Source organism: Paenibacillus physcomitrellae, from assembly GCF_002240225.1.
GTDB classification, from domain to species: Bacteria; Bacillota; Bacilli; order Paenibacillales; family Paenibacillaceae; genus Fontibacillus; species Fontibacillus physcomitrellae.
Genome location: NZ_CP022584.1, coordinates 3,929,765 through 4,045,107, shown reverse-complemented (window position 1 = coordinate 4,045,107; position 115,343 = coordinate 3,929,765). Strand labels below are relative to the sequence as shown.

Sequence of the window (115,343 nt, the reverse complement as noted above, 5' to 3'; positions counted from 1 at the left end):
TGCGCTGTTCGTCATTCTGGGCGATGATGACGACGGATATCCGATTTTCCTTTGAACCAACAGTCTTAGGATGCATGGCGTGTTCCCCTCTCCTTTCTACATGTTCACTGATTTTTTGCGCAGTGTGGAATACATGGTCTTCCGCAGCCACTGAATGTCCCCGCGGGTCACCCAAAGCGGTGGAATTTTGATTTTGAGCGTATATTTGAAGTTAAACAAAATGAAGATAAAGCGGATCAGCACCGAAGCCAGCATCGCATAACCGGCGCCGACCAGACCGAAACGGGGAACCACAAGGAACAGCATAGGCACGACGAGCGCCAGTCCCAGCCCCTGAAGCAGGGTAACGACCTTTGGTCTGCCAAGGGCCATAAAGGCTTGAGCCAGCACCATGGTTCCTCCTCCAATCGCTGTCTGCAGCAGCAGCAGCCGGAAGACGGACAGTGCCTCCTTGAACTCGGCCCCGTACAGCAGGGTCAATACGTACGGCGCGATCAGCATCAGCGCAAGCGATGCAAGCAGTGTGACCGCCATGCTGATCCGGAAGGCACGGAAAGTAATGTCCACCGCCTCCTGCTTATCAAGACCGCTCGCTTTAGGGAACAGCACCACGATAATGGAGTTGGAGAACACGCTGACCATCTTCGCCAGACTGACCGCAACGGCATAAAGACCCAAATCCGATGGATTCAGCAGACCTGCAATCAGAATCTGGTCGATATACAAGGAGACCTGACCCATCAGGTCATTCCCGTAAGAGCCTAATCCATAGGTGAACAGCCGTTTGAAATTGTCCAGACTGACCTTGAGCTGTCTGCCATAAATGCGGAGCATCCGTACCGTCATTGCAATGTAGAACGGCACAGCCGGCAGCAGGTAAGCTATAGCCGACGTATGGGCATTCATCGTACCGGTGAGGATCAGAACCACCAGCATGAGCAGGGTGGTCAGCGGCACCAGATAACGAAGCCTGTTGTACTGCCTGTATTCGTCCCTGACCTGCAGAATCGCATTGTTGATCTGCGAGATGACGATCAGGGGACATAAAATCATAGACCATTGAGAGAACAGGACCACATCCCGATCAAAGGAATCTAGCCACATCGGCAGCACCAGAATGCCGACTGCCATCGCAACCCCGCCGAAACCTATGCCCATCAGTAGGGCTGTCGCGTATAATCCGCCGGTCTGCTCCGACCTCCTCTTGGCGTTGTAAATCAGCGCCGAAGGAATTCCGAAGGTCATGCAGAAGGCGAGGAACTGCGACCAGTTCACCATAGCCGTCTGCTCACCGCGTCCCGTAGGTCCAAGGAACCGGGCGGTGAGAACGCCGGTCAGCATATTGATCAGCAGAATGAAGATGCTGAAGAACATCGTCTTAAGCGCCGCTGAGCTGTGCGCTTTACTTCTGGCGAATCGGCCGAACGTGCTGAATACGTTCCTGCCGGGGAACGACTTCACGTTGGACTGCTCCATAGCTCTCCTCCTTTCGATCCGCTGCAGATGAACTGACTCCAAGTCCGATGCCGATCAGCATCCAGATCAGGTAGCCGCGCAGGCCGGGGAATCCGTTGTCCGAAAATAAACTTGCCACCGCCCCTGCCCATACGGCCAAAGCTAATCTGGCATACAGCTGCATCGCTCCCTTGCGCAGTACGGAGACAATCACCGAACGGGCGACAAGCCCCAGCGCTCCGAAGAAACAAAGTCCGCCTGCAATCCCGAAAGTGAGCAGCAGGGCGAGAAACCCATTATCCATAATGCCGTATTCCCCAAGCTCGCCATCATTCCCCAGCTTGGTTCCGGTCCCGACGCTGCCGATGCCCTGCCCGGCCGGGTTGTGAAGCACCGTCGGCAGCATCGTGTTCAGCAGGTCCAGCCGCTCGTTATAGGAGTGGTCTTCTTCAATGGAACCCAGCGTCTGCATCCTTGCCGTCAAGCCTTCTGCGCCAGGCAGCTTGGGCAGCGCCCAGGTCAGGACAAGCGCGATAACAGCAAGCTGGAGCAGCGTCCTCCATTTCCGCTTGGAGGGGGAGGTTGCAATGTAGACCAGCAGCATCACGATAATCATGAGCCAGGAAGACCGCACCAGCGTCGTCAGCAGGCAGAAGGCGACCAGCAGCACGCCAATCCAGCCGAGGCTGCCTCTCCACCTTTTCTCCAGCACCATCGGCACCAGAGCGCAGGCCAGAAACCCGGCGGCAGGACCCGGCGAATTAAGCGTCGAGAACACCCTGACTTCCAAAGGTTCCGGCAGGCCGATGGAGTTCATCTCCACATGGTTCATCCAGAACGCGTCCCACGGCGGGACAACCAGATACTGAATGATCCCGTACACGGACACCAGCACCGCGATGTTGGCATACCCGGAAAGGATGTTGTCCGCATCCGCCGAACCGAACCGTCTGATTGCAAAAAACGGCAGCAGCAGCATCGGTATCGCATAATTGGCCAAGTCGTACACAAAGCTTGTTCCGTTCCTCGCGAGCCCGATTACACTTCCATAGAGAAGGGCGGCTCCGAAATAGAGCAGCACCTTTCTGCCGGATTTCTCCATGCGGTGGATACCGCGGAGCACCGGAATCATCGTCATCGAGCTGGCCAGGAGCGGCGCCAGGCTAAGCACGGAGACAGAGGTGTATTCCCCGCCCAGCCAATCAGATACTCTTCGGATTTCCGGACCGATGGCCCAGACAAACAAGGTATAGGTCACTAAATATTTCGAGCCGTTTAAGGCGAGCAGAAAGGCCGGGAACAGCAGCAGAAGAAGCAGCAGCCCCTGCTGGCTCAAAGCCGGACTCAGCTTGGCGCTGACCGAACCGATGGCAAAAGGAAGCAGTGTGCAGGCAGCGCCGGTGGCTGCTGCCAGCCAGAAGGCCTGATCCCGGCTTCGCATATATCGCACATATCGAATCAAGGAATCCATCGAATTCATAACGTCCTCCTGTCTCCGCCAGATCCGCCTTTCAGCCGTCCGGCTTTCCGTTTCTTCCAGCCGATATAGCACAGCAGCCCGATCAAAGCGCCGGTCGTATCCAGCAGCACATCTTCCGGATGCGGCCCGCGGTCCTTAACGAAGATTTGATGGAATTCATCCAAAGCCGCATAACCTGCACTGGTGAAAATCGCGGCCGCCGCCGCCTTCGGCAGTCCCGGCTTAAGGAAAGCTTGGATCGCCCAAATCAGGCAGAATCCCAAAATGCTGTACTCCAGCAAATGAGCGCATTTGCGGAGCAGGAATTCGGCTACCGCCGCCGAACCTGCGGTTTTACCGTCGACCGTTTGAGACCCGTAATGGATGGTCAAGCCGGAGAGGTGACGGTTGATGCTGCCGCTACCCAGCCAGTCCGCAAGCGGCTTCTTAATGGTCTGCTGCTCATAGGACTGGGACGAGAACAGGAAGATCAGCAGCATGACCGCTGCAGGCAGCCACAGCATGCGGGCCGGCTTACTCATGATCATCTGCGGAATTCAGCATCTCCGCTCCCTCCCTTCTCCGTTTGCCCTGTTTGAAATACTCCTTCATCAGCAGCGCCACAAACTGGGAATCGTCAATCAGATATCTTTTCCACAGCCGCCGCGGCTCCTGGGCAAGCCGCCAGAACCATTCAAAGCCCGTCTTCTGCATGAAATCGGGAGCCCGTTTGACGGAGCCGGACAGAAAGTCGAAGGTGGCGCCCACGCCGATGGAGACCGGCGCCTGGTATTCCAGGTAGTTCCGGTAAATCCATTTCTCCTGCTTGGGCGCTCCTACGCCGACGAACACGATGTCCGGCCGGGTTTCGATCAGCATGCGGACGATATATTCGTTCTCCTCCGGATTCTTCTCAAAGCCATAGGACGGCGAATAACAGCCGACCACGTTAATGCCGGGGAACTGCCGTTTCAGATTGCGGCTCGCCATTTCCGGCACTCCGCTGGCAGAGCCCAGGAAGAACAAGCGGTACTTCCGTTTCTCAAAATCGCTCCCGAGCCGGTGAAACAGGTCCGAGCCCGATACTTTCTGTTTCAGCGGACTGCCCAGCAGACGCGAAGCCCATATAATCGGCATGCCGTCGGCCACGATGGCTCCTGCTTTCGAATAAACGTTTCTAAACTCCGAATCCTTGCGCAGCTTGATCAGGTGATCCACGTTGCAGGTCAGGATATAGGAATGTTTCCGGTTCTGGATCGAATCGTCGATGTAATCCAGCAGATCAGCGAAATCGTAGTTATTGAAATTGACATCAAACAGATTAACTTGGCTCATCGTATCACTTCTCTTTAAGAGGAATCGGTTGACCCGGGCCTGGAATAACGGTACAGACCGTTTAGGTACCAGCAGAACGGAATAATGAACTGCACGGTAGAAAGCGTGTTGTCAGAGAATGAATAAATCAGGAACGCCAGAATCAATCCGAGATAATACGGCTTGACGGCGGACGGAAGCACCTTGTAAATCTTCCAGAAGATGATGAAGAGGGACAGAAACAGCAGTACCGCCCCGACATACCCGGTATCTACATAGAACCGGATATACTCGTTGTGCGGGACAACAAACCCTTCGAATAAGGTGCCGTCATTAGCTACTGTTACGGAGCCCAGCCCCCTGCCCGCCAGCGTATGGCCGTCCACCTGTTTCAGGAAATAGACCCACGCTTCCGATCGCCCCGAGAGGTCTACGGCATCATCCGTCGATCTCTCGAAGGAGCGTTTCTTCATATTGTCCCACTGCAGCGCGGCAGCTGCGGTAATCACGGCTATGCCGCCGAGCAGGGGAATGATCAGCTGGGCTTTGCCTTTCAAATATTCCCGCGCCAAATCGTAGAAATAATAGAGCGCCAGGAAGACCAGCGCCAGAATCGGCCCCCGGGTGCCTGTCGCAATCAAAATCCCGAAATTAACCGCCATCACAGCGTATAGAAATTTCGGGTTCGCTCCGCCCCGCTTCAGCTCTACAAAAGGAACCGCAGTGCCGAGAAACGACAGCATGGCAAGATGCGGCGGAATGTTGGCGCCCTGCAGCCGAACCGCTCCCGTGAATTCGACGTCCAGCAGCTCGTGCAGATGAAGCAGCTGCAGCATGGCGCCGACGCCGACGCTTACGATGGGAAGCAGGCAAATGATCTTCATCTGCCGCTCGGCTACTTCTTTCCTCCATTTAATAAGCAGGAATACAAACGGCAGTGAAAGTCCGATAAACGACTTAATCGCAATCGATGCCGTTAGCTGCGGCAGCCAAGTGGAGAAAAAGAAGGTAATGACCAGCAGCGCAAACAGCGCCAGTACCGGGTATATGAATTTCAGCGAAATGCCATAAATCAAAATACAAGGCACCAGCAGCGCCAGAATCGCCAATTTGTACAGCGATAAAATTTCAATGCCAAACAGCGAGCCGCTGTAAAGGTAATCAACGGACAAAGCCGTTGAAAGCAGGACCAGATAGCTGATGCGATGAGGATGCCGGATTGTAAACGCCAGCAGGAGAACCAGAACGGCAAGCGCTGCACAGGCTCCGGGCTGATAAATGACACCGCCGCCGAGCAGCAGGGCTGACAGGAGGACAATGACTCCTGCGCCTACCGGATACATATTCCGTCTTCCTGCCCACCATTCGTTAATCATCGTCCAACTCCCCACCTTTACTCAGTCCCTGGTTCCCCTCCGCGGCCCAGCACGGTATGCAGGGTTCCGCGGATGCTCTCCATTCGGCATTGATTCAGCAGTCTTGCGGTTTCATTCCGGGCAAACCATCTGCTCACGGATACGTACAGCACTTTGGCCGCCGTTTTGCCAAGCAGATAGCAGGTGGAACCGAGTCCATCCCGCTTCATCCCGTTGGAAATGCCTTGAAAATAATAACGCCTCATAATCCATTCCTTGTTCAGCCGGCTGGAGGGAATAAAATGCTCCACCTCCATCTCCGGGTGGTAGATCGTTTTACCGCCCGAGCGGCGGATCTGCTCGAAGATCCAGGTCTCTTCCCCGGACAGCAGCAGATTGCCCTTGCGCCCCAGCTTCAGCGGGAACCCCCCTTCATCAAAGACCTTACGGCGCATCGCCATATTCGCTCCATAAGGATGCATGGAGGGCGGATACTCCCTTACTGCATTCCCCAAATCCACAATCGTATAAGGGAGCTCGAATGGTCCTGACAGCCAGCCGGGGCGTTCGCTTTCGAACAGCGGATGGATTTTCCCGCCCATGGCGTCTACCTCGGGTCTTTGCTCAAAAGTTGTCAAAATAGCCTCGAGCCAGCCTGCCGAAGGGATGGCGTCATCATCCAGAAAAGCAATCAGATCGGCTTGTGCCGCCATAATTCCGGCATTTCGCGCCGCCGACAGCCCTTGAACAGACTCAAACACGTAACGGCAGGGAGCCGGCAGGACGCCGCGCTTCACGAACCGGCCGGCCACCTCACAGGTATCGTCCGTGGAGCGGTTGTCCACCACGATAATTTCAGCCTGCTCCACGCCCCGGAGCTCCTTCAGGGATTCCAGGGTTTTGCGCAGCAGGGCAGCCCGGTTGTAGGTGCAGATGATAATCGAAAGCGCTGGTTGTTCATTCCTGTCAGGCATCCAAATCCCTCCCTGCTGTGCGCCCGTCATTTCTGTTAGGCTTATTAATAGGCATCTTTAGAGTTAATGATTTTAAGGCCGGTCTGCATGATGATTTTGAGATCCAGCCGGATGCAGCGGTCCTTGATATACTTCAGATCCATCTGCACCATTTCATCAAAACCGACGCTGTTTCGCGCTCCAACCTGCCAATAACCCGTGCAGCCAGGAATGACCTTCAGCCGCTGCTTATGATATTCCGTATATTGGGCTACCTCATCAGGCAGAGGAGGCCGCGGACCCACCAGGCTCATATTGCCGCGCAGCACGTTCCAGAGCTGGGGAAGCTCATCAATGCTCGTCTTGCGCAGGAAGCGGCCGGTGCGCGTAATGCGGGGGTCATTTTTCATCTTGAACATGGCTCCGCTGACCTCGTTGTATTTCATAAGCTCTTTCTTCATCTCTTCAGCGTTCGAGACCATGGATCTAAATTTATACATTTCGAAAGGGCGTTCATTCTTGCCGATCCGCGTCTGCTTGAAAAATACTTTGCCGCCCGGATCCTCTACTTTGATGCAGATCGCTGCGATCAGGAACACCGGCGCGGTCAGCACCAGACCGATACAGGAAAGCACAATGTCCAGAAACCTTTTCACAAAGTGATACATGGGTCCTGGATCTGCTTTGGACTCTGTTTTGGATTCCTCATATCGGGCATAAAATACATTTTGCGTGGGCATGGCATAGTCCATTTCTTCGGGAAGGTTAGGCTTAGGCATGCTCATTTATCGCAACTCCTCTCAACCGATCATGGTTGTTCTTTGTTCTATCCGCTCTAAATACTCCGCCATAGCATCCAATACCGGGTAACGCAAATCTTCGCTTTGCATCGCAAACTCCAACGTTGTCAGAATATAGCCGAGACGTTCTCCCACGTCGAAGCGGGTTCCCTCGAAGTCGTAAGCATAAACGCGTTCGCTTTGATTCAGCTTCTGAATCGCATCAGTCAGCTGAATTTCGCCGCCGACACCTTTTTCCTGCAGATCGAGATATTTAAAGATTTTTGGGGTAAATACATAACGTCCCATAATCGCCAGATTAGAAGGCGCTGTACCTGGAGAGGGCTTCTCAACGAAGTTATTTACACGATATAGGCGGTCCTGCTGAAAATCAGGCTCGATAATCCCATAGCGGTGGGTCAAATCATCGGGAACCTGCTGGACGCCAATGACCGAATTTTGCGTTTCTTCATATTGATCAATAAGCTGGCGCAGACAAGGCTTCTGGCCGGTCACAATGTCGTCCCCAAGCAGCACGCCAAACGGCTCATCGCCGATGAAGCGGCGGGCACACCAGACGGCATGGCCGAGGCCTTTCGGTTCTTTCTGTCGGATATAGTGGATATCCACTTTCGCCGAACGCTGGACCTCTTTCAGCAGCTCCAGCTTGCCGTCCTCAAGCAGCCGGGATTCCAGCTCAAACGCGTTGTCGAAGTGATCTTCGATCGCCCGTTTACCTTTGCCGGTAACGATGATGATATCTTCGATGCCGGATTCAATCGCCTCTTCGACGATATACTGAATCGTCGGTTTATTAATAATCGGGAGCATTTCCTTTGGCATCGCTTTGGTTGCCGGCAGGAAACGTGTGCCAAGACCTGCAGCGGGGATGATTGCCTTTTTTACCTTTTTCATCATGTACCCTCCCAAATGATTTGGTTATTTGACCTGATTCATGGCAATGCCGAGCAGTTGAACGCCGGCCTGGTCCATGTATTGCTTGGCTTTGCTGACAGCCGCACGTTTCGTGCGCCCATGCCGGACAACAAGGACTGTGCCGTCGGTCTGCGAGGCCAGCACGCGGGCATCAATGCAGCCGAGTACACCGGCGGAGTCCAGCAGCACGATTTCGTATTGCTGCTTCAGATGGGCAAGCAGCTGCTCCATTCGTTCGCCGGACAGCAGCTCGGCCGGGTTCCAAGGCGCAGCCCCTGCTGTGATTACGTCCAGATCCGGGTTTGAGCTGGGCCGGATGGCCGCTTCCGCTTCACAGGCGCCTCGCAAGTAGTCGGAAAGTCCGTTTCCGTCGTTGTTCAGACCAAACGCGAGATGCAGGGCAGGTTTCCTCAAATTGGCGTCAATGACGCAAACTCTTTTGCCCTCATAGGCAAAGGATACAGCCAGATTGGCGACCAGCAGCGTTTTCCCTTCGCCTTCATTGGCCGAAGTCAGCATCAGAACGGCGCTGTCCTGCCCGGCGCTCTGCAAATGCTGGCGGATGTATACCCGCAGCGCCCTGACCGATTCCGCTGCCGCCGAAGAAGGATTTCGTTCGGACACCAGGCTGTCATTTAAACGCAGCATAAGACGGTTCCTCCACTCTTCCGGTGATTTTCGGGGAAGGTTTGCCGGCCTGCTTTCTCGACATCATCGGAACGCTCGCGATGACCGGTACCCCATACCACTCTTCGGCTTCCTTTTCCGTCCGCACCGTGTCATTGATGCTTTCCAAGAAAAGAATGACGCCGATCGCAACCATCAAGGAGACGACAAAGCTGATCAGCAGATTCATTACCACGCTTCCGTTAACCGGAGCACCAGGCTGCTCGGCATCCGGCGACGTAAGCAGCTTCACGTTATTCAAATTCATCAGCGTTGGGATGGCGTCGATAAAAGTTGCGGACACCGCGTTGACAATCCCGGCCGCTCTGGAATAGCTTTCATCCGTCGCTTTCAGATTCATGACCTGGCTTTTCTCTGAAACCTTCACTTCCAGCTTCTTGGCCAGCTCATCTTCTGTTAATCCAAGCTCAGGATAATCGGTAACGACATCGCCCAGAATTTTGGGCGACTCCATAATTTCCTTGTAGCTCTGGACCAGATTCAAGCTTGTATTGAGATCGTTCAAATTGTTGCTTCCCTGGACAGGGTTGATAGAATTAACGATCAACTGGCCGGAAGCAGCGTAAACCGGAGTAACAAACGTCTTGCTCACATAATAGGTGGTTGCACAAGCGATCAATACGAAGACGAATATGATCCAGAGCTTTTTTTGGATGATATGGACATAATCCAAAATCGTTTTCTCCATCGGTATCCCCCTTTCCGTTATCAGCCGGCCCCTGGGCAAACGGCTTGCTTTCGGCATCCGCCAAAATCAGCACTTCCTCTTATTGCTGTTTTCATTCTAGCAATTACATGTGAAATTACATGACTCCTTGGATTACTTTAGGGTTAACTTTCGTGGAAAGGGGGGTGCTACTTGTGAACATCAAAAAAGTACACTTTTGTACCAGAGGAATCGGGCGGTCAAAGCCTGCCAAGGATGTAAACGTTTCCTTAGGGCGGCGCGGGTTTCCGGCTTTTCAATCCTTCCCGCGGCCGCTAAAGCTGCATCAAAAAAAGACACGGATGCATGCATCCGCGCCTTTCTTTTCCACCTCCGTCCAAGCGGAGCGGAAACCTTAATTTTTGTTTGATTATTTGTCTGATTAATCCGTCTAATTTATAGGCTTAATTGGTCGCCTCGTATTTGCACAAGCCGATCGAATTCGCATAAAGGGCCGCCTGTGTCCGGTCCGCGACCTGAAGTTTCGCCAAAATCTGACTGACATGTTTCTTGACCGTATATTCGCTGATGAACAGCTTCTGGGCAATTTCACGGTTGCTGCAGCCTTGACCGAGCGAGATCAGCACTTCCTTCTCTTTCGGTGTCAATTCATCCGCCGGACTCATTTCATTGTCTTGAAGCTGGCTGGTCACAAGGCCGGGGTCGTAATATTTCCGCCCCTTATGTACCAGATGGATGGCATACAGCAGTTCCTCGGGCAGCGCTTCTTTCATGACGTATCCATCTACCTGTATCTCTTCCGCCCGCTTGAAGTCCTCCCGGCTCGCCGATGAGGTAAGCAGCACAAACTTGCTGCGAATGCCCATCCCTCTCGCCGCAACAATAACATCAAGGCCGGATTCCTCGGCCAGCTTCAAGTCCAGCAGCACCAAATCAGGACTTGTAAGCTCAATAACGCTTAAAGCTTCACGCTTGTTTGTCGCTTCGCCTGCGAACTGGACATCGGGCTGCATGGAAATTACGGCAGCCAGTCCCTTCCTGACAAGCGGATGGTCATCTACAATGACGATTTTCATCGTTAAGCAGCCTCCTAAGCGTAACTTTATTTGTTTGCAAGAACGCCGACCGGAATCGACAACTCCACCTGAGTTCCAACGCCGATAGAGCTGGAAATGCTGATTTCACCGCCTAATGATTGCGTCAAATAATGCATGTTAGGCATGCCTAAACCGCCCTCGGTTTCTTTGGCTGCCGCGCTTTCCATATCAAAGCCGGTTCCGTTATCCGTAACCGACAGCTTGATCACTTCGGGGCGCAGAGCCATCTCCACCCGGACCAGCTTGGCTTTGCCGTGGCGGATCGCGTTGCCGGTCGTTTCCGAGATGATCCGGAACAACGCCTTCTGGTAATGATAAGGCAGTCCGTAATCGTCACCGCTGACTTTAAAATCGATCTCAACGCCGTTCAGCCTCGAAATCGTGCTGAGATGGGAACGGACGGTGCCCAGCCAATTCTGCCCGCCGCTCTTCTTGGAGCTTAAGCTGTGGATCGTCTTGCGCAGCTCCTTGGCTACCATCGTTGCGCTATCCTTGATCAGATCGATCTGCTCTTCCAGCTCTTCTTCGGGCAGCTCGCGCCAGGTCTGCTTCAGCGAATGGGCGGCATATACAATGCCGAACAGGCTTTGCGAAACACTGTCATGCATCTCGTCGGCAATCCGGTTCTGCTCGTTGATAATCGTCAGCCGATTCTCCGTCACGGCCAGCTCATGACGTTCCAGAATAATAGAGCTGAGCTCCTGAAGCAAAATCAGCTGCTGCGCCAGCCAGCGGTTCACCTCCATCTTTCCTTCCGCTTCAAGCCTGACGCCGATTACGCCAACAAAACGGGTATTCATCCGCACCGGCATGAACAGAAAGTCGCCAAAACCTTCAATCCCCCGGTAAAAGGGTTCGTCGTTTCTCCTCCACTCCTCCAAATGCTGCTCCATCCGCGCAAACAGCTGCGCTTCCTCAGCCTGATTCCAGCCGGTTTGACGGCTGGCCGGTGTAACCTCTCCAGGCCGCGGGGCAAACCAGAAGAAAGCCTTCGGAAGTTTGGTGAGCTTGACTACACAATCGGCAATAATTTGGCCGATATTCATCAATTCGTGATGGCTTGCGGTTTCGACAATATGATAGATCGATTTGATATGATCCAGCGTTTCATCCGTCCGTTCGTTGGCCCGGTCCAGCTCGCGGAGCAAGCCTCCGATCATCTGCATGGCCACAACCACGACGACGAGCGCAGCAATCAAACCGGAATTCTGAAAGGCGAACGCAGGGACATTTTTTAATTCCAAATTCAAAAAGATATAAAATACGGCGCCAAGAACGCCGATATAGCTAACAAGAAGGCTCCAAGCGAACCATGCGCTCAGCAGCTCGGACGCCACCATGAGCGGATTTAAGGCATACCACTTGAACGGACTGTCCATTCCCCCGGTTGGCAGCAGAAGCAGCACAATCACCGCCATCTCGCAGATCACGGCAATTTGCAGGGCAACCGGCTTGTCGGCATAATGCCGGTACAAGCTGACGGCGACAGGGACAGATGCCAGTAAAGCAATAATCATACCTAACCTGATCCATAAGGGAATGCTCGAAGGATTAAACAAATACACCAGCGATATCAGAAACAATGAACCATAGCGTGTAAATCTCCACGTGTTGCGTTCAAATGCTGACTTGGATTTCATCCCACCACCCTATTCTTTTGTTTCACAAACCGTTGTTCGGCTTTCTGAAGATACGGAATCAGGTTTACAGGTTTATTTGGATGATACATAAAAAGGAAATTGAAGACAAGCCTGATCGTTTTCAAAAAGCGCTTACATTCGATATTAGAATCGATATTCCTATAAATTCTGACCTTAAAATACTCCCTTCTAAACCGTTTGTCCTAGAGCCGTGCAACACTTGATGACATAATTTTGGCTAGTACTCTTTACCCAATTCTTTTAAGCTGCAACCATTTTCTGCAAAAAAAGAAAACCGTCCCTTTCCCCAGGGACGGTTTTTCACTTGGTTTCGGCCGATGCGTGTTAGCAGGGCATATTCAAATCCTCATCATGATTCGACATCTTTCTGTACGACCAACGATTTGATCATGAGATTCTGAAAGAAAGCCGCCTCACGACATGCTTGCTGCTCATGCTGCTCTTTCAAAGGACCGAATCCAGCGAAACCGGTTCACTTTGACCAAAGCCACAAAGCATTTCAGAATCTGATCGGATTTCAGACAGATAAACACGGCCAGCGGCGGCAAATTCCATACAAAAGCGGCCAAAGCCGAAGAGGGTAGAACAACCAGCCACATAAAAATTGTATCGTTATACAGCACAAATTTAGTATCCCCGCCGCTTCTTACGATGCCGGTTAATGCCGGCATTTGATAAGCCGTTCCGACGACCGTTACGGCCAGCACCGTCATGAACTGCAGCGCCAGATCTTTGGCTTCCCCGGAAATGCTGTAGAACTGCAGCACATACCCTTTGCTGACAAACAGCAGAATGGAGGTGACCAGCCCGATGGCGACATACAACAGCTGCAGCGTTTTGGCATAAGGCTTCACCATTTCCATCCGGCCCTGGCCGATCGTTTTGCCGATCACAACCGAAGTAGCGCTGGCAGAAGCATAAGTGATAACCGTCACAATTTGAAACACCGTTGTCGCAATGCTGTTCGCCGCGATGGCGGCAGCTCCCATATGGCCGAGAATAGCCGTTTGCGCGGCCATGGCCGCTCCCCAGATCGTGTTGGACATCAGAATCGGGGAGCCGATTTTCAGATACTGCCGGAGCAGGGACCTGTTAACCGTCAAAAGCTCTCTCAAGCGGAGCAGAATTTTATCGTCAAACCGTTTGATAAACAGCACCACAATGATCGTTTCGATGATGCGGGCGGTTAAGGTAGCAATGGCAGAGCCGCGTACGCCGAGCTCCGGGAACCCCCATTTTCCGTAGATCAGCACATAATTCAGACAGATATTGAGAATAAGCGTAGATAAAGAAACGATAAAGCCGACTTTGACCGTCTCGACGCTTCGCAGCATAGCCAGCAGCACGTTTGTAGCCGCAAAGAACAGATAAGAGAAACAAATGATCCGCAAATAACGGGCGCCTTCGGCGATTACGGCTTCATCTCCCGTAAACACAGATAACACGGCGTGCGGGGCAAAAAAGACGACCGCCCACATCAGGGCACTAAGCAGCATCGAAATCCACATACCGATTGCTGCGGCCTGTTTGACGGTTTGGATATTGCCCGCTCCCCAGGCCCGTGCGGATAAAATGACAACGCCTTCACAAGTACCCATGACAAGCATCTGCAGCAGGAACTGAATCTGGTTGGCTAAAGCAACGCCGGACAGCGCCGCTTCACTGTACCCGCCAATCATCAGATTATCGGACAAATTAACGCCGAAAGTGATCAGATTTTGCAGCCCGATGATCAGCGTCAATGAAATAAAAGCCCGGTAAAAAGGCTTCTCACGCACAAATAAACTCAAGGACGATTACCTTCTTTGTTATATATTTGTAAAGCTACTATATAACAACTCTCCGGATTTATCAGCTTAAAATTTTACAGGGGGCCGCGGCGTAACCGCAGGCCTCCTATAAAATAATTCTCAGCTGCCTCCGGCAGCCAAAACAAACAGGAAACCGCCCAAAAGTGTTCGGGACAGTTTCCTGTTTGGGTTAGTTCAAACAGAACTTATGAGACTAGTTAGACCCGGCCGGCAAGCCGGTTCGACGAGTTCGACGATCACAGCCTACTCCGCTTCAAGTCCGTCCGCTTGCCAGAGGGCCCCTCACCATTAATCTCATCATTCATGTTCATCGCCTGCCGGATATATTTCTCGTAATCCTCCGGGGTATCAATATCGTCCGGAGCCTTACAATCGGCATCGACATAACTAATCCGGGATTTGAAGGCTCGAAGCAGACTACGGGCCCCTTCGTCACCCGATAAGTTTTGCAGCTCCGGAAATAGAGCCGAGTCAAACAAAACGGGATGCGCAGGGCGGTCCGTATACTTGGCCTGGACAATCAGGTCTCCCGTTTCCAGGTAACGTTCGGCAACACGTCTGATGATCTGTGGGTCGATCAGCGGCTGATCACCGAGAAGCACCATGATGCTTCGAATTCCAAGCGAACGGTTTCCTGCCAAAGCGCCGATCCCGGCGGACAGGGAGGCTCCGAGGCCCTGCCGGGCACGGTCCGTCTCCAGCCATTCCACAGGCAGTCCGGCTATATGCTCCCGCCGGACGGGTCCCTGCTCAGCCGCTATTACGGCTGTATGAAGCGGCCCCGCTGACAACACTTGGCTGATCGTTTGCTTCAGCACATTCCCCTGCGGGGCAGGGAGCAGCATTTTCGGCCGGCCCATGCGGCTGGATGAGCCGGCCGCAAGAATCAGCACGCCGACTTGCTCAAGCATGGCTGGGCTCCTGAAGCCGGCTGGCTGAAGGCTTGAGGGATGCCTTTGGAGAATTTGGTGACGCATTTGGAGAATTTGGTGACGCATTTGGAGAATTTGGTGACGCATTTGGAGAATTTGGTGACGCATTTGGAGACTCCCGGGTCGCCTTTGGGGACTCTGAAGACACATTTCGAGACTCCTCAGCCGGCTTAGCGGCATCCTCATTCAGCCCGGCAACAGGATGCTCGGCCGCATGAAGCTCGACTTCATGCGCAGACACATGCTGCGCCAGGCCTCGCCGGCCAAAGCCCTTGCGGTCACGCAGGAAGCCGCCGGGCTTGCCGCTGCGGCACGCCACTGCTTCAGCCAAAATGCTGAGCGCAATCTCCTGCGGCGTCTCGGCACCAATGTCGAGTCCGGCAGGAGAATACAGCTTCTCCAGCAGGCGGTCCTCAAATTCCGGCTCCGCTTTGCGGATGTAGCTCAATATCTGCTCCAGCCTGTATTTGGAGCCTACGAGCCCCAAATAAGCGGGATCAGCCTTGAGCAGCTGCCGGACCGCTTCACGGTCCAGCTCCAGATTGTGGGTCATGACCACCACGAATTTACCAGCAGCATCCGCCTGCCCGTAAGCAAGACGGGGAACGATCACAACTTCATCCGCCGCCGGGAACAGCCGCCGATCCGCTTTGTCGGTTGTATGGTAAAGGATGCTGACTCTCCAGCCCAGCTGCTTGGCCATCACACTGAGCAACCGGGCATCTTCTCCGACGCCGACGATGACCAGCTCTGCGGCCGGACGGATGGACTCCACAAGGAGTTCAAGGGTTACTCCATCCTTTACGGATTTCACAAGTCCTGCCTTCTGCCCTTCTCGCAGTTCTCCGACCTCGGATGAAAATTCAGCAGAAGCCGTCCATCGTCCGCCGACGGGGTGAACAAGCGGATCCGAGGAAGACAGCACCGTTACCGCCGCATAAGGATGCCGGCTGGACAAACGGCGCTGGTAATCATCCGCTATCCGCTGTGCTTCTGCCGGAAAACGCACCGGGTCATACAGCTCCAGCCAAATCCCGACAGCACCGTTGCAGCCAATGCCGAGTCCCCACACCTCGTCTTCCCCGGCCCGGAAATCATAATATAGACGGCGGGGAAGTCCGGTGGCAAATACCTCAGCGGCATGCTCCTTCAAGTCCTCTTCAATACAGCCGCCGCTGAGTATCCCTACGACCTCGCCATGCTGCAAAATGATGCAGCGGGCCCCTTCCCTGCGATAAGCAGACCCATCCACATCCACTATTGCAGCAATCACGCAGGATCGCTTTTCTTCTTCACAAGCCCTCAAGATCCGGACGATTTCATCCATCGTATTTTCCCCTCCCGCCCGCAAAACGAATGAGTCAATCCGGCCGCAGCCGAAATCAGCTTATGCGTTCTGCAGCGATTTCCAAACCTTTTCCGCTGACAGCGGCAGGGCATAGCCCCGTTTACCAGTGGCGTGGGCAATCGCATTGGCGATCGCGCCAGGTACCGGGTCCAGTGCTACTTCGCCAATCGACTTGGCGCCTAGCGGACCATTGGGGTCCTCTCCCTCGATAAAAAAGACTTCCGCCTCCGGCATATCCTTCGCGCCCGGCATCCGGTAATCCATCATCGACGGATTCATCACTTTGCCTTCCTTGACGAGCAGATCCTCCATGGTCACCCAGCCAATACCTTGAGCGATGGCTCCCAGAACCTGGCCTTTGGCCATCGTCTCATGGATAATAGTCCCGGAATCATGCACAGCCCAATAGCCGATAACTTTCGTTCTGCCTGTATCCGGATCCACCTCAACTTCTGCGACATGGGCCGCAAACGGATAGTTAGGCGATGGATGGCCGAAATAAGTAGCATCCGGCAGATCGGTATCCGGCACATAAGTTTCTTTGATCTCGAGCTCTTCTCCCGCATGACGGGCGCGGTACCAGGATGCCATCTCGCTCAAGGAATAAGTTTGCCCCTCTAATACAGCTGCGCCTTCCCGGAAGTCCGCTGCTTCTCCCAACGTCTCTCTGGCGAGTTCCTTCAGTTTCACAGCCAATGATCGGGCCGCTTTCTGCACGGCGTTGCCGCCCATGACCGTGCTTCGTGAAGCCAAAGTGCCAATGCCAAACGGATAGCGTCCAGTGTCGCCTGACTTGACCAGAATCGCCGCTTCCGGGATACCCAGAATCATGCTGGCAATGCGGGCATAGGTCAGGGACATGCCTTGCCCCAGCTCCACTTCACCAGTTTCGACTTCGATCTCTCCGTCCTGCTTCAAGCGGATAACTGCCGTTGAGCCGTCAAAGCGGGGATCAATGGCCCGGAAGCCGGACACGTGGTTGGCAACGGCCAAACCAAGCCCGCGGTAAGGCGGCAGCGAAGACCGGCGGTGCCAGCCGGAAAGCTCCTTAACCTTCTCGATGCATTCATCCAGCTTGCACGTATCGAGGCGGTAGCCGTGCAGGGTCGTATCACCCTGATGCACGATATTTTTTAACCGGAGTTCGGCCGGGTCCATATTCAGATCCAGTGCGATTTCATCAATGACACTCTCCACGGCAAACAGCATCTCGGCATTGCCGAAGCCGCGCATACAGGTCGTCGGGCTGTTGTTGGTATAACAAAGATAACCCTCCGATTTGACGCTGCCGAAGTGATAGATATTGTCGGCGCGCGTGCACACCGTCGAAACGACGTTTGGACTCCAATAGACCCGCGCTCCCGCATCGGCATAAACGGTAAGCTCTTTATAAACAAAATGGCCCTCCTCGTCAGCGCCGATTTCGATGTCGAACGTCAGAGGAACACGCGGATGGGCTGTAATCATGTCTTCATAACGGTCCAGGATGATTTTGACATGCCGCCGGGTAGCCATAGCCAAGGCCGCTGCGATCACATGCACCTTAAGCACATATTTGGAGCCGAAGGAGCCTCCGATCGGCGGGACAATGATCCGGACTTTGTCTTCAGGCAGTCCAAACCCTGCTGCATAGGTCTCTCTGGCCCGGTAAGGGATATGCGAAGGAGCCCAGATGGTAATGCCCTCTTCGTCAGACCAGCTCGCAATGGCCCCGACCGGCTCCAGATGCCCCTGGTAGATCCGGTTGGAGTAATAACGTCCGCCTTTCACGATGGCCGCTTTCCGCTTGCCTTCCTCCAGATCACCGCGGCTTACACTCACCTGCATCGGTTTATTGGCTTCTACATCCTCATGCAGAAGCGGAGCACCCGGTTTCAGCGAATCCTCCGGATCAAACAGGCCGGGCAGCGGCTCGAATTCAACTTCCACCAACTCAAGCGCCCGCTGCGCTGCTTCCTTCGTCTCGGCCGCAATCGCTACGATCTCGTCACCGATGAACAGCACCCGGTCTTTAGCTAACAGGTTCCAATCCTTGAATTTGGTTGGACCATATTTATAACTCGGTAGATCATCGGCCGTCAGCACCGCCACCACGCCTTCCACCTGCTTCGCCTGTTCTACATTAATAGAAAGAATACGAGCGTGCGCGTAAGGGCTGCGGTAGATGGCGCCCACCAGCTGACCCGGAAAATTCATGTCATGCAAATAACGGGTTTCGCCGGCCAGCTTGGCGCTGAGGTCGGCGGGCGATTTGGTTCGGAGTTCGCTCATACGCCCGCACCTCTTCCCGCCAAAACCTGCTCCGCCGAACGGATAATGCCGAGGTAGCCCGTGCAGCGGCACAAGTTATTTTTTAAAGCAGAGCCCAGGTCTCCGTTAAACAAAGCCGGATTCTGCAGCCAGGCCCAGGTGGTCACCATGACCCCAGGCGTACAAAAGCCGCACTGCACCCCGCCGTTCTCCTGCATAGCTGTCATCAGCGATTGGAATTCTTCCTGACGTGCCAGTCCTTCGATCGTTTCAACCTGCTGTCCCTGAACGGAAGCCGCAGGAATCAGACAGGATACGACGGGACGGCCTTCCAGCAGCACCGTACACGCTCCGCATTCGCCGGTCCGGCAGCCGATCTTGGTTCCGGTCAGTCCCTGCTGGTCACGAATAACATCCGCCAGCGATGCGGCAGGTTCACCGCTCCACGCCACTTCTTGTCCGTTCAGGTTCAGCTTAAAATTGCCGTCTTGTTGTCCAGCGCTCACAAAACCGCCTCCCTAGTTTAATTTAAGTATCCAGTACGGAATCATGGAACAGCTCTTCCAGGGAAAGATTGCGATGGAGCAGGCCGTCCGCTTGCAGGTAAGTGATGAATTTCTCGATTTGCGCCCGGTTCTTCTTGATGCCGTAAGGCCAAAGATCCCCATCCATCAGCTTGGCCGAGCTCTCCACGGACTCCCAGATAAACGGCGCCGAGGTGTAGTTCTTGATCGTCTCCAGCATGCCGGCGATGCCTTCGTCTTTGATGCCGAGCATGGTTTGGTAAAGCTGCTTGGGCAGCTCCGGATAACGTTCAGCAGTCTGTGCATTAACCGAAACGAGATGCATAATTGGAAAAATACCCGTGCGGCCGTAATACTCCCGCTCCGCCTCCCAGACATTCGGAATCAAGCGGCGAAGCACACCGCCTTCACCGGAGGCCGGGAACAAATGAGCCGGCGGACGGCGGGCCGTCATGATCGCGTCGACCTTGCCTTCTGCCAAGGCTTCAAAGATGTCGCCTTCGGTCAGCGTAGCCGGAATTTCTACCGGAACCCGCTCCGGACGGAACGTAAACCACTGCATATCCTCATTGGTGATTCCCCATTCATCCCGGAACATGCCCCGCACCCAAACCGCAGCCGTCATTTGGTATTCGGGGAACCCGAACTTGCGGCCCTTCAACTCGGAAGGATGCTGCCACGGACTGTCGGAACGGACATAAATGGCATTATGACGGAATGAACGGGACAGAAAAACAGGGATCGCCGTAAGACGCGCATCTCCTCCGCCTCTGGCAATCAAATAGGAAGCCAGGGAAAGCTCGGACACATCATAAGTGGCCTGTGAAATCTGCTTCACAAAAATATCTTCAATAGATTCCTGCTGCACATCTATAGAGAAACCTGGGATGCTGCGCGCCCCGGTTAACAGCTTAAGCGTACGGTCGCTTTCCGACATCGCCAAAGTTAACTTGTGATCTGTCATACGACTTCCCCTTTCTCAGATCCCGAAATCTGATCCAGCAGCAGATTAGCTGCACGTTTGATGTAAGTGCCAACCAGCGACCGGCGGTATTCCTCGCCGGCTCTGACATCCGTAATCGGCGAGCTGGCACCGGCGTACAGATCGGCAAGCTTCTGCAGCCTGCCGGCATCCAGTTCGCCTGACCAGCCCTGTTCTACTTCTGATCCAAGGACAAAAGGTTTAGGCGCGGCGGCTCCGACAGCCGCGGTGCCCCATTCGATTTGGCCCGCTTTAGGGCTGAGCAGCAGCGCGACCGATATGATGGAAATATCCGTAGCGGACCGCTGATCATGACGCAGAAAGACCTGCGGAACATCCAGGCTTCGTGCCGGAATGAACAGCGAGACAATCATTTCGCCTTCGCGCAGTGCCGTGCGTTTCGGTCCGATGATAAATTCGGAAATCGGAACAGAGCGGCTGCCAGCTTGACTCGCAAGCCGAACCTCAGCCCGGTAAGCGACGAGCGGGACGACCATGTCGGCGGCAGGTGAAGCGTTCGCTACGTTACCGCCAAGTGAGGCACGGTTCTGAATCTGCCAGCCGCCGACCGTTTTGGCCGCCTGCTGCAGGGCAGGCACGCAGGCAAACCGGCTGCCCTGCCAAATTTCGGCTGCCGTTACCGCTGCGCCGATTTCCAGTCCCTCTTCGGTCCGGAGGATGCGTTTCAATTCCTCGATCCGGCCGATGTCCAGCCAGTCGGTGGACTGGGCTTCGATCCCGTTTCGCTGGGCGTTCACAAACAAATCCGTTCCCCCGCATACGATGCGGGGATTTCTGGAAAGCAGCTCAAGCGCTTCGCTTAAGCTGTGCGGCTGAAGCCAGGCCATAGGGTTTCCTCCTAAAAGTTTTATGGAGCTACGCTTCTTCGGGTTACTTCGCAATAAAACTTGCTTCGGAAGCGTTCGCTTAGTTTTATGGAGCTACGCTTCTTCGGGTTACTTCGCAATAAAACTTGCTTCGGAAGCATTCGCTTAGTTTTATGGAGCTACGCTTCTTCGGGTTACTTCGCAATAAAACTTGCTTGGGAGTGTTCGCTTCTCTACCAACCAGACCGGCGAGCCGTGGCTCACTCGAGCCCGGTCGCCAAATCTTTGATCCACGGCAGAGCGCGCAGCGGCTCGATCTTCACTTCGCTGTCCGGTACGGCACGGATGCTGCACAGATACCCGGCTTTTCCGTCCACAAGAGCGGAGCATTCCTTGCAGGCATTAGCAGAGCGGCAGGAATACCGGACCGCAAAGGAAGGGTCCTGATGTTCCCGAATCCAGAAAATCGCATCCAGCAAGCTCATTCCGTCCTCATAAGGCACCTCGAAATGTTCGGTATATTCTCCGCCTTCTGCCTCACCGCGCAAGACGTTTAAATTTACAACCGGCATAATGTTGTTCTCCCTTCTGATTCACCTATTTCGGTTCCTTATTGTACAGCTGCAGGCAGCTCAAGCTGCTTCATGACCCATTTCCCATCCGCTCCCAATTCAAAGCTTGAGCTGTAAGGGACAGTAAGCGTCTCTTCGTAATCCAGGCGGACATGTGCACCGCGTGTTTCTTTACGGGCCAAAGCACCCAAAATGATCGCTTCTCCGATTTTCAGCAAATTGGCCGCTTCAACTTTTTCAATCAGGCTTAACGCAAATTTGTTTGGCCGGGCAAGTGAAATCGCCTCCAGCTCCAGCTTCAGCTCCGCCAGAGCCTTCTGCGCCTCAAGCAGTCCTTGTTCCGTTCTAAGCGGACCGGCCCCCTGCCACATCACCTGCTGAAGTTTGCGTTTAAAAGCCTGCAAGGACGCCGAGTCCTTCTCAACCGGCTGCGGATGCCAGAATTTCTCCAAAGCGGCGATTTCTGCGTCCAGTGCTTGACGAACCGCAGCCTCATCGACCGCCTCTTTATCCTTGGCAGCCGTTTCACCGGCGATCCGGCCCGTAACAAGCGCTTCCGTAATGGCATTACCGGACAAGCGGTTTGCGCCGTGCATACCGTAAATCAGCTCACCGGAAGCCAGCAGCCCCGGCACCCGGGTTCTCATGCTGTCATCCACTCTTACGCCGCCCAGCATAAAGTGGGCCATCGGCGCAACTTCGACCATGTCCTTGGTCAGATCCACACCCTGATTTCGCAGGATGTCGATGACCGGACCAAACGCTTCCTTCAGCTTCTCCTCCGGCACCATCCGGAAATCGAGATAGGCTCCGCCATGCGGTGTACCGCGGCCGGCTTCCACCTCACGGAAGATCGCCAGCGTAGTCTGGTCGCGCGCAGCTGTATACCGGCCTGCGACTTCACCGTTATATTTGTCCATAAACTCTTCTTCATTGCCGTTCAGGAGACGGCCACCGAGCTTGTAACGGAACGGATCCCACATAATCGGGTCAATGCCCACCAGAGGCGGGAACAAATGCGCAATCGGGAAAAACTGCACCATTTCCATGTCCCGTACTTCCGCACCCGCCTCTGCGGCGAGCACGTAACCGTCGCCGGTCATGTTGGCCGAAGCACTGTTGCGGGCAAAAGCTTCCGTCAGGCCGCCAGTTGCGAGAATAATAGAAGAAGCCGCAATACTGACTGGCCGGAACTGCTCCATTTCAAAGCCGACAGCGCCGACGGCGCGTCCCTGCTCCACAACAATCTTGGTAATCATGATGTTCTTAAGCCGCTTGATCTTCGAGTCTCTCCAGATCGATTTCTTGAGTCCGGCGGACGTAGCGCCGCCCGTGTTCAGAATATCCACGTAAACGCAGCGCGCTTTGGAATGCCCCGGCGCAAAAGCCTGGGAGCGTTTGCCTTCCGGCGTACGCGCCCATTTAACCCCGTAACGCTCCGCTTCCAGGATGACCTCCGGCCCCCGTTCCACGATGGCGCGGACAATATCCGGATCAGCAAGTCCGCGGCTGCCTTTCATCGTATCCTCAAAGTGGATTTGCGGATTATCCTCTTCTGCCTCGCCCAATGCAACAGCTACAGTCATCTGCGCCAAAATAGTTGCGCCGCCCCGTCCGATCAGGCTCTTGTCAGCCAAAATCACTTCGGCTCCTTCATCCGCTGCCGCGCGGGCAGCCATCATACCCGCCGCACCGCCGCCAATAATCAATACGTCACTCTGCAAATGCAGCTTCTCCACGGTTGCTCCTCCTTTGTTTCGCCAATCAGGCGTTCAGTCCAGTTGTTTTGCCGGGTGCCTGCACGGTAATGCCCGCAGCTTCCAGCGAGGTTCTGATCTTGCTCGCGAATTCTACGGCATGAACACCGTCGCCGTGAACACAGATGGTGTCGGCCTGAATCGGCACATCCACATTTTGCTGAGACAGCACCTTCCCTTCCGAAACCATCCGGATCACCTGCTTCAAAGACACCTCTTCGTCTGTAATCATCGAATCAGGCAGACGGCGGGAAGTCAAAGAACCGTCGGATTGATAGGTACGGTCGGAAAAAACTTCACTGGCGGTACGAAGACCGACTTTGTTGCCCGCCTTGATCAGTTCACTGCCGGCCAAGCCGTACAGGATCAGCTCCGGATCGACCTTATAAACCGCTTCGGCAATCGCTTCAGCGAGCGCCGCATTTCTGGCGGCCATATTGTACAAATTACCATGCGCCTTCACATGCTGCAGACGCGCTCCTTCCGCTTTAACGAAAGCCCACAAGGCGCCAATCTGATAGACTACGAGGTCATAGGCTTCCTGAGGAGAAAGATCCATATCCCTCCGGCCGAAACCGATCAGATCCTGCAGACCTGGATGCACGCCGATGGCGACGTTATGCTCCAAAGCCAGCTTGACCGTCTTGCGCATCGTCGCCTGATCGCCGCCGTGGAATCCGCAGGCAATGTTAGCGGACGTTACATATTTTAATATTTCCTCGTCTCTTCCCAGCTTGTAAACGCCGAGGCTTTCCCCCATGTCACAGTTCAAATCCACGATTTTCATCTTCGTTTTCCCTCCCGTTGTTTAGCTCGATAAATTCGAAAAATCAGACGGCTTCCACCGGCTGACTCCTTGACTTCGCCAACTTCGATTAAGAAACAGCCAGCCCCAGCTATTCGCGGCGGCTGATCTCTTCAGACCGCCGGAATGGCTTGAGGCTTGGAATGTTTATATGTACCGCCTTACGGCAGCCATTTGCCTTTCTCTTCCGCGTTTAGGCTGCGCAGAGACTGCAGCTCAGCCAGCTCCACCTGCTCCCGCGGAACCACGGCCCGCTTCGGAAAGACGACAGGCGGTGCCGGTTTGGTCGCATCCACAACCACAGCGCTGGACATGCGCGGCGTATTCTTCCCTTCTGCGTTATACTCCCAGTTCGTTGGGAGCAGCCCGCCCGGGCCATTCCATTTCGGAATGATGAGCAGGTCCCGTTCAGCATCGAAACGTGTGCCTATTGCCCAGGCAATTTCTTCGCCATTAAACACGTCGATGTCTTCATCTACAACTACGATGTGGCGCAGGTTCTCCTGCTCGGTGTTCAGCGCGGCGAAGGCCGCCTTTTTCACATCCGAATCCCGTTCCTTGCGCAGCGAAATATAGCAGTTCATCCGGCTGTAGAAAGGCACGTTAACCGTCTTCAAGCTTGGCACGACCTGTTTGACCGTCTGATAGATGCTGCCCGACCGCGGCACGCCGCCAACGACCAAATGCTCGCGCCCCGAAGCGACGATGTCCTGAAAAATCGCGTTGTTGCGGTGGGTAATCTTGGTGATGCGGATGGTCGGTACAGAGCCTCCGCCAAGATAATGGCCCGGCCATTCGCCGAACGGACCTTCCGCATGATCGTTATCCGGCAGGATTTCGCCTTCGAGAATGATTTCGGCATGTGCTGGAACCAGCAGATCGGAGGTATCCGCTTTGACCAGCTCCAGCGCTTCGCCCATCAAGGCGCCCGCCGCTTCATATTCGCCGCCGATACCCTGTACCCGGGACACCGCACCCATAATAAAGCCGGGATGATGGCCCAGCGCGATGGCAATCGGCGCGGGTTTACCCTGCTGCTTATATTTTTTATAGATCAGGCCGCCATGGTGCGCCCCCAGAAACCAAACGCCCATATCGCGTTCGTTAAAGATTTGATGCCGGTAGATGCCCGCGTTGATCAGACCCGTGTCCGGGTCCCGGATAATCATGACACCAGCTGACAGATAAGGCCCGCCGTCCAGTTCGTTATGCACTGGAATCGGCAGCTTCGACAAATCCACGTCTTGCTCTTCAATTATCTGCTGCTTGACCGTAGCTTCTGAGCGCTCGATGACGACCGGCTCGATCGGCTTTTGCAGCTTCTCCCCGTATACACGGGGAATGTCCTGCACTTCGCAGCCCAGATACAAAGCAATGCGTTCATAAGAGGTAAGCAAATTGGAAATACAGGCGATATTGGAGCCTTTAACCTTGTTGAACAACAGCGCCGGATAATCGCCTTTTTCAGCTAATGCCGCCGCATAAGCCGTAATGCCGAAACGAGGGTCAACCTCGGTGTCGACCAGTCTTAGCTGGCTTTCATTTTGCTCTACAAGCTGTGACAGGTAGGATCTCAAATCTTTAGCCATGATCTGCGGTCACTCCTTTTTATTGTGGAAGTAAGGATAGGTCTACGGTTTTGTCAAACGGTATTTCCTCGCTGATAACACCCTGCTCAATTTCGATATCGGATACCTTTTTGGCTCCGGCTTCCGTCACCTTCAGACCTTCCGGCACTTTGGCCAGCTGGTTCTTCACAGCCGTTTGCATAACGTCGGCAGGAATCTGGTTGAACGCCTTCTGCATGGCTGTCACCGCTGAAGCGGGATCCTGCTGTGCACGGTCGTTAATTTCGCTGCTGATTTGAAGGAAACGGCGCATAGCGTCCTGATTTTTGTCTACCCAATCGGTCTTGGCCATAACAACGATACCGGCAAAATCATACGGAGGATCGTACAGTACCCGGTAGTTGCCCGTTGCCACCATCTGCGAGATCGTGGGCTCGGAAGTCATGCCGCCGGCCGTTTTGCCGCTTTCAATCGCAGCCAGCATCGTGGCGCCGCTGCCGCCGTTGATGATTTGAACGTCCTTGTTGCCGTCAATGCCGACTTCTTTCAGCCCTTCACGGAGAACCGTATCGGACAAGCTGCCGACCTTGGTAACGGCCAAGGTTTTGCCTTTCAAATCCGCCAGAGATTGATACGGAGCATCCTTCTTCACAACCAGCGCATAGCCGCCGCCGTTAAAAATTTCTCCGTAAGCCTTCACGCCTAGCCCATTCTTCTGCTGTCTCAGTACGTGCTCGTAAGAACCGAGCGCAATGTCAAGGCTTCCGCCGACCAAAGCCTGCACCATATCGGCGCCAGAGCTGAAATCTTCTTCCTTGACGGTGATTCCTGCTTTCTCGTAAGAACCGTCGTTGATCCCGATTTGGGCAATAAGCGGAGTCATGCCGCCGCCTACCAAACCTACACGGATCGTGACATTTTCCTGCGTGCTGCCAGCCCCGCCCGCGTTGCCCGAGTTGGATGAAGCTTCTGACGGTGCCGCGCTGTTGCCAGATGAATTTGCATTATTTCCGTTGCCGCAGGCTCCCAGCACCACCATCATCAGTACCAGCAGCGATGCCATTGAAATCTTTGTCTTGTTCATTGTCTTTCCTCCCCTATCCTTTGAATAGATTTAGATTTGAACCCTGACCCGTCTTAACGGTACTTCAGCAGGCGGCGTTCCACCTGGATGATAATTTGCTCCAGTACGACGGCAATCAGCATGATTAATACCAGGCCGGTAAAGATCCCCGTCGTGTCCAGCATGTTCGAAGAATAAGTAATGTAGTAACCCAAACCGCGGTTAGAACCCACCAGCTCGGCGATAACCGATCCGATGAGCGCCATCCCGATATTCAGGCGGAGACTGGTCAGAATCCAGGTCGTGATGGACGGAAAGACTACCCAGCTCAGCTTATGGGTCCATTTGGCCTTGAAGGTGCTCATCATATCCAGCAAATCCTTGTCAATATTGCGGACGCCTTCGTAAGCGTTATAGAAAGCTACAAAGATGACCATAGCCACAACCATCAGAATTTTGGAGGACATGCCGATACCGAACCAGACGATAAAGAGCGGGGCCAGCGAAACTCTTGGAAGACTGTATAAGGCCATGATGTAAGGATAAACCCATTTCTGAAAAATACCGCTGAAAGCAATGGCAATGCCCAGCAGCGTACCGCCAACCATACCGATCAGCAGGCCGACAAGGGATTCCTGCAGCGTAACGCTTAAGTGGTACCACAGATCGCCGTTCAAGGTCATATCATAGATTCGTTTGACAATAAGAGACGGCTTGCTGACCCAAAAAGCGTTAAACGCCCGGCCGGACAATATCTCCCAAAGGCCGAAAATGACGACAAACAAAATCACTCTGCCCAGCCAGACGCTGCCGCTATTGTACCTCCCGGAGAAGGCTGCAGCCGATCGGGACTTTCTCTCTTTCGGTTCCGAGGCCATATCTTTCACTCTCCTTCCTATTCCTCGCTGGACATCTGGGTCCAAATCTCTTTCTGTAATTCTTTGAATACCGGGTCAAACCGAATATCGTAGAAGGGACGCGGACGTGCCAGATTAACCTTGAATTCGGCCTTGATTCTTCCCGGACGGGCGGACATGACGATCACCCTGTCTGACAAGGCGATGGCTTCCTCAATGTCATGCGTAATGAAGAGTACGCTCTTGCCGACATTCTCCCAAATGTGCAGGAACTCCTCGCCGATCTTCACCCGGGTCTGGGCATCCAGCGGTCCAAACGGCTCATCCATCAAATAGATGTCTGGGTCATAAGCAAACGTTCTGGCCAGAGCCACACGTTTCTTCATGCCGCCCGAAAGCTGCTTGGGATGATAGTGCCCGAAGCCTTCCAGACCGACCATTTGCAGCAGGCGTTTCACTTCTTCATCCTGCTGCTGCTTGGACAAACCTTTGATAACTAAGGGAAGCCGGATATTATCGGCTACGCTCTTCCAGGGCAGCAAAGCATCATTCTGAAACACCATGCCAACCTGCTCGGGGATTTCCTTAATCTCTTTGCCATCAATCCGGGCCGTTCCAGCCGCCGGGGTCAGCAGACCCGACACGACTTTCAGGAGCGTTGATTTCCCGCATCCGCTGGGACCGATGACGGAGACGAACTCACCGTCCTCCACTTTCAGATCCACATTCTCCAAAGCCACGGTCCGCTGATTCTTAGCGTAATATTCGACCTTCAAATTTGAAATTTCCAATTTGGAATAGCCGCTCTCAGTCATAACCGCCCTCCTCTCCATTGAGTAAAAATATCTACATTATCTAACTGCTTGATCCTTTGCTCATATCGCGGTAAATGCAGTAATCATAAATACATACAAAAATGAATGGCGGTTAGGCCAGAACAGCTAACAGCTAACGCAGGCTGCCAAGCCCGATTTCGAGCGTCTGCAGCGCCTCTTCACGCTGCAAATGGAGATGCTGCGCCTCCTCCAGTGAAATCAGGCGGAACCGGACCTTGCCTCCCAAGTTAACCTGGGCGAGCAGCGGCAGGTCCACGGACGCTACCTGTGCAATAACCGGATAACCGCCCGTCGTTTGCCTGTCCGCCATCAGCACGATGGGATTGCCGCCTGGCGGAACCTGAACCGTTCCGAAGGTGACGGCTGTCGAAATCATTTCAGCCGGTTTCTCAAGCTTTAACGGACTCCCGGTAAAGCGGTAACCCATACGGTCCGATTCCGGCAATACGGCAAAAACTTCACTTTCAAAGCACTGACGGCTGTCCGCCGTAAAATCTTTATATTGTTCACCGGCAATGACCCTTACTTCCGGGCTCACGGTATAAGCCGGTCTAAGACTTGAAGCCGCCGACCAGCGGCTGACCGCACCGGCTTCCCGTTCCTCATTCCGGACCAGTACCCCAAGCAGCTGCGAGCCGAGCGGAGTCGATTTACCGACCGGAATGACATCTCCGGACCGCAGCGCGCGGCCTTGATAGCCGCCGATTCCAGCCCGCAAATAAGTCGAGCGGCTGTTTATCTCAAGCGGTACGTCAATCCCTCCTGCGACCGCAAGGTAAGCGCGGCAGCCCAGCTGCATTCGGCCAAAGGTAACCACGCTGCCCTTGGGCACCAGCACCGTTCTCCATAGCGGAAAGGGCTGCCCGTTTAATTGCGGGGTCAAGTCGCCTCCGCAGACCGAAATCAGCGCCGTATGCTCAAACCAGATTTCCGGTCCCAGCATAGTAATTTCCAGGCCGGCCGCTCCCTGAGGGTTGCCGACCAGCAGGTTTGCCGTCCGCAGGGCAAAGCCATCCATAGCCCCGCTCGCGATCACCCCATATTTCTGAAAGCCGAACCGGCCCAGATCCTGCACCGTGGTCAGCAGACCCGGTTTGCCAATCATCAGGCTCATAAGCTCGATTCCTCCCATTCGTCAAATTCCTTACGGGAGATCGGATAGAACCGGACGAGGTCCCCAGCCTTAAGCACCGTTGGCGGTGTTCGTTCAGGCACAAACAGCCTGATCGGCGTTTTCCCTATCAACTGCCAGCCGCCCGGTGTTTCAATCGGGTAAACCCCCGTCTGTTCACCGGCGATGCCTACAGTTCCCGCGGGAATCGCCAGCCGGGGCGTTTGCCTGCGGGGAGTGGCAATGCGGCTGGACATGCCGCCCAAATAGGCAAACCCCGGTGCAAAGCCCAGCATATAAACCAAATATTCGCCCGAGCAGTGAAAACTTATGACCTCTTCCTCTGTCAATCCGTTGGTGGCGGCCACTTCCTGCAAATCCGGACCCAGATCCCCGCCGTAGCAGACCGGAATGCGCACCGTATCCGGAGGCGCTGTCTCCGTATCCTTAAGCTCCAACAGCAGGTTCAGGACAGCAGCTTTGACGATCTCAAACGGAGGCCGCCGGACTTCCCCGTCTGCGGAAGCAGGCTCAGCTGCAACCTTCCATGGATCATAATAAATCGTTACGGTCGTAAAAGCTGGGACATATTCGGTCATTCCTGTAAAGGGATGATGCTCCAAATATTCGGACAGCTGCCTGATACGTTTGTGCGTCTCCAGTTCAATGGATTCGCCAAATTTGATCACCAGCCCCGAATCTCCAAGCAGGTGGATCTGGGGTCCGCTCCATGTTCCGGCTCCGTTTGGATTGTGATTCACCATACCGTTCCTCCTGAAAGGGAATTCCCTCTTCTGTAATCTCTTTGCAAAGCTCACTAATTAAGTTCCGAATTTCGGTACTTAAAATCCGTTATTCGGTTATTTTTTTATAGTTTATTTTGAAGGCATTTTCGTAAAAATCAAGTTTTTTTTCTGAATAATCGCCCGAAATCCAGATCAAATAAATCTTTTCCTAGACAAAATATTGCTGATCAAGCCACAACGTCTTCCCCGTTTTCCACGTCTAATCCGATCGGCTCCCATTTGATCCAAAGCGTTGCAATCAGACCCAGAATCGGAACGACCGCCAGCATAAGCAGGGTATTGTACAAGCCGGCGGCGGCCAGCACCACCGGAAAGAGGAAAAAGCCGAGGACGCTGCCTGCCCGGGTAATGCCCTGTCCGAAGCCGGTTCCAAGTCCGCGCAGTTCTGTCGGATAGGACAACGTCGCCATCGTCATCCCCTGGGAGCCCGGTCCAAATGCATGGCCGAAAATAAACGCCGCCAGCAGCACCGCTGAAATCCCGGCGTACACATTACCGAACCCGCCCATCAGCAGAAGTCCCAGCCCGGCAAGGATATACCCGACGATGGAGAGCTTGCGGACTCCCCAGCGGGTATTGATCGAAGCGCCCAAAAATCCGCCGATTGCCCCGAACAAGTTAAACACAATCGTACCGACGATCGCGTAAATCACGCCTTTACCAAACAAAAGACTGGAAATGGTCGGGATATAAAAGCCTACCGCGAAATATTCCATACTCTGCGTAAAGGTAATGATGGAAGCCAGCACCGTTCTGAGCTTGTATTTGCCTTGAAAGATAGCTTTGTATGACGGTTTGGGCGTTGGAGCCTGCCCTTCGCTGCCGTGTTCTGCGCCCTTCTCTACCACCACTTCGACGTTGTAGGTTCTGCGCAGCACCTTGGCGCTCTCCTCAATCGATAAATGGTGGGCCGCCCAAAGCGGGCTTTCATTCATAAAGAAATACCGCAGGAACAGGACGATCAGTGCAAAAATTCCGCCGATGCCGACAGACCATCTCCAAATGTATTCATGCTGATCCAGCAAATAAAAAGGCAGGGCAATCAAACCTGTAATGGATGCGGCCGTAAACCAGAGCGGGCACCATAAAGTAACATTGCTTCCTTTCTTCTTCAGATTGCTGAATTCGGCTATAAAGCTTAAGGCAACCGGAATATCCAGCCCTACACCGATTCCCATCAGCAGACGGAAAAACACGAGCCAGCCGAAATTCGGAGAAAGAGCTGCACCAAACGCTGCGAATACCATCAGAAACAAGTCGATCAGAAACATCTTGTTCCGCCCGAATTTGTCCGTATAGTACCCTCCAAAAATAGCACCCAGCAATGAACCTACCGCCATAATCGCCGTCAAGCTGCCCAATTCCACAGGAGACAAACCAAACTGCTCCTGAAGCTGGGCCGTACCGATCCCGATGCTTGTGAAATCGTAGGCATCCACGAAAACGCCGGCGAGCGCCAGCAAAATAATTTTGAAGCCGGATTTACTAACCGGATGTGAATTCACGAAATCCACGATATCCTTTCTGCTAGTAACACGAATCACATTTTGCTCCATATGCTTTCAGCCCCTTCCCAAGTACCGAAATTCGGGATATAATAACCGAAATATGAATACCTATATATACGATCATTATAGTAGGGATTGAAGATAAAGCAAGAGAAAAAATCCAAAAAATCCGGCTGATTTTTGCGGTATCCGGATTTTAAAGGTAGACAGTAATACATTTTTGTTTAAACTGGTTGTATACTTGAGACTTAACAGGAAGTTTGAGGGAATTTTTAGGAGGCAATCGTGCAGAACAAAAATAAAACAGTAGTCAGATCGATGGATCTGCTGAATCTTTTTCTAAGTCATCACAAATTGAACATCAATGAAATGGCCAGGCTGTCAGGGATTCCTAAAACGTCGGTGCACCGCATGATCGGCTCTCTGGAAGAAATGGGGCTGCTGAGCAAGGATACAGAGGGAAAATATTCGCTGGGCCTCTTGTTCCTGCAGTTCGGGAACCTTGTCGCTGAACGGCTGGACATCCGGCACACCTCACTACCGGTGATGGAGCAGCTTAAGGATGAAATCAAGGAGGCGGTTCATCTCGTGCTCCGGGACGGCAGGGAATCGATTTATATTGAAAAGCTGGATACGGATCATCCCGTTCGCTTGTTCACCAAGATCGGCAGGAAAGCTCCACTCTACGCCGGTGCATCTTCCCGGGTGATTCTGGCTTTCATGTCCGAAGACGAGAGAGAGGCCTATTTGAAAGAAGTGAGTTTGAAACCCATTGCCTCCGGCACGGTCACGGACAAGCAGAAGCTGCGGAAGCTGTTGGAGGATTCCAGAACCAAAGGTTACAGCTTCAGCCGCTCGGAGCTCGAGAACTATACGGTTGAATTGAGCGCGCCAATCTTTGATCATGCCGGACAAATAATAGCCGCTTTAAGCACCGCCGGCCTGGAGGTCCAATTTGATCAAGGGCGGATTGAGCAGCTGTCTGTCAAGGTGCGTCAAGCCGCTGATGAAATTTCACAAAAGCTGGGGTTCACCGGATCGGTCCTGCAAGGATCGGCAGGATAACCCCCGGGCAGGCAGCAGAGCAGCAGAAACGAGAAAAGCCAAGACAAAGAGGGTTCCTTTGTCTTGGCTTTTCTGCGTTCACGGACTGAAGGCCGGTGATTAGACCATCACTTTGCAAATATCGTTGGTGAATTCCACCGGATCCTGGATCGGCAGGCCTTCGATCAGCAGCGCCTGGTTGTACAACAGATTCGTGTACAGGCTCAGCTTCTCTTTGTCGCTCTCCAGGGAGGCTTTCAGGGAGCTGAATACCGGATGATTCACGTTGATTTCCAGCACCTTGTCGGCTTTGACGTCTTCGCCGTTCGGCATGGAGCGGAGCACCTTCTCCATCTCGATCGTCAGCTCTCCTTCGGAGGACAAGCAGACTGGATGGCTTTTCAGACGTTTGGAAGCCTTAACGGCTTTAACCTTGTCGCCGAGGATACTGGCCATCGCTTCGAACAGGTCTTTGTTCTCGTTCTGCTCCGCTTCAGCCGCTTTCGCCGCTTCGTCGGATTCGATGCCCAGATCGCCGCTGGAGACATTTCTAAATTCTTTGTCTTTGTATTTGGCAATCGTTTTGATGGCGAACTCGTCGATATCGTCGGTGAAATACAGCATTTCATAGCCTTTATCAGCCACCAGCTCGGTTTGCGGCAGCTTCTCGATCCGCTCTACCGAATCGCCGGTTGCGTAATAGATATATTTCTGATCCTCCGGCATGCGGGAGACGTATTCGGCGAGGGAGACCAGCTTATTCTCCTTGGAAGAGTGGAACATCAGCAGGTCCTGCAGATCGTCTTTGTTCGCGCCAAAATCGCTGTAAGCACCGAACTTAAGTTGTCTGCCAAATGCTTTGTAGAACTTTTCATAGCTGTCGCGTTCGTCCTTCTGCAGGCTGAGCAGCGTGCTTTTGATTCTATTCTTGATATTCTTGGCTATCAGCTTCAGCTGGCGGTCATGCTGCAGCAGCTCGCGGGAGATGTTGAGCGACAGGTCTTCAGAATCGACCATCCCTTTGACGAAGCTGAAATAGTCCGGCAGCAGGTCGCCGCATTTTTCCATAATCAGCACGCCGTTGGAATAGAGCTCAAGGCCTTTCTCATACTCTTTGGTATAGTAGTCGAAAGGTGTGTTCTCCGGAATGAACAGGATCGCGTTATAAACAACCGCGCCGTCCGCGCTGATGTGGACGTGCTTCAGCGGTTTGTCGAAGCCGTATCTTTTCTCGAAATAGAAGTTTTGGTAATCCTCATCGGTCAGCTCGTTCTTATTGCGGCGCCAGATCGGCACCATGCTGTTGAGCGTCTGCTCTTCGGTGTAGTCCTCATATTCATTCTCTTTGCCTTCTACCGCTCTTTGACGGGTAACGTCCATCTTGATCGGATAGCGGATGAAGTCGGAATATTTCTTGATAATTGATCTTAGTCGGTATTCCTCCAGGAATTCGTCGTACTGCTCGTCTTCCGTGTTCTCTTTAATCTTGAGGATAATGTCCGTGCCGACGGTTTCCTTGAAAGCCGGCTCAATCGTGTAGCCGTCCGCGCCTTCGGACTCCCATTTGAACGCTTCGTCGCTGCCAAGCGCTCTGGAGATGACCGTAACTTGATCTGCGACCATAAAGGCGGAATAGAAACCAACGCCAAACTGGCCGATAATGTTGAAGCCGTCTTTCGCTTCATTTTCGTTCTTGAAGGCCAGGGAGCCGCTTTTGGCGATAACGCCCAGGTTATTCTCCAGCTCTTCCTGAGTCATGCCGATCCCGGTATCGGACAGCTTAAGCGTTCTGCTGTCTTTATCGGCGGTGATTTTAATATAATAATCTTCTTTGTTGAAGGACAGATTCTCGTCGGTTAAAGCTTTGTAATAGATCTTGTCGATCGCGTCGCTGCTGTTCGAGATCAATTCGCGCAGAAAAATTTCCTTTTGCGTGTAGATGGAGTGGATCATCATGTCCAGCAAACGTTTGGACTCGGCCTTAAATTGCATCTTTGCCATGAATGGTTCTCCTTTCAAGCTCTGAATAGAATGGAATCTTAAGACTGGAAGGCCTAAGCATAGAAAACTTAAGGCTAGAATTCTTAAGATAAGAATCAACGTTAGCACTCATTCATCAAGAGTGCTAATCCTCTTTTTATATAGCATCAATTAGATATTTCTGTCAACTCGCCCGCCAAACTATCATGACCTGTGAAGTTGCCAGTTCGCCAGATTCTGCTATCATGGTACAAAAGATAACGAAGAAGGTGCTCAGTCTTGGATTCCGGATTCCGCTCTCCCTTGTACAAGAAGACTTCTTTCCTGCTGCGCCGCCTGTCTATCAAGAATCGGCTGCTTACGGCATTCCTTATTACTTCCCTGCTGCCGGTCGCGATTGTGGCCTTTTACTCCAACCAAATCTATGAAGCCTCTATCACGGATAAAATCAGCGCCTACTCCAGCCAGACGCTCACGGAGCTTACCCGCAACATTTCCCGTGAGCTGGGGCAATACGAAACCCTCAGTGAAAATATCATTATCAACGATTCCATTCAATATGGTCTTACCAGTTACGCCGCTTTAAGCGATATCGATAAAAATACGCTGCAGACCCGAATCCGCAACGAGCTCGGACCGCAGTTCTTCAGCTTCAGCAACTTGTCCAACATCGTGATTATGACGAATGACGGGGCGACCTTTTTCGATCTCGGCTATCAATGGTACCCGGATAACCAGCTCAGCAGCATGGTCCAGCAGACGGAAGGCGCTCCCCGCAACGCTTATTGGTCGTATCTCCGTTCCAACCGCGGTTCAACCGTGATAGCGCTAAGCCGAAAAATTTATTCCGCCGAAAACCTCAATCTGCAGATCGGTTATCTTGTCATCACCATGGATGAAAAAGTGTTCGCCCGCAACATGTTCCAATCCGTCGATTTAGGCCAGGACAGCAGCGTGTATATCACCGACCGGAGCGGAGCTACCATCTCTTCCAGCACTTCTTCGCTCCCTCAAGGCAGTCTGAACCAGGCCGACTTGACGGCGCGGATCGAGAAGCAGCATGAAAGCGGCCGTCTGCAGTCCTTCCAGACCAAAATCAGGTCCAAGCAGTATCTGGTCAGCAGCACCTATATCGATGCGGCAGACTGGTATCTGGTCGGACTCATTCCCCACTCTTATATTGTTTCCGAGCTAGGTGATCTCCGGGGGAATATTGCGCTGCTCTGCCTGCTCACCTTAATCCTTTCCAGTGCAATCGGGCTGTGGATTTATGACAGCATCAATTCGCCGCTGCGTTCCCTGCTGCGATACGCCAAACGGATTCATAAGGGCCGGTTCGATCCGATTCCGAAGCCGGTCGCCCCGCCGGATGAAATGCAGCAGCTGACGATTACGATTCACGACATGGTAACGGAGCTGAAGCTGCTAATCCGGCAGGTTCAGCTGGAACAGCAGGCCAAACGGGAAGCGGAGCTTAAAATGCTTCAGGCCCAGATCAACCCTCATTTCCTCTTTAACACGCTGAATTCATTAAAATGGAGCGCCATGCTCAGCGGCAACGAGTCGCTGACCCAAGGGATCGGCTCGTTGTCGGAGCTGCTGCGGAATACGATCCTGGACAGGGAGGAACTGATTCCCTTAAGCAAAGAAATGGCGAATCTGCGCCATTATTCCAACATCCAGCGCATCCGGTACGGGGATTCATTTGAGCTTGAATGTCAGCCGGTAGAGCCGGACGAGGATGTCATCGTTCCGAAATTTATTTTGCAGCCCATTGTCGAGAACTCCATTCTTCACGGCGCCGCCCATAATAAACGGATTCTTATCTCCATAAGCTTCGCCTTTCACCGCAGCGATCTGATTCTGACGCTGAGCGACGACGGCAAAGGATTTGATCCGGCTGAACTTGAGCATAAAGACCATACCGGCAGCCGCTTGTCCGGCATCGGCATTCCGAACGTACACGAAAGAATTCAGCTGCATTATGGCGCCGCCTTCGGGCTTCGGACAGAAAGCGCGCCCGGGCAGGGCACAACAACCGTGTTGACTTTACCGTTACATTTCGTTCAAGAGGAGGACAAAGCGTATGTATAAAGTACTGATTGTTGATGATGAACTCATTGTGCGGCATGCCGTCCAGACGCTGATCCGCTGGGAGACGGGCCGCTTCGTCTATGCGGGCTCCTGTACCAGCGGGCAGGCCGCGCTGACCACGGTTCTGCAGGCTGGCCCAGCCGGCATCGATATCATCATAACCGACATCAAAATGCCCGACATGGACGGACTTCAGCTGATCAAGCAGCTGAAGCATATCCCGTTTGACGGGGAGGTTCTCGTCCTCAGTAATTACAACGACTTTGAGCTTGTGCGGGAAGCGCTGAAGCAAGGGGCCTATGATTATATGCTCAAGCTTACTCTGGAGAAGGATAATTTTATGAAGGTGCTGCATGAAATGGCCGATAAGCTTGACCACAAAGAGCGCAGTCTGGAGGGATATGTTGAACAAGCCAGACAGACCGGACGAAATGGACAATACGGACAGCCTGGCCATGGAAGGAATTCAGGCCTGACAGGCCAGCGAAGTGCTGCGGAACAGGTAAGCCAACAAGGGCAGTTGCCGGGAATGCTAAATCCAGCTGCGACTACGGCTTCTGCTGCGGATTCGGCCTCTGCTGCGGATTCGGCCTCTGTTCCCGCTTCTGCTTCTTCTGCATCTGTCCCTGCTTCTGCTCATGCATCTGTTCCGGCTTCTGCACTCGCTGCCTCTGATTTCTCGGAGTCCGTCCATTCCCTATTCCCGGATTGGCTGCAGAAGCTGGCTCAGGCTGCAGGAGAGCCGGAGCATAAAGCTTTGCCCTCTCCAGCAGAGGGAGGTCCAGCCCCTTCTCCACCAGGCTGCTCGCCGGGTGAACAAGTGCTGCTCTTCCTTGCCGTTCCGGCCCCTTCCACTTCTCACTCCCGGAAGGAAATCAGCCGACTTGGATCGGCTTGGAGCAGCTTGCTCGGAGATCTCTGTCCCGGCACCGCCTGTAAGGCAGCCATTGAGCTGGACGGCAGCGAGTGGCTGCTCGCCGTAACCAGCAGGCCAGAGCAGGATCATGAGGCTGTTGTGCCCGAGCATTTGGCCAACCGGATTGCCAGTCTCACGCATATGTATTACAACCTGCAGACCGGAATTATTTATACCGAGGGAGCCGGCACGATTCAGGAGCTTGTCCGGCAGCTCCGGCAATGCAGAAGTCTGAAATCCTTGCTGCTCGCCGAGACCCGCAGTTACCCAGTCGTTTGGCCTGCTTCAAGCCCGCTGTCCCTTTCTCCTTTGCCTCAAATGGAGGCCACTAGAGAACAGGACGTTGAAAGCGCAATCAATCTAAAAAGACCAATTGGACAGGGGCCGCTGCCTGCTCTTTCGGCTCCTTCTGATCCTTCTGATCCTTCTGTTCCTTCTGCTCCTGCGGCTCCTTCTACTCTTGCTGCCCGGTCTTCTTCCTTACGGCCCGAAATTGTTCAGGTGCTGGGCTATTTGCATCAGCATTACGCCGAGCGGATTGTGCTGCCGGAGGTTGCCTCTTACGTCAACCTGTCTGAAGCGTATCTGTGCCAGCTGTTCAAGACGGAAACCGGTCAAAGCATTTTGACCTACCTGAACGAATTCCGGATGGCCAAAGCGTATGAGCTGCTCGCCACGGGCCGTTATCTGGTCAAAGAGGCCGCCGCTGAGGTCGGCATCCATGATCCGTATTACTTCAACCGGTTGTTTAAACGGAAGTTCGGCATCTCTCCGAAAAAAATCAAACCGCAAACCTCCTGAACCGGTTGCAGCGCAGCCGGCCGAAAGCCGTCCATGCTTTCGGCCGGCTGTCGTTTTGCGGTCTTCGGCCTGAAGCCACTTTCACTTCAAGCGGACAAGAAGCTAACCTGACCGGTTATTTTTTAATGGCAAAGCTGGACGATTTTTAGTCTGACCCTAAAATCATCCAGCTTTTTGTTAAAGCTATGTAAAATTCCAAAAGATCGTCCAGTTGATTCCGCTGTTTTGTACATTTGGCTAACAGCATTCCGCCTATATAATGAACACATATTTTTCAGGGGAGGTCATTCCATGAGCTTAAAGACACGATTCAAAACCTTTGGTGTTGTAGCCTCGGCAATTCTAGTGCTGGCCGGCTGCGGCAGCAACGGGGGCAGCAGCGCGAGCAACGCAAGCGGCAATGCGGGCGCGAGCTCTGCATCATCCAATTCGAGCGGTTTTGCCGATCCCGAGCTGAACATCGCCGTCTTCCAGGGCGGTTACGGCCGCGAATATTGGGATACGATCGCAGATGACTTTATGAAAGCTTACCCCGGCACCAAAATCAACATTACAGCAAGTCCGAAAATTGCCGACTTAGTCCGGCCTAAGATCGTTGCCGGCAATCCGCCCGACCTCATGTATATCGCGGGCAGCGATAATACGCCGATTCTGGACGGTCTGATCAAGGACCATGCCCTTGAGGATTTGACAGACGTCTTTGACGGCCAGGACGAAAGTGGTTCCGGCACGCTGAAGGATAAAATTTTACCGGGCGTTCTGGAATCCCGGGCCATGTCCCCTTACGGGGACGGCAAAGTGTATCTGGCTCCTTTCAACTTTGGCGTTATGGGCCTCTGGTACAACAAAAACCTGTTTGACAGCAAAGGCATTTCCGTTCCAAAAACATGGGATGAACTGTTCGCTCTAAACGACACCGCCAAAGAAAACGGCCGGTCGCTGTTCACCTACCAGGGGCTCTACCCGGGTTATCTGGAGGAAATGATCGTGCCTTCCATCTACAACGTCGGCGGCCAGGACGCTTTGAACCAGTTCTTTGATTACGACCCGGCTTTCTGGACCAGCGACAGCTTCAAGCAGGTTTGGGGCATTATCGAAAAAATCGCCACCACGGACAATGGCCTCATGAAAGGCACCGTCGCCCTGAACCATACCCAGGCGCAAACCGCCTTTATGCAGGGTAAAGCAATGTTCATTCCGAACGGCACCTGGTTTGAGGATGAAATGAAGGACGCCCCTCGCGAGGACGGCTTCCAGTTCGGTTTCCTCGGCGTACCGGCCTTTAAAGACGGCGATCCCGTAACCGCTCTGACCAGCGTTGAGCAGGTCGTCATCCCGGCCAAAGCCAAAAACATCGAGCTGGCCAAAGCCTTCCTGCGTTACCTCTACACCGACGAAAGCGTGAAGCTGAACGCTGAAAAATCAAAGGCCGTGCTGGCCGTCAAAGGCGCACCCGACCTGGCCAAACCTTACATCTCCGAAACGACTTACAACGTCTATAAAGCCGTGGACAGCGGCATGGTCGCCGTTAACGGCAGCTTCATGTCCGTTGCCAAAGGCAGCAAATACAACCCGAGCGACGAGGTCTATAAACCGATCTCTTCCATCATGAACAAACAGATGAGCCTCGACGATTACAGCAGCAAGCTCACCAAGCTGTACAACGATCTAAACAAGGAGCTTGAGCAGAACGGGAATTAAGGCGTTGAGAAGAACTCGAGTCAGAGCCTGAAAGCCGAAGCCGGAGCCGAAAAAGTCTTGAAGTTTCTGAGTCCTTGCAAACCTGGATCTGGCGATGCGAAGCCAGCCCCCAGATCCAGGTTTCAGCTTAATATTTCAATGCTTTCATAGCTCACGATCTGAATGTTCCTTTGTTCCTTATCTTAATGTTTCATGGTCTTATGTTCATGGTCTTACGTTTCGTGGCCGTATATTTCACGGCCACGTCCAAAGCTTTACACCTAAGGTTAGAGCGTGGCCTTTAACACGCTCAACCTTTTACCCTATTACAAATTCAGCGATGTAAATGAACATTGAGCGGCCTTCTTGCTTAGCCGGGCACTCCATAAGGAGTGCGCCAAGCTGCTTAGCGGAGAGGGCGAGTGATTCTGGAGAAGCGTGAGCGTCCGCATAAAAGCTTTCCAAAGGAAAGCTGCCTCGGAAGCATAGGCGGGCTCCCGGATTTCACCCTTCTTAACCTAGTTAAAGAAATCCGGGAGGAACAGCGGTCGGAAGAACACTCGACATCGGAGCGGCCTCTTTGCAGCGGCAACCTTGCAGGCAACTTCATCGGAATCACCCGCATCAAAGCACCGCATGCACAACGTTCTGCTCCCTAACCACCCAGCTCAATAGTCCTTTAGGAGGTGAACCCCATGTCCATGAAAGCCAAACGCAACTGGTTCCTATTATTCTGTCTGCTGCCCGGACTCGTGCTGATGGCTTTGTTCAAAATATACCCTACCATCGAGGTATTTCAGAAATCCTTTTATTTATGGACAGGAATCGGCGACAAACCAAAATGGGTCGGCCTGAGAAATTTCACCGACCTTTTTCATGATGATGTATTTCTGCTTTCGCTCCGCAATACCGGTTTCCTGATGCTGGTCGTCCCGGTGATCACCTTGTTTATCGCCTTGGTCAACGCCTCGATTCTGACCCGCTCGAAGCTCCGGGAACGTTCCTTGTACCGGACTGTGTTCTTTTTCCCAAGCATCCTGTCCTTTGTCGTCATCGCGATCCTCTGGTCATTCATTTACCATCCGACCATCGGCTTTCTGAATGCCGGGCTGGAAAGCATCGGTCTCGGCAAATGGGCGCTGGCCTGGCTGGGTGATGCCCGGACCGTCCTATGGGCGCTGGCCGTTACAATGATCTGGCAGGCCGCCGGTTATTACATGGTCATGTATATGGCCGGCATCGACGGCATCTCGCCCGAGCTTTACGAAGCGGCGAGTATTGACGGGGCAACGCCGGTTCACCAATTTTTCCATATTACGATCCCGCTGCTGTGGGAAATCATCCGGATTACGATCATCTTCAGCATCAACGGCGTCTTGACCATCAGCTTCGTCATCGTATCGATCATGACAGCCGGCGGGCCGGACCGCCACTCCGAAGTGGTGATGACTTACCTGTACAGCCAGGCTTTCTCGAACTCCAACTTCGGCTATGCGATGGCCATCGGCGTGTTCGTGTTTATCGTTTCATTCCTGCTCGCACTGCTGAGCAACCGACTAACGGAAAGGGGGAACAACTAAGATGGCTGCAAGCGTGAATGCCCAACCTGCCCGCTCCTCCCATCCGCCGCAAACCGTGCCCCAATCCGGCAGAAAAACGTTAGCCTGGCTGGGAAGGCTGTTTCTTCGCCTCATTCTAATTATCCAGGCTTTGATTGTCGTATACCCGCTGGTCTGGAATGTGCTCGCATCCCTGAAAACCAATGAGGAGGTGATGGAGAACCCCTGGACGCTGCCCAAGCATTTCAACTGGTCCAACTACGTAAATGCCTTTACAACGGCGCGCATCGGCGACTATATGCTGAACTCCGTGCTGGTGGTCGCCATGTCGATGGCGATCCTGCTCGCGGCAGCCCTGCCGACGGCTTATGCGCTTGGACGGATGAACTTCAGGGGAAAAGCCTTTACAACCAACGTCTACATGGCCGGTCTGTTTATTGGCGGCGTGTACATCATCGTGCCGCTCTTCATCCTGATGAACAATCTGCATATGCTCGACAACCGTTTCTGGCTGAGCGCCGTATATGCAACAGGCAGTCTGCCCTTCTCCGTGTACCTGATGATCGGGTTCATGAAGAGCATTCCAAAGGACTTCGAAGAAGCCGCGTTGATAGACGGGTGCGGGTACACCAGCACCTTGTTCCGGATTATTTTGCCGATTACCCGGCCTGCTATCGTAACCCTGATTGTCTTCGGGTTCTTCGATTTCTGGAATGAATACGTGCTGGCCCTGACTTTGATTACAAGCGATGAGAAAAAAACGATCCCGATCGGCCTGTCCAATCTGATGCAAATCCAGCAGTACGCAACCGACTGGGGTTCGCTGTTCGCGGGACTTGTGATCGTCCTGATCCCGACCATTATTATTTATGCCCTGCTGCAAAAACGGCTCACCGACGGCATGATGATGGGCGGCGTGAAGGGCTAAATCCGGAGCCTGTGCGGCTCTGGTAATGGTTTTTTCGGACGATGCTGAGCTTCTTGGACAAAGGAATTCAGGCCGGGATACCGAAATCAGAGCTTGCAGCAAAATACGGCGGGGCACCCGTCTTCAGAAACGATCGGGAGGGTTAAGTGGTGAATTCTTCTACTTTTGGCGTACAGAACAACGATTTTGTTTGGAACGGGGAGCCCGTGCGGATTATGTCCGGCGCGCTCCACTATTTTCGGGTCGTTCCGGATTACTGGCGGGACCGCCTGCTCAAGCTGAAGGCCTGCGGGTTGAACACGGTGGAAACCTATATCCCTTGGAATCTGCACGAGCCTAAGGAAGGAACGTTTAACTTTGAAGGTATGGCCGATGTGGTGTCTTTCCTTACTCTGGCCGGGGAGCTGGGCCTGCATGTCATTGTAAGGCCAAGTCCTTACATCTGCGCCGAGTGGGAGTTCGGCGGCCTTCCGGCCTGGCTGCTGGCCGATTCCAATGTGCGGCTGCGCTCGAACGATCCGGTTTACCTGAGCAAAGTGGAGGCTTATTACGATGTGCTGCTTCCGCTGCTGCGTCCCCTGCAGTGCACAAACGGCGGGCCGATTATCGCGATGCAAATTGAAAACGAATACGGCAGCTACGGCAACGACAAAGCGTATTTGCAGGCCGTCAAGAAAGCGATGCAGGAGCGCGGCATCGACGTGCTGCTGTTCACGTCAGACGGTCCCGAGGACTTTATGCTCCAGGGCGGCACAATTCCGGGCGTGCTGGCTACGGTAAACTTCGGCTCCCATCCGAAGGAAGCCTTCGCCAAGCTGCACGAATATCAGCCGGAAGGTCCCTTGATGGTGATGGAATTCTGGAACGGCTGGTTCGACCACTGGATGGAGGAGCACCATACGCGGACCGCTGATGATACGGCCCAGACCATTGCCGATATTCTGGAAAGCGGAGCTTCCTTTAATCTGTATATGTTCCACGGCGGCACCAATTTTGGTTTCTATAACGGGGCCAATCATATCAACGCCTACGAGCCGACCGTCGGCAGCTACGATTATAATGCGCTGCTGAGCGAACACGGGGTGCCGACGGACAAATATTTTGCGGTCCGTGAAGTTATAGGGCGGTTTGCAGAGCTTCCCCCTCTTTCGCTGCCCGATCTTATTCCGACTGCGGATTATGGGCAGGTGGCTTTGACCGAAAGCGCAGCGCTGTTTGACTCGCTGGAGGGGCTATCCTCTCCCCTGTACCGCTCTTCGCCGGAGCCGATGGAGAAGCTGGGACAGACGTACGGATTTATCCTGTATTCCACGACGATCCCCGGTCCCCGCCAAGAAATGGAGCTTGTGCTTCAGCAGGTCAGCGACCGGGCCCTTGTATACGGCAACGGACGTTATTTAGGTACGATCGAACGCTGGTCACCGTCAACACTGCCGCTGTCTGTTCCGCCAGAAGGACTTAAGCTCGATATTCTCGTGGAAAATATGGGCCGCATCAACTACGGGCCGCTTCTGCGGGACCCGAAGGGCATTACCGAAGGGGTCCGCCACGGCAACCAATTCCTGTATGGCTGGACGATTCATCCGCTGCCGCTGGAATATGAATCACTGGGCAAGCTGGATTTTGCGCCGGTTCCGGGTAATGATACTGCCGCCGATCAAGGCACAGGCAGTGAGATCGGTGGTACGCCGGAGCGGCCGGTCTTTTATCGCGGCACCTTCGAGGTTAAGGAGAAAGCCGATACCTTCCTGCGGCTGGACGGCTGGACGAAAGGCGTTGCCTACGTGAACGGCTTTAACCTCGGCCGTTACTGGAACGCGGGACCGCAGCGGACCTTGTACATCCCGGCCCCCCTGCTGAAGGAAGGGCGCAACGAGCTTGTTGTCTTTGAACTGCACGGCTGCGCGCGGCCTGAGGTCCGCTTGGCGGATCAGCCGGATCTAGGTTAGCCGCCCGACAACCGTTTGCCGATTGCCGATTATCAATTGCCATTCCCAATTGTTGATTAAAGTGAATTGAGACCACAGCTTCAGGAGGTGCCTGGCATGAACCTGAAACGACAATCCCGGCGCGGCAAGCGGCGGCTGATGCTGGCCGCCGCCGTCATTCTGCTCGCTGCTGCCGGCGGTACAGCAGCGGCCTTATCCCCCGCGCTGACCGGCTGGGCCAGCAGCGAGAAGCCCGCCGGAGCTGCAGCGGCTGCCCCTGGCGAAGACGCCGTCATTCTGACGGTGGACGGCGAGCCGGTCACGGCTCAGGAATACCGGCTGCTGATGAACCGCGAGAAAAGCGCGGTGACCAATGCCTTCAACGCCAAATACGGCGCTGAAGACCAGCCGGATTACTGGACCCATGACTTCGGCGGGGAGAGCCCGCTGCAGGCCTTGAAGCAGCGGACCGACAAAGCCGCCGCCGAAAGCAAAACTATTCAGCGGCTGGCCCGGGAGCAGGGCCTGATCGGCGATATCTCATTCTCCCGCCTTCTGGCCGACTGGCAGACGCTGAACCGGCAGCGCAGCCAAAATCTCCAAACGAACCAGCCCGTGTACGGGTTGACCTCTTTTACACTGGATCAATATTACGATTATTATATGAACCATCTGAAACAGCAGCTGCAGGAGAAGCTAGGGGACAACACGCTGAAACCGGCGGAACAAGACATCAAAACTTATTATGATGCTCACCCGCAGCTGTTCCAAAGCCGGGACGAATACGACGTTCAGTTGATCAGCATTCCTTACGGGGAAGCGGACAAAACAGCTGCTTTGCAGGAAGCAAACCGGGTCCTGCAGTCACTGGATGCAGGTAAATCCCCGGCTGAAGCAGCTTTGCAGGCCAAAGACGCTGCCTTCAGCAAGCAGACGCTTAAGGCGGCGAGCGCGAGCGAAGCCAGCGGCAGCTCCGATCCGTCTGCCCCCGCTCCGGAAAGCAGCTCCGGCGGGAGCGGGATTATTTTTCAAACCAAAGACATCTTATCTGCCGCCGCCGCCAAAATGCAGGCCGGTCAGCATTCCTCCGTCTTAGACGACGGCTCAGCCTACATTCTGCTGCAATTGGATTCGGTACGGAGAAACCAGCCCACTCCTTTGGAGGAAGTGCAGGATCAAATTCAGGAGCAGCTGCTCCGCGACCATTTCGATGCTTATATCCGTTCTGCCGTACAAGCCGCGAAAGTGAACATTCAGCCAACCTCTTACGACGCAATCTCTTTATGACGAATCTCTTATCACAAATCGCTTATGACGAAATAACGGTGAATTCAGAAGTACGCTGACCATCCTTATATCTTTTTTACTCTTGAAAAAGAAGGAGCGGACGAATTTGAAGAAAACTGGTTATTTATTCCTGTCCATGCTGATGGCTTTAACCTCCCTGTGGAACATTTCCGCTTCCAGCGGATCTGCCGCTTATGCTGCCGAGACAGCTGCAGTCGAAACGGCGGCGGCAGGAACACCCGGATCGACCGGAACAGCCTCCTCCGCCTCTGCGTCTGCCGGCATTCTGGACGTGAAGGGAACCATCTATTATGTGGACTCTGCGGCAGGCAGCGATGCCAATACCGGAACCAGCCCGGACCAAGCCTGGAAATCCCTCGACAAAATCAACGCCACCACCTTCTCGCCGGGCGACGCCCTGCTGTTCAAATCCGGCGGCGTATGGAACGGCCAGCTGTGGCCGAAAGGCTCCGGCACCGAAGGGGCGCCGATTCTTATCGACCGGTACGGCGAAGGCGATCTGCCGGTGATCAACGGCGGCGGTGTGGAGCGTCCTTACCACCAGACCGGGGCTATTTTTCTACAGAACCAGGAATATTGGGAGATCCGCCACCTGGAAGTAACCAACGACGACGACTTTGATACCGACCTGGTCGCAACGACTTACAAGAACGGTGAACCCTCGAACATCCGCGACGGCATTCTGGTCGTGCTGGACACCGATAAAGTGCCTGATGGCGGCAATAGCGTCATGCACCATATCTACATCAGCGACTGCTACATTCATGATGTAGACAGCCCTGACGAATGGCCCAACGAATATAAGAACGCCTCGTTTAACGGCGGGATCATGTTCTACGTGATCGGTTCCCTGAAGCCAAACATGACGTTTGACGACGTCCGCATTGAACGCAACTTTATCAAACATGTCGATCTGCTTGGCATCGCCAACTTCAACTACACGACCAAAACCGACTTTCAGGACGAAGTCGGCGGATACGGCCTGTGGCAGACAAACATTTATATCGGACACAACTATTTGCAGGACATCGCCCAAGGCGGCATCGACCTGTGCGACGCCAAAGACGCCGTAGTCGAATACAACGTGCTGGACGGCTGGATGAAACGTTATAACGCTCAGGCCGCAGGCATTTACCCTTGGAAATCCTGGAACGTTGTGTTCCAGAATAACGAGGTATACGGAGGTCCAACCACCACGGACGCCACCAATGGGGACGGAACCGCTTTTGACTTTGATTCCCCGAACATCAATATCGTTTATCAATATAACTACACACATGACAACCCGATGGGCTGGATGTCTTATCTGGGCCGCAGCGCCAACAACATCGCCCGTTATAATATCAGCGATGATGACGGTGAATACCTGATCAAGTTTGGCTGGTTCGGACCGGACTCTTCACCTGCCTATTTCCTGAACAACGTGTTTATCTATAACGGACAAAAAACCGCGTTCACCAACCGGAACGATGACATCGGGGCTTATTTCGATCAAGTGCCGTATTATTTCTACAACAATGTGTTCTACGACAAAACGGGTCCATCGCCGTCTACCTGGGCTGCTTCCCCTGATGATTACGGCACGGGCAAATTCAGCCATAACGTGTTCTATTCGGCGAACGGATTTACGGCTACCGGCTTACCGGAGGATCCGCATAAAATCACCGCCGATCCCGGTTTTGTGAACCCCGGCCAGGCGCCTAGCGCTGGTCCAAACGGGGTGCTGAGCGGCGCGACCGTCTGGGACGGCTACAAGCTGCAGGAAAGCTCGCCGCTGGTTGACGCCGGCATCTACGTGCCGCAGCTCGGCGACAAGGATTTCTACGGGAATCCGCTTTATTATGGAGAAGCGCCGGACATCGGCGTACAGGAGGTGCAGCAGGGCGACCGGGTTACGCCGGAGAATCCGCCGGAAATCGTGAACCTGGCCTTGGGGAAAAAGGTGACCACCGACTTTACGAGCACAACGCCTTACGCAGCTGGTTCCATCACGGACGGCCTGCCGAGCACGTATTGGACGTCAAGCACCAACAAGGAGCAGTCGATTACGATTGATTTAGGAGAGGAATCCACCTTTAACTCCATCAAAGCAGAGGAGTATGTGACCACTCCGCCGGAGACGGGCAATTACCGCCCCTTCCAGCCTGCCGTCGGCACCTACAGCTATGACTACTGGAATGGAACGGACTGGGTGCCTTTTTATGAGGGTTATGGCATCGGCGCCAGTCATACCGCGGTATTTGAACCGGTGACCGCAAATCAAATCAGAATGACCCTGCATCAAGCGGCCAATGCTCCTTCTCTTGCTGAAATCGCCGTATATAACGATCCTGAAGCTATAGGCGATCCGGCCGGCATAGCCCCGGAACAGCCAGAACCGGCACAAGTGGACGTGGTTGCCCATTACACCTTTGACAATGTCCGCAGCAACAGCAGCGAGGTGAAGGACAGCTCAGGGAGCGGACTGAACGCCACCAAATCGGCTTCGGTCGATATCGTCAATAATGACAGCTATAAAGGCCGGGCGCTCCGGTTCGGCAATCATGGTTCAGCGCCGGACAGCTACATTTCCATTCCGGATAGTGAACAGTTGAAACGAAGCTCATATACGATTTCGATGTGGGTCAAACCGGATGATTACGGGTTGTCTGCTCCAGCGGCGAACGGCGCCGAGGTGTTGTACTCCAAAGGCGATAACGCCAACGAAATGTACAGCGCTACGCTGCTAACAGATGCTCCGGCCGGCGGCTTCCAGAATCCGTTCATCCTAGAGGGCCAAGACGGAACTAAAGGCGCACGCTGGTATCCGACGACGCTTGGTCCAAACTCGGATCTGACCGTCCCGGCGGGAAAATGGAGCCAGGTTGTGCAATCTTATGACCGTCACACGTATAAGATTTATATCAACGGCGAACTCGTCATGTCCGTGCCCGTCTCTAAGGAAGGCGCTGACTTGTTCGCCAATAACAAACCGCTGCTGCTCGGCAATCAATCCACGGGGGCCGAAGGCAAAAATCCTTATTACGGCCTGATGGACGAAGTCCTCATTTTAGACGGTGCTCTGACAGATCAACAGGTCGCCCAGCTGTATAACGGGAAACTGAAATTCAACCATTAAGATTAGACAGCGGAACAAGATACATCGGGTTAGGAAAGCTAATAACTTGCTAAAGGAAGACAAAACCATGGCCATTTCTATTCGGGAAGCTGCCCGGGTCAAGCCGGCTCCGCGCCAGCTGGCCTGGCAGTCCCTGGAATTTTACGCTTTTATCCACTTCACCGTGAACACGTTCACGGACCGGGAATGGGGACTCGGTGACGAGTCTCCCGCCCTTTTTCAGCCGACAGAGCTGGATGCCCGCCAGTGGGTGGCAGCCTGCAAATCGGCCGGCATGAAAGCCCTGATCCTGACCTGCAAACATCACGACGGCTTCTGCTTATGGCCCAGCGCGGTGACGGAGCATTCCGTGAAGAACAGTCCTTGGCGGGGCGGCAAAGGCGATCTTGTCCGCGAAGTATCGGACGCCTGCCGGGAAGCCGGACTGAAATTCGGCATCTATCTCTCTCCGTGGGACCGGCACGAGCCGAGCTACGGGGATTCAGACGCCTACAACAACTTCTTCGCCAAGCAGTTAACCGAGCTGCTGACCGGCTACGGCGAGCTGTTCAGCGTCTGGTTTGACGGCGCCTGCGGCGAAGGCCCGAACGGCAAACGGCAGGTCTATGACTGGGACCGCTATTACGCCATGATCCGGGAGCATCAGCCGAATGCCGTTATATCGGTCTGTGGGCCGGATGTGCGCTGGTGCGGCAATGAAGCCGGACATACCCGCACCTCCGAATGGAGTGTGGTGCCCGCAAGCCTGCAGGATAACGAGAAAATCCAGGAGAAGTCGCAGTCCGAGGATGACGGGACCTTTGCTTCCCGCATCAATTCCGATGAAGACGATCTTGGCAGCCGCAGCATTATCGAGAAGTCGGAGGCGCTAGTGTGGTATCCGGCCGAAGTGAATACCTCCATCCGCCCCGGCTGGTTCTACCATGCTTCGGAGGATGACAAGGTCAAATCGCCGGATGAGCTGATGGAGCTGTACGAGCGGACGGTTGGCGGCAACTCCGCTTTCCTGCTCAACCTGCCGCCGGACCGCCGGGGGCTCATTCACGAGCAGGATGTGCGCAGCCTGGCCGGGCTTGGCGAACGCATTCGCAGGCTGTACAGCCGCAATCTGGCAGCGAATGCGGCGGTCAAAACCTCCGCCAGTCTTGACGCCGAGCATGGTGGCCCGGCGGTCTTTAGCGCTTCGGATACCTACTGGTCGGCACCCGAAGGAGCCGAGCAGGCAGAACTGGAATTTGATCTTGGCGAGACACAAACGTTTAACCGGATCGTATTGCAGGAGCATATTTCGGTCGGGCAGCGGGTTGAAGCTTTCCGGATCGAGGTTTTAGAGGACGAGGAAGTTCTTGAGGTCGGAAATGTGAACAGAGATACAGCGGCGGATGAGATGTCCAAGAGCGAGCGAGCGCGAGCCAACGAATCAGAAGCCTGCTGGCGGCCGATTTATAAAGGAACGGTGATCGGCTACAAGCATATCTGCCGCTTTCCGCCTGTCGCGGCACGCCGGATTCGTCTCGTCATTGAGCAGTCCCGCTGGTACCCGACCCTGCAGACGTTTGAGGTGTATCATTATACTCTAACTTAATTTAGAACCTTTAAGGGACGATGCCTAAACCCTAGCTGGCGCGTCCCTTTCTTTTTTAATTCCGCTGATGGGTTCATCGTTTAAATTGCACGGTCCTTTGCAGACGTTACCGGAAAATAGCTCATCTGAACCGGAGAAACGGACCTTGCTTCCCCTTCCGTCTCTCCCCGCTCTTCTTCCGCCAGCGTTTCATCAAGACAGTCTCCCCGGTACCTCCCTTCCTCCAGCTTCATATCGATAAAATCGACTACCTGCTGCAGGGAAGCGATTTGGCTGACGATATTCTCCCGGTGACCTCTCAGGTGCTCCACCAGCTCAGGATACTCCGCCGGATCAGCATCCGCCGAAACCGCCAGAAAAGGCCGCATTTCTTCGAGCGGCATCCCGGTTTTCTTCAGGCAGGACAACAGGCGGATCGTTTGAATATCCTCCTGCCGGTAGACGCGGTGCCCGTTCTCTTTGCGTTCAATGTGGGGAAGCAGCGATATCTTCTCATAATAACGGATCGTATCTTCAGGAATCCCGGTAAGCCTGGAGGTCTGCTTTATTCCGTAAGCCAGCTCTTCTTTCATTCTGTTCCCTCCCGAAAATTGTGTTTCATGCATTATACAACTTGGAGCCGGCTCCAGGTCAAGTTTCACCCTTTCAGAAAAAAACTTTCCTCCCACGCCTTGACTTGGAGTCGGCTCCAGCTTCTAGAATGTGCGCTATCAGGGAAATGTCCCGCTAACAGGAGGAGATTTAGGATGAATGATAACAGCCAGCTTGAAAATATCGCATTGATAACAGGCGCAAATGCCGGGATCGGCCTTGAGTTAACCCGAAAGCTGCTGTCGGAGGATTGGCAGGTAATTGCTTTGACCCGCTCCGACTTTCCGTCGGACGATAAGCAGATCGGGCAAGCGGCCGCAAAAGGGCAGCTGCGGGTTTATAAGACGGCAAATCTTGCCGATTACGCCGGCTTACACAAGACGATCAAAACGATCAAAGAAAAAGAGCGGCGGATCGATGTCTTATTTAACAACGCCGGCGGCTCCTTTTCGGAGCTGAGCTACTCCAAACAGGGACGCGAGCTGCATTATGAGCTGATGACGGTTGTGCCCTATATCCTGTTGAACGAATTAAAGGAACTTATCGCGAGCAGCCGTTTTAAAACGGTTATCAACACTTCCTCTTCAGCGCTGAAATTTACGAAAGAGTTTAACCTTGAAATCCTTGAGCACCCCAAAACATTCCGCAAGCTGCTGGGCCCATACGCAGCTTCCAAACTGGCTCTCTCGCTGTGGACAGAGGCTGTTGCTCCTCAGCTAGCCAAGGATCAAATCAAGATCCGCAGTGTGGATCCGGGCAGCAACAACACGTTAAGAAAAGGGAAAAGCTCCGGCCTGCCTCTCCTGGTTAAAGCTTTGATGAAGCTGTTTTTCCCGCCGCCCACACAAGGCGCCGGCAGATTGTACGAGGGCGCTTTCGGGGAACACCGGGAGGAAACAGGCGTGTTTCTGGTGAAAGGCCAGATTGCCGAGTTAAAATTCAGAGATCAAGCAAACGCTGTCCTGGAAAGAGTCCATACGATTTATCAACAGGATTATTTGCAAGGTCAAAATTAAAAGCTATGGGTACCCCCGGTTACAGTCAACCAGCCTCTATCCAGAGGCTGGTTTTTTATGCTTTTTCGAGTGAATTAGATAACAAAGTAAAGTGTCAAAGTCATATTGACTTTGATGATGGAAGTCGATACGATGATCTGGTTGTAAACGGAGACATGCTTTGCAGAGAGGATTAGAGTAAGTTATGAAAAAGAAAGCTGCGGATATCGCGTTTATCATTTTTGGTGCCTTCTTATTCGCGCTGGCCGTCAACCTGTTTGTTATCCCAAATGAGTTTGGCGAGGGTGGCGTTACCGGGGTCACTATCATTTTGTATTATTTGTTTCAGTGGTCACCTTCTATTGTTAATATCGTTCTCAACGGGTTCCTGCTGATTGTCGGCTATAGATTCCTCGACCGGCGGACTACGCTGTACACGATCATTGCCGTCGCCTTTAACTCCCTGTTTCTGCATTTGACGGCAAACTGGAGGGTTCAATCCAACGAATTGACCGTTAATGCCATCTTTGCTGGCGTGCTGGTGGGGCTGGGAATAGGCTTGATCGTGCGGGTAGGCGGCACTACGGCGGGAACCGTGATTCTGGCCCGGATCGCCAATAAATATCTCGATTGGAATATCAGCTACGCGCTGTTGTTTTTTGATCTGATCGTTGCTTTTTCCTCTTATTTTATTATCGGTGCGGAGAAGCTGATGCTAACCATCGTTATTTTGTATGTAGGCACAAAAGTGATGGACTTTATCATCGAAGGACTGAACCCTAAAAAAGCAGTGACCATCATCTCGGAGAAGCAGGACGACATTGCCGAGAGGGTCATTACCCAAATGGACCGCGGCGTTACCGTGCTGTCAGGCCATGGCTACTACACCAAAAATCCGAAGGAAGTCCTTTATATTGTCATCAGCAAACAGGAAGTTTCCCCGCTGAAAAAGATTGTAAAAGCCGTTGATCCGGCGGCCTTTATCACCATTCACGATGTGCGGGACGTGTTTGGGGAGGGATTTTTGGACATTTCGAAGTAAGGGCCGATCGTACTTCCCGCTTAATCAATAGCCTCAAAATGCTTGAAGGCTGTAAACGGGCCCCCCTCTTCCAGCCGCTGGCGAATAAGGCCGGCACACGCTTCTGGGCTTAATACCGATGTATCGACCTCCAAATCATATATGCCGGGAAAATGGACAACATCCTGCCATAACCTGACCGGTTTGGGAACGGACCCGTCCTGCTCATAACCCGCCTTCCATGTGGCTATTCGGCGCTGCATGACAACCTCTAACGGGCACCGGACGCCCACAAACAAAACGGGAAGCCCCCTCAGGATTCGGGCACATTTGGGAACAATCCCCAGCGGGACGGAATAGTTGTCGTGGTGACCTACATCCACCACAACATTTAACCCCAGCCTGCTGTGTGCAGCGATAGACTCATACATGGCCAGATACAGCGTCAAAATAAGAGGCTCAAGGTCCGGGCGTTCTCCGCCGGGCCGGAGCCCAATCCCTGGCTGATAGCATTCCGGCGTCATCTGCATAAACCGGTCTACGCCCATGTTCATCCAAACCCCATCAAACGTATGCTGAATAACCCCGGAAATGCTGGACTTTCCGGATCTTGGAGTTCCGTTCAAAATAACGATCTGCCCCGGCTTCTGTTCTTCTGACATAGGTTCGCACCCTCCAGTCCTTTATTGTTCCATATTAGATTGCGGAATCGGCCGCTCATTCATCCCTTTCTTTAGTTAAACTAATATACTAAAAGCCCGGCACATATCACTATACCGGGCTTTTAGTATATTAAGAATTTCCTTACAAGCAACTCTCAACTCAACAGTCAATCGAATTTCAAGGTCCAGAACCGCTCCGTGCCGAAACGGTCCTCCAAATCTTTCTGGCTGGCTTTCTTGAGCTCAGGCACCCAGAACTGCGATTTGTGCGACTGCACTGAAGCCACTTTCTGTTTCACGAAATCTTTGACATCTACCCGGACGTCAGGCGCCCCGATGATGTCTTCGCAGCCTCTGGAGAACGCCATTGCGCGGACAACCGGTCTTCGTTCGGCCGGCAGATTCTCTACGCAGCGGACAACGGCGGCACCTGTTGCATCATGATCGGGGTGCACCGCATAACCGGGATAAAAAGTATAAATAACCGTCGGATTGAGTTCCTCTATCACAGCCGAAATCGCCCCGTCCAGCAGCTCACGCTCTTCGAATTCAATTGTTTTATCGTGGAAGCCGAGCATCCGCAAATCCTGAATACCGATGGCCCGGCAGGACTGAGCCAGCTCTTCCTTGCGGATTTCAGGCAGCGTAATGCGGTTCGCAAATAATGGGCTGCCCATGTTGCGTGCCATTTGCCCAAGGGTCAAACAAGCATATGTAACCTGAGAGCCGTTCTTCACGTATTTGGCCAAACTCCCCGAGACGCCGAAGCTTTCATCGTCCGGGTGAGGCAGCACGACCAGTACGCGGTGATTGTCATAACGATCCATATCCGTGATCATATCCTCATCTCCATTCCTCGTAACGTCATTTAAAAGGGTACGGGCTGATCTGCAGGGCGACTACCAGCTTGCCGTCCTTGTCATGCCCGGCCAGAATAAGCCGATCTTGTTCCGTCTCTTCGTAATGGGTCAGGCCTTCGGAATAGATCCAGCCTTGCTCCATTTTGAGACCCACCCGGTAGGGCCCAACTCCGGAAATGCCGCCATGGACGTAACGGATGACCGCATTCGTAATAAAATTGGCGGCCGGATGCCGGGACGCGTCGTTGTGAGCCGCATAAGCCCCGTTCGTTAATTCAAGATGTATATATAAATCTTGGTCTTTCATCTCGTCGATTCTCTGTTGAATGTATTGCGGATCAATCGGCAGCATCGCATTCCCCTCCATCTATAGCAATCTTGTTAGCAGGCGGCCTTAAGGCTTTGCGGGCTGAAAATAAGCTACGCCCTGCCAAATGCTCATTCAGCATCCTGCGGTTAAATCTTTAGCAACCTAATCTATTTTATCATATTACGTTCCGGATTGCTCACACCCGGGCAGTCTTTCATTAAAACAAACAGACATGCCCTGATCGGCATGCCTGCTCGTTTTTTGAAGCCTAAACGACTGACCGCTTCTTAAATGGAGATATCAAGATTTTTTCCGAGATTCGGGTTACTGCTCTTCTCCATCATTTGTACCAGATTCTGCCCCTGGACTTGGGCCTGGTCTTTCGCCATAGACATGACTTGAATGCTAACCGCCTGAGCAAGCTTGGCTTGACTCATAGACATAGATGTAGCTGGGATATCCATCTTCCTCCTCCTCCCTCTGTCCTTGTTATCGGTTGGCGGGAAGTCTGAATTGACCCTGCGGCAAAAAGTTTACATTTCGGCCCCTTCGCCCGGAGCAAACGTCCTAAATTCGGAAGGCGGAACGCTTTTGAATTTCTTAAAGGTCCGGCTGAAATAAGAAATATCCTGATAACCGGAAGCCAGTGCAATTTCGGAGATCGTCATTTCCGTGTTGCGGAGCAAATATTCGGACTTCGAAATGCGGATATGGTTGACGTATTCTGTCACGGTCCGTCCTGTAAGCTCGCTGAACAGCCGGCTGAAATGAAAGCGGCTCAGGCCCGCGAACCGGGAGAGCTGCGAGACGCTGATTTCCTCGAGATAATGCTGTTCTATATATTCAAAAATCGGAGCAAACCGCTCCAGATTCCGCCTGCGGGTGTTGTCGCCGGAAGAGGCCTTCGGCGTCTCGACCGTGTATCCCCTTATCAGCAGCGCCAGCAGCCTGAAAATGGACGATTTCACCGCAAGCTCGTATCCGATCTGCTGATCCGCAAATTCTTGCACGATGGCATCCATGACCCGTGCAACAGCCTCATCGTCCCGGATCAGATGCTGGAACAAAATCCGGTTCTGGGCGAACGGCGCCACAAATTTAACTTCAAGCGCGTCGGGCGAAGGGCTTTGCAGCAAGGACAAGTCAGAGATCAGGGCATAATATTCTACCTCATCCGTCACGGCCGTCCCCTGGTGCAGATCGTTGCAGTTCAGCATCAGCACATCCCCCTCACGGACGCGGAAAGGAACAGAGTTGCATTCAATGACGGCTTCTCCCTTCGTAAAATAAAGCACCTCCATATGCTCATGCCAATGCGGCGGAAACATCTCCCGCCCGCAGCTGCCATGCCGGCAGGTGTGCAGCTTGACCGGAAAATAAGGGTCCGGCATATCCATAGGTTCGCGCAAGGCTGCTGGTTTGTTCATCTCTGATTCCCCCTGATCGCACATTTGTTCAAACAAACAGCAAGGTGGTGCATGGCTTTCCAGCCGCAAATCGATAACAATACAAATAAATCCGAAACCCTAAGGTGAACGATTGAATTTCGCTCAGGGCAAAATACGCAAAACACTTTCAGGCGAACATTTCGTTTTAACGGCATGTTTTTCCTTCTTTGCCCCGCTTATTTTCTAGGTTCATCTGATAAGTTTCTTGAATCGAAGGGAGCTGCTTTCATTTATGTCTATCGTCAAAATCGGCGTGATCGGCACGGGTTCGATCTCCGAATATCATCTCAAGCCTTACTCCGCTCATCCGGATGCGGAAGTTTACGCGGTATGCGACCTGAATGAAGAACGAGCCAACGCCGCAGCCGCAGCTTTTGGCGCGAAGAAGGTTTATACCGACTATCGTGAGCTTGTGGCCGACCCGGACATCGACGCGGTCAGCATCTGCACCTGGAACAACACCCACGCCGAAATCAGCATTGCCGCGCTGCAGGCCGGCAAACATGTCCTGGTCGAGAAACCGCTCTGCAAGACTGTAGAAGAAGCCCTTCAGGTCCAGGAAGCCGTTCAAAGCTCCGGCAAGCTGCTGCAGGTCGGCTTCGTCCGCCGCTACGATCCGAATGCCCAGATGCTGCGCACCTTCGCGGACAACGGCGAATTCGGCGAAATCTATTATGCGAAAACCTCCTATATCCGCCGCATGGGCAATCCCGGCGGCTGGTTCAGCGACAAAAGCCGTTCCGGCGGCGGGCCGCTGATCGACATCGGTGTCCATGTCATCGATCTCTGCTGGTACATGATGGGCCGCCCGAAGGTTAAATCGGTCAGCGGCAATACGTACAGCAAGCTGGGCAACCGGGCCCACATTCAGAACCTTTCCCGTTACCAGGCCGCCGATTACAACGCCGAGCTGAATGATGTGGAAGATATGGCCAATGCCTTGATCCGGTTTGAAAACGGCGCTTCGCTGATGGTCGACGTCAGCTTCTCCCTGCATGCCAAACAAAACGAAGGCATCGTGAAGCTGTATGGCGACAAAGGCGGCTTCGAAATCGATCCCGAGGTTTGCATCGTCACGGAGAAAAACAACACCATCCTCAACATCCAGCCGCAAACGGACAGCGCAGGTTTCCAGTTCGAGAAAGCCTTTGAAAGCGAAATCGCCCATTTCATCGACTGCGTCCAGCACAATAAACAGCCGCTGAGTCCGGTGGAGGACGGCGTTGAAATCATGAAAATCCTGAATGCCGTCTATGAATCCGCCGCTACCGGCAAGGAGGTTTATCTATGAAAATCGGATTAAGCACCTACAGCCTGTATGGCGCCTTGCAATCCGGCGAAATGACCGTCGAAGATGTAATCGACTATACCGCCTCCATCGGCGGCGAACATGTCGAAATCGTGCCGCTCGGCTACAGCCTGACCGACAATCCCGACCTGATTGACGCAATCCGCGCCCGGGCGGAGCACAACGGACTCGAACTTTCCAATTATGCGATCGGCGCCAACTTCCTGACGGACGACGAGGAGCAGTTCCGGAAAGAGATCGAGCGGGTCAAAGGACAGGTCGATATCGCCGCCAAGCTTGGCGTATCTCTTATGCGCCATGACGTAGCTTCCTCGCCGGACGTCTCGATTCGCCATTTCAACGCCCAGGTTGAGCGGCTCGCCGGAGCCTGCCGCGAAATCGCCCGCTACGCAGCCGGGTATGGCATTACGACCAGCGTAGAGAACCACGGCTATTTCATCCAGCAGAGCGACCGGGTTCAAACGCTGGTTCAGGCGGTTGGGGAACCCAACTTCAAAACGACGCTGGATATCGGCAATTCCGTCTGCGCCGACGAAGATCCTTTGGCGGCCGTGCCAAACAACCTGCCGTACGCATCTATCGTGCACATCAAAGACTTTTACATCCGCCCTGCCTCCCAGGATCCCGGCGAAGGCTGGTTCCGCTCTACAGCCGGCAAATATTTGCGCGGAGCGATTGTAGGCCAAGGCGACCTGAACATCCGCGAAACGCTTCGCCTGGTTAAGGAGTCCGGGTATGACGGGTATCTCTCCCTGGAATTCGAAGGCATGGAGCCCTGCCGCGACGGGGCAAGAATCGGCCTTGCTAATCTGCGGCGCTTCTGGAACGAGATTTAACTGAGGCCTTTAACTCAGGTTTTAACTCAAGTCTTTATAGGAAAAGGCGGCTGCCTGGGAACCAGGGTACCGCCTTTTTTGATTTATTTAGTATGATTTATTTAGGAAGCCTCCATCTTCCTTCCGGTTCGGAGACTCCTGTTTCTAAGCGCGTCTAAGCCCGGTAACGTTTGATAAAATCAACCGCCTGCTTGATATCCGCTTCCGGCGTGTCGCCGACCTCGCGTTCCACCGTCAGGTAACCGCCGTAGCCGATGTCCTGCAAAGCCTGGAAGTAAGCGTCAAAATCAACGCCGCCTTCGCCGACCGGCACCTCCTTGAAGCCCGGCTCCTGATCCAGCTTCGTATGATCCAGTGCGCCGTATACGTCGTACGGGTTCACTTCCCGCAGCCGGACGCCGTCTTTGACATGCGTATGCACGATATAATCCTTCAGGGTATGGACGCCCCGGGCCGGATCATCTCCTGTCACCATCACCATATTGGCCGGGTCAAAGTTGACCGCCACGCCTTTGGTATCCAGCGAATCCAGGAACCCTTTCAGGCGTTCCGCCGTTTCCGGACCGGTTTCGATCGCAAAATAACCACCAAGAGAATGCGCATAGGCCGCCAGCTCGTTGCAGGCCTCCTGCAGAATGGCATAAACCGGGTCGGCTGGATCCTCGGGCACGATGCCGATATGCGTCGTCACAACGCGGCAGTCCAGATCGAGCGCCAGGTCGAGCGCACGTTTCGATTTTTCGATCTTCCATCCGTTCTGCGCCGGGTCTTTAAAGCCGCTTCCGCCGAAATCCGCGCAGAGCGCCGAGATGTCGAGCCCCAGCTCTCGGATGAACCTTTTCAGCTCCGCCCGTTTCTCGGCATTCATATTGTCCGGCTCCATCTCACCCTGCGTCACCCAAATCTGCACACCGTCTGCACCGATTTCCTTCGCTTTGATGAGCCCCTCCCGGATGCCCAGTCCAAAGCTGTCGACAATCACTCCGATTTTATTCGTAAGTCCCACTGCAACCCGCCCTCTCCCTGAAAATTCCCCCGCCAAACGGGATCTTGTACCAACTTTTCCTGAAAGTATAACCTGCTTCAAACCTATTCGGCGGATCAAAGACTGATTCCTGTTCCAGCTTGCAAAGTTAAGTTGCCAGTCAAGGATTATGAGTCGCAGGCTATAAGTCGGGACTACGAATCTCGACTTAAGCCTCGTAATTCACCACATAACTCTGCTTCGCCGTATGGTAATACCCGAAGCTGAGCTCCGCAACCTGTCCCTGGCCGTCAAAAGAATACCGAGTCCGCTTTAACACCGGCGTCCCCTCCTTCAGCTTCAGCATGTCGGCGATTTCGGCAGAGGGCAGCTCGGCGGCAAATTCGTCGCGCAGCTTATCAAGCGTAATCCCCTGCTCCTCCAGCAGCTCATACAGGGAGCGCCCGTCCAGCTCATCGTCCTCCAGGCCGTCCACGGCCGGAGACACGTAATGCTCGTAGTAGATATACGGAACATCGTTCAGATAATAGATCCGGCGCAGCTTCAGGCACAGCGGGCCAAACAGCTCGAAGGGCTTGCTGCCGGGTTCATTCTTGACCTGCTGCAGCCCCAGCCACTGCTTGCGGATCTTATGGCCCTCTTCAACAAGAATTTCCGTGAAATGTTTCCATTTGGACAGCTTGGAGGTAACGGTGTTGCGGACAACGCGCGTCCCCCGGCCGCTGCCTTTCTCCAGATACCCCTCCTGCACGAGCTCTTGTACGGCTCCGCGCACGGTGATTTTGCTGACTCCGAACTCCTTCTCCAGCTGCGGTTCAGGGGGGATGACCGAATCCAGCGGATAAACGCCGTGCAGAATCCGGTCCTTGATAATATGTTTGATTTGCAGATATAACGGTCTGTCTTTCCGTTTTAAACTCACCTTGATTCCTACCTTTCCACATCGCGGAGGCCTTGGGCCATCGCCCGCAGCACCTCGGCTTCGGAAGCCATCGGCGTATCTCCCGTTACCGTATGGGCGAGCATGCCCGCCGCTGCCGCAAAAGCTACCGTCCGCTCAGGGGCAAATCCCTCAAGCTCGCCGTGGATAATGCCGCTGGCAAACGCATCCCCGGCTCCGATCCGGTCATGGACCGGAAAGACCAGCACGTCCGAATAGCTGAACCGGCCGTCCCGGTAGATATAGCCGCGCAGGGAATGGCGCCCGTCCTCAAGAAGACTGCGGTGTGTGCCCGCCACCGTCCGCACGCCGTATCGCTCCGCCGCGACCGGGATCAGCTCCTCGAGCAGCTCCTCGCGTTCCTGCTTGCCGGCGGCGGAGGTCATGCCAAGCACATGCAGCGCGTCCTGCTCGTTCATGAACACGATGTCCGCCAGCTCCAGCATGGCTTCGTAATGGGGTTTGGCGAAAGCATAACCGCCGTTTGCAGCCCACAGGCCCGGCCGGTAATTGCAGTCGAAGATGACCAGGCCGCCCTGCGTTTTGACCTGCCCGGCAAACTCCTTCATAGACCGGCGCGCGCCGTCGTTCATGGCCAGCGTAATGCCGCAGAAATGAACGGCATCCATTTCGCCGGCCGTCTGCTCAAACGGATAAACACCGTCCGGGGCGGTGTTAAAGCTGCTTTCCTGACGGTTGGAGTAGGTGACCCGGCTGGGCCGAATCCCAAAGCCATTTTCCAGGAAATACATGCCCAAATAGCTGCCACCCCTCAAAATCTTGGAAGTGTCGATCCCCAGCTTTCGCAAATAGGCGGCAGCGGCGTCGCCAAGCGGATTATCCGGCAGCCTCGATACGAGATAACCTTTATGCCCGAATTGGCTCAGCGCCGAAATGACATTTACGCCGGTTCCCGAAAATGAATATTTCAGCGTATCGCTTTGGGCAAGCAGCTCATGGCCCGGCACCTGCAGACGCATCATCACCTCGCCAAAGGCAGCCACCGTCTTAGGCATATTGGTTGGCCAGCTTTGTCATCATTTGGTGCAGCACCTGCACGTCATGAACATTCGTTTTCCCGCTCTCTTTATCAATAATAGACGAATAGACGTGAGGAATCACCTGTGGAACGCCGGCTTCCAGTGCAATCCGCAAAATGGCCTCAAAGTTGTCCAGGTCGATTCCGCCCGTCGGCTCCAGGGCAAAACCTTCTTCGGCGCACGCTTTCGCTACCGCGCGCAGCTCCTCTTCCCGGCTCAGCCCCTGCATCGGGAAGTATTTGAGCGCATTGCCGCCCATGTCCTTAACGAGCGCAATAGCCGCTTTAACCGGCACAATAGCCGTTTCCGTTTGAGCCGCGCTGACCGGGCCTGTTGAGATATTCACATAACCAGCCTTTCCGGTGGGGGAGACCAGGCTGTTGATCCAGCTGTCTTTCCCGTTCAGGCTGGCCCGTGTAGCCCCCACGGCCGGGAAGACCTGGTTGATATGGCTGCCCGGATAATGTTTGGCGATTTCCGCAACCACGGTGGCTTGACGGTTATCGCCGGCGCCAAGCCCGATGGATACCGCATCCTCAATTTCGCGGCCGTATGCCTTCATCGCTTCGACGGCCAATTCAACGGTTGCGTAGTCCTTGGATAATACGCCGACCAGCACATGGCCTTGCGCCGCCTCAAAGACCTCCTTGGCATTGGCGATATCCTTCGCCAGCACGTTTAGGGCCACACGGTTGTTATAGAAACGTTTGCTGATATTAGACATTTGCTGTTCCCCCTGTATATTCGCGGATTTTGGCTTCGATGACGGCCATGTCATCTCCCATGAGCGGACGCGGATCGATATCGAAATACCCTTGGCGGACTCCATAGTCCCTAGTATAAATGGCGATGTCTCCCTTTTGAAGCTTGTCGTTCAGTTCCCTGGCGGTTAAGCCTGCTTCCGAAGCGTCCACATGAATACGTCCGCGGAAGATGGCCCGGCCCGCTTCATCCTGTACAATCGTAACCTTGATGCCGGGGATTTGGCCATTGAGGGCCACCAAACGCTGCAGTTCCGCTTTCTCCTGCTCGCTGCGGTCCTGCTTCTCCGCATATTCGTCCAGAGCCTGGAGCAGGCCAAACGTTGTCTCCTTGCCGACCTTCATGCTGCGGCCGATGCCGTGCAGCTGCACCTTCAGCCATTCGATATAGGTTCGCTTGCCGGCCACAATGCCGGACGTCGGGCCTTCGATCGCTTTGGAGCCGCTGTAGATGGCGAGGTCGGACACCTTCACGTATTTCTGCAGGTCCTCTTCGGCCGCCGCGTCCACAATGAGCGGAATCCCTTTGCTCTGCGCGACCTCCCAGGCTTCTTCGACGGAAATCATATTTTTCTGGACCGCATGGTGGGACTTCACATACAGCAGGGCAGCCGTACGTTCATTAACGGCATCCGCCATATGCTCGGCTTTGCCTTCATTGGCATAACCAACCTCCACCAGCTTTCCACCGCCCAGGTAAACCATTGTTTCTACGGGGGCGCCGTACTGCACGTTGTGCCCTTTAAGAATAATGATTTCGTTCTTCTCTATCGGCTCCTGATGCAGCCGCTCGCTTAGCCTGCGGTTGCCCCGGGTTACGACAGCGGCCACGGACAACGCAATTCCGCTTGAAGCCGAGTTCACGACAACGGCGGCTTCCGAACCTACATGACGCGCCACGTAATCCCCGGCTTTATCGACCAGGTCGGCGATCTCCACGTAACTTTGCCCGCCCTGCTTCATCGCTTCCATAACGGTATCCGTTGGGGCGGATACCCCAAGAATACTCATCCGTCCGCTGGCGTTAATTACCCGTTTAAGCCCGTATTTCGCTTGAAAAGAATTTGTCACCGACAACCGCTCCTTTAGCTTCAATTCGCCGGTTTGAGGTCCGGCGTTCCCCTTCGGAATCCACAAGCTCTGTTGCTTCATCTGCCACTGTAAAAAAGGTCAGGTTCGCCGAATCACCGGCTTGAATCCGGCCCAGCTCCGGACGGCCAAGCCAGTCCGCCGCATTCACCGTAACGCGCCGTACCGTCTCCTCCAGCCCGTAGCCGAGCTCCAGAAATTTGCTCAGCACGTTCGCCATGCTGTACACGGGTCCGTTCAGCCGATTGCCGCGGTAAATGTCCGTGCTGATCGTATCCGGATGGATGCCGTGCCGTTTGGCCGCTTCCGCCGTGGCGAACGAGAAGCTTGCGGTGCCGTGCCCCACATCCAGATGAACGCCGCGCCGCACCGCGTCCGTCAATACGTCCAGCGGATTGCCGTCCGCATCAAACAAATTGTTGGCTTTGCCGTTCAGATAATGCGTAATGATATCTTTCCGCTGCAGCAGCGGCACCACTTCCCGGATGTCCGGCGGCGCAGAGCCGATATGGACCATCAGCGACAGCCCCGTCTGTTCCGACAGCTCCCGCGCCGCCACAAGCGGCTGAATGCCGCTTTCCTTAACGACGCTGCGGCTGATCCGGGCTTTCAGGCCAACGATAAAATCCGGATAATCCCGGACGGCCTGCACGACCTTGTCCCGGTTAATCCAGGACATATCGGACAACTCATCAATACGTTTCAGCCCGATTTGGGAAATATTCAAGAAAGCCAGCAGCCGGGTATCCGCCTTCCTCCCGCTTGCTTCCAGATCGGCAATCCGGTCGGCTCCGCAGCTGCCTGCATCGACAATCGTCGTTACGCCCTGTTTGATGCCGATTTCATCAATTTCATCCCCGTACGGATCAAATTCGGGGAAGGCATGAACGTGCATATCAATCCAGCCGCTCGAGACGTAAGTGCCGGCCGGCGCTTCCCAAACGTCAAAGCCATCAAAACGGCCGCCGGAATCCGGATTCCCCTCTCCATGTACATCCGATAGATCCTCCCCTTGAACTCGAACTTCGGTAAGGATTCCATCTGTTATCACGAGATCTATCAGCCTGCCATCGGTCTGCCGCAGATTTCTAAGCAGCCTTCTGCCCATCGGCCCACCTCCACACTCCACAAGGAGTCTTTATTTATACCTTAAACTATCACAACAAGACGCCCATGTAAATATAACGTTATAATGTTTAAAATTAATTTTACTGGACGAATCCTTTACCCCTCTAATAAAATATGGAATAAAAAGTCATAGGAGGAAAAGATGAAACCAGCTTCACGTCTGCTCAAGTCGCTGTTAATCTATTTAACCGCCTTTCTGCTCGTCATTCTGTTCGTCCTGCTGCCGCGGACGGAGCGTTTCAGCTGGACCGTATACGGGAATAACATCAGGGATTTTGTTGCCCAGCTGCTGCTGGAGCGCTCGCTCGGCGTGTCGCAGTATAATGTGCCTGCCGGCCAGGAGGTGCTTGACGCACTTGGAAAAAGCATACTTATTATTCCCTCGGCCCTGCTGATCGCGTTTGTCTTCGGCATCCTCAAAGGCATGCTGGATTACGTTTTCTCCAAATGGAAGTTAAGCGTACTGGGCAGCGGAGTAACCTGGTTGTTCCAATCCATTCCCGACTTTCTGCTTCTGCTGCTCGCGCAGTGGTACATCATTCATCACGGCAACAAAATCCGTTTCTTTGCGCCCGATGGATGGACAGGCTTCTATATTCCTGTCGTGCTGGCCTCCATTTATCCCGTCATGTATGTGGCGCGGATTACCTATGCTTCCATTGCCTCCCAGGAAGGAGAGTTTTATATTAAAACTGCTGTTGCCAAAGGTTTGCCCTCCTGGCTGATCTTCTTTAAACATATCATGCTGAATTGCGTGACCCGGATTTTGACCCATTTTACACCGCTTGGCGTTTATATTATTTCAAGTCTGGTGCTGATCGAATATTTCCGCAATATTCTCGGGGCGGCGAGACGGATGTTTGTCGGCATTGACTACATGACGTTTTTGGGAATCTCCGGACCCAGATATGAGCCCGGCGTGCTGATCGGCATCGCCTTCTGCTTTATGCTGATCGTTGCGCTTTTTCAGATCATCAGCTTCCTGGCCCTCAGATGGCTGGGTCCGGCTGAAGCCCGCAGGGAGGAATCATAATGCGCAGAAATATCATGCTCTGGGTTGGCTGCCTGATGTTAGCCATATTGCTGTTTGTTATTTTTGTTGGTCCTTATCTCCCTTTCATTGATGTTACGCCTGTGCCGTCACGTTTGTCGGACAGCGGCAAGCTGACGCTGCCCCCATACAAATATTCCGCGGAGAATCCGCTGGGCTCGGATAAATTCGGGGTGGACAATTTGAGCCGGATTGTCGTCGGAGCCAAAGAAACGCTGCTGCTCGCCGGTTCGATTGCCCTGCTGCGTTATGTGATCGGCTTCCCGTTGGGCGTAATGGCAAGAAATAAAAAAGGGGGCGCCCACAACTTGATTTCGATTCTGAACCATGTGTTCTCCTTCTTTCCGACATTGATCGCTGCTGCTGCGTTTATGAGCCTGCCGCTGCTCGTTCAGGTCCACCTCCGAACGTTCTGGATCGTCTTGTTCCTCGCCTTCATCGAGGTTGGCCGGGTAGCCGTGCTCGTTCAGCAGCAAACCAGCCGGATCTCCCAGGAGCTGTACATTGAAGCGGGGAACGCGCTTGGTTTAAGCCCGCTGCGCATGGCCAAAAACCACTATCTGCCGGCCATGACCCCGGAGCTGATCGTCAATCTCTGCCTGGACTTCGGCAAATCGGTGCTGCTGATCGGCCAGCTCGGCGTGCTTCACATCTTCATCGCCCAGCGTTATTCCTCTTTCGCCGGAATGCTGAATACCAGCAATGACTGGGGCAGCATGTTAGCTGCCCATATTTCCGAAATTTTCGTCAGCAAATTCCAATACGTCCTGATCCCTTCTACGGCCATTTTATTTGCAATATTAACTTTTAACGTGCTTGGCGAAGGGCTGCGCCATCTGTTCAACCGCCGCCCGTCTTCGGGACGTGTAATTTGACAGGAAGCCTGATTTCAATCCTGGTCCCTTCATTCTGCTTGCTGCTAATATTTAACATTCCTTTGTGGTTCTCGATGATGTTCTTGCTGGTCATAAAGCCAAGACCGGTGCCGCTTTGTTTCGTTGTGAAAAAGGGTTCCCCGATCCGGGCCAGCAGCTCGGGCGGTATTCCCGTGCCGGTATCGGTCAAAACAATTTTGACAGCCTGGTCATAGGGGGGCCCCGGCGGAAACATCTCGACGGTAAGGGTTCCTCCCTCCGGCATCGCTTCGATGGCATTTTTCATAAAATTAATAAATACCTGCTTAATCTGGTTCTCATCACAATGAACCTCGGGCATACCGGCATCCTCATGCAGGAGAATTTCAATGCCGTTCATATTGGCTTCCCCGATCAAGAGGGAGGCCACCTGCTCCAGAATATTCCTTATGTTCCTGGGTTCAAACTTCGCCGTCTGGGGTTTAGCCAAGGCCAGCATTTCGCTAAGGATCAATTCGATCCGGTCAATTTCCGTATTCACGATATCAAAATACTGCTGTTTGCGTTCCGAATTCTGCAGCAGCTTCAAGAAACCTTTGATCGAAGTAATCGGGTTGCGGATTTCATGCGCAATCGCCGCTGCGAGCTGCCCGGCTAAAGAAAGCTTCTCCGATTCCATCATCAGCTGCTCCGTCTTCTTCTGCTTGGAGATATCCCTCAGGATAAAAGCAGCTCCTCCCGCCCCGCCACGTCCATACTTGAGCGTAAAACCGGTCAGCGAAATTTGAACAGGCTCGCCGTTCTCTTTCAGCATTTTTGTCTCAAAGCCGGTTACAATATTGTCCATCTGCAGCTTGTGGACCAACTGTCTAAAATCTAATTGAGACTGCATCACGTCAAATGGCAACCGGCTCCAATGCCGGTCAAGCACCTGATTCATCGGCCAGCCAAACTGCTCGGTGAAAGCCTGGTTGCTTTGGACAACATAACCGGCGGGATCAAAGATCAGGACAGGATCCAAATTAACCGCTACAAGATCATGAAACTGACTGGTCAGGGTACCCTGTTCCGTAATATCCTTGATAACCGTCCCAACCGCATTTAAACATCCGGATTCATCGCGGATAGGAAACAGTTTGATATAAAGGGAAATCAAATTTCCCTCTTTGGTCCTTTTAATGGTTTCATACTCCAGCTTCAGTAGAGGAGCACATTCTTCCTTCTTTAGCTCGGCTATAATTTTGTGCAGCGGCTCTTCCGAACCAATTGGCGGCACTTCGCCCAGAATCTCGTCTTCGCGGTAACCGAACAGCTTCTCGAAAGTCCCGTTGACTTTTATAATCCGGCCCTCAAGATTGACGACCGCTACAGCTTCCGAATCCAAATGATAAAGACACTTCATGATTTCCCAATTGGCTTTGTTTCCGTTCTGCTCGCTGGCCCAGGTCATATCTGTAACATGAATGACAAGGAGAAAGGAATCCATCATCGGCAGCTTCGACAGCCGGACCAATCCCCGCAGCACGTGGCCATGTTTATGTAAATAACGATTCTCTAAATGTAAAATTTCCGTACCGTCTTCCAACCAGCTGCGGTAATCCTTAATGACAAGAGGCTGATCTTCAGGGTGGATAATCTTCTCCGCGTGTTCCCCCAAAAGCTCCTGCTCTTCGTAACCAAGAAATGCACAGAGAGACGGATTGGCTTTAATAAAAGTCCCATCCTGATTCATCAACGCCATACCTACAACCGTTCCGAATATAGAATTCGGCCGTAATTCCTGATCCGCAACATCTAACATGCTGTTATTTTTCGCCATCGTGCTTCTCCTAGATTATGTTAGGTTTTAGTCTTGTAAGGTTTCTCTGGTGTCTCTTCCTTTCTACACGACGCTTGCCAATTCCTCCCAACCAAGGATGTACCCCTGCTTATATAAGGAACTATAATGTAAAGACTTTCGCTGGTAAAGGGCAGACGCAAAAAAGAGGAGCCGCCGCTCCTCCTCTTCAAACGTTCTATTTAATGCAGTGTACCGCCCGTTTCCCGAACGTCCTCCAGAACGTGGACCGACTCCAACGCCGCCGTCTGCAAAGCCAGAACGATCGCTTCGAGACTCAAGGAAGGCTGACCATTGTTCAGCGCCTGCTCGGGCAGGAAGGGAATATGGATAAACCCGCCCCGGCTCTGCGGGGATTTCTTCTGCAAATAGTCCATCAGCCCATAAAACAAGTGATTGCACACGAAGGTCCCTGCCGTATTGGATACAGCTGCCGGTACTCCGGCTTCCTGGATCGCCCGAACTATCGATTTGATCGGAAGCGTGGACCAATAAGCGGCTGGTCCGCCTGCTATAACGGGTTCGTCAACAGGCTGCCCGCCTTTATTGTCCGGTATGCGGGCATCATCGACATTAATGGCAATACGCTCAGGCGTAATCTGCGCCCTTCCTCCGGCTTGTCCCACGGCGATAACCACATCCGGCTGGTACCGCTCAATCGCTTCTGTCAGGACCGCAATCGATGCTCCAAATACGGTAGGCACCTGTATGCCGATCAGTTCAACATCGCCAATCACCTTGCCGTTCAGCTTTTTTACCGCTTCATATGACGGATTGATCTGCTCCCCGCCAAAGGGTTCAAATCCGGACAACAATACTTTTGTAGTCATGAAAAATCCCTCCCGCTTGATCATAACAAACGGAAGGGATGGTGGAAACTGCCGGATATAAGCTTTTTCTATTCAGCCGCGATCTCCGGGAGCGTCGGAGCTACCCGCATCTTGGTCCCGCTCTCATAAGCGCTGGCAATTTGGATGAGGCCGGATTCGTCAAAGGCCCGTCCAAGGAATTCAATGTTGGCCGGCAGCATGCTGCCTGTATCCGACTCCGCATAACCCATTGGAACACTGATGGCCGGGAAGCCGGTATTTTCGCTCCAGCGGCTGAACAGGCCAGCCTGTTCCTTGCTGATCAGATCGGCGGTTTGGGCGGCCGTGGGGTACGCAATGGCGTCCAAGCCATTTTTCGCCATAGTGTTCAAGGTCCAGTCCTGCAGCTCTGTTCTAGCGGAAAGCGCACGCTGGTAATCCAAATTGCCCGCAAGGCCGTCCGGATCGATTTGGATCTCGCGGTCATAGGATTCTTTCGCATAAGAGCTGTATTTGCCGGATTCGTACAATTCCTTGAACGTTTTAACTGGAACATCCTCGCCCTGCTCGGATAAGAATTGGTTCACGTCATGTGCCGATTCAAAGGTAATCACGGAAGCCATGCCCAGTAGATCCTTGTCCGGACCCGCAATTTCGACTACCTGACCACCTAAGGATTCAATGTCCTTCGCCGCTTGGCGGAGTAGAGTTACTACCGGTCCATTAGGCTGGTCACCCCAAATGGCGAGGCCGCCGGTCACAAGACCGATCTTCTTGCCGTCCAGTCTACCTCCTTTGGCGAAGGAGGCATAACCTTTCGACGGGATTTGCCCGACACTGCGGGCGGTCTTAGGGTCGGCAGGATCGTAGCCGGCGATAAGATCAAGTCCGATAGCTGCATCTTTTACATCCGCTGCCAACGGTCCGGCCGTATCCTGTGTAAATGCCCGCGGAAAAATCCCGTTTTGGCTGACAAGCCCCATCGTTGGACGTATCGTAACAACACCGGTGAGCGCCGCCGGAATCCGGAGTGAACCGCCTGTATCGGTGCCGATTGCAAGCGGCGCGTATTGAGCAGCCACGGCAGCGGCGCTGCCGCCTGATGAACCTCCGACCGTACGAGTGAGATCGTAAGGATTTTTAATAGCCCCGCCCAAGCTGGAAATACCGTAAACGGCTGCGGCAAAGTCATCAAGGTTGGTTTTAGCGAGGATAATTGCGCCCTGTTGTTCAAGGCGGTTAATGACGGTGGCATTGCTTTGAGGTACCCAGTCCTTAAACAACTCTGAGCCGTTTGTGGTCGGCATTTCTTTGGTATTGATTACATCCTTCACAACGACAGGAACGCAATGTGCAGCCCCCAGTTCAGCCCCCGCTTGCTGCTTTTGATCCAGCAGCTCAGCTTGCTCATGGGCTTTGTCATTGACATGGATAATTGCATTCAGCTGCGGGCCTTTCTGATCGTAGGCTTCAATCCGCTCCACATAAGCGTCGGTTAACTGCATGCAAGTAAAAGCGCCTGTCCGCAATCCTTGTTCAATATCATCGATCATGAGACCTGAGACCGAATTGGCCGAAATCGAAGACAGTTTGGAATAGTAGGCCACCCGTTGGGTCAAAATGGAAGCCTGGGCAGGAGTTAGTTCACTCTTTAAATCAAAGCTGCCGCCAGGGATACCGTTCATGATTTCCGCTTTGCTGACCGCACCGATTGCTGCGGCATAAGGACTGTTTGGCGTTACATCCGTGTAGACTGGGGAAGCATCCTTCAGATTCAGCAGCTGCTGAATCATTTCCGCTGCCTCTCCCCGGCTGATGGCGGAATCACCCCACTTGGCGTCTGAGGTTATAGGTTTGCCGGTGGATTGCGTAAGCAAGCTTAGCAATTCAGCTTGGGATACAGTGCCTGATGAGGACTGGGCCATGGTAAAACCCGGCACCTGGAGCAGCAAACTCCCGGCAAGTGCAATTCGTGCAAGACTAAAGTTCAACTTCTTCATAAGTAACCTCCCACAACGATGTTCAAATCTACTGATTATGTAAAAATCCATATAACTATGTGAATAAATATAACACATTAATTCGTTAATTCAGTAAAGCAGTTATTTATCAGGGAAAAAGATAAATTTTATGTTATATTATCTAACATTAGACTTGTCATAAATTCTGAGAAACTAAGCAGCTCGTTAAAACAAAAAACCTCTCTGGTATTCAGAGAGGTTTTTTCCTGCCTATATGAAAGTTGTCTTTCCACCTTAAGCGCTTATCTTCCCGCTTTAGCCCACATATCCTTTAGCCATGCGTCGAATTCGTCGCCTTTTTCCCCTTCGTAGGTGTCATACACGTCGATGCGCATCTTCTTGAATTTCTCTTTGAAATCCTCGTAAGTGTGATCACGCGGAAGGCTCTTCTTGATGCGAAGCAGGATTTTGGACACTCCTTTTACCGGCTCCGGCTTGTTTGTGACGGGCTGCTTCACCTGGTAACCAAAAGCTTTAAGCTTCTCGTAAGCGGCGTTCTGTACGGTGGTTACCGGATCAGTTTCAAGCAGACGGGTCAAAATGTCTATTACCTGCTTATGGTCATACTGGCCCAACTCTTCCACGGCGGCAAGACGTGCTCTCCAATCCGCAGAGCGGTTGGCCTGCTTTTTCAACTCGGTGTAATTCTCAGGCAACTCATTCAAAATTTCTTCTTGGCTCAAACGAAACAATCCCCTTTTCCTAAGAACAGATATTGCAATTTTACCGTAATGGCGAACAGGATTCAATGTTTAGCAGCAAATGTTTCGGGCGTTCTGATCCAGGGAAGCCTTAGTCATTCATTCGGCAGACGTCGCCCGCTCGCGTATAGCTTTACCTTTAATCAAGCATCCTAACAAAGATTCTGTCATAAAGGAGGGATAACTGTGCCTAAACCGGATAACCGCGAAGATAATGCCGTTCATCTGCAGCAGCATATCAACCACACAATCGCGAACCTGAATGAAGCCGAGGAATACCTCGATGAGCATGCGGACGAAATTTCCGCTTCCGAGAAACAGGAAATCGAGGCCAAAAACGATAACCGCCGAATGAGCCTCAAAGGCTTCAGAGAGGAAATTCAGGACGAGAGCAGTAAATAAAGCAGTTCATAAGGAACCTTTTCTTAGGAAAAGGTTCCTTATCCCATAAACGATGTTCCAGCTTCAATTCAAATCTCTGTTTTCTATTGGAAGCCTTATTGTAAATGAACTGCCCTCTCCTTCTACACTGCTGGCATAAATATCTCCTTCCATGAGTTCAAGAAGTTGTTTAGATATAGACAAACCTATCCCTGTTCCCTCAATTCTATTCCGATGAGCAGCTGATCTGTAGAATGGGCTAAATATATTAGGAAGGTCCTCCGGCAATATCCCATTGCCCGTATCCTCTATACGGAATACAAGCCAGCGGTCCTTTTTATCAGTGTAAACAGTCAAATCACCGGATTTTTTATTATATTTAATTCCATTCTGAAGAACGTTAAGAAATACTTGTTTTAGTCTTAGCGGGTCTCCTACAATCTTTGTTCCATTCCATTTTTCCTCTTGTAATTGCAAATGGACTTTTATCTCTTTTTCCATGATCAAAGGTCTAAGTTCCTTCAGACAATCCTTCATGATTTGAAACGGATTGATCTCCTTTTTATCCAAGAAAATAACCCCGGCTTCTATTTTTGATAAATCAAGAATGTTATTCACAATTTCGATTAGATGAAAACCTGAACTTAAAATTCTTTGGATACTGTTTTCCTCCAGTTCACTTAAAGATTCACTTTTCTCCAAATCAAGAATTTGAGCATATCCAATAATGTTGTTTAAGGGAATTCTCAGCTCATGGCTCAGTTTTGATAGAAATTCTGTTTTAAAGTGACTGGCTTTTTCCGCCTCTTCCTTGGCTCTGATTATTTCAAGAGACAGCTTCCTTTTAAAAGTGACGTCCGTAAATTTCAGCAGACTGCCCTGAAAGATCTCCTCAACGTAAGTCGGAATATAATCAAACTCCAGCACCCGTCCATCGGATAATTCGATCACCTGATCCACAACCATTCGTTTTCCCTTTTGAATTTCATTCACCTGACTTGGAAGGTCTCCAGCAGCAAGATGATTTTGAAGAGATTCGGAATCATCCTTTTGGAACATTTCCCTAAACTTATCATTGATCAGAACTTCTTTATTGGTTTCATTAAGGACAAGAATACCTGAATTTAAATTTGTAATTAATGTACTGAGCCATATATTGGTCTGCTTAACCTTTTTCTCTGATTCCGCAAGCCTGGAGTAATATTTCTTAATCGTAGACAAATAAACTGCAATTAGTAAGTAGCAGTAGCCTGACACTTTGAAAATATGTCCAAGCAAGGCATCAAAATCATAAACGTTTTTATATAACGTAAAAATAAGCTCAGCTAACATGATTAAGAAGCAAGCTGTTGCCAAATAGTTTTTTTGTACTCCGACGCTATTCTTCAGTCTTTTGAACACAAAGATTACCGTCGCTAAATGAAATGCACTGATTACATATTCAGTTACCACCTTAGCGAAGGAAGGTTCGTGAGTTTCTGCAACGACTAAAGACGGGAAAATATCCATAGAGAACAAAAGTACCGCACAAACTCCCCCAGTGGCCAGAAGGGAAATGCCATAACTTTTATACCGAATTCCAGTTGAGAATCGGGTATGGTCCGGATAAAGGATAATAACAAACAAAGATACACACTCGGTCATTCTTGCGCTCAGCCAAAACCAGACACCTGCTCTTGAATCAAGTCCAAATGGCATTCCGGCAAAAACCAAGGTATGGAACAAATCCAGTATACCTACAGATAAAAACACTGCGCCAAATAATACTCCGTACTTTGATCTAGTCAAAGGAAATAAAAACCATCCTAAAAGCGCTATAAAAAATGATATCGATACACTGAAAAATTCCAAGCTGGTATGAAGGAGCAGAAAATACTTGGGATTATAAAACAAATCCTGCAAACGGTATATTCCTCTTGATAAAACAAACATAACAAAAGCGGTAATAATAGGAATATAACGACGTAAGGCCTCCCGTTTCATTTCCCTCACCTCAACTTACCTATGTTGTTATTCATTATTCCTTCTCTTTGACTTGCTTCCATGCATAATCTTTGAGTTCCTGGGTAAGCCGATTCTTGATTTCCTTACTGGTATTCAAATGAACGCCGTATAAAAACTCGCCTGAGGCCTTGGCCTCTTTATAAACAATTGAGCCCGGGATGGAAAAATCCTCCTTTGATATTTTAAAATGAAGCATAATTACGATGTCCCTGTTTTCATTCATTAAATTTAAATTAGTCACGAGCTTTGCTCCATTATAGCTAAGGTCTATAACATCAACAGGGCCGGTATGACTTTCTATTTCTTGTCCATCAATGTTTATAATTTCAAATCTGCCCTTCAAAAATTCATTAAATTCATAACGAAAGGGTTCGTTTCTTCTGCTATACACTCCCCTACCCCTCCCTTAACAGACCTTAGGATTCTTTCTCAATTCTGAATTTCTTAACTGTATCAAAAAGCTGTTCAGACATCTGAGCCAGATAGACTGCTGAAGCTGAGACCTCCTGCATGGAAGCCAGCTGCTCTTCTGTTGCAGCCGAAACATTCTGCATGCCTGCGGCTGCATTTTCGGAAGCGCTTTCGATGTCAGTGATAGCCTGGACCATTATTTTCGAACCCTCCGCTATTTTCTCAACTGCAGTGGTCATATTCTCTATTTGCACGGTTACTTCATCTGTTGATAGCCTTATCGTCTCAAATGCTTCTCCCGCTGAATGGGCCATGTTCACTCCTTTATTGACCTCTGCACCGGTTTCTCCAATATAAGACATAATATTTACGGTTTCCTGTCTAATTAAGGCCACTTTTTGTTCAATCTGCTTAGCCGATCCTGCCGTTTGCTCAGATAGCTTTTTTACCTCTGCAGCTACTACCGAAAATCCACGCCCTTGGTCACTTGCCCGAGAAGCTTCAATGGCAGCGTTTAGCGCAAGTAAATTAGTCTGTTTGGATACTTCCGAAATAAAGCTAACGATCTGATCAATTTCTTTGGAACTCTCACTCAATCTAACGGCACTAAGCGTAACTTCATTTACTTTTGCTTCTATTGTATTCATCTGATCAATGACCGTCTTTACTGCCAGATTTCCTGCTCGGGCATTACTAGAAGAATGGTCAGAGGAAATAGAAACCAAATTGGATACCTCAAAGATCTCCTCCAAATTAGAAGAAATATTCTTTATGATTGCTGCTGTCTCGGAAATAGCTACAAGCTGGCGTTCTGTTCCTATCGCTGTTTCCTGGACGTTTTGAGCAATTTCGTTGGTTGCTTTTCCTGTCTCTTCCGCACTCGAACTTAATTCTTCTGAGGAAGCAGCCAAACTTTCCGCATTTTCTTGTACAGCTTGAATGGTAGAACGAATCCCATGTATCATATCATTAAAGGAAGTAATCAATATCCCGAATTCATCCGTGGTTTTATATGATCCTTTTATAGTCAAATCCCCTTCTTCGGCTTTGCTCATCAAACTTTGAACAAGCTTTACCGGTCTTACAATCATTGTATAAATCCAATATCCTAGGATCAGACTTAGTAAGACACTTATCGTAATTGTCAGAACCATGATAATCATAGCCTTTTTTAAATACATGTGATTTGACTTATTTAAGTCTTCAGCCTGCTTGTTATTACTGTTGCTAATTTCATCTGAAATAGCAGCAAGTGTTGACCTAAGAGGTTTAACCTTATTGAAATAACTATTATAAGCTTCATCGTACTCCCCGTTCAGAGATAAACTAATGGTTTGATTCAACTCCGATTTAAATTGGGCATTGTTTGACTTGTATTGATTGATTAAATCAACAACTTTCTTATCTATATTACTTTTTTCGTAGCTTTCAAGCGCGCTTTCGCTAGCCTCTAATTTTGTATGAATATTGTCAACCAGCTTGTTAAGTCTTTCTGTATCCTTAGTTACCATCATTTCAAGCAAGTAGGAGTCTATCGCCCTGTTATTTATTTGAAATTGTCCTATCGTTTGTACAGGGATTAATCCGTTTTGATAAACGGAAGAGGAGTTGCCTGCAATTTTATTCATATAAAAAAAGCCTGTCATCCCAACCAAAGCAATACACAAAATTGAAATACTTATTAAACCAACCAATTTAGTCCCTGTCTTCAAATTGTTAATCCACATTCCCAATACTCCTCCCTCTTGATGACACCTTCTGCCTCACTGCTTGTCTGGAGTTTTTTCCAGAAGAAAGCCTACTGTTGCAATAAATTGGTCATAATTAAACGGTTTCTGCAAAACGGAAAGAATCCCAAGCTTGAGGGCCGATGATTTGAGTTTGTCTGAATCAGACGAACAGAGAATAATTCGGGCCGTGGGGTCTAACTCAAGCAAAATTTTCGCCACATCTATCCCTTCTAGAGATAGTAAACGATGATCCAAAATAACCAGATCTGGATCCGTAGAAGTATATAACTTTATTGCTTCTCTTCCGTCCGCTGTTTCCGCAACAACGTCATAACCGTTTTTATTGAGCATCAAACGGTATATTTGTCTCATAGCGGGATTATCTTCGACAACAAGTATCTTTGCCATAATAAGCTCCCTCCTACTCAAGTTCTGTTTCCTGTTACCTCCGGCTGACGTTGTACCTGCTCTTTCTTCTTTTCTCTTTATAAAGAGCCACATCTGCATGTTTGAATAATTCAGAAGTCGTTGATCCATGGTCTGGATAAATACCAAACCCGACACTGGATCTTATCTTTAGACGGGTGAATCCATCCGGAAGCAAAATAGACGGTCTCAAAGAATCCTTAAATAGTTTAATAAATTCATAGATGTCCCCCCGGCTCCGCACCCCTTTCATTACAACTGTAAATTCATCCCCGCTTAATCGTCCTACGTAGTCTCCCTCTCTCCGGCAGCTCATAATCCGTTTGGCAAATTCCTGCAGTACGGCATCACCGGCATCGTGTCCAAAATTGTCGTTTATATCCTTAAACTTGTCTAAGTCCATAATAAGGAAGGCTGCACCGCTTTCTGAAAGCCGGGCCTCGTCCAACACTTCCTCCATAATTTGCTTTATCTTCCGTCTGTTATAAATCCCCGTTAAAGAATCGAAAAATGCCATTTGTTCCATTTCAAGTTCCATTTTCTTTCTTTCACTGATATCACGGGAAATGATTAGACAACTTTCAACCTCGCCTTCCTCTGAGAAAATAGGAGAACAGACTGCTTCTATCCACATCCATTGTCCGTCTTTATGCTGCTTTCGAACTTCAACTTTTACGGAATCCCTACAATTCCCAACCTCAGCATAAACCTCCTTTAATCGGCTTATGTCATCTGGATGTACTTTCATAAAGATATTGGCTTCATTGATATATCCCAGCACATCATGATGAGAAGGTGATTCATATTCCACATTACCGTTCATATCGGTGATTTTAATTAAGTCTCGGGAAAATAAGGAAATATTTCTGTATTTCTCTATTCCCTGCTTGTAATATTGTTCGAGAAGCGTATGATTGGTTAGATCATAAAATACGATTAAAGCTCCTAAGGTTTCAGAATTTTCGTTTTTAATAGGGGTGACACGGCAAATAAAAGTATAGGCTTCACGACCATCCAAATAAGATATTTTCCGAAAAAAAACACCGATCTGATCTTGGAAAACTCTCGAGATTCCCCGTTGCAACGGAACGTCCGCAAAATGTTTAATAAAATTCTTCCCCAGAGATTCTTGCCTCACTGACTCGCTCACGTGAAAAGGTTGATTATTCCAAGCATGGTTGGCTGCTAAAATACTGCCTTCAGTATCAATAACTAAAGCAGGCTCAAGCATTGAATTTAAGATGGATTTTTCAAGGTTGGATAAGCTGAGAGCTCCCATACGTTTTTACACCCTTTGATCAAATTTTGGGGTTAAATAACTTCTAACAGTTGAATAGACCTTTCACTTCTTAAATCTAAATAAACACCATCTGTCTGGATAAGCGGACGAACCGGGTCATTTGACGGAATGTGAGTTATTTTCCCCTTCATCCCGTTGGACAAAAGCACTTCATTCCCGATCATATAATTCATAATTTTTTTTACAAAAGGAAGGAAAATAGAAGGATCAAGAGTTCCATATCTGCTTTCGGTTATTTCAAACAGAACCTTATAGATAGGAACCGGGGACTTATAAGACCTTTTGGATATCATGGCATGAAAAACATCCGCTATGGCCACTATTTTGCTGTGGTGATTAATCTCCTCTCCCCTTAAGCGAAAAGGATAACCCCTGCCGTCTTCTCTTTCATGATGCTGAAGCGCCACTAAAGCCTGTCGGTAAGTAAGAATAGGGATATTCTTCATAATCTCATAACCAAAACATGTATGATTTTGAATTATGGCATATTCTTCGTCAGTTAATGCGCCAGGTTTATTAATAATTTCTTCTGGTATCTTGGCTTTTCCAATGTCGTGCAGGAAACCTGCTTCAGTGAGCTCTACAAGTTCCTGCTGATCGAAGTCTATAATTAATCCTATTGCATGAGTAATAATGGCTACACCTATGCTGTGTCGGTAAGTATATGTATCTTTATCCTCCATATAATTGAAATAATGACTAAGAAATGGGTGTTCACTTAATCTTAAAATTACAGGTAACACATTACTTCTGAGCAAATTGAAAGGAATTTCCTGGTACCGGCTGACAGGATGAAACGCGAGTTTAATCTCATCCATTGCAGAATCAATTAGAGTAAAGAGTTTTCCCTCATTCATGAAACCTATCACCACTTTCATCTCATAACCAGTAAACACGGTATTGAGGACTGTAATAAAAATTAAGGAATATGGATTATTTGGAAGTATAATCTATTCAATTAAGTTTCTTTGACAAATTATAAAATTAAGAGGATAATGCAAAGGGTTGTATAGGTACTTATCCCCACTTCCGCTGCCCTTGCTAAATAATTCCGTTTTTTTTCAATTACAACCTTTTAGGCTTATATGTATAGGCTGGACTATCCCTCCTTAAAAGAGAAATCATTTACTTTGGCTGAAAAGTGTTGTTTATAAAGTCTTATTTTTACCGTTTATAGATTCAGATCTTTTGAACTAGCTTTAATGTATAAAATAACCGTTTTTTTGTCGAATCGCTTTTTGTTCATTCGCGCAATAATTTCGACATCATAAGACTTTTTCTGTGCATTTCAGTTTGAAAATATATCTTTCTGGGTAAATAAAAAAAGCGGGATTTAGTTAAAATAAATAAGTCACAAGGGATAAGTGTTTGAATTTCTTGAGTAAGGAAAGGATGAGGTTAAACAATTGATTGTACGTGTCATCATCGTTGATGATAATGAAGATGCTTTGAATATTATGGAATTCTTTACCACAAAATATCCGAACATGCAGGTTGTAGATAAATGTAGAAATGGCAAAGAATTGATCGAGTCTGTAATCCGCCATCAACCAAATTTAGTCCTGTTAGACATCAATATGCCAGAGCTATCAGGTATTGAGGCTATGCGGAAATGTCTCAAAATCAAACAGGATTTGTTGTTTATTTTTATCACCAGTTTTGATGAATATGCGGTAGAAGCATTTGAATTATCTGCAGTAGACTACATTGTAAAGCCGATAGAAAAAACAAGATTTTATGTCGCTCTTGAGAAAGCCAAGCGGTTGTTCATCCAACAAAAAGAATCTCTTATGTCTCAACGTCTTATCCTCAAAGAAGGTCAGGCTATATTTTATGTTCCGATAAAGGATATTATTTTCATTGAAAAAACAGGGAAAAAATGCAGTATTATTACTATTAACCATGAGTATATAACGAACGATACCATCGAAAAATTAAGCAGCGTTCTTCCTAATCATCTCTTTTTCCTCTCACATCGTTCCTTTATTATCAATCTTACTATGCTCTCAAGCATTGTTGCGAAAAGCCAAACCTACTTGGCTTACTTTAACAACTCCACTAAATATGCTCATGTGTCCAAGTTGAAATTAAACGAGCTGCAAAATAAATTAAATATTTTAAATATTTCTCTCTAGTAAAAGAAACTCTTAAGCTTAATGCTTAAGAGTTTCTTTTTTTAAGCGAAGTGTAAACCAAAATTGACTGCCTTGATGCGGCTGACTTCGAACTCCTACTTTTCCACCCATGAGAATCACGAAATTTTTAACCAGTGTCAATCCAATACCGGTACCTTCAATATTAAAATATGGATCATAAATCCTGAAGAAGGGTTCAAAAATAGCCTTATGATATTCTTCGGATATGCCGATTCCGTAATCTTTAACTGTAATTCTTACAAAATCGCCAACAACTTTATGGCAGATCTCAACGTTCCCTTCGGCAGGACTGTACTTTACAGCATTATTCAAAATATTGATTAAGATCTGCTTTACACGAAAAGCATCAGCTTCAACAAATAGCTGTCGATCAGAGCCGCTCTTCTCCTCAACCTTAATTTGAATGGACTTCTCAGATGCAACTGATTGTATCCCTTGTATGGCTTCCTCCAAGCTATTATCCAAATTCACACATTCTAGCTTTAAGGTTTGTGTTCCATTTTCTAAGTTTAAGTGATCTAAAATTTCATTGGTTAGACGAATCAGTCGGTTGCACGAATCCAGCATTTTTGTAACTCTTGCATTCTGAATATTGTTAAGCGGATTAGTATCATCTTCAGCCAGTATCTGAATATAACCAAGCATAGTATTCAACGGTGTACGAAGCTGGTGACTCATCATAGCCAAAAACTCCGACTTTGACCGGCTTGTCTTCTCCGCCAATTCTTTGGCCTCGGACAAAGTGTTAATCATCATTCGTTTAGTTGTTGTATCTCTAAAAATAAAAAGCATGACTCCAGGAAAACCGTGATCATTATTTATGGAGTATTCCAGCAGCTTGCCTGGACTCTGCGGAGTACCTTTCTTCTGACGCACCCATACCTCACCATTAGTAGTATCCAAACGAAGGATGTCTATTACGGACTGATAAGGCTGACTCACCAACTCGTTATATGTCAAATCTAAAATGGTACAAGCCGAATAATTAGCATCCAGAACCAAACCAGTTTGATCCATAAGGAGTATGCCATCCATTGCCCCGTCAAATATGTTTTTATATTTCTTTTCATTGCGTAATAACTTATTATAGTTTTGTTCCAGTTCCTGGTTCTTATTTCGAAGCTCGGAAATCAAAAAAGTCCGCTCAAAAGCAGCCGCCACCTGATTACTTACCGTTTCCAACAGTTCAAGTTCTTTTGCAGAAAATGAGGTTCTCTTCGAAGTTCCAAATGACAGGGTTCCTATCAGCCTGCCGTAAAACAACAAAGGATGGCAGGCATAAACCTCTATGCCAAACTTTTTCACGATAGAAACGGCCGGGTCAGAGGACTGCTGAATGTTCTCGATAATTAATTTCTGTTTACTTTCTGCAACTTTACCGCAAACCGCTTCTCCAAGCTTCAGCCATTCCAGTTCTTCAGCCGTCTCCTCATCAATTCCGGAATAATTCATTAATCTTATATGTTGTGTCTCTTGGTCTAAAATATAGTTAAAGTAAACCTCCAGATTCAAGTAATCTGATAACTCCGAAAACAAGCTGTCCAGCAGTGCTTTAGGTTCTTCTTGATAAATAATGTGGTGAGCAGCCTCTTGCAGAATCAGCAACTGTTCATGATTTTCGAGAATTTTCCGCTCTATCACTTGTTCAGAACTTGCTTCACAGATCTGAAGAATAATATCCCGCCCGGATAAATAAAGTTTTACTTTATAGTTTTCACGATTTAAAGGGTCCACGACGTCACACTCAATAACTTGTTGTTCAGGGAATTGATTATTAAAAGAACGGAGCTTCGTCTGTAGTCCCTCCCTCAAAAACGACGGGATCTCTTCCCACAAATTTAGTCCAGCCGCATCTCCCAAAGATTTAACCCATTTTTTACCAGCTTCATTTGTAAAAAGGATTCTGAAATCTTGATCAAAAACGAGCAGCGGATCAGGCAACTCCTCCAGCAAACCATACGGAATAGTTAAATTGTTGTTAAATATGTTCAAATTCCATCCCTTTCCTCCAAAAATAATATATATAATTATACATCATGAGATATATCAATTTCATATATCAAGTTCATATAATATCATATTTACCAAAAAACAAAAATGGAAAACCATAAGTGAAAGGTTCGAGTATCTTATAAAAAAAACCTCATCCGGCTCTCGTATGCTATAATACGGCCAAACGAAAACATTGAAAACGCTGCCATATGAAAGGGAGGGCTCTCATGCTCAACGTGAACCATAACCCCCATCGGCTCCGCCTTCCTGCCGCCAAATCCCTCAGGCGCTCCCTGGTCCTCTACCTGATGACCGCCTGCCTGCTCCCGCTCGCTATTATCGGCGTGATCACTTATATCACCATCTACTCCATTCTGCAAAACAAAATTCAAAACGGCATCAACGCCAGCCTCAAGCAGGAAGCGGCTACCCTGGAAAATACGATCAACAACCTGGACTTCGCCTCTTTCGGAAGAAGAACGCGAATACAGAAGAAACGCTGCTGCATGGATGGCAAAGGAAGGCGGTTATTTATCCCAGCAATCGACGCGTCCCCGGACGCTTGCTTACGGGCTTGCCGATTCCCCGGCAGGATTGGCCGCGTGGATCATCGAAAAATGGCGGGCCTGGAGCGACTGTGGAGGGGAACTTCTAGGCACCTACAGCATGGATGAATTAATCACCCATGTCATGCTCTATTGGACAACGAATACAATAGCCGCCTCCTCAACCCGTATGTACTATGAAAATACAAACACTTTGCCGCCGCTTGGTTATATCGGAGTTCCGACGGGCCTGGCCTTATTTCCAGCCGATATCCTGCTGTATAGAGCTGAAATGGATAAATAAAGTCGCGACGCCTACAAATATCGAAAGGTATCCTTTATACTTAATTTATGTTGATGGGAATGATTGGGATAAATCTTAAAACCTACGTCGACTGCCAAAGCGGATGTTATTTTCATTCCTATACAAGCATTGGAGGGATTTCAGCATGGCAACGGTGATCGAAAATGCCTTTTTGAGCTGCGGGCGGGAAGATGCGCCTGTCAAAGTGGAAGTGTTTTTAAATCTCGCCTGCCCCTATTGCGCGACCTTTTTTCAAGCGGCCGACGATGTATTGCCCCCTTATCTTGCGAGCGGCCAGGTTCAGTATGTAATCAAACATTACGACAAGCCGCGCGAAATGCTGCTGTACGGCACCTTGGCGAACGCTTTTTTTGGATTATGAGGATCCGCAGCGGGTCTACGAGCTCATGAAAGAGCTGTTTGCCAAACAAAACCGCTGGAGCGAATCGGACAGCCATTCGATTAAAAAGCTGCTGGCGGAAGAATACGGCCTGCAGGAGCAGCCGGATAACATTGAGTTAAGCCTGCAAATCACGGCCGAAGCGATGAAACGCAAAGTAAAGATGGTCCCGACCGTGTTCATAAACAACAAGGAATTTCAGTTTCCTGCGGAGCTGGATGCAGATCAGTTAAAGCAGGAAGTCAAGCAGGCTTTGCCTTAGGCTAAGGCCTAACAATAGGCACAATGGACGATTTAATGAAAAGGCATCTTCTCTGACCGCGAGCGCCGGCGGAGAAGGAAGTTGTGAAAAGAACAGGGGCAAGCAGGAGGTGAAACCGTGAATATTACCTTGGATACAATTCAGGATAAAGTAGAGTTTTTTCAGGCTTACGATCTTAAGGTTCTGGAAAAAACGATCGAGGAACGCATCGACATTAACAAAGCTTTAATGCTCAAGGTTCATTCGGTGCAGCATCAGGCCGCCTTCGACCCGGTCCGAAACCAGCTGCAGTACAGCGCCGTGGTTCATTTTAAGGCTTAAACAGGCAGAAAACTATGTTAAATACATATGGCTGAGCAATAAAAAATGTGGCGGTAAAAAGAGGCACGTTTGCCGGCTTTGGCCGCAAACAAACAAAGGCTTGGGGGCGTGCGGCGCTTCCCAAGCCTTGTTTGTTTCAGATCGAATTTCGGCAATAACCGTTTAACCCTTACGCTCCTGCAAATATTGCAGCACTTCCCTCAGCTTCACCACATCGCCAAACTTGCGGTCGATATCGCTCAAATTGTTGCGATGCACAAGGTCGTCGCGGTCGCCGACCGCTTCGGCGGGTATGATCGGACGCATGGCGTATTGGATCGTTTCGGTCGCCATGGAACGGACGGCGCCGCTCGTGGAGAAGCCGCACAGGATCAGCGTATCGCAGTCGAAAGAACGAAGAAGGGGCAGCAAATCCGTATCGGAATAAACCGTGTAATATTTAGTAAAAATCTTGCGATCCGTTTGTCTCACCTTGATGCGGGGATCGATTTGGATCTCCGCCGGATCATGGGCGAGAGCCTCCATGGCAGGCACCTTGCGGAGAAATAGGTTCAGCGCCGGATCCTTTGGATCGAAATAAGAATTTGAAAAAATAACCGGACACCCCGTCTTATGCGCCGTATCCACCAGTTCGCTAATATGGGCGATCTCCTTATCCCATTCGCCGTGCATGGCCGAATCCTTGCTTGTGAACGCGGTATTGCAATCCATAACGAGCAGCACAGGGTGATCGCCGAAGCCGAAGCGGCCGGAGAATCCGCGGTTCAAATAATACTGCTCGATTTCCTCCGTGGAATAACGGCGTTGTCCCCCCGGCGTGTAATAGACGCGAATGCCGTACCCTTTTACAATGTCATCCTTCTCCAGCCTTCGCAAGCTCGTCGGAGAGACGCCAAGCAGCTTGGCCGCTTCCTGGATGGCTACTAACATAGGTATATCCTCCGTTTTGATGCTTCTCTTCTACTTAGTTTGATCGAATATCCTCCATCTTATCTTATCGACTCATTCCCGGCAACTTGTAAGGCTGAAGAAAAAGCCGCCTTTTATGCCATATATATGTTAGGTTTATTCACAAAAAGTTATTGACCCCTTCGGATTTACCGATATAATTATGGTATGTTTTGAATAAGTTTGGTTAGGTTTTATCGAATTTTACTCAAAATTGAAGGAGTGAGAGAAAATGAATCATGAAAGGTTCGATTTTATTCCAATTGTCGACAGAGAAACGCTGCCTCTGCCGGGCGGTGCCCGCGTAGCTTTGTGGGTCGTCCCGAATATCGAGCATTTTCACTTCGACCTGCCCAGTACGTCCATTGCACCGGTTACCGCCGGACTTGTCCCCGACATCATGAATTATTCCTGGCGCGACTACGGCAACCGTGTCGGGGTCTGGCGGTTGATGGACCTGATGGATAAATACGGAATCAAGGGAAGCGCAACGCTGAACAGCGAAGTGTGTGAAATGTATCCGCAAATCATGGAAGCAGGAATGAAGCTCGACTGGGAATGGCTCGGACACGGGCAAACCAACTCTCGCTTCGTTGTCGGCATGGAGGAAGAAGAGGAACGGCAAATTATCCGCAATGTGCGCGATACAATTACGGCCGCCACGGGTAAGGCACCGAAGGGCTGGCTCGGACCGGCACTGTCGGAAACCTTCAGTACGCCGGACATTCTTGCCGAGGAAGGTTTTACCTATGTCGCCGATTGGGTGAACGACGAGCAGCCTTATCCGATGAAGGTCCGCAGCGGCTCGCTGTACACGATTCCTTACTCCATTGAGATTAATGATATTACCGCTATTCTGAACCTGAACTATACCGCCGAGGAATTTGCGCAGTCCATCATCGATCAATTCGATGTGCTCTACGAGGAAGGCGGCCATACCGGCAAAGTAATGTCGATCTGCGTGCATCCGTTCCTGATCGGCCATCCTTTCCGGAGCAAATATCTGGAGAAAGCTTTCAAGCATATCCGCAGCCGTGAAGACGTCTGGATCGCAACAGGCAGCGAAATCGTCGAGTATTGGAAATCCGCAGCGGCCAAAGCGGCAACCATATAAAAGAACTCCCTCTGGGAAGGAAAGGGGTATACCCTCATGGATCAAACTACGATTAAAGAATGGATGAAAGTCATTCCGGAATCGGAATGGACAACATACCGCAAGGCAGGTTTTATGGAGGAAATGGAGGCCGGACAGCGGATGGCCCTGCTGGTCGTTGATGCCACTTACGGTTTTACCGGCTCGGAAGGACTTACACTGGAAGAGTCCATCGCGGAGTTTCCGACCGCCTGCGGCCCCGCTTCCTGGGAGGCGCTGCCGAAAATCGCGCAACTGCTCGGCTTATTCCGAAGCATGAATCAGCCTATCATCTTTACGCGCGGCGACGATTACAACAGCACCTATGCCGGCGGAGCCGTCAAGTCGAAAAGCAAGCTCGATATGAGCGGAAAGTTCAATGATTTCCCTGACCTCATCCAACCGCTGGAGAACGAGTGGGTGCTGGACAAAACAAAAGCGAGCGCCTTCTTCCAGACCTCGCTCACCGCTCATCTCATTCGGGAGGGCGTGAACACCGTAGTCGTATGCGGCGTATCCACCTCCGGCTGCGTGCGGGCAACGGCCGTGGACAGCCACTCCCATGGCTTCACCACCTTCGTCATCGACGAATGCTGCTTCGACCGCTCCTACTTCTCCCACTGCACGAACCTGTTTGATCTGAACGCCAAATACGCTAACGTGCTTTCGCTCGCGGAATTCCAGACCCTTTTGCCGGCAGCACAATCGGTATCGCTGTAAATTCTACCTGCGAAATTGAGCGGAAGCAGGGCATGCTTTAATGATGAATTAAGACATGGGATTTGGGGCGAGGAGACACGTGAAGAGCTGTTTGGGATAGACCATTACCGATTAAGCACGTGACTTTAAACGTCAAAAAGCTGATTCCTGCGAAGTGCAGGGATCAGCTTTTTAGTCTTTTTAAGATGAAGTCTTTTGTCCATGTCCAGAGGACGCACTGCTCTTAGTCGTTTTGATGCTGTCAATATGCTGCTGACGGATGGCCGGATCCGTGATATTGGCCTGTTTAAGCTCATCGTATATCTTTTGAATTGTTTCAGGATTGAACAGAGGTTCCGGCTTCTCCGTTTTTAACCGGATGAGCTTTCTGGATATAAACTCGGACAGCTCAGTGTCATAAACGATAAGTTCGTCCGAATGGATTTTTCGAAGTTCCGGGTCAATGCTGAACCTGCATCTCATCGTAAATGAAACCAACGAAACAAACCTCAGATTCGTCTCATCAGCAAGCAAATTTTCTACGGCCTTGATGTGCCCATAATTCTGCATCAAGGGGTTATACATCTTAAACCGGTTGCTGACGGACCATTGTTTGTCGGAACGCCCGCCTTTGATCTCACCGTTGTAGTTTTTGGTTTCAATAACGAATAAGGCATAAGGAGTGATAACCAGGTGGTCGATCTGCGAATAACCCGTCCGGGACTTCGGATTTTTTACCATAAGATCGCTAAGTGATTTGCAGTCCTTCGGCAGCTGATCCAGCTGAATATTGATCTTGTGCTCGCCTAATTCCCCGATTCGGCCGGCTTCTACTTTCCTGCGGGATTTGGATGCTGCGGCTGAGGGTGGCTTCTTAGAAACCTTAGCTGGCTGCGGCTTTCTAAATAGCGCGAGTATTTTATTTAGCATAAGGGAATCTCCGTTCTTCGAGTTCTAAACACGATTATTAATAAATTTATCGGTTTAACCTCACCATAAACTTAACATTCACTGGCGAAGGCGCTGTTCCCCTTATGAAGGCGCGATCCCCCTATGCTTTTAGCTTTTTTTCTACCTTTGTTATACCGAATGCCCCTACGACTTCACCTGTCCGCTATTTCAGCCGAACGATCACAGCTCTGTCCCCCGTTTCATCCGGCGTCAAAAGCAGGCCTTGCGGCGTTTGCTCGGCAGAAGCGCCGGTGACCGACTCCACCTCGTCAACGTTTCTCAGGACGAGATACCACGGCTTACCGCCACCTTGCCCCTGCTGCGGCTGCACTTGCGCCGTAATGCGGATTTCCCGGCCCGTTCTTTCCGCATTTACCTGAAGCTCCCGCTCGGCTTTGGTGCTGTAGACGACCGTCTCTGCGGAAGCTCCGTCCTGCAGCTCGAACAGATGAAGGCCAACGCCGTCCGCATAATCATAATCCGGCCGCTGTTCATTTTGCCCGACAGCAAGCAGCGTGTTCTCGCGGACAAACAGCGGCAGGCTGAAATAATCGTAATTCTCCGCATACCACTGTCCCCCTTCCCGCTGTTCGCCGGTCAGCAGATGCGTCCAGTGTCCCCGGGGCAAATAATAGCTGCCTTCGCCGCGGTTGTTGAAGATTGGCGCCACCAGCAGCTTGTCGCCAAGCATGTACTGCAGGTCCAGCGGCGCGCAGTTCGGATCGTCCGCAAACTCCAGCACCATGGAGCGCATCACCGGAAGCCCCGCTTCCACCGCCTCCACCGCTTTGCCGTACAGATACGGCATTAACGTGCATTTCAGCTTGGTGAAATAGCGAAGCACATCCACCGCCTCTTCGTCGAACAGCCACGGCACGCGGTACGACTCGTTCCCGTGCAGCCGGCTGTGGGACGACAGCAAACCAAACGCGGACCAGCGTTTGTACAGATCCGGCGTCGCCGTGCGCTCGAACCCGCTGATGTCGTGGCTCCAGAAGCCGAAGCCGCTCATGCCGAGGGACAAGCCGCCGCGCAGCGTTTCCGCCATGGAGGCGTAAGACGCGGAGCAGTCGCCGCCCCAGTGAACCGGGAACTGCTGACCGCCGGCGGTGGAGGAACGGGCGAACACCATCGCTTCGTTTTTCCCGCGGACTTCTTCCAGCGCTTCGAATACCGCCTTGTTGTACAGGAACGTATAATAGTTGTGCATTTTAACGGGATCGGAGCCGTCGTGATAAACGACATCCGTCGGGATCCGTTCGCCGAAGTCGGTTTTGAAGCAGTCGACGCCCATCCGAAGAAGCTCGATCAGCTTGTCTTTGTACCAGCGCACCGCAGCCGGATTCGTGAAGTCGACCAGGCCCATGCCCGACTGCCAGCGGTCCCACTGCCAGACGGTGCCGTCCGGATTTTTCACCAGATAGCCGTTCTGCTTGCCCTCCTGGAACAGGTCCGACTTCTGGGCGATATACGGATTGATCCAGACGCAGATGGAAAGCCCTTTGCTTTTAAGCCGTTCCAGCATGCCCTGCGGATCCGGAAAAACATCCTCATCCCACTTGAAGTCGCACCACTGGAATTCCTTCATCCAGAAGCAGTCGAAATGGAACACATGCAGCGGGATATCCCGCTCCAGCATCCCGTCCACAAAGCTGTTGACCGTTGCTTCGTCGTAGTTGGTCGTAAACGAGGTGGTCAGCCACAACCCAAACGACCAGGCCGGCGGCAGCGCAGGTTTGCCGGTAAGCGCCGTGTAATTGCCGAGCACGTCCTTGAGCGTATCCCCGCCGACGATGTAATATCTCAGCCTTTCGCCGGGAACGCTGAACTGCACCTTGGAGACGATTTCGGAGCCGACTTCATAGGAAACCCTTTCGGGGTGGTCCACAAAAATACCGTATCCGTAATTGGACAGGTAAAACGGGATATTTTTATAAGCCTGCTCGCTGGAGGTTCCGCCGTCTTCGTTCCACATGTCGACCGTCTGCCCGTTCTTCAGGTAAGGGGTAAAACGCTCGCCGAGCCCGTAGATGTATTCTCCGATCCCAAGATCAAGCTGCTCGCGCATGTAGACCTCCGGGCCAAGCAGAGATTTGATGTAGGCCGGACCTTTGTACCCCGTGCCGGTCAGTCTCCGGTCCCCGTAACGATAGTCCACCTGCCAGCCCTGCATCAGGTCGATGTTTACGCTCAGTTCGCCGCTGGCGAGGCGGGCAATGCCGCCCTCCTTGCTGACGGATACGGCTGCAGCCGGGTCCTGTCGGACTTCGAATTTCGGAGCCGCTTCATCGACGTCATTATGGATGTATTCGACGCAGATGACGTTTTTCATCGGGGAGCTGTAGCGGACGGTCAGCAAGGTGGTGTTCAGGGTTGAGCCTTTGTGTTCGATTTTTTTGGTCGAGGCATAAACCGTCACCGCATCCTCAGCCAGCTTCACATCCCGGATTTCAACCGGATATAATACGTTTAAGCCTGTTCTGACATGCCAATAACCATCAGTAAATTTCATCGCAAATGCTCCTATCCTTTATATTTTTCTAGTTCAAACTCAATCCTTCATGGAACCGGATACAATTCCGCCGACCACATAACGCTGCAGAGCGACGAAAATGATAATAATCGGCAGCGCCGCAATCGTGGCGACCGCCATCAGGTTGTTCCACTCGGTCCCGTATTGGCCGATGAAGCGGTACAGGCCCAGCGTCAGCGGGCGGACGGCGTCGTCGGTCGTCAAGGTGAGCGCAAACACGAAGTCCCCCCACCCGAACAGGAAGCAGAACACGGCGACCGTCATCATGCTCGGCACGACTAGCGGAACCATGATGCGGATAAAAGCGGTAAACTTGTTGCAGCCGTCGATCGCCGCCGCTTCCTCAAGCCCTTTGGGCAGCGCCATAAAGGAAGGCCGCAGAATCAGGACCGCAAAAGGCAGCGCGTGAATCATATCCGCCAGAATAAGTCCCAAATAATTGTCTACCAAATGCACCTTGGAAAACATGATAAACAGCGGCATCGCCATCGTAATGCCCGGCAGCATCTGGATCGCGAGCAGCAAAATCATGATCAGCGCTTTCCCTCTGATATTCAGCCTGGCCAGCGCGTAAGCGCCCGGCACCGCAAAAATCAAAGTCAGCACCATCGTGCCGATCGCCACGATAAAGCTGTTGCCGATATACCGGAGCATATCCTGGTTGTGAATGAAGTTGTCGGCGTAAGCCTGCCCCGTCGAATTCGCAAGTCCGAACTTCAGCGGCGTCGAAAACAAATCCGTAATCGGGGTGAGCGACGTTTTGATCATCCAATAGACGGGGAACAGGAACAGCGCCGTCAGGATCACCGAAATGAGGGTGAGCAGGTATGTTTTTCGGGAATAGGCGGTACTCATTATTGGGCTTCCTCCTTCCGCGTCATGTTCAGGTAAACGATCGCCAGCAGGATCAGAATAATAAACATCACCATCGATACGGCGGAACCCTGACTAAATTCAAACTTCGTAAAAGACAGCTGGTACGAATAAATCGGCAGCACATTGGAAGAGTTGACCGGGCCGCCCGCCGTCATGATAAAGATCAGGTCGAACACCTTAAACGTATTGATAATGCCGAGCATTAGCAGGATAAGAATCGTTGGTTTCATCAGGGGCAGCGTAATCTTCCTGAACTGCATCCCCCGGCTGGCCCCGTCCAGCTTGGCGGCTTCGTACAGCTGCTCCGGCATGCTTTGCAGACCGGTCAGCAAAATGATCATATTAAACGGAATGCCGATCCAGATATTGGCCACGATCGTGGACATCAGCGAAGTCCGGTTATCGCTGAGCCAGCTGTGCGGTTCATGGATGATCCCCAGCCACTGCAGCACATAATTGACGACTCCATAGTCGCCGTTCAGCATCCACTGGAACACCGAGGCGCTGATCACGACCGGCAGCATCCAGGCCAGCAGCATCAGCGAACGCATCAGATTTCGTCCGGGGAACCTCCGGTTGAAGAACAACGCAAACGCAAAACCGATGCCAAACTGAAAAAACAGACTGAATACCGTAAAAACAACGGAGTTCCGCAAAGCGGTATAAAACACCGGATCTTTAAACGTTTCGATATAGTTTTCCAAACCGGCAAAGGCATGCGCTTTCTTGAAGTTGTAGACGTTCACGTCCTGAAAGCTCAGCATCACATTATACAGAATTGGGAACAGCACAAACACGAGCACAAACAAAACGATCGGCAAAATGAATAGGTAATTCGTCCACGCGGTAAACAAGCCGGATCGCATCCGGGGATTGGCCTGCGGCATCGTTGGGCCAGCCGGGATCGTTGAGACCGTTTTGGATTCCATGACGGATTCCTCCTTTCGGAATTTCATCGCATAGGGGGTGGCGTACGCCGATCATGCGACGTGCACACGCCAACAGAATTGTTATTGAAACATCGTAAAAATATCGTTAGTGCGCACCTCGCACACCGCTTAGTCGGCCTGCTGTTCCTCAAGTAATTTATGAATGGCAGCGCTGGCCTTTTTCTGAGCGGCTTCCGGCGTTTCAGCACCGGTAAAAGCTTCCTGCATCATCGTTTGAATCGCTTCGGAAATGCTCGCATAATTCGGGCCGTAAGCCCGCGCTTTGGAATCCAGCATGCTGTCGGCAAAAACCTTCATTCTTTCATCCGACTGCCAAAACGGATCTTGAAGCAGATCCCCTCGGCTCGGCAGCCGTCCGTTTGTCTTCAAAAGCTCCTTCAGCCGGTCCGGCTCGTTGGCAAACTGGATGATGTCAAACGCCGTTTCTTTGTGTTTGGAGGCTGCGGAAATCGCCCAGTTTTCGCCGCCAAGCACGGTAGCCGACTGCTGATCGGCCGGCAGCGGCACAACGCCCCAGTTCACTTTCGAATTCTGATCGAGGAACGGAATCTGCCAGGTGCCGTTCTCCATCATCGCCAGCTTCCCGGCAGCAAACTGCGTGGCAGTATCCGCCTGCTTCTGGGTCACGATTTCCCGGGACATATACCCTTTGTTGACCATATCCGTCAGCAGGGTTAGCGCTTTCAAAGTTCCCGGTGCATCAAAGTCCGTAACATCGGCTCCTGCCTGCAGCAGAAACGGCAAAAATTGAAACGTACCTTCCTCCGTTTTGACCGCACTCATCGCAAAACCAAACACATTGCCTTTCGTCAGCTTGGCGGCCGCTGTCTGCAGTTCCTCCCAATTGGTCGGCGGCTTCAGGCCGGCCTGCTCCAGCATATCTTTGTTGTAAAAAAGGGCCAGGTTATTGCTGCCTACCGGCACCCCGTAATTCCGGCCCTCATAAACGGTCGATGACCACGGTCCTTTTACGTATTTATCGGCTTGCCCCCAGGCCTTCACTTCGTCCGTAATATCGGCGAGCACGCCCGCCGCGGCAAAGGTTTGATGGTCGGCGCTGTCGATCCACAAAATATCCGGCCCTTTGTCGCCGATCGAACCGAGCAGCAGCTTCGTCTTGATATCGTTGTAGGAAAGATAAGTCCGTTTGATTACGACATTCGGATGGACCGCCTCATATTCGCTAATAATCTTGTTGATGGCATTCACGCTGCCCTCCGTTGTCATCGTATCCCACCAGGTAATCGTCTGCTTCCCGCCGTCCGCTTGGCCGGTTCCGGAGCAAGCGGTGATCGTCAGCAGCAAAAGGACCGCAATTACGGCGGATAACATCTTTCTTGTATGGCTCATTTGAACGCTCCTTTCTTTGCTTGGTAAGACGGCCTGAAGGGCCGCTTCTAGCGAAAAAAACGGTTTCATTTCTCTCTCTGGCAAGCCCTCAGGTGACCCCTGTAGCTTGAGCACGAACATTAGAATATGGACAAGAATGTGGGCATTAGAACATAGCGGCTAGAACATCGAGCCCAATATAGAAAAAGCTCTCTTCACCCCGGTTTTGCATCCCCCCTTTCAAGGAATAAATCACTGATTGAAATCAATAACAAAATGATGTACGTACATCATTTTACTCCGAATAACTCCACTCCCTTGTAGGGAATGGATGATAAGGCCGGATATCTACTACATTCCGGTATTAAATGTAATATCTCGCGTTCTCCCGGGTCACCAGCTCAAGTTTGGTGATATGTTCCTTCAAATCAATAGGTTCATTATAAGCAAGATAATCAAAAAGAGTTTTGACCGCCAGGTAGCCCTGATTCACCGGATCTTGGCAAATTGTTGCCGAGACAAGCTGCCGCTGCAGGTCCTCATAGATTTCCTCCGTCATATCATGACCGATGAGCGGCATCTTTCCGGTCAAGCCCGCCTGCTCCAAATGTCTGGCAACAATATGCAGCTTGGCGCTGGTCACATAAACCGCATCCACCTGGGCGAACAAGTCTGCGAATATGCCGGGCTGATCATATTCTTCCTGCTTCAGTTTAAGCAGCTGGGTCAGCTGCGCCCGCTGTTCGGCGACCACTTCACGGAAGCCGGTGATTTTTTGCTGGAGCTGGAACGTAGTGGCCGAAGGAATGGAAGAAGCGTCCGAGGTAATCAGACCGAACTTCGCTCCGGGCCCTGTCATTTTGCACAGCATATCCGCAGCGAGCCTGCCGGCAATCCGATAATCGCAGCCGACATAAAACAACCGTTTGCTGAACGGCGAGTCGTTGTTGAAGGTACAAACCGCGATGCCTTCGTCCATGGCGCGGTCGATCAGCTCGGCCATTTCCTCCGAATCGTTCGGCGAAACCGCAATCGCGTCAAACGCCTTGCTGTCGATAATATCCTGAACCACCTGCTTCTGCTTCTCCATATCGTATTTCTCCGATTTGAACAGCTCGATCCGCAGCCCGTAATCGCGCAGTTCCTCCGTCGCCACTTCTACGCCTTTCTCAATCTGGCTCCAGAAATAATCCGGCAGCTCGGGGAACACGACGGCGACCGAAATCTCCTTCTTCCGCGACAGGAAACTCGCCGATTTGTTCGGCTTGTAATTCAGTTCGCCCAGCTTCTCCATCACTTTCCGGTACGTCTCGGGTTTCACGTTGCCCCGGTTATTCAGAACCCGGTCCACCGTTGCAACCGAAATGCCGATCTGCCGGGAAATTTCCTTTAAAGTCATTCGTTTCGTCTCGTTCATAATTCGCTCCGCAACTGTATTCGCTTTCATATGGCAATGATAAAAACTGTTGTAGTGTTATATGTTAGGTGTTGTCACGATCATAACGCTGATTTTTTTAGGTGTCAATAAAATTTGATTAAAAATTTCGATATTTTGATGTACGTACGTCATTTAAGATGAGCCAGAATTCATTTAATTCTACTACCTCTCTGCAATGGTTCAATTTAATGGTTATCCGTTACGGTAATCTAGTATAGCGAGTCCAGTCCGCATGTACTTTTCCCGTTCCCTTACTGCTTCCCTGCACGCATTTTCCTATAAATTTTCAATCCATGCCATTCTCTTGGTCTCCTTAACAGCAATAAAGAGAGACTCCAACTTACGGCTATTCCCTCTCCAGCATTAACATCTCCACAAACTTCACGTCCGCCGGAGCAAACTCATACGTCTTCAACTCTTCGGGACGCACCCATTCCACACGGTCGTGATCAACGAGTACGATTTCTCCTCTGACAAAGGTCGCCTTATACGCAAACAATCGGATATGCACCGATCCGTAGTCATGTTCATTCACGCCAAACGATTCATACGGCTGGATCTCAATGTTCATTTCCTCCCGGAGCTCCCGCTTCAGACATGCCTCAACCGATTCATCAGGCTCCAGCTTACCGCCGGGGAACTCCCACAGGCCACCCTGGGATTTTTCTTTCTTACGTCTGGCAATTAATATTTGGCCTTGTTCATTTTCAATGATGGCTGCGGCTACTTCGATCATGACTTCGCTCCCCGTCCTAATGCCTTATTAACTATGTAAATCCTTCTCTTCAATGGCTGAACAACTCCTTCCATATTATACCGAAAGACACCTGCCGGTAACAGCAGGTGTCTTCATGAAGGATTATAAAGCCAAACAAGTTAAGCCAAATTAAATTAGATCAGGTCATAACCACCGGCTCAATCGTTTCTCCACCGATCCGCATCCGGTCGATGCACAGCTGGCGATGCCCAGGCTCCGTATCTCCGATAATTCGGCGGTGATAGACAATCAGCCATTCGTCCTGCTCCTGGAGATGCAGGTAACCGTGATGCCCCGGACCTTCTGCAATCGGCTCCTGCCGCTCCAGAATCGTGCCTTTATTCTCGAACGGCCCCAGAGGATTGTCGCTCACGCCATAAGCTACGCGGTAGGTTCCGTTCGTCCAGCCGCCCATGGACCACATGAGATAATAGAGTCCGTCTTTCTTGATCATGCAGGGACCTTCCACATATCCCTCCGGCGTGATGGAACGGAATTCTTCCACGCTATCCGTACTCTGTCCGCTATCCTCGCTATTGCCCGTCAACGGAACAAATCCGGTCATCTCGTCATTCATTTGTGCCACGTTGCAGTGTCCCCAGCCGCCGTAGTAGAGATAAACGGTTCCATCCTCGTCTTTGAACAGATGGGCATCAATCGGCTGGGCCTGATGAATAAACCGGTTCACCAGCGGTTTCCCCAAGTGACCCCTGTATGGCCCTTCCGGGCGGTCGGCAACCGCAATCTCCAAACCGCCGATTTCCTCGTCGGATTGAATATCGTTGGAGGCAAAGACGAGATAATATTTTCCGTTGTGTTCGATATGGGTGGGTGCCCAAACCGCTCTCCAAATCCAAGGGAAATCGGCCATTTCGATTATGCCTTCATGTTTCTCCCAATCGGTCAGATTATCGGAGCTGAAGGCGTCCAGATTCATCTGCTTCGTATATTCCGTGAAGGACCGGGTCGCAAAGATCCAGTGTTTCCCCTCATACGTTCTGGCTTCAGGGTCCGCATACCAGCCGGGAATGATCGGATTCGCGATGTTTAGTGGCGGCAATTGCAGTCGCTCCTTTCTAACTTCTAGAACTTATAAAGCTGCTCCTCTTCCTTCTCCCGGATCCACACCTGCATAAATCCCGGCTCCCGGTTATCCCAGGCATAATAAGGGATAAACCGGCAGGTCCTGCCGCTTCCGTCTTTGCCTTCGAGCGCAGCAATCCCGCCCAGCAGGTCTGAGCGGTATTCAACCCGCAGCTTCCCGAAAGCGGACCAAGTCATTTCATCATACTTCAGCCCGGGATGATCAACTTGCTCGATGCAATAAACGACGGGACCACGCTGCACAGCGACCCGGCCTCTGTCGGCTTCCACTTCCTGTTTGGCCCGATTCAGCTGAACAGGCATATCGAGTTCCAGGAGAATCGTATCGCCCGCGGCCCAATGACGCTCAATCGAAAGATAACCGCGTTCCACTAAAGCTTCCACGCCGGACAGCCATTCTCCTCCCGCCTGAACCCGGTAGCCTCGGCACCAGCCGGGCACCCGCAATTGGAGAGTGAACACGCCGCTTGTCTCCGGGGACACCTCCAGCTGGACGGTTCCGCTCCAAGGGTAGGAGGTCTTCTGTTTCAGCGTGACCCGGTTCCCGTTCTTCAGCGCAATTTCGGCTTCACCTTGCATATACTGGTTGACCACAAGGCCTTGATCCGTCCGGGCATACACATATTGTCCGATGGAGGGCAGGAAACGGGCCAGATTCGTCGGGCAGCAGGAGGTATCAAACCAAGGCACGCGGTGATGATGCCCCTCAGAGGCAAGCGGATTTACGTAGAAAAAACGGTCCCCCGACAAAGCAATGCCGGACAGCGCGCCGTTATACATTTCACGCTCGACCACATCCGCATATTTGCCGTCCCCAAAGAGCAGGTTCATCCGGTGGTTCCAGAACACCATGGCAATGGCTGCGCAGGTTTCGCAGTAAGCAGATTCATTCGGCAAATCATAGTCATGCGTAAAACCTTCATTGTGATGGGAAGGCCCGATGCCTCCAGTCACATACATATTGCGCTCTACCGTATGCGCCCAGACGCGTTGCAAAGCGTCTACATAAGCCGGATCGCCCGACACATGCACGGCATCGGCCATCGCCGAATAGAGGTACATGGCGCGAACGGCATGTCCCGTTACTTTCTTAATCTCCCGGACCGGCACATCGTCCTGGCAGTAGGCGGGTCCCCACTCCGGTTTATCCCAGATGGCGCCAACGCCATGGCCGTGCCCCCGTTCTTCCAGCAGCCAGCAGGCCAGCTTCCAATACCGTTCCTCCCCGGTAGCCCGGTAAAGCTTGATCAGCGCCAGTTCGACTTCCTGATGCCCTTCCACCCAATGCCGCTTGCCCGGGCCGAAGGTTTGGTCGTAATGATCGGCCAGCCGGCAGGCGACGTCAAGCAGCTTTCTTTTTCCGGTGGCATCAAAGTAAGCAACGGCAGCTTCGATCAGATGCCCTCCGTTGTACATTTCATGTTTCTCCATGTCCGTCCATTTGTCGTCCGGAGCGACCAGCGTATAATACGTGCATAAATAACCGTCCGGTTCCTGTGCCGCGGCAATAAGATCAATGATCCGGTCCGCTTCAGCCTCCAGCCCCTTATCCCGCTCCAGCATCAGCGAATAAGCCACCCCTTCGAGCACCTTATACACATCGGAATCATTGAAGTAAATCCCCTCGAACTCCCCTTCGATCAGGCCGCCGGCTTTGGCGAAATTCGCGATGCGGCCCGTATCCTCGCATTTCTCCAGGCAGCTGGGCAGCGTAATCTTGTTTAAGACTTCGAGCCGCGGCCGCCAGAAGTGATCCGTCATTTTCACTTTTGTGAAAGAGACTTCATCCCAGTTCACAACCCCCACTTGCTTTGCAGTTGTCGTCACTAACCTCTCCTCGCTTTCCTTATCCCTTCAGTCCCGTTAAAGTGATGCCCTCCAGGAAATAACGTTGTCCGATCAGAAATACAACCACGCAAGGCAGCACCACCACCGCCGAAGCCGCCATCAGCAAATCCCACTGCGCACTATACGAACCCTGGAACATCTGCAAACCTAAAGCCAGCGTAAACAGCTTGTCGCTCTTCAAATAAATCAGCGGCCCCATAAAGTCGTTCCAGGAGCCCAGGAAGCTGAACAGAGCCACCACAATAAGCGCCGAACGGCTCAGCGGGAAAATAATGCTCCAGTAAATCTGAAAATAGCTGGCCCCGTCCACAACGGCTGCCTCGTCGAAATCTCTGGGAATCGTTAAATAAAACTGCCGCAGCAGGAAAATATTAAAGATTCCCCCTCCGAAGTAAGCGGGCACGATCAGCGGATACAGCGTGTCGTAGAAGCCGAGCATTTTCCAGCCCAGAAAGCTTGGAATCATCGTCACCGCAAACGGCAGCATCATGCTGGTCATCAGAATGGCAAACACGGTATCCCGGCCCTTCCATTGAATGCGCGCAAACCCGAAGGCGGCAATGCTGCTGGTCGCCACCGTTCCAATCAGAACACCGATCACAATGATAAGCGTATTCTTAAAAAAGATGTCAAAAGGCAGCGCGGTCAGCGCCCTCCGGAAATTATCCCAATGAAACGGCTCCGGAATCCATTCGGGCGGCATCGTGAAGATTTGCGATAAATCCATCAGCGAGCTGCGAAGGAGCCAGATGAACGGAATAATAAACATGAGCGAAATCAGGATAAGAGCCGTATACCCTGCGGCCAGCGTAAGCTTCGACGTTCTCACGGGCGCTCCCCTCCTTCGTAATACACCCAGGACTTCGAGGTTTTAAAGGTGATGAACGTAAACACCATGATAATGAGGAATAGAATCCAGGCCAATGCCGAGGCATAACCCATCTCGGTGTCCCGGAAGCCGGTTCTCCACAGGTAGAACACATAAAACAAACTTCGGTTGTTCGGTCCGCCCTGGGTCAGAATGTAGGCTTCGTTAAAGACCTGGAAGGAGCCTATGATCGCCATGATCGTATTAAAAAACAACGTAGGCGAAACCATCGGAATCGTAATCTGGCGCAGCTTGCTGTACCAGCCTCCCCCGTCCACTTCAATCGCCTCGTAATAAGATTGGGGAATCCCCGACAGACCGGCCAGAAAAATAATCACCGTGCTGCCGATCCCCCACAGCGTGGTCAGCACAACCGAAGGAATAACGGAGCCTTCCGCATACAGCCAATTGCTCGCCGGAATATGCAGCCAGCCCAGCATCGAATTCAGCAGCCCCAAATCCGGGTTCATCAGCCACATCCAGATCATCGCTGACGCTACGGCCGGCACGATGCTCGGCAGGTAAATAATCGTCCGGAACACCGCTCTGCCCTTCACGTTCATGTTCAGCAATAAAGCTATGGCAAAGGATACAATAATAACGGCCGGCACCCGTAGGAGTACAAAATAGAAAGTGACCCCCAAAGATTTATAAAAAAGGTCGTCCTCCCCGGAAAACAGTCTCGCATAGTTGCTGAATCCGACAAAAGAGGTCTGATCCTTAAATACGTTGTAGTTGGTTAAGCTGAGCACCAAGCTTGCAATCATCGGTCCCAGCGTGAAAATGATAAAACCAAGGATCGCCGGCGCGGTGAACAGCAGTCCGTACCATAAGCCTTTGCGCATGTCTGCCTCCCCTCCCGTAAGCTCCCGAGGAAGAAGACAATGGCCCATTAAGCAGAACGTCGTCTTCGCTTCCTCGCAGCCTCGCGGTTTTCTTCGCTATTTAATATCCCGCCGTCCCTGCACCTGCGCCTGCGCTTTGGCGGCGACTGCATCCATCGCTTCCTGCGCCGTCTGCTGGCCCAGCCACACTTTATCCAAGGCCGGATTCACGATGTCCATGATCTTGTTGAAGTTCTTTACATAGCCGGTTGGCGTCTGATGTCCTTTCGTCAAAATGACGTCCACGATGGCGTCTTTATAGCCGGACGGGCGTGCATCCAGATTGTCCGTCCATTTGGCGAGCATATCCGGTTCGGTGTACCAATTCTTATACGACGGCATCCAGGTGCCGCTCGTAATCATTTCGATCGAAGCCTCCGGATCGATCAAAGCCTTCAGCAGCTCCCAGGCCTCCTGCGGATGTTTCGTCGATTTGAACATCGAGAACATGCCGCAAACGACGGTCGTGACCGGGTCTTTCAGAACAGGCAATACGCCTACGTTGAAATTAAATTTGGACTGCGCCAGTCCGGCGGTCGCCCACTGCCCGTCAATGGCCATCGCCACCTTTTTGGTTTGCAGCGCAATGTTGGTGGCCGGGATGTTCTTCGCTTGCACCGGTGAAGGCGAAACATGATAGACATTGATCAAGTCGGACATTTTTTGCAGCGCATCCACTGCCGCAGGTTCATTTAAAGCAAACTTTTTGCCGTCCGCAGAGACAAAATCCCCGCCGTTAGAATAAATGAAGTTGCTGTACACGCCCCACCAGGTCGAGGCGCTTACGCCGTATTGCTTGATGTTTTTAGGATCAAAGTCCGGATCATCGGCGGTCTTGCCATTTTTATCGACGGTCAGCTTTTTGGCTACGTCCACAAATTCATCCCATGTCCAGGCCTCCGACAGCTTGCTTGGAGGAGGGGCAATGCCTGCTTCCTTAAAGATATCTTCATTGTAGAAGAGGCCAAAGGATTCCGGGCCAGGCCCGATGCCGATCACGTTGCCCGGCTCCAGCGAATACATGATGTTCGGAACGAGACTGTCCACGTTGATGAACTGGTCTTTGCTCAGAAACTCCTGCAGATTATAGAATTTCCCCTGCTCGGCGAGCGGGTAGGCGATCGTACCCGATTCCATCATGGCGATATCCGGTACGTCATTGCCCGCCACCATCGTCGTCAGCTTGGTGTCATAATCAGCGGCAATATGCTGCAGCTCCACCTTGATATTCGGGAACTTCTCTTCGAAACGCTGAATCGCAAATTTGTAGGCAGCGACTTCCTCCGGTGAACCCCATACGGTCATGCGGAGCGTAATTTTCTCCTTCGAGCCGGATTCGCCGGATGCCGAAGGCGAGGATGAGTTGTTGCTCGCACCAGGTGTTCCGCAGCCGGAGATGACGGCAACAAACATAAACATCAAGACGATGAGGACTATGATCGGTTTCCTTTGTCTTTTCATTTCCTGAACCCCTCTCGATTCCATCCTTGGATTCATAGCTGCAGTCTATGTTGCTTTGATTATAAATTCAAGGGCAGCGCTTACATAACCCGAAACTCTTTGGAAGGGTGGACTATTTTTAGGCATGCAGCGGCAGCCTGATCCGCACCCTTGTTCCCGAACCCGGCTCGGAGCTGATGGAGATGCCGTATTCCCCGCCATACGTTAAGTGAATCCGGGCGATCGTATTTTTAATGCCAATCGAAGTGGACTCCTCATACAAAATCGCCTGCACCGTTTCGCTGCTCATCCCCCGGCCGTTATCGGCAATCTCGAAATGCCGGGTGTCCCCTTCGATCCAGCCGCGGATAGCAATGGCCCCTCCTGTATCGACCTGGTCAAAGCCGTGCAAAATCGCATTTTCAACAAAAGGCTGAAACAGCAGGCGCGGAACCTTAAATTCATACAGCCGGGGATCAATGTCATAGCTCACGGTGAACTTGTCCTCAAAGCGGGCGCTCATAATATAAAAATAATTGCTCATCCACGCCGTTTCCTCCGACAGATGAACCGCTCCCCAATCCTTCCGCGACGTATAGTGCAGCATGCTCGATAAACAAACAAGCATTTTGCTGAGCTCGCGCTGCCCGTTCTCAATCGCCGTCCAGTTCATGACGTTTAACGTGTTGTACAGAAAATGCGGATTCATCTGCATGCTGAGCGCCTGAATCTCCGCCTCCTGCTCCCGCAGCTTGATCTCATAATTCTCCGTCACCAGCACCCGGATTTGTTCGTTCATGCGGTTGAAGCGGTAGAGCAGAATCCCAAACTCGTCGTTGCTATGATAAGCCACCTGGGTCTGAAAATCCCCTCCGCCTACCGACCGCATTGCGCTCAGCAGCTTTTTGATTGGCTTCGTAATCCGGCCTGCCATGAAATACGCCAATACTAACGCCAGGATGCCCATCATCACCGCCACAAGCAGGCTTGACGTGCGGATGACCGGCACCAGGCTGCTTACCAGCGCCGACTCCGGCGTCCAGACCACCGAAATCCAGCCGGTAACGGCGGAGCGATCAAAGCAGACGATGACCGGTTTCCCGTCCAGCTTCATTCTGAGCGTGCCGCTGTTCTGCCGCTGCAGCTGCTGCAGCCACGGCTCTTTGTCGTTTTGCGTGATTTTAGCGGGATCGCTGCTCGCCACGACCTGATCATTGGAATCCAGGATCAAATAGCTGGAGCCCTCCGGAAAGCTCTCTTCATAAAGCGATTTCAAAGCATCTAGTTTGAAGCTGATCGTCAGAACCGGGCGCTCCGCGCCGGGAGGCATTTTCTCAAGCGTTGTATTCGTCAAATACGAGAAGTCCATGTACCGCGTCGCGGAGAACAAATGGCTGAAATCCAGGCTGCCGCCCTGCAAATAAGACTGATTAAACATACTGGAGAAATTATAGGTCGGATACCAGACCAGTTTGCCCCCGGCCTCCTTGGCCTTGCGGTACACGTCGGACTGGGTGGGATCACCCTGCGGCAGACTTTGCCCGAAAGTGAAATAGGACGTCCACAGCTGGTAAGCATAGACATCCTCATTTAACGTAAAATATTTGCCCAGCACCGACGAAACCTGGCGGTCCGCTTCAAACAACTCCGCTTGATTGGAAGGATCGAGGTTGCTGAAGATGCGGAACAAATCCTTATCCAGAAATAGAGCCTGGCTGTTCTGCTCGATCATCCCGAGCTTCGTGTCCATGAGCGCGTTGTTTTTCTTCACGATCTCATATTCGTTCCGCTGCGCCTGCTCCCGCACCACCTGCAGACTCGTCCGGTAATACAGCACCCCAAGCACGATGAGCGGCACCGCAATCAGAAAAATATAACTCGCCAGAATCCGCGACCGGAAAGTGGTCTTCATTCTCATTCCATGCTCCTCCTTTCCGGCAGGGAAGCATGTTTGTAGGCTTGCGGCGACAGGCCGTAATGCTTCTTGAATACCCGGCAAAAATATTTCGTATCCTGATATCCGCATTCTGCAGAAATTTCGTAGATTTTAAGCTTGTTCTCCGCCAGCAGCTCCTTGGCCCGCTTCATGCGGATCGCCGTAACATGCTCGGAAAAAGTCCGTCCCGTCTTGTTCTTCATAAACGTGCTGAAATAAGACGCATTAAAGAAAAAATGGTCCGCAGCCCGCTCAAGCGTCAAATCCTCCTTCATATGCTCTTCGATCCACCTGAGACAACTGGCCACGACAACTTCGCTTTTATCCTGCTGGATTTGCTTCAAAGCCTGGTGGATTTCACGCAGACTTTGCTCCAGCAAGGCCATAAGCTCGTCATAAGTATGGCATTCTTGAACCAGCGCCGCCGCAGATTGCGTAAGCCGGCTGTCCAGCCTCCGGTCCACCAGCTCACGGATTCTGCTCTGGAGCTTCATCAGGAGCAGCGAAGCTTGCTCTTTGAGGAGGACCGGGCTTGCATAGCCGGAATTGGAAAGCCGGTCGAAGGCGGACCGGCACTGAATGATGGCGAGGTCGGCGGCATCGGCGGAAGCTTTGGGCCGAGCGCTGCCCTCAATCTCAACCTTGCTCACACCCCTGTCACCATTATCCAGCAGCGCTTCAAACAGGCTCTCCAGATCTATAGATAACTTGCCCGAATCTTCCGGAGCTTGACTGCTGGAAGGTGCAGGAAAACGGGGAGACGCAGGTTGGACGGGAGGTGCAGGATGGCGGGAAGTAGAATGGCCGGAAGCAGGTTGGTAGGAGGAAGCAGATTGGTAGGAAGGAACAGCCGGATAACAAGAAGACTCCAGTCGCTGCTGACCATACAGGAACAGTCCATTCCAGTTTGAAAAAAAGTTATGCTCATTAGCTTCCCGCGCCGCCCGATACGCCTGCGGCCCGCCCTTTATTAGCAACTCGCAGTATGGGCTAACCCCGTGCGTCAGCCGCCCGGTCATGGCAAGTCCATGCGTTAGCAAATTCCCGGCCATCGCCAACTCGGCGGAGATTGAATCGGCAATTGACCGCAGCAGTTTTTCCGCGGCAGGCGTATATGGAGGGGACACGGAGAAGATGGGCTGAGATGTATGTACCAAGGTTACCGCGTGAATCCCCCGCTTTTGGAGACCATTCTGGGAAATCGTAAGAGTAAGTGCTTTCCCCAGCTTCGACCAGCCTTGCTCCAGAACTTGTTCCAGGCTTTGCTCAAGGCCTTGCGTCTGAGCTTGCTCATGGGCATGCTCTGGCATTTGCAAATAAACAGTCTCGCTGATGTTCTCCTCCTCGGCTTCGGTTCCCATGATTCCTCCTGCGGCTCCTACTCCCCTCAGTTCAGAATAAATAAGGAGTCCTCCGCCCTTCAGCCACTCTTCCTTCTCCATCTCCCTTTGTTCCGAAGGCGTCAAGCTCTCGTTAAGCCATGACAGATACAGCCGGCTGCGGTAAGCCGAGGAAGCCAGCGTCAGCTGCTGCTTCAAGGCTTCCGCTTCTCTACGCTGGTTCGATTCCAACCGCAACTGAAGCTCAATCCGGTCCAGCAAACGTTCCACGCTCTCGATCTCTACCGGCTTTAACAAATAATCATAAGCCCCGTGGCGGATCGCCGTCTGCGCATATTCAAACATATTGTAAGCGGATACAATAATCACTTTGGAAAAAATCCCTTCCTCTTTCAGCTTCCCGAGAAAAGCCAGCCCGTCCATATGAGGCATCCGGATGTCCGTCAAAATCGCTTCCGGACAATCTCGCCTAACCTGCTCCAGTGCAGCGACACCATCCTTCGCCGCTGTCAACTCCGCCTCCGGACGCAGCTGGCGGATCAGATTCACCATCCCCCGAAGGTGCCTCGGTTCATCGTCTACGATAAGTATTTTCAACGCTTAACCCTCCATTCTGGTTAGCTTAAAGTTCCTTCGTTGGCGTAATAGGCTAAACTTTCATGGACATTGGAATTTCAGGGTAAACATTTTATTGTTATTTTGGGTGGAAAGCGTGGGGAAATCAAGGGGAATTTTGCTGCGGGTTGGATTGGGAGCTGCTTCGTTGTTCAAAAGAACTAGACCGCCCTGTCGAAGGAGCGGTCTATCACTATATTATTCTACTCTTCATCAAACTCAACCTTAACCTGATTCGAAGCTAAGTCCACGTATGCTTAGGAAATAAAATTACTTTCCATTTGCGAAGCTCTTTTTGCCTTTTAATTGAGATTAATAGGTCGGCCACTGGAATTATCGCTCCTTTAGATTTTTTCCACTTTGAAAATATAAACAAGTTTAAAACGTCACACTTTTCTTGTATTCCGGCACTTCGGAAAGGTACTACAACCCCAAAATTCTGTCCCTTCCTTACTCTTTCTTCGAACCATTGGAGCACCGCATTTGCACGTCATAGTGTTTGTTGCCGCAACTTCTCTTTTAGCTTTAGCTATCTCAGACTTGGCTGTAGCAGGTCTCTTTTCAATAGGACGGCGTTTCTTGCTAGGTTTCCATTTTCCCCAAGCAGTTAGCTTTTGCTCAACAAGGCCCCCGTGCCAATAGTCGACTTTAAATTGTTCTGCCTCCTTCTTGGCAGGAGGGGTCAGATCAGATGTAGTGACAAGTAAGGACAGAATACAATCATGATTTCTTTTGGCTGCAACTAATTCACGTACAGTCATTACCGGAACCATATGATGATCCGCATAACATTTGGCTTGTACAGCCGTTTTCTCACCACGACGGTCTGTGATAACTAGATCAACTCCACCATCACTTCCACCTACTCCTACTTCCTTAACGGTGTAGCCCTTATCTCGGAAATAAAGTGCCAGTAATCGTTCAAATTCTGCACCCGTTAAATCATCGAGTCGGCTAGTCAAAATAATATCGTCTGATCTAACCGAATTGCTGGAGCGTCTTGAAGCTGTCTGTGTATTTTTCTTATTTCCGGTTTTAGTCTGCTGCTTTTTGTTTGTGCGCCTTTTCCGCGTCCACATTGCCCCCAGAATTTCTGCAGCTAAAACTGCAACCAGAATAATTCCAAAAAAGAATCCCCAGTGCAAACCTGGAATACTGAAATAAATAGCAAGTCCACCAATAACGAATAAACCTCTTAAGGCAAAAGCCAACTGCCTACCCTCTGCTTTGTACGTCCTAGCCATTTGGAACCTCATCCTTCCGGTTATGTATTTATCCATTTTTCGACAATTGATCCTATATATCCTCTAAATTTAGGTAAAAAGAAATGCACCCTCAAGGGTGCATTGGAACTACTTAGCTGGTTCTTTTGCTTTATAACAAACTAATCTTAATTTATGGATTGGTGTGTTGAATTTTGTTCAATAGAAGTGGTTAAAACTTCTAATCTAGTTTAAATTATAAGCTCTATCAATTAAAAGTTTTGCCTTTTCAAAATCTTCAGGAGTTTTAACTATAATTTGCAAATCACCCGTTCCAAAATGCCCTACATTACGCATGTCCCTAGTAAATCCATCTTCAAGTTCAACCTCATCAGGATTTAGTCTCAAATGTAATAATATTTGCTTCTGGTAGACTTCTGCACAAATGATGTTTTTAATTTTTTTGAACGCTGTATACAACTTCAGCTGATTTTCTGTAAGATCATCGCCGAGTGCAAGTATGTAGTCTCTAATAGAATAATACAGTTCTCTAAGCACAGATGTTGTTGAATGAAGCTGTTCTTGAAAGGTTTTGTCTGAAGAGGCCTTACTCCATTTATCCCCTTGTTCTTGAGTATTAAATTGTTTTACCGTACTTGAATTCACAAGTTCCAGCATAAGTAAATCCGCTCCAAATTTTTTGTAACGTATGAGATCAATGTTTCTATTGATCTGTTTAACTGCATATTCATCATACTTTGTAAAATCTCCTGCTATACAGATCAGTCTGGGCATACTCCAATCTAACTCATCCGAACACTCTTTCCCTAAGATTTTCATCACTAACAACTCAAACTCTGCTTTATGATCGAGTAACCAATCGAGATAAAATAATCCTTGGTTGATAACGTTCTCGTTACTCGTTCTTTTATATTCAAATATAACAGGGCAATTGTTTTCGTCCAATCCCAAGCTGTCTATTCTACCACCGTTCGACGTGGTATATTCGCTTTTCAGAAAAGTTATTCCAAAAAAAGTGGGCATATTCTTTTCAATTAATAATTGTAATTCTCTTTCAAGAGTTACAGAAGCCGCAGGTAATTCTATAACTTCACTCTTTGTATAAAACAGTTTAATATCGGACATTGGACATTACACTCCCTTTCTAAAACTAGATAACCCTAAGATTGACACTAAACCAATTAAAGAGTATTGGATCGGCTACACTTAGTTGGACAGAAAAATTAGGGGCTAGTAGAATGAAACAATCACAATTAGGAGCGGATCTACTATGCCAAAAGAAAGACGTACATTTACAGCAGAATTTAAGAGACAAATGGTTCAGTTATATGAAAACGGGAAATCAAGAGCGGCTATTGTGAAAGAGTATGAGCTAAGCCCATCTGCTCTAGATCGCTGGATTAAACAAGCGAACACCTCGGGTTCCTTCGCTGAAAAGGATAACCGAACGGCAGAAGAAAACGAACTTATTGCTCTTCGCAAAGAACTTAAGCAGCTTCGAATGGAGAATGACATTTTAAAGCAAGCCGCGCTGATCATGGGACGAAAGTAAAGATCATAAAGCAAAATCGTGATAAATACTCGGTATCAGCAATGTGCAAAGTCCTACAAATCGCGAAAAGCACTTTTTACTATGAAGCGATTGATAAAGAAAACGAAGATGAAAGTATCCTTACGGAGACTATCGTCGAGATTTTCCAGAGCAACCGCAAAGCCTACGGAACACGGAAGATTAAAACGAAACTTCAGGAGCAAGGATACATCGTTTCCAGGCGCCGAATTGGACGGATTATGAAAGAGCAAGGCCTTGTGTCCACATACACAATCGCCCAGTATAAGCCGCATAAAACGGCTTGTAACGATGCAGAAACAGCTAATGTATTGAAGCGTGAGTTTGACCAAAAGGAAGCGAAACGCTTTGTCGTCAGCGATCTGACGTATGTGAAAGTCCAGCACAAGTGGCATTATATTTGCGTATTGATCGACTTATTTAACAGAGAAATCATTGGCCACAGTGCAGGTCCACGTAAGGACGCTGCTCTAATTTCCCGTGCCTTTGCCACAGTAGAAGGCGACTTAAGCGACATTCAGTGGTTCCACACGGACCGTGGAAGTGAGTTTAAAAACCAGAATATTGATGCGCTGTTAAGGACTTTTAACATTGGTCGCTCGTTAAGCATGAAGGGCTGTCCTTACGACAACGCCGTTGCTGAAGCGACCTACAAAGTAATGAAAACCGAATTCATTAACCAGATGCATTTCCAAAGTCTTCACCATCTAAACGTAGAATTATATGACTATGTGAATTGGTTCAACAGACATAGAGTTCATGGCTCACTAGGTTACATGACACCCGTTCAGTACAAAACTACAGCCCTTAAAAAAGTTGTCTGATTTACTGTTGACAGTCCATATCACATAGTAGACTTAATGGATCATTCTTTATGGAAATTGATTATTAGTGAATGCACTCTAAGTATAGTGCGAACCTTCAATGAAGGCTTATCCTCACACCGTCCCCCGCCTCACCTCATAAAAATACCGCACCACAGGATGCTTCATCTTAACCCTCTCGGCCATACTCAAAATCCGCTTTTTCCCCACCCTTTTATCCAGCAGCGCAAAAACATTCATTATAATCTCACTGCTCTCCAAGCTTTTCTCAATCGAAGTCGTTAAGAACTTATTTGCCTCCACAGTGAAATTCGATTTACTTAATGCAGCTTGTGCCGCCATAAGCTCTTTTGCAAGTTCAGTCATTTTTCTGTTTCTGGCAATGACAATGAGCCGATCCTCCGGCACCGGCCCTTTGGTATCTTTTCTAACGACTTCGATTTCTTCCGGGCTGATAGGAATTACAATTTCCGGGTCATTTTTGATCTCCAGCTCCGTTTGATACCAGCGGATGCCGCTGGTTTTATCCCTCATATCGAATACATTCTTTTTATCCACCGAAATATAACTGCTCCCTGCTTTATCGGGTAAATAACGGTAGCTTGTTGCCCGGTATTCAACCCTGCCTTGTAGGGCAGGACTGAGAAAGCTCTCCAGCTGCTGCTTTAATTTGCTCCAGGACATGTGATCCCCCTATATTCTTAAGTTTACATCGACAACTTTGTTCTTATCGCCGATTGCCTTAATCAAGAAAACATCCCTCCAAGATGGGGGATGCCTCCACATTCGCTGTTTAATTGGCGTCTTCTTCATGGCTCAATGATGCATTATCAGTACCCATTTCATGACTCCATTCTATCACATGGTCTGCAAATTGCTAAAGTAACAGATCCATTGGCTGCTATGCTCCCTCGTCTTCTTCCCAAAAGTAAATAGATTAGGAAAAATACGGCGTCCGATCGTAATGCCTTCCATACCCTACTGTTCAGCGAGCCGAAGGCCGGTCTGACGTCTAGGGACATACCTATTAGGATCAAATAAGGTATCAGGCGCCAAAGTTTCTTGATCTACGCAAAAAACGCAAAAACTGCACCTCCAATTGTTAGCAGTTAACAATGGAGGTGCAGTTCATATCCTTTGGCTTTTTTTATATAACAGGAATAATTAATATCAAGCATTAGGCAATTCATTAAAGAAAGCGACTTCTTCCAGCGGTAATCTTAACGTCCGGTGTCCGGGCTTCGCCGCCTTACCGATGGCGATAAGCATAACTGGGGCATATCTCGCCGGAATGTCAAATTGTTCTACAAATTTCATTGGGTCAAAGCCGCCCATCGGGACCGTATCATAGCCTTTAGCACGGGCGACAAGCATTAGCTGCATGGATACCAGTCCACAATCAATAAATACTTTTTGGAGTACATTTTCTGGAGGCATATTCGCAAACAGTCTTTGGTAGCGCTCAACAAATGATTTAGCTGTCTCTTCAGGCATGTACCCCGCATCGACCGCCATCCCGTAAACTTTCTCGGCCATTGTATAGCCTTCCAAATCTCCAAGTACCGCAATGACAGCTGAAGCCTCAATCACTTGCTGCTGGCTGTTGGCAATTGGAAGCAGTTTTTGTTTTAACTCCTGCGAGTCGATGACGAGAAACCGCCACGGCTGGAGATTGGCGCCAGAAGGAGCCAGTGTAGCCAGCTGCAATATATCTTTCATTTCCTCCTGTGAGATCTTTACTTCGGAGTCATAATACCTTACAGATCTCCGATCTTGAATAACATCAAAAAACTGCGGCTCCACCTTCTGAGACGATTGTTCAATGGACATGCTTCTCTCCTCCTCATCATTACCTTGCTCCATGCAGGCACAATATGTTCTAAATAATTAGCAGTAGGCCTTCAAAACAAATTCAACCCTAGCAGTTAAATAAGCTCTGTTGTTACTATAAATTATTAAGTATATACTTTAAAGTAGACACATTATTTTTATATAGCTCTATAAATTAGACTAACTATACTATAGTAAGGGATGATTTTGTGGATATCAGCAAAGAGGACGAACAATGTCTCATCTCCATTCGCGAAGCTTTGGAGGTTGTTCGCGGAAAATGGGCTATTCTGGTACTCACCTTACTTAGTCTGGGCCCGCAGCGATTTAATCAGATGCGAAGACATTTAGACAACGTCAGCATTAAGTCTTTAACGGATGTTCTGCGCCACTTTGAGCAGCATGGAGTTATCAACCGCCAGGTGTTCCCCACCTCACCTGTTACAGTTGAGTATTCGCTAACAGATAAAGGAAGGGCGTACATCCCTGTACTTCGGGAAATGCGCATATGGGGTGAAACCTGGGGAGGAACTTCGGAAGCACGTTGATGATGACGAACCCCCGCTTAGGTTAAATAAAAGCTTAGACTGGCTCTTGAAAATGAAACGGCGACAGCTAAGGACATGAAAATAAAGTCCTCGACTGTCGCCGTTTCATTGAACTAATGTTTACCGTTTAGCACAATCGTTACTATGGTTCACAAAATGCTAATCCAGGCTCTTGTTTGACTAGGGCATCTATAACGATACTGGGATTGATCCAATAGGGGGATTGCACAAGAAGCCTCTACTGCTCCTCCACCCCATACTGTTCCCGGCTTCCAAATTCATCAAGCAGCGCACGCACTTCACTTGTTGACTTGGCATTCATCAAGTGATTTCTCAATTCACTGGCCCCTCGAAATCCACGCACATAAATCTTAAAAAAGCGGACAAGGGCGCTGAAGGAACGTCGCATCTCCGCTGAATATTGATCATGGAGATCCAGATGCAGCCGCAGCAGATCAAGCAGTTCTTCGCTGCTATGTTCTTTCGCTTCCTTCTCAAAAGCAAACGGATTTTGAAAAATCCCCCGCCCAATCATGATGCCATCCACGCCATATTGCTCAGCGAGCTTAAGGCCGGTCTGACGGTCAGGAATATCCCCGTTAATGGTCAGAAGTGTATGTGGAGCCACTTCATCGCGAAGTTTCTTAATCTCCGGAATCAGTTCCCAGTGAGCGTCTACTTTGCTCATTTCCTCCCGGGTCCGCAGGTGAATGGACAGATTCACAATATCCTGTTTCAAAATGTGGGTTAACCAGCCGCGCCATTCGTCTACTTCGGTAAAGCCGAGCCTTGTTTTTACACTGACGGGCAGGCCCCCGGCTTTGGCGGCTTGGATGATTTCCGCTGCGGTTTCGGGACGGCAGATCAAACCGCTTCCTTTTCCGTTCTCCGCTACATTCGCTACAGGACATCCCATATTGATGTCGATCCCTTTAAACCCCTCTTTGGCCATCCCGATGCTCATTTGACGAAAATATTCCGGCTTATCCCCCCAGATATGGGCTACAATCGGCTGTTCATCTTCTGTAAAAGTCAACCGCCCGCGCACGCTGTGGTGCCCCTCCGGGTGACAGTAACTCTCTGTATTCGCAAACTCCGTAAAAAACACATCCGGTCTGGCAGCTTCACTTACCACATGACGAAACACTACATCCGTCACATCTTCCATGGGCGCCAGTATAAAAAATGGCCGCGGCAAATCGTGCCAAAAATTATTTTCCATATCAAAAACCTCTCTATAGATAACAGGATAAGCTTTATCCCGATTAATAAAATTAACAAAATAAACAAATAAACCTGCTCATGTCTCTGCTGCTTCTACACTTCTACACTTCTACACTTCTACACTTATAGCATGTTTAAGCAATGTAGATCAAACGACAGTATCTGTCAATGGTAAACCATTATACGAATACTTTATTGCCAGGCAAGAGCATCCTCATATAAAAAACAAAAAAAGGGCGCCTCCGCCCCTCTTTACTGTTTCCTTTCATTAATCTCCAGCTTAATTGGCCTTTCGAAGGAACAGCACCACCGCTGCCTGCAACAGAAAGCCAAACATGTTACGAATTGCTGCTGCTATTCTCTATATTGAGGCCTCACTCACTTTAACAATCCATCAACGCCTGCCGCTAAACCGTTTGATCGCTTCCTCAGTCACTGGTTCGAAGAAGTTCACGAGGTTACCATCAGGATCGCGGAAAAGCACAGAACGGTTTCCCCAAGGCATCGTGGTCGGTTCCTGTACCCAATCATCGACAGCTGGCTTCAAACGGGCGTATTCGGCATCGACATCTTCGACGCGGAACTCGATGATGACGGAGTGGTTTTGAGCCGCCACTACAGAACCAGCGCCAAATAGCTGGGCTGTCTGGGAGTGACCGATTGCTAAGGTGCATGAGGGTAAAATAAATTCGGCAAATACGGGCGCAGGGCGCTCCGCCGCCCCCCCAAAAACTTTCTCATAGAACTCGACGAGACGATCCACGTCGTCAGTTATAATGCGTACAGAAGCGAAATTCATAACATATCATCCTTTCTTAATAAATGGTGAAAATCCGTATTCTATGAGCCAGAATCTCGTATTTATCTCACCAGTCCTTTAGATTTACATACCCGATTATAAAAAAACGCTGCTGACAACGTTATGTCAGTAGCGTTTTAATATTTTTAGGGCTTCCTCACGAATCCGATTCCGGAATGCTGCAGGCTCCAATACGGTGATTTGAAACACTTTTAACGCTGGCATCATTTAGTTTTAACGGAAACTGCAAGGAGGTTTCCAACCATTTTAATTTTTCCGAACTATTTTTTTGATGCCGAGCTACATAATAAGCTGTAATTAATCTTTCAAAGTCATTTTCACCTTCACTCCATGCTTTAAAAAAACAGCTTGGCCGCATCTTCAGATTTCCCGCTATCTTCCATGCCCATACCCATCATACATAGTTTAATAATATTGTTATTGGGGTCAAATTGAATGTTCATCCTGCTCATGAACTGTACCATATGGATGCTCAGGGGGTGCATAGATAACATAAACTTTAAGGGGACGATTACCTGTATTGGTTAGATTGTGCCATTTTCCTGCAGGTACCATAATTGCATAATCATCGTACGCCATAACTTGAAAATCTAAATTATCTCTGCTATCACCCATTTGAACAAGCCCCTGACCTTCTTCAATCCGTATGAACTGGTCAGTTGTCGGATGGACTTCCAAACCTATGTCTTCACCAACATTAATACTCATTAAAGTTACTTGGAAATATTCACCTGTCCATAAAGCGGTGCGGTAATTGTTGTTTTGTTTGGCTGCTTGGTCAATATTCACTACTAACGGTCTTGTTCCATAATCTTGTAATGCAATGTTTCCATATGGATTATAGATGCGGTTGTTCCAGTTGTAATAATGGGGACTCAAATTGTTATACCAGTAGCATTGCATTGGATTTTGCCATTGATGCTGATAACCTGAATAAACGTACATATTTATGCTCCTCTTAGTGAATTTCTTATTGACCATTTATCCTATGCAACTGCCTAGGTACAGGTAAGCAAAATGGGCAAAAGCCCACTAGTTTACAACGATGAAAAAATGAGGAGTTCTCCGCCCCTCTTTGCTATTTCCACCAATGTACCGCGTTCAAGCTAAGGCGGGTTCAAAACTTGATATGCGTTTCCCATTTCATTCGAATCTCGTCTCTACCTATAGAACAATCCTCCTCTGATTGGCTTCCGAGGAGGATTGTTCTAATGGATCGAAGATCCAAATAAATAACCAGACGGAGCCTTCTACTTTGTCTGGACTTTTTAATTTACATTTGAGTAATAGTACACTGATCCTTCAAATTGACAAT

Annotated in this window: 102 protein-coding genes (1 of these 102 cut by a window edge); 26 read left to right on the top strand and 76 right to left on the bottom strand. The window is 50.9% G+C overall.

The annotated features are described in order from the left end of the window. The 30 genes from CBE73_RS18175 to CBE73_RS18025 form a co-directional block, all read right to left on the bottom strand. Nucleotides 1-76, bottom strand: partial view of a glycosyltransferase family 2 protein gene (locus CBE73_RS18175; protein WP_094095429.1) — the 5' portion only. 782 nt of this gene lie to the left of the window's left edge; the window shows 76 of its 858 coding nt (coding positions 1-76); its start codon is at nt 74-76; the stop codon falls past the left edge of the window. 20 nt (nt 77-96) lie between these two features. Then, nucleotides 97-1,476, bottom strand: coding sequence for a lipopolysaccharide biosynthesis protein (locus CBE73_RS18170; protein ID WP_094096403.1), 1,380 nt, complete (start codon nt 1,474-1,476; stop codon nt 97-99). Beyond that, entirely contained in the window at nt 1,403-2,896 is a 1,494-nt protein-coding gene (locus tag CBE73_RS18165) for an O-antigen ligase family protein (RefSeq protein WP_308420917.1), read from the bottom strand. The genes CBE73_RS18170 and CBE73_RS18165 overlap by 74 nt, the downstream gene beginning before the upstream one ends. Nucleotides 2,897-2,931: 35 nt before the next feature. After that, a complete protein-coding gene (locus CBE73_RS18160; protein WP_157739620.1) occupies nt 2,932-3,456 on the bottom strand; it encodes a VanZ family protein in 525 nt (174 codons plus the stop codon). Beyond that, entirely contained in the window at nt 3,449-4,249 is an 801-nt protein-coding gene (locus CBE73_RS18155; RefSeq protein WP_094095427.1) for a WecB/TagA/CpsF family glycosyltransferase, read from the bottom strand. Before CBE73_RS18155 ends, CBE73_RS18160 begins: the two co-directional genes overlap by 8 nt. A 14-nt stretch (nt 4,250-4,263) precedes the next feature. Next, nucleotides 4,264-5,604: an O-antigen ligase family protein gene (locus CBE73_RS18150; protein ID WP_229752535.1), complete on the bottom strand. Its 1,341-nt coding sequence runs from the start codon at nt 5,602-5,604 to the stop codon at nt 4,264-4,266. A gap of 17 nt (nt 5,605-5,621) precedes the next feature. Continuing rightward, the gene (locus tag CBE73_RS18145; RefSeq protein ID WP_094095425.1) at nt 5,622-6,557 is read right to left on the bottom strand and encodes a glycosyltransferase; all 936 of its coding nucleotides are present in this window, start codon (nt 6,555-6,557) and stop codon (nt 5,622-5,624) included. A 44-nt stretch (nt 6,558-6,601) separates the two neighbouring features. Then, nucleotides 6,602-7,315 carry a sugar transferase gene (locus tag CBE73_RS18140; protein ID WP_094096402.1) on the bottom strand — a complete coding sequence of 238 codons (714 nt, stop codon included), beginning with the start codon at nt 7,313-7,315 and terminating at the stop codon, nt 6,602-6,604. 21 nt (nt 7,316-7,336) lie between these two features. Continuing rightward, complete coding sequence (gene galU, locus CBE73_RS18135; protein WP_083180072.1) at nt 7,337-8,233, bottom strand: UTP--glucose-1-phosphate uridylyltransferase GalU; 897 nt, start codon at nt 8,231-8,233, stop codon at nt 7,337-7,339. A 21-nt stretch (nt 8,234-8,254) separates the two neighbouring features. Further along, a complete protein-coding gene (locus CBE73_RS18130; protein ID WP_094096401.1) occupies nt 8,255-8,899 on the bottom strand; it encodes a CpsD/CapB family tyrosine-protein kinase in 645 nt (214 codons plus the stop codon). Further along, nucleotides 8,883-9,626 (bottom strand): YveK family protein, encoded by a 744-nt coding sequence (locus tag CBE73_RS18125; protein WP_094095424.1) that lies wholly within the window; start codon nt 9,624-9,626, stop codon nt 8,883-8,885. The genes CBE73_RS18130 and CBE73_RS18125 overlap by 17 nt, the downstream gene beginning before the upstream one ends. A 422-nt stretch (nt 9,627-10,048) precedes the next feature. Beyond that, entirely contained in the window at nt 10,049-10,681 is a 633-nt protein-coding gene (locus CBE73_RS18115; RefSeq protein WP_094095422.1) for a LuxR C-terminal-related transcriptional regulator, read from the bottom strand. 26 nt (nt 10,682-10,707) lie between these two features. Continuing rightward, nucleotides 10,708-12,219, bottom strand: coding sequence for a sensor histidine kinase (locus CBE73_RS18110; protein WP_229752534.1), 1,512 nt, complete (start codon nt 12,217-12,219; stop codon nt 10,708-10,710). Between the two features lie 575 nt (nt 12,220-12,794). Continuing rightward, nucleotides 12,795-14,153 carry an MATE family efflux transporter gene (locus tag CBE73_RS18105; protein WP_094095420.1) on the bottom strand — a complete coding sequence of 453 codons (1,359 nt, stop codon included), beginning with the start codon at nt 14,151-14,153 and terminating at the stop codon, nt 12,795-12,797. Nucleotides 14,154-14,410: 257 nt separating this feature from the next. Then, nucleotides 14,411-15,085: a nucleotidyltransferase family protein gene (locus CBE73_RS18100; protein ID WP_157739619.1), complete on the bottom strand. Its 675-nt coding sequence runs from the start codon at nt 15,083-15,085 to the stop codon at nt 14,411-14,413. Beyond that, nucleotides 15,078-16,433 (bottom strand): XdhC family protein, encoded by a 1,356-nt coding sequence (locus CBE73_RS18095; protein ID WP_094095418.1) that lies wholly within the window; start codon nt 16,431-16,433, stop codon nt 15,078-15,080. The genes CBE73_RS18100 and CBE73_RS18095 overlap by 8 nt, the downstream gene beginning before the upstream one ends. A gap of 60 nt (nt 16,434-16,493) precedes the next feature. After that, complete coding sequence (locus CBE73_RS18090; RefSeq protein WP_094095417.1) at nt 16,494-18,725, bottom strand: xanthine dehydrogenase family protein molybdopterin-binding subunit; 2,232 nt, start codon at nt 18,723-18,725, stop codon at nt 16,494-16,496. Beyond that, entirely contained in the window at nt 18,722-19,210 is a 489-nt protein-coding gene (locus CBE73_RS18085; protein ID WP_094095416.1) for a (2Fe-2S)-binding protein, read from the bottom strand. The genes CBE73_RS18090 and CBE73_RS18085 overlap by 4 nt, the downstream gene beginning before the upstream one ends. A gap of 22 nt (nt 19,211-19,232) precedes the next feature. Then, the gene (locus CBE73_RS18080; protein WP_094095415.1) at nt 19,233-20,192 is read right to left on the bottom strand and encodes a substrate-binding domain-containing protein; all 960 of its coding nucleotides are present in this window, start codon (nt 20,190-20,192) and stop codon (nt 19,233-19,235) included. After that, nucleotides 20,189-21,058 carry an FAD binding domain-containing protein gene (locus CBE73_RS18075; protein ID WP_094095414.1) on the bottom strand — a complete coding sequence of 290 codons (870 nt, stop codon included), beginning with the start codon at nt 21,056-21,058 and terminating at the stop codon, nt 20,189-20,191. Before CBE73_RS18075 ends, CBE73_RS18080 begins: the two co-directional genes overlap by 4 nt. 239 nt (nt 21,059-21,297) lie before the next feature. Then, the gene (locus CBE73_RS18070; RefSeq protein ID WP_068693461.1) at nt 21,298-21,609 is read right to left on the bottom strand and encodes a 2Fe-2S iron-sulfur cluster-binding protein; all 312 of its coding nucleotides are present in this window, start codon (nt 21,607-21,609) and stop codon (nt 21,298-21,300) included. 38 nt (nt 21,610-21,647) lie between these two features. Then, nucleotides 21,648-23,348, bottom strand: a complete 1,701-nt coding sequence (locus CBE73_RS18065; protein ID WP_094095413.1) for an FAD-binding protein — start codon at nt 23,346-23,348, stop codon at nt 21,648-21,650. Between the two features lie 25 nt (nt 23,349-23,373). After that, complete coding sequence (locus CBE73_RS18060) at nt 23,374-24,153, bottom strand: LamB/YcsF family protein (protein WP_094095412.1); 780 nt, start codon at nt 24,151-24,153, stop codon at nt 23,374-23,376. 179 nt (nt 24,154-24,332) lie between these two features. Continuing rightward, entirely contained in the window at nt 24,333-25,760 is a 1,428-nt protein-coding gene (locus CBE73_RS18055) for a UbiD family decarboxylase (protein ID WP_094095411.1), read from the bottom strand. Nucleotides 25,761-25,779: 19 nt separating this feature from the next. Continuing rightward, nucleotides 25,780-26,823 carry an ABC transporter substrate-binding protein gene (locus CBE73_RS18050; protein WP_094095410.1) on the bottom strand — a complete coding sequence of 348 codons (1,044 nt, stop codon included), beginning with the start codon at nt 26,821-26,823 and terminating at the stop codon, nt 25,780-25,782. A gap of 53 nt (nt 26,824-26,876) precedes the next feature. Continuing rightward, complete coding sequence (locus CBE73_RS18045) at nt 26,877-27,680, bottom strand: ABC transporter permease (protein ID WP_094095409.1); 804 nt, start codon at nt 27,678-27,680, stop codon at nt 26,877-26,879. A gap of 17 nt (nt 27,681-27,697) precedes the next feature. Further along, the gene (locus CBE73_RS18040; protein WP_094095408.1) at nt 27,698-28,474 is read right to left on the bottom strand and encodes an ABC transporter ATP-binding protein; all 777 of its coding nucleotides are present in this window, start codon (nt 28,472-28,474) and stop codon (nt 27,698-27,700) included. 133 nt (nt 28,475-28,607) lie between these two features. Further along, the gene (locus CBE73_RS18035; protein ID WP_094095407.1) at nt 28,608-29,609 is read right to left on the bottom strand and encodes a 5-oxoprolinase subunit C family protein; all 1,002 of its coding nucleotides are present in this window, start codon (nt 29,607-29,609) and stop codon (nt 28,608-28,610) included. Continuing rightward, on the bottom strand, nt 29,606-30,370 hold the full coding sequence (gene pxpB, locus CBE73_RS18030; RefSeq protein ID WP_094095406.1) for a 5-oxoprolinase subunit PxpB: 765 nt from the start codon (nt 30,368-30,370) through the stop codon (nt 29,606-29,608). The genes CBE73_RS18035 and pxpB overlap by 4 nt, the downstream gene beginning before the upstream one ends. A gap of 209 nt (nt 30,371-30,579) precedes the next feature. Beyond that, on the bottom strand, nt 30,580-31,968 hold the full coding sequence (locus tag CBE73_RS18025; protein ID WP_094095405.1) for an MFS transporter: 1,389 nt from the start codon (nt 31,966-31,968) through the stop codon (nt 30,580-30,582). Nucleotides 31,969-32,205: 237 nt separating this feature from the next. On the opposite strand from CBE73_RS18025, the gene CBE73_RS18020 reads away from it, so the two are divergent. Next, entirely contained in the window at nt 32,206-32,985 is a 780-nt protein-coding gene (locus tag CBE73_RS18020; protein WP_094095404.1) for an IclR family transcriptional regulator, read from the top strand. Between the two features lie 99 nt (nt 32,986-33,084). Here the strand turns inward: CBE73_RS18020 and htpG are convergent, their stop codons facing one another. Beyond that, nucleotides 33,085-34,965: a molecular chaperone HtpG gene (gene htpG / locus CBE73_RS18015; protein WP_094095403.1), complete on the bottom strand. Its 1,881-nt coding sequence runs from the start codon at nt 34,963-34,965 to the stop codon at nt 33,085-33,087. Between the two features lie 258 nt (nt 34,966-35,223). Between htpG and CBE73_RS18010 the strand changes: the two genes are divergently transcribed. From CBE73_RS18010 to CBE73_RS17965, 9 genes are all read left to right on the top strand, one after another. Beyond that, nucleotides 35,224-37,038 carry a sensor histidine kinase gene (locus tag CBE73_RS18010; protein WP_229752533.1) on the top strand — a complete coding sequence of 605 codons (1,815 nt, stop codon included), beginning with the start codon at nt 35,224-35,226 and terminating at the stop codon, nt 37,036-37,038. Continuing rightward, on the top strand, nt 37,031-38,755 hold the full coding sequence (locus CBE73_RS18005; protein WP_094095402.1) for a response regulator: 1,725 nt from the start codon (nt 37,031-37,033) through the stop codon (nt 38,753-38,755). The genes CBE73_RS18010 and CBE73_RS18005 overlap by 8 nt, the downstream gene beginning before the upstream one ends. A 291-nt stretch (nt 38,756-39,046) precedes the next feature. After that, nucleotides 39,047-40,456, top strand: coding sequence for a carbohydrate ABC transporter substrate-binding protein (locus CBE73_RS18000; protein ID WP_094095401.1), 1,410 nt, complete (start codon nt 39,047-39,049; stop codon nt 40,454-40,456). A gap of 674 nt (nt 40,457-41,130) precedes the next feature. Further along, nucleotides 41,131-42,015: a carbohydrate ABC transporter permease gene (locus CBE73_RS17990; protein WP_094095399.1), complete on the top strand. Its 885-nt coding sequence runs from the start codon at nt 41,131-41,133 to the stop codon at nt 42,013-42,015. 1 nt (nt 42,016) lies between these two features. Beyond that, on the top strand, nt 42,017-42,922 hold the full coding sequence (locus CBE73_RS17985; protein ID WP_094095398.1) for a carbohydrate ABC transporter permease: 906 nt from the start codon (nt 42,017-42,019) through the stop codon (nt 42,920-42,922). A 149-nt stretch (nt 42,923-43,071) separates the two neighbouring features. Continuing rightward, nucleotides 43,072-44,871 (top strand): glycoside hydrolase family 35 protein, encoded by a 1,800-nt coding sequence (locus CBE73_RS17980; protein WP_094095397.1) that lies wholly within the window; start codon nt 43,072-43,074, stop codon nt 44,869-44,871. A 96-nt stretch (nt 44,872-44,967) separates the two neighbouring features. Next, nucleotides 44,968-46,137: a peptidyl-prolyl cis-trans isomerase gene (locus tag CBE73_RS17975; RefSeq protein WP_094095396.1), complete on the top strand. Its 1,170-nt coding sequence runs from the start codon at nt 44,968-44,970 to the stop codon at nt 46,135-46,137. A 106-nt stretch (nt 46,138-46,243) separates the two neighbouring features. Continuing rightward, nucleotides 46,244-49,276, top strand: a complete 3,033-nt coding sequence (locus CBE73_RS17970) for a LamG-like jellyroll fold domain-containing protein (protein ID WP_094095395.1) — start codon at nt 46,244-46,246, stop codon at nt 49,274-49,276. Nucleotides 49,277-49,343: 67 nt separating this feature from the next. Beyond that, nucleotides 49,344-50,861 (top strand): alpha-L-fucosidase, encoded by a 1,518-nt coding sequence (locus tag CBE73_RS17965; protein WP_094095394.1) that lies wholly within the window; start codon nt 49,344-49,346, stop codon nt 50,859-50,861. A gap of 80 nt (nt 50,862-50,941) precedes the next feature. Here CBE73_RS17965 and CBE73_RS17960 read toward each other — a convergent pair whose 3' ends face one another. After that, complete coding sequence (locus tag CBE73_RS17960) at nt 50,942-51,433, bottom strand: MerR family transcriptional regulator (protein ID WP_094095393.1); 492 nt, start codon at nt 51,431-51,433, stop codon at nt 50,942-50,944. A gap of 174 nt (nt 51,434-51,607) precedes the next feature. Between CBE73_RS17960 and CBE73_RS17955 the strand changes: the two genes are divergently transcribed. Further along, on the top strand, nt 51,608-52,468 hold the full coding sequence (locus CBE73_RS17955) for an SDR family NAD(P)-dependent oxidoreductase (RefSeq protein ID WP_094095392.1): 861 nt from the start codon (nt 51,608-51,610) through the stop codon (nt 52,466-52,468). A gap of 184 nt (nt 52,469-52,652) precedes the next feature. Beyond that, nucleotides 52,653-53,489, top strand: a complete 837-nt coding sequence (locus CBE73_RS17950; RefSeq protein ID WP_094095391.1) for a YitT family protein — start codon at nt 52,653-52,655, stop codon at nt 53,487-53,489. Between the two features lie 20 nt (nt 53,490-53,509). Here CBE73_RS17950 and CBE73_RS17945 read toward each other — a convergent pair whose 3' ends face one another. The 5 genes from CBE73_RS17945 to CBE73_RS17925 all read right to left on the bottom strand — a co-directional run bounded on the left by CBE73_RS17945 (nt 53,510) and on the right by CBE73_RS17925 (nt 56,727). Beyond that, the gene (locus CBE73_RS17945) at nt 53,510-54,130 is read right to left on the bottom strand and encodes a chloramphenicol phosphotransferase CPT family protein (RefSeq protein ID WP_094095390.1); all 621 of its coding nucleotides are present in this window, start codon (nt 54,128-54,130) and stop codon (nt 53,510-53,512) included. A 167-nt stretch (nt 54,131-54,297) separates the two neighbouring features. Continuing rightward, on the bottom strand, nt 54,298-54,969 hold the full coding sequence (bshB2, locus tag CBE73_RS17940; RefSeq protein ID WP_229752532.1) for a bacillithiol biosynthesis deacetylase BshB2: 672 nt from the start codon (nt 54,967-54,969) through the stop codon (nt 54,298-54,300). Between the two features lie 25 nt (nt 54,970-54,994). Further along, nucleotides 54,995-55,342, bottom strand: a complete 348-nt coding sequence (locus CBE73_RS17935) for a YojF family protein (RefSeq protein ID WP_094095389.1) — start codon at nt 55,340-55,342, stop codon at nt 54,995-54,997. A gap of 245 nt (nt 55,343-55,587) precedes the next feature. Further along, complete coding sequence (locus CBE73_RS17930; protein WP_094095388.1) at nt 55,588-55,764, bottom strand: YjfB family protein; 177 nt, start codon at nt 55,762-55,764, stop codon at nt 55,588-55,590. 69 nt (nt 55,765-55,833) lie between these two features. Next, nucleotides 55,834-56,727 (bottom strand): AraC family transcriptional regulator, encoded by an 894-nt coding sequence (locus CBE73_RS17925; RefSeq protein ID WP_094095387.1) that lies wholly within the window; start codon nt 56,725-56,727, stop codon nt 55,834-55,836. Between the two features lie 253 nt (nt 56,728-56,980). On the opposite strand from CBE73_RS17925, the gene CBE73_RS17920 reads away from it, so the two are divergent. Together CBE73_RS17920 and CBE73_RS17915 are read left to right on the top strand one after the other, a co-directional pair. Beyond that, nucleotides 56,981-58,039 carry a Gfo/Idh/MocA family protein gene (locus CBE73_RS17920; protein ID WP_094095386.1) on the top strand — a complete coding sequence of 353 codons (1,059 nt, stop codon included), beginning with the start codon at nt 56,981-56,983 and terminating at the stop codon, nt 58,037-58,039. After that, nucleotides 58,036-58,893, top strand: a complete 858-nt coding sequence (locus CBE73_RS17915) for a sugar phosphate isomerase/epimerase family protein (RefSeq protein WP_094095385.1) — start codon at nt 58,036-58,038, stop codon at nt 58,891-58,893. The genes CBE73_RS17920 and CBE73_RS17915 overlap by 4 nt, the downstream gene beginning before the upstream one ends. Nucleotides 58,894-59,047: 154 nt before the next feature. On the opposite strand, the gene CBE73_RS17910 is transcribed toward CBE73_RS17915, so the two are convergent. The 6 genes from CBE73_RS17910 to CBE73_RS17885 form a co-directional block, all read right to left on the bottom strand. Continuing rightward, the gene (locus tag CBE73_RS17910; RefSeq protein ID WP_094095384.1) at nt 59,048-59,899 is read right to left on the bottom strand and encodes a sugar phosphate isomerase/epimerase family protein; all 852 of its coding nucleotides are present in this window, start codon (nt 59,897-59,899) and stop codon (nt 59,048-59,050) included. 187 nt (nt 59,900-60,086) lie between these two features. Beyond that, nucleotides 60,087-60,800 (bottom strand): GntR family transcriptional regulator, encoded by a 714-nt coding sequence (locus CBE73_RS17905; protein ID WP_094095383.1) that lies wholly within the window; start codon nt 60,798-60,800, stop codon nt 60,087-60,089. Nucleotides 60,801-60,808: 8 nt separating this feature from the next. Continuing rightward, a complete protein-coding gene (locus tag CBE73_RS17900; RefSeq protein WP_094095382.1) occupies nt 60,809-61,834 on the bottom strand; it encodes a sugar kinase in 1,026 nt (341 codons plus the stop codon). Continuing rightward, nucleotides 61,827-62,582, bottom strand: coding sequence for a 2-dehydro-3-deoxy-phosphogluconate aldolase (gene dagF / locus CBE73_RS17895; protein WP_094095381.1), 756 nt, complete (start codon nt 62,580-62,582; stop codon nt 61,827-61,829). Before dagF ends, CBE73_RS17900 begins: the two co-directional genes overlap by 8 nt. After that, entirely contained in the window at nt 62,575-63,690 is a 1,116-nt protein-coding gene (locus CBE73_RS17890; protein ID WP_174704770.1) for a DgaE family pyridoxal phosphate-dependent ammonia lyase, read from the bottom strand. The genes dagF and CBE73_RS17890 overlap by 8 nt, the downstream gene beginning before the upstream one ends. Continuing rightward, nucleotides 63,656-64,816 carry an amidohydrolase/deacetylase family metallohydrolase gene (locus CBE73_RS17885; RefSeq protein ID WP_157739618.1) on the bottom strand — a complete coding sequence of 387 codons (1,161 nt, stop codon included), beginning with the start codon at nt 64,814-64,816 and terminating at the stop codon, nt 63,656-63,658. Before CBE73_RS17885 ends, CBE73_RS17890 begins: the two co-directional genes overlap by 35 nt. Nucleotides 64,817-64,978: 162 nt before the next feature. Here CBE73_RS17885 and CBE73_RS17880 point away from each other — a divergent pair, with 162 nt between their 5' ends. Together CBE73_RS17880 and CBE73_RS17875 are read left to right on the top strand one after the other, a co-directional pair. Beyond that, nucleotides 64,979-65,869, top strand: coding sequence for an ABC transporter permease subunit (locus CBE73_RS17880; RefSeq protein ID WP_094095379.1), 891 nt, complete (start codon nt 64,979-64,981; stop codon nt 65,867-65,869). Further along, nucleotides 65,869-66,762, top strand: a complete 894-nt coding sequence (locus CBE73_RS17875) for an ABC transporter permease (protein WP_094095378.1) — start codon at nt 65,869-65,871, stop codon at nt 66,760-66,762. The genes CBE73_RS17880 and CBE73_RS17875 overlap by 1 nt, the downstream gene beginning before the upstream one ends. Here the strand turns inward: CBE73_RS17875 and CBE73_RS17870 are convergent. From CBE73_RS17870 to CBE73_RS17855, 4 genes are all read right to left on the bottom strand, one after another. Then, nucleotides 66,728-68,542, bottom strand: a complete 1,815-nt coding sequence (locus CBE73_RS17870) for a PAS domain-containing protein (RefSeq protein WP_174704769.1) — start codon at nt 68,540-68,542, stop codon at nt 66,728-66,730. The genes CBE73_RS17875 and CBE73_RS17870 overlap by 35 nt on opposite strands. Before the next feature lie 218 nt (nt 68,543-68,760). Then, nucleotides 68,761-69,408 (bottom strand): pyroglutamyl-peptidase I, encoded by a 648-nt coding sequence (pcp, locus tag CBE73_RS17865; RefSeq protein ID WP_094095376.1) that lies wholly within the window; start codon nt 69,406-69,408, stop codon nt 68,761-68,763. A gap of 68 nt (nt 69,409-69,476) precedes the next feature. Continuing rightward, nucleotides 69,477-71,387 carry an amidase family protein gene (locus CBE73_RS17860; protein ID WP_174704768.1) on the bottom strand — a complete coding sequence of 637 codons (1,911 nt, stop codon included), beginning with the start codon at nt 71,385-71,387 and terminating at the stop codon, nt 69,477-69,479. Between the two features lie 263 nt (nt 71,388-71,650). Continuing rightward, complete coding sequence (locus CBE73_RS17855) at nt 71,651-72,091, bottom strand: HEAT repeat domain-containing protein (RefSeq protein WP_094095374.1); 441 nt, start codon at nt 72,089-72,091, stop codon at nt 71,651-71,653. 204 nt (nt 72,092-72,295) lie between these two features. Between CBE73_RS17855 and tlp the strand changes: the two genes are divergently transcribed. After that, nucleotides 72,296-72,511 carry a small acid-soluble spore protein Tlp gene (tlp, locus tag CBE73_RS17850; protein WP_094095373.1) on the top strand — a complete coding sequence of 72 codons (216 nt, stop codon included), beginning with the start codon at nt 72,296-72,298 and terminating at the stop codon, nt 72,509-72,511. A 63-nt stretch (nt 72,512-72,574) separates the two neighbouring features. Here tlp and CBE73_RS17845 read toward each other — a convergent pair whose 3' ends face one another. The 6 genes from CBE73_RS17845 to CBE73_RS17820 are packed head-to-tail and all read right to left on the bottom strand — an operon-like array spanning nt 72,575 to nt 79,218. Then, nucleotides 72,575-74,473, bottom strand: a complete 1,899-nt coding sequence (locus CBE73_RS17845) for an MASE3 domain-containing protein (RefSeq protein WP_094095372.1) — start codon at nt 74,471-74,473, stop codon at nt 72,575-72,577. A gap of 34 nt (nt 74,474-74,507) precedes the next feature. Then, nucleotides 74,508-74,885 (bottom strand): PilZ domain-containing protein, encoded by a 378-nt coding sequence (locus tag CBE73_RS17840; protein WP_094095371.1) that lies wholly within the window; start codon nt 74,883-74,885, stop codon nt 74,508-74,510. Between the two features lie 25 nt (nt 74,886-74,910). Beyond that, complete coding sequence (locus tag CBE73_RS17835) at nt 74,911-76,632, bottom strand: methyl-accepting chemotaxis protein (protein ID WP_094095370.1); 1,722 nt, start codon at nt 76,630-76,632, stop codon at nt 74,911-74,913. Nucleotides 76,633-76,668: 36 nt separating this feature from the next. Next, nucleotides 76,669-77,043: a response regulator gene (locus tag CBE73_RS17830; RefSeq protein ID WP_157739617.1), complete on the bottom strand. Its 375-nt coding sequence runs from the start codon at nt 77,041-77,043 to the stop codon at nt 76,669-76,671. 34 nt (nt 77,044-77,077) lie between these two features. Further along, a complete protein-coding gene (locus CBE73_RS17825) occupies nt 77,078-78,340 on the bottom strand; it encodes a sensor domain-containing diguanylate cyclase (RefSeq protein ID WP_094095368.1) in 1,263 nt (420 codons plus the stop codon). Nucleotides 78,341-78,372: 32 nt separating this feature from the next. Then, on the bottom strand, nt 78,373-79,218 hold the full coding sequence (locus CBE73_RS17820) for an HD-GYP domain-containing protein (RefSeq protein WP_157739616.1): 846 nt from the start codon (nt 79,216-79,218) through the stop codon (nt 78,373-78,375). Nucleotides 79,219-79,767: 549 nt separating this feature from the next. Here CBE73_RS17820 and CBE73_RS17815 point away from each other — a divergent pair. Further along, entirely contained in the window at nt 79,768-80,496 is a 729-nt protein-coding gene (locus CBE73_RS17815; protein WP_094095366.1) for a LytR/AlgR family response regulator transcription factor, read from the top strand. 18 nt (nt 80,497-80,514) lie between these two features. Here the strand turns inward: CBE73_RS17815 and CBE73_RS17810 are convergent, their stop codons facing one another. Next, nucleotides 80,515-82,509, bottom strand: a complete 1,995-nt coding sequence (locus CBE73_RS17810; protein WP_094095365.1) for a GAF domain-containing sensor histidine kinase — start codon at nt 82,507-82,509, stop codon at nt 80,515-80,517. A 510-nt stretch (nt 82,510-83,019) separates the two neighbouring features. On the opposite strand from CBE73_RS17810, the gene CBE73_RS17800 reads away from it, so the two are divergent. The 4 genes from CBE73_RS17800 to CBE73_RS17790 all read left to right on the top strand — a co-directional run bounded on the left by CBE73_RS17800 (nt 83,020) and on the right by CBE73_RS17790 (nt 84,341). Continuing rightward, nucleotides 83,020-83,358: a hypothetical protein gene (locus tag CBE73_RS17800; protein WP_174704767.1), complete on the top strand. Its 339-nt coding sequence runs from the start codon at nt 83,020-83,022 to the stop codon at nt 83,356-83,358. 145 nt (nt 83,359-83,503) lie between these two features. After that, complete coding sequence (locus CBE73_RS22520; protein WP_229752531.1) at nt 83,504-83,740, top strand: thioredoxin domain-containing protein; 237 nt, start codon at nt 83,504-83,506, stop codon at nt 83,738-83,740. Continuing rightward, nucleotides 83,730-84,020 carry a DsbA family protein gene (locus CBE73_RS22515; protein ID WP_229752530.1) on the top strand — a complete coding sequence of 97 codons (291 nt, stop codon included), beginning with the start codon at nt 83,730-83,732 and terminating at the stop codon, nt 84,018-84,020. The genes CBE73_RS22520 and CBE73_RS22515 overlap by 11 nt, the downstream gene beginning before the upstream one ends. A gap of 117 nt (nt 84,021-84,137) precedes the next feature. Next, nucleotides 84,138-84,341, top strand: a complete 204-nt coding sequence (locus CBE73_RS17790) for a DUF2536 family protein (protein WP_068693342.1) — start codon at nt 84,138-84,140, stop codon at nt 84,339-84,341. Nucleotides 84,342-84,503: 162 nt separating this feature from the next. Here the strand turns inward: CBE73_RS17790 and CBE73_RS17785 are convergent, their stop codons facing one another. Further along, nucleotides 84,504-85,271 carry an isochorismatase family protein gene (locus CBE73_RS17785; RefSeq protein WP_229752529.1) on the bottom strand — a complete coding sequence of 256 codons (768 nt, stop codon included), beginning with the start codon at nt 85,269-85,271 and terminating at the stop codon, nt 84,504-84,506. Between the two features lie 250 nt (nt 85,272-85,521). Between CBE73_RS17785 and CBE73_RS17780 the strand changes: the two genes are divergently transcribed. Together CBE73_RS17780 and CBE73_RS17775 are read left to right on the top strand one after the other, a co-directional pair. Next, nucleotides 85,522-86,403, top strand: coding sequence for a polysaccharide deacetylase family protein (locus CBE73_RS17780; RefSeq protein WP_094095363.1), 882 nt, complete (start codon nt 85,522-85,524; stop codon nt 86,401-86,403). Between the two features lie 36 nt (nt 86,404-86,439). Continuing rightward, entirely contained in the window at nt 86,440-87,141 is a 702-nt protein-coding gene (locus tag CBE73_RS17775) for an isochorismatase family protein (protein ID WP_094095362.1), read from the top strand. A gap of 180 nt (nt 87,142-87,321) precedes the next feature. On the opposite strand, the gene CBE73_RS17770 is transcribed toward CBE73_RS17775, so the two are convergent. From CBE73_RS17770 to CBE73_RS17695, 16 genes are all read right to left on the bottom strand, one after another. Next, nucleotides 87,322-88,050 carry a nuclease-related domain-containing protein gene (locus CBE73_RS17770; protein WP_094095361.1) on the bottom strand — a complete coding sequence of 243 codons (729 nt, stop codon included), beginning with the start codon at nt 88,048-88,050 and terminating at the stop codon, nt 87,322-87,324. A 184-nt stretch (nt 88,051-88,234) separates the two neighbouring features. Next, the gene (gene yicI, locus CBE73_RS17765; protein WP_094095360.1) at nt 88,235-90,583 is read right to left on the bottom strand and encodes an alpha-xylosidase; all 2,349 of its coding nucleotides are present in this window, start codon (nt 90,581-90,583) and stop codon (nt 88,235-88,237) included. Between the two features lie 39 nt (nt 90,584-90,622). Next, nucleotides 90,623-91,459 carry a carbohydrate ABC transporter permease gene (locus tag CBE73_RS17760; RefSeq protein ID WP_094095359.1) on the bottom strand — a complete coding sequence of 279 codons (837 nt, stop codon included), beginning with the start codon at nt 91,457-91,459 and terminating at the stop codon, nt 90,623-90,625. Beyond that, on the bottom strand, nt 91,459-92,409 hold the full coding sequence (locus CBE73_RS17755; RefSeq protein WP_229752528.1) for a carbohydrate ABC transporter permease: 951 nt from the start codon (nt 92,407-92,409) through the stop codon (nt 91,459-91,461). Before CBE73_RS17755 ends, CBE73_RS17760 begins: the two co-directional genes overlap by 1 nt. Before the next feature lie 129 nt (nt 92,410-92,538). Continuing rightward, nucleotides 92,539-93,780, bottom strand: a complete 1,242-nt coding sequence (locus tag CBE73_RS17750; protein WP_157739615.1) for a sugar ABC transporter substrate-binding protein — start codon at nt 93,778-93,780, stop codon at nt 92,539-92,541. Nucleotides 93,781-94,123: 343 nt separating this feature from the next. Then, a complete protein-coding gene (locus CBE73_RS17745) occupies nt 94,124-95,176 on the bottom strand; it encodes a LacI family DNA-binding transcriptional regulator (protein WP_174704766.1) in 1,053 nt (350 codons plus the stop codon). 367 nt (nt 95,177-95,543) lie between these two features. After that, complete coding sequence (gene mutT, locus CBE73_RS17740; RefSeq protein ID WP_094095356.1) at nt 95,544-95,933, bottom strand: 8-oxo-dGTP diphosphatase MutT; 390 nt, start codon at nt 95,931-95,933, stop codon at nt 95,544-95,546. Between the two features lie 160 nt (nt 95,934-96,093). Next, complete coding sequence (locus tag CBE73_RS17735; protein ID WP_094095355.1) at nt 96,094-97,014, bottom strand: glycoside hydrolase family 43 protein; 921 nt, start codon at nt 97,012-97,014, stop codon at nt 96,094-96,096. 23 nt (nt 97,015-97,037) lie between these two features. Continuing rightward, nucleotides 97,038-98,885, bottom strand: a complete 1,848-nt coding sequence (locus CBE73_RS17730) for a glycoside hydrolase family 127 protein (RefSeq protein ID WP_229752527.1) — start codon at nt 98,883-98,885, stop codon at nt 97,038-97,040. A 19-nt stretch (nt 98,886-98,904) separates the two neighbouring features. Further along, a complete protein-coding gene (locus CBE73_RS17725) occupies nt 98,905-99,675 on the bottom strand; it encodes a carbohydrate ABC transporter permease (RefSeq protein WP_094096395.1) in 771 nt (256 codons plus the stop codon). A 56-nt stretch (nt 99,676-99,731) separates the two neighbouring features. After that, nucleotides 99,732-100,619, bottom strand: coding sequence for a carbohydrate ABC transporter permease (locus CBE73_RS17720; protein WP_068693329.1), 888 nt, complete (start codon nt 100,617-100,619; stop codon nt 99,732-99,734). Between the two features lie 96 nt (nt 100,620-100,715). Then, nucleotides 100,716-102,119 carry an ABC transporter substrate-binding protein gene (locus tag CBE73_RS17715; protein WP_094095354.1) on the bottom strand — a complete coding sequence of 468 codons (1,404 nt, stop codon included), beginning with the start codon at nt 102,117-102,119 and terminating at the stop codon, nt 100,716-100,718. A 118-nt stretch (nt 102,120-102,237) separates the two neighbouring features. Continuing rightward, entirely contained in the window at nt 102,238-104,016 is a 1,779-nt protein-coding gene (locus CBE73_RS17710; protein ID WP_229752525.1) for a sensor histidine kinase, read from the bottom strand. Next, nucleotides 104,013-105,971, bottom strand: a complete 1,959-nt coding sequence (locus CBE73_RS17705) for a response regulator transcription factor (protein ID WP_094095353.1) — start codon at nt 105,969-105,971, stop codon at nt 104,013-104,015. Before CBE73_RS17705 ends, CBE73_RS17710 begins: the two co-directional genes overlap by 4 nt. A 404-nt stretch (nt 105,972-106,375) precedes the next feature. Beyond that, nucleotides 106,376-107,233: a restriction endonuclease gene (locus CBE73_RS17700; RefSeq protein ID WP_094095352.1), complete on the bottom strand. Its 858-nt coding sequence runs from the start codon at nt 107,231-107,233 to the stop codon at nt 106,376-106,378. A 204-nt stretch (nt 107,234-107,437) separates the two neighbouring features. Continuing rightward, the gene (locus CBE73_RS17695) at nt 107,438-108,337 is read right to left on the bottom strand and encodes a DUF5655 domain-containing protein (protein WP_094095351.1); all 900 of its coding nucleotides are present in this window, start codon (nt 108,335-108,337) and stop codon (nt 107,438-107,440) included. 145 nt (nt 108,338-108,482) lie between these two features. Between CBE73_RS17695 and CBE73_RS17690 the strand changes: the two genes are divergently transcribed. Next, nucleotides 108,483-109,606 (top strand): IS3 family transposase gene (locus CBE73_RS17690; protein ID WP_094093016.1). Its coding sequence is split into 2 segments (ribosomal slippage): nt 108,483-108,729 and nt 108,729-109,606, totalling 1,125 coding nucleotides; the frame shifts between segments, so codons are not numbered across the junction. A gap of 114 nt (nt 109,607-109,720) precedes the next feature. Here the strand turns inward: CBE73_RS17690 and CBE73_RS17685 are convergent. After that, nucleotides 109,721-110,290 (bottom strand): SF0329 family protein, encoded by a 570-nt coding sequence (locus tag CBE73_RS17685; protein WP_094095350.1) that lies wholly within the window; start codon nt 110,288-110,290, stop codon nt 109,721-109,723. 486 nt (nt 110,291-110,776) lie between these two features. Continuing rightward, on the bottom strand, nt 110,777-111,436 hold the full coding sequence (locus CBE73_RS17680) for a nitroreductase family protein (RefSeq protein ID WP_094095349.1): 660 nt from the start codon (nt 111,434-111,436) through the stop codon (nt 110,777-110,779). A 209-nt stretch (nt 111,437-111,645) separates the two neighbouring features. On the opposite strand from CBE73_RS17680, the gene CBE73_RS17675 reads away from it, so the two are divergent. Then, entirely contained in the window at nt 111,646-111,984 is a 339-nt protein-coding gene (locus CBE73_RS17675; RefSeq protein WP_229752874.1) for a winged helix-turn-helix transcriptional regulator, read from the top strand. 238 nt (nt 111,985-112,222) lie between these two features. Here CBE73_RS17675 and CBE73_RS17670 read toward each other — a convergent pair whose 3' ends face one another. The 3 genes from CBE73_RS17670 to CBE73_RS17655 form a co-directional block, all read right to left on the bottom strand. Further along, entirely contained in the window at nt 112,223-113,206 is a 984-nt protein-coding gene (locus CBE73_RS17670; protein ID WP_094095348.1) for a tRNA dihydrouridine synthase, read from the bottom strand. Between the two features lie 396 nt (nt 113,207-113,602). Then, on the bottom strand, nt 113,603-114,007 hold the full coding sequence (locus CBE73_RS17665; protein ID WP_094095347.1) for a VOC family protein: 405 nt from the start codon (nt 114,005-114,007) through the stop codon (nt 113,603-113,605). 447 nt (nt 114,008-114,454) lie between these two features. Further along, the gene (locus CBE73_RS17655; protein ID WP_094095345.1) at nt 114,455-114,973 is read right to left on the bottom strand and encodes a cupin domain-containing protein; all 519 of its coding nucleotides are present in this window, start codon (nt 114,971-114,973) and stop codon (nt 114,455-114,457) included. Between the last annotated feature and the right edge of the window lie 370 nt (nt 114,974-115,343).

Bases quoted from the DNA above. Each gene is read 5' to 3' on its own strand.
- CBE73_RS18170 (WP_094096403.1), bottom strand. From the start codon at position 1,476: ATGGAGCAGTCCAACGTGAAGTCGTTCCCCGGCAGGAACGTATTCAGC.
- CBE73_RS18165 (WP_308420917.1), bottom strand. From the start codon at position 2,896: ATGCGAAGCCGGGATCAGGCCTTCTGGCTGGCAGCAGCCACCGGCGCT.
- CBE73_RS18160 (WP_157739620.1), bottom strand. From the start codon at position 3,456: ATGAGTAAGCCGGCCCGCATGCTGTGGCTGCCTGCAGCGGTCATGCTG.
- CBE73_RS18155 (WP_094095427.1), bottom strand. From the start codon at position 4,249: ATGAGCCAAGTTAATCTGTTTGATGTCAATTTCAATAACTACGATTTC.
- CBE73_RS18150 (WP_229752535.1), bottom strand. From the start codon at position 5,604: ATGATTAACGAATGGTGGGCAGGAAGACGGAATATGTATCCGGTAGGC.
- CBE73_RS18145 (WP_094095425.1), bottom strand. From the start codon at position 6,557: ATGCCTGACAGGAATGAACAACCAGCGCTTTCGATTATCATCTGCACC.
- CBE73_RS18140 (WP_094096402.1), bottom strand. From the start codon at position 7,315: ATGCCTAAGCCTAACCTTCCCGAAGAAATGGACTATGCCATGCCCACG.
- galU (WP_083180072.1), bottom strand. From the start codon at position 8,233: ATGATGAAAAAGGTAAAAAAGGCAATCATCCCCGCTGCAGGTCTTGGC.
- CBE73_RS18130 (WP_094096401.1), bottom strand. From the start codon at position 8,899: ATGCTGCGTTTAAATGACAGCCTGGTGTCCGAACGAAATCCTTCTTCG.
- CBE73_RS18125 (WP_094095424.1), bottom strand. From the start codon at position 9,626: ATGGAGAAAACGATTTTGGATTATGTCCATATCATCCAAAAAAAGCTC.
- CBE73_RS18115 (WP_094095422.1), bottom strand. From the start codon at position 10,681: ATGAAAATCGTCATTGTAGATGACCATCCGCTTGTCAGGAAGGGACTG.
- CBE73_RS18110 (WP_229752534.1), bottom strand. From the start codon at position 12,219: ATGATTATTGCTTTACTGGCATCTGTCCCTGTCGCCGTCAGCTTGTAC.
- CBE73_RS18100 (WP_157739619.1), bottom strand. From the start codon at position 15,085: ATGCTTGAGCAAGTCGGCGTGCTGATTCTTGCGGCCGGCTCATCCAGC.
- CBE73_RS18095 (WP_094095418.1), bottom strand. From the start codon at position 16,433: ATGGATGAAATCGTCCGGATCTTGAGGGCTTGTGAAGAAGAAAAGCGA.
- CBE73_RS18090 (WP_094095417.1), bottom strand. From the start codon at position 18,725: ATGAGCGAACTCCGAACCAAATCGCCCGCCGACCTCAGCGCCAAGCTG.
- CBE73_RS18080 (WP_094095415.1), bottom strand. From the start codon at position 20,192: ATGACAGATCACAAGTTAACTTTGGCGATGTCGGAAAGCGACCGTACG.
- CBE73_RS18075 (WP_094095414.1), bottom strand. From the start codon at position 21,058: ATGGCCTGGCTTCAGCCGCACAGCTTAAGCGAAGCGCTTGAGCTGCTT.
- CBE73_RS18070 (WP_068693461.1), bottom strand. From the start codon at position 21,609: ATGCCGGTTGTAAATTTAAACGTCTTGCGCGGTGAGGCAGAAGGCGGA.
- CBE73_RS18060 (WP_094095412.1), bottom strand. From the start codon at position 24,153: ATGAAAATCGTGGATTTGAACTGTGACATGGGGGAAAGCCTCGGCGTT.
- CBE73_RS18055 (WP_094095411.1), bottom strand. From the start codon at position 25,760: ATGGCTAAAGATTTGAGATCCTACCTGTCACAGCTTGTAGAGCAAAAT.
- CBE73_RS18050 (WP_094095410.1), bottom strand. From the start codon at position 26,823: ATGAACAAGACAAAGATTTCAATGGCATCGCTGCTGGTACTGATGATG.
- CBE73_RS18045 (WP_094095409.1), bottom strand. From the start codon at position 27,680: ATGGCCTCGGAACCGAAAGAGAGAAAGTCCCGATCGGCTGCAGCCTTC.
- CBE73_RS18040 (WP_094095408.1), bottom strand. From the start codon at position 28,474: ATGACTGAGAGCGGCTATTCCAAATTGGAAATTTCAAATTTGAAGGTC.
- CBE73_RS18035 (WP_094095407.1), bottom strand. From the start codon at position 29,609: ATGAGCCTGATGATTGGCAAACCGGGTCTGCTGACCACGGTGCAGGAT.
- pxpB (WP_094095406.1), bottom strand. From the start codon at position 30,370: ATGGTGAATCACAATCCAAACGGAGCCGGAACATGGAGCGGACCCCAG.
- CBE73_RS18025 (WP_094095405.1), bottom strand. From the start codon at position 31,968: ATGGAGCAAAATGTGATTCGTGTTACTAGCAGAAAGGATATCGTGGAT.
- htpG (WP_094095403.1), bottom strand. From the start codon at position 34,965: ATGGCAAAGATGCAATTTAAGGCCGAGTCCAAACGTTTGCTGGACATG.
- CBE73_RS18005 (WP_094095402.1), top strand. From the start codon at position 37,031: ATGTATAAAGTACTGATTGTTGATGATGAACTCATTGTGCGGCATGCC.
- CBE73_RS18000 (WP_094095401.1), top strand. From the start codon at position 39,047: ATGAGCTTAAAGACACGATTCAAAACCTTTGGTGTTGTAGCCTCGGCA.
- CBE73_RS17990 (WP_094095399.1), top strand. From the start codon at position 41,131: ATGTCCATGAAAGCCAAACGCAACTGGTTCCTATTATTCTGTCTGCTG.
- CBE73_RS17985 (WP_094095398.1), top strand. From the start codon at position 42,017: ATGGCTGCAAGCGTGAATGCCCAACCTGCCCGCTCCTCCCATCCGCCG.
- CBE73_RS17975 (WP_094095396.1), top strand. From the start codon at position 44,968: ATGAACCTGAAACGACAATCCCGGCGCGGCAAGCGGCGGCTGATGCTG.
- CBE73_RS17965 (WP_094095394.1), top strand. From the start codon at position 49,344: ATGGCCATTTCTATTCGGGAAGCTGCCCGGGTCAAGCCGGCTCCGCGC.
- CBE73_RS17960 (WP_094095393.1), bottom strand. From the start codon at position 51,433: ATGAAAGAAGAGCTGGCTTACGGAATAAAGCAGACCTCCAGGCTTACC.
- CBE73_RS17955 (WP_094095392.1), top strand. From the start codon at position 51,608: ATGAATGATAACAGCCAGCTTGAAAATATCGCATTGATAACAGGCGCA.
- CBE73_RS17950 (WP_094095391.1), top strand. From the start codon at position 52,653: ATGAAAAAGAAAGCTGCGGATATCGCGTTTATCATTTTTGGTGCCTTC.
- CBE73_RS17945 (WP_094095390.1), bottom strand. From the start codon at position 54,130: ATGTCAGAAGAACAGAAGCCGGGGCAGATCGTTATTTTGAACGGAACT.
- bshB2 (WP_229752532.1), bottom strand. From the start codon at position 54,969: ATGATCACGGATATGGATCGTTATGACAATCACCGCGTACTGGTCGTG.
- CBE73_RS17935 (WP_094095389.1), bottom strand. From the start codon at position 55,342: ATGCTGCCGATTGATCCGCAATACATTCAACAGAGAATCGACGAGATG.
- CBE73_RS17930 (WP_094095388.1), bottom strand. From the start codon at position 55,764: ATGGATATCCCAGCTACATCTATGTCTATGAGTCAAGCCAAGCTTGCT.
- CBE73_RS17925 (WP_094095387.1), bottom strand. From the start codon at position 56,727: ATGAACAAACCAGCAGCCTTGCGCGAACCTATGGATATGCCGGACCCT.
- CBE73_RS17920 (WP_094095386.1), top strand. From the start codon at position 56,981: ATGTCTATCGTCAAAATCGGCGTGATCGGCACGGGTTCGATCTCCGAA.
- CBE73_RS17915 (WP_094095385.1), top strand. From the start codon at position 58,036: ATGAAAATCGGATTAAGCACCTACAGCCTGTATGGCGCCTTGCAATCC.
- CBE73_RS17900 (WP_094095382.1), bottom strand. From the start codon at position 61,834: ATGCCTAAGACGGTGGCTGCCTTTGGCGAGGTGATGATGCGTCTGCAG.
- dagF (WP_094095381.1), bottom strand. From the start codon at position 62,582: ATGTCTAATATCAGCAAACGTTTCTATAACAACCGTGTGGCCCTAAAC.
- CBE73_RS17885 (WP_157739618.1), bottom strand. From the start codon at position 64,816: ATGGGCAGAAGGCTGCTTAGAAATCTGCGGCAGACCGATGGCAGGCTG.
- CBE73_RS17880 (WP_094095379.1), top strand. From the start codon at position 64,979: ATGAAACCAGCTTCACGTCTGCTCAAGTCGCTGTTAATCTATTTAACC.
- CBE73_RS17875 (WP_094095378.1), top strand. From the start codon at position 65,869: ATGCGCAGAAATATCATGCTCTGGGTTGGCTGCCTGATGTTAGCCATA.
- CBE73_RS17870 (WP_174704769.1), bottom strand. From the start codon at position 68,542: ATGTTAGATGTTGCGGATCAGGAATTACGGCCGAATTCTATATTCGGA.
- pcp (WP_094095376.1), bottom strand. From the start codon at position 69,408: ATGACTACAAAAGTATTGTTGTCCGGATTTGAACCCTTTGGCGGGGAG.
- CBE73_RS17860 (WP_174704768.1), bottom strand. From the start codon at position 71,387: ATGAAGAAGTTGAACTTTAGTCTTGCACGAATTGCACTTGCCGGGAGT.
- CBE73_RS17845 (WP_094095372.1), bottom strand. From the start codon at position 74,473: ATGAAACGGGAGGCCTTACGTCGTTATATTCCTATTATTACCGCTTTT.
- CBE73_RS17835 (WP_094095370.1), bottom strand. From the start codon at position 76,632: ATGTGGATTAACAATTTGAAGACAGGGACTAAATTGGTTGGTTTAATA.
- CBE73_RS17830 (WP_157739617.1), bottom strand. From the start codon at position 77,043: ATGGCAAAGATACTTGTTGTCGAAGATAATCCCGCTATGAGACAAATA.
- CBE73_RS17825 (WP_094095368.1), bottom strand. From the start codon at position 78,340: ATGGGAGCTCTCAGCTTATCCAACCTTGAAAAATCCATCTTAAATTCA.
- CBE73_RS17820 (WP_157739616.1), bottom strand. From the start codon at position 79,218: ATGAATGAGGGAAAACTCTTTACTCTAATTGATTCTGCAATGGATGAG.
- CBE73_RS17800 (WP_174704767.1), top strand. From the start codon at position 83,020: ATGGCAAAGGAAGGCGGTTATTTATCCCAGCAATCGACGCGTCCCCGG.
- CBE73_RS22520 (WP_229752531.1), top strand. From the start codon at position 83,504: ATGGCAACGGTGATCGAAAATGCCTTTTTGAGCTGCGGGCGGGAAGAT.
- CBE73_RS17785 (WP_229752529.1), bottom strand. From the start codon at position 85,271: ATGTTAGTAGCCATCCAGGAAGCGGCCAAGCTGCTTGGCGTCTCTCCG.
- CBE73_RS17780 (WP_094095363.1), top strand. From the start codon at position 85,522: ATGAATCATGAAAGGTTCGATTTTATTCCAATTGTCGACAGAGAAACG.
- CBE73_RS17775 (WP_094095362.1), top strand. From the start codon at position 86,440: ATGGATCAAACTACGATTAAAGAATGGATGAAAGTCATTCCGGAATCG.
- CBE73_RS17770 (WP_094095361.1), bottom strand. From the start codon at position 88,050: ATGCTAAATAAAATACTCGCGCTATTTAGAAAGCCGCAGCCAGCTAAG.
- yicI (WP_094095360.1), bottom strand. From the start codon at position 90,583: ATGAAATTTACTGATGGTTATTGGCATGTCAGAACAGGCTTAAACGTA.
- CBE73_RS17760 (WP_094095359.1), bottom strand. From the start codon at position 91,459: ATGAGTACCGCCTATTCCCGAAAAACATACCTGCTCACCCTCATTTCG.
- CBE73_RS17755 (WP_229752528.1), bottom strand. From the start codon at position 92,409: ATGGAATCCAAAACGGTCTCAACGATCCCGGCTGGCCCAACGATGCCG.
- CBE73_RS17750 (WP_157739615.1), bottom strand. From the start codon at position 93,780: ATGAGCCATACAAGAAAGATGTTATCCGCCGTAATTGCGGTCCTTTTG.
- CBE73_RS17745 (WP_174704766.1), bottom strand. From the start codon at position 95,176: ATGAACGAGACGAAACGAATGACTTTAAAGGAAATTTCCCGGCAGATC.
- mutT (WP_094095356.1), bottom strand. From the start codon at position 95,933: ATGATCGAAGTAGCCGCAGCCATCATTGAAAATGAACAAGGCCAAATA.
- CBE73_RS17725 (WP_094096395.1), bottom strand. From the start codon at position 99,675: ATGTTTATTATTCCGTTCATCTGGCTCCTTCGCAGCTCGCTGATGGAT.
- CBE73_RS17720 (WP_068693329.1), bottom strand. From the start codon at position 100,619: ATGCGCAAAGGCTTATGGTACGGACTGCTGTTCACCGCGCCGGCGATC.
- CBE73_RS17715 (WP_094095354.1), bottom strand. From the start codon at position 102,119: ATGAAAAGACAAAGGAAACCGATCATAGTCCTCATCGTCTTGATGTTT.
- CBE73_RS17710 (WP_229752525.1), bottom strand. From the start codon at position 104,016: ATGAGAATGAAGACCACTTTCCGGTCGCGGATTCTGGCGAGTTATATT.
- CBE73_RS17700 (WP_094095352.1), bottom strand. From the start codon at position 107,233: ATGGCTAGGACGTACAAAGCAGAGGGTAGGCAGTTGGCTTTTGCCTTA.
- CBE73_RS17695 (WP_094095351.1), bottom strand. From the start codon at position 108,337: ATGTCCGATATTAAACTGTTTTATACAAAGAGTGAAGTTATAGAATTA.
- CBE73_RS17685 (WP_094095350.1), bottom strand. From the start codon at position 110,290: ATGTCCTGGAGCAAATTAAAGCAGCAGCTGGAGAGCTTTCTCAGTCCT.
- CBE73_RS17680 (WP_094095349.1), bottom strand. From the start codon at position 111,436: ATGTCCATTGAACAATCGTCTCAGAAGGTGGAGCCGCAGTTTTTTGAT.
- CBE73_RS17670 (WP_094095348.1), bottom strand. From the start codon at position 113,206: ATGGAAAATAATTTTTGGCACGATTTGCCGCGGCCATTTTTTATACTG.
- CBE73_RS17665 (WP_094095347.1), bottom strand. From the start codon at position 114,007: ATGAATTTCGCTTCTGTACGCATTATAACTGACGACGTGGATCGTCTC.
- CBE73_RS17655 (WP_094095345.1), bottom strand. From the start codon at position 114,973: ATGTACGTTTATTCAGGTTATCAGCATCAATGGCAAAATCCAATGCAA.